98 protein-coding genes, 2 tRNA genes and 10 pseudogenes (2 of these 110 cut by a window edge) are annotated in these 113,303 nt (G+C 69.3%); 64 read left to right on the top strand and 46 right to left on the bottom strand.

The window, feature by feature from the left end:
• From FZ025_RS07970 to FZ025_RS22280, 4 genes and pseudogenes are all read right to left on the bottom strand, one after another.
• Positions 1 to 1,025, bottom strand: partial view of a TonB-dependent receptor gene (locus tag FZ025_RS07970; RefSeq protein ID WP_244292487.1) — the 5' end (the start) only. The gene continues 2,017 nt to the left of window position 1, outside the view; the window shows 1,025 of its 3,042 coding nt (coding positions 1–1,025); the start codon lies at positions 1,023 to 1,025; the stop codon falls past the left edge of the window.
• Positions 1,026 to 1,143: 118 nt separating this feature from the next.
• Positions 1,144 to 2,214, bottom strand: coding sequence for a FecR family protein (locus tag FZ025_RS07965; RefSeq protein WP_104558426.1), 1,071 nt, complete (start codon positions 2,212 to 2,214; stop codon positions 1,144 to 1,146).
• The gene (locus FZ025_RS22285; protein WP_244292486.1) at positions 2,195 to 2,392 is read right to left on the bottom strand and encodes a sigma factor-like helix-turn-helix DNA-binding protein; all 198 of its coding nucleotides are present in this window, start codon (positions 2,390 to 2,392) and stop codon (positions 2,195 to 2,197) included. The genes FZ025_RS07965 and FZ025_RS22285 overlap by 20 nt, the downstream gene beginning before the upstream one ends.
• Positions 2,393 to 2,597: 205 nt before the next feature.
• Positions 2,598 to 2,768 (bottom strand): annotated as a pseudogene (locus FZ025_RS22280) (RNA polymerase sigma factor); the annotation flags it as partial.
• Between FZ025_RS22280 and FZ025_RS22780 the strand changes: the two are divergent.
• From FZ025_RS22780 to dcp, 3 genes and pseudogenes are all read left to right on the top strand, one after another.
• Positions 2,767 to 3,639 (top strand): annotated as a pseudogene (locus tag FZ025_RS22780) (cyanophycinase); the annotation flags it as partial. The pseudogenes FZ025_RS22280 and FZ025_RS22780 overlap by 2 nt on opposite strands.
• A 264-nt stretch (positions 3,640 to 3,903) precedes the next feature.
• On the top strand, positions 3,904 to 4,869 hold the full coding sequence (locus FZ025_RS22270; protein ID WP_244292519.1) for an isoaspartyl peptidase/L-asparaginase family protein: 966 nt from the start codon (positions 3,904 to 3,906) through the stop codon (positions 4,867 to 4,869).
• A gap of 283 nt (positions 4,870 to 5,152) precedes the next feature.
• Positions 5,153 to 7,306 (top strand): peptidyl-dipeptidase Dcp, encoded by a 2,154-nt coding sequence (gene dcp / locus FZ025_RS07950; RefSeq protein WP_104558398.1) that lies wholly within the window; start codon positions 5,153 to 5,155, stop codon positions 7,304 to 7,306.
• 115 nt (positions 7,307 to 7,421) lie between these two features.
• On the opposite strand, the gene FZ025_RS07945 is transcribed toward dcp, so the two are convergent.
• Complete coding sequence (locus FZ025_RS07945) at positions 7,422 to 8,330, bottom strand: alpha/beta hydrolase (RefSeq protein WP_104558427.1); 909 nt, start codon at positions 8,328 to 8,330, stop codon at positions 7,422 to 7,424.
• A gap of 97 nt (positions 8,331 to 8,427) precedes the next feature.
• Here FZ025_RS07945 and FZ025_RS07940 point away from each other — a divergent pair, with 97 nt between their 5' ends.
• Positions 8,428 to 9,348 (top strand): LysR family transcriptional regulator, encoded by a 921-nt coding sequence (locus FZ025_RS07940; protein ID WP_104558399.1) that lies wholly within the window; start codon positions 8,428 to 8,430, stop codon positions 9,346 to 9,348.
• Positions 9,349 to 9,490: 142 nt separating this feature from the next.
• Complete coding sequence (lepB, locus tag FZ025_RS07935; RefSeq protein WP_104558400.1) at positions 9,491 to 10,120, top strand: signal peptidase I; 630 nt, start codon at positions 9,491 to 9,493, stop codon at positions 10,118 to 10,120.
• Positions 10,121 to 10,235: 115 nt separating this feature from the next.
• Here the strand turns inward: lepB and FZ025_RS07930 are convergent, their stop codons facing one another.
• Positions 10,236 to 11,291, bottom strand: coding sequence for an MBL fold metallo-hydrolase (locus tag FZ025_RS07930; protein ID WP_104558401.1), 1,056 nt, complete (start codon positions 11,289 to 11,291; stop codon positions 10,236 to 10,238).
• Between the two features lie 119 nt (positions 11,292 to 11,410).
• On the opposite strand from FZ025_RS07930, the gene FZ025_RS07925 reads away from it, so the two are divergent.
• The gene (locus tag FZ025_RS07925; protein WP_046978214.1) at positions 11,411 to 12,043 is read left to right on the top strand and encodes a TetR/AcrR family transcriptional regulator; all 633 of its coding nucleotides are present in this window, start codon (positions 11,411 to 11,413) and stop codon (positions 12,041 to 12,043) included.
• 68 nt (positions 12,044 to 12,111) lie between these two features.
• Here the strand turns inward: FZ025_RS07925 and FZ025_RS07920 are convergent.
• The 4 genes and pseudogenes from FZ025_RS07920 to FZ025_RS07905 all read right to left on the bottom strand — a co-directional run.
• Positions 12,112 to 12,459 (bottom strand): annotated as a pseudogene (locus FZ025_RS07920) (VOC family protein); the annotation flags it as partial.
• A gap of 70 nt (positions 12,460 to 12,529) precedes the next feature.
• Positions 12,530 to 12,643, bottom strand: a pseudogene (locus FZ025_RS07915) (helix-turn-helix domain-containing protein); the annotation flags it as partial.
• Positions 12,644 to 12,783: 140 nt separating this feature from the next.
• Positions 12,784 to 14,925 (bottom strand): type III secretion system effector XopN, encoded by a 2,142-nt coding sequence (xopN, locus tag FZ025_RS07910; RefSeq protein ID WP_046978216.1) that lies wholly within the window; start codon positions 14,923 to 14,925, stop codon positions 12,784 to 12,786.
• Between the two features lie 576 nt (positions 14,926 to 15,501).
• Complete coding sequence (locus tag FZ025_RS07905) at positions 15,502 to 16,524, bottom strand: sugar kinase (RefSeq protein ID WP_046978217.1); 1,023 nt, start codon at positions 16,522 to 16,524, stop codon at positions 15,502 to 15,504.
• Positions 16,525 to 16,825: 301 nt separating this feature from the next.
• Between FZ025_RS07905 and FZ025_RS07900 the strand changes: the two genes are divergently transcribed.
• Together FZ025_RS07900 and FZ025_RS07895 are read left to right on the top strand one after the other, a co-directional pair.
• Positions 16,826 to 19,600 carry a TonB-dependent receptor gene (locus tag FZ025_RS07900; RefSeq protein WP_046978218.1) on the top strand — a complete coding sequence of 925 codons (2,775 nt, stop codon included), beginning with the start codon at positions 16,826 to 16,828 and terminating at the stop codon, positions 19,598 to 19,600.
• A gap of 402 nt (positions 19,601 to 20,002) precedes the next feature.
• Entirely contained in the window at positions 20,003 to 23,827 is a 3,825-nt protein-coding gene (locus FZ025_RS07895) for a LamG-like jellyroll fold domain-containing protein (RefSeq protein WP_046978219.1), read from the top strand.
• 1,162 nt (positions 23,828 to 24,989) lie between these two features.
• Here FZ025_RS07895 and FZ025_RS07890 read toward each other — a convergent pair.
• The 4 genes from FZ025_RS07890 to FZ025_RS07875 all read right to left on the bottom strand — a co-directional run bounded on the left by FZ025_RS07890 (position 24,990) and on the right by FZ025_RS07875 (position 27,708).
• Positions 24,990 to 25,772, bottom strand: coding sequence for a hypothetical protein (locus tag FZ025_RS07890; protein ID WP_158185538.1), 783 nt, complete (start codon positions 25,770 to 25,772; stop codon positions 24,990 to 24,992).
• 170 nt (positions 25,773 to 25,942) lie between these two features.
• Positions 25,943 to 26,524 (bottom strand): hypothetical protein, encoded by a 582-nt coding sequence (locus tag FZ025_RS07885; protein ID WP_146093528.1) that lies wholly within the window; start codon positions 26,522 to 26,524, stop codon positions 25,943 to 25,945.
• Between the two features lie 281 nt (positions 26,525 to 26,805).
• Positions 26,806 to 27,222, bottom strand: coding sequence for a lysozyme (locus FZ025_RS07880; RefSeq protein WP_244292485.1), 417 nt, complete (start codon positions 27,220 to 27,222; stop codon positions 26,806 to 26,808).
• Positions 27,223 to 27,390: 168 nt separating this feature from the next.
• Positions 27,391 to 27,708, bottom strand: a complete 318-nt coding sequence (locus tag FZ025_RS07875; RefSeq protein ID WP_046978221.1) for a hypothetical protein — start codon at positions 27,706 to 27,708, stop codon at positions 27,391 to 27,393.
• On the opposite strand from FZ025_RS07875, the gene FZ025_RS07870 reads away from it, so the two are divergent.
• Entirely contained in the window at positions 27,707 to 29,107 is a 1,401-nt protein-coding gene (locus FZ025_RS07870) for an IS701 family transposase (protein ID WP_244292483.1), read from the top strand. The two genes, FZ025_RS07875 and FZ025_RS07870, sit on opposite strands and share 2 nt — an antisense overlap.
• Before the next feature lie 51 nt (positions 29,108 to 29,158).
• On the opposite strand, the gene FZ025_RS07865 is transcribed toward FZ025_RS07870, so the two are convergent.
• Positions 29,159 to 30,361 carry an amino acid aminotransferase gene (locus FZ025_RS07865; protein WP_046978222.1) on the bottom strand — a complete coding sequence of 401 codons (1,203 nt, stop codon included), beginning with the start codon at positions 30,359 to 30,361 and terminating at the stop codon, positions 29,159 to 29,161.
• A 151-nt stretch (positions 30,362 to 30,512) separates the two neighbouring features.
• Here FZ025_RS07865 and FZ025_RS07860 point away from each other — a divergent pair, with 151 nt between their 5' ends.
• A complete protein-coding gene (locus FZ025_RS07860; protein WP_046978223.1) occupies positions 30,513 to 32,633 on the top strand; it encodes a TonB-dependent receptor family protein in 2,121 nt (706 codons plus the stop codon).
• 147 nt (positions 32,634 to 32,780) lie between these two features.
• Positions 32,781 to 34,062 (top strand): annotated as a pseudogene (xopAP, locus tag FZ025_RS07855) (XopAP family type III secretion system effector); the annotation flags it as partial.
• Positions 34,063 to 34,330: 268 nt separating this feature from the next.
• Here the strand turns inward: xopAP and FZ025_RS07845 are convergent.
• Positions 34,331 to 34,441, bottom strand: a pseudogene (locus FZ025_RS07845) (sigma 54-interacting transcriptional regulator); the annotation flags it as partial.
• 95 nt (positions 34,442 to 34,536) lie between these two features.
• Here FZ025_RS07845 and adhP point away from each other — a divergent pair.
• Both adhP and FZ025_RS07835 read left to right on the top strand, forming a co-directional pair.
• A complete protein-coding gene (gene adhP, locus FZ025_RS07840; RefSeq protein WP_046978224.1) occupies positions 34,537 to 35,565 on the top strand; it encodes an alcohol dehydrogenase AdhP in 1,029 nt (342 codons plus the stop codon).
• Positions 35,565 to 35,720, top strand: a pseudogene (locus tag FZ025_RS07835) (DUF779 domain-containing protein); the annotation flags it as partial. The gene adhP and the pseudogene FZ025_RS07835, both read left to right, overlap by 1 nt.
• Before the next feature lie 110 nt (positions 35,721 to 35,830).
• On the opposite strand, the gene FZ025_RS07830 reads toward FZ025_RS07835, so the two are convergent.
• Positions 35,831 to 37,486, bottom strand: a complete 1,656-nt coding sequence (locus tag FZ025_RS07830) for a carboxylesterase/lipase family protein (protein ID WP_046978225.1) — start codon at positions 37,484 to 37,486, stop codon at positions 35,831 to 35,833.
• Positions 37,487 to 37,672: 186 nt separating this feature from the next.
• Entirely contained in the window at positions 37,673 to 38,851 is a 1,179-nt protein-coding gene (locus tag FZ025_RS07825; protein ID WP_104558403.1) for an alpha/beta hydrolase, read from the bottom strand.
• A 241-nt stretch (positions 38,852 to 39,092) separates the two neighbouring features.
• Here FZ025_RS07825 and FZ025_RS07820 point away from each other — a divergent pair, with 241 nt between their 5' ends.
• From FZ025_RS07820 to FZ025_RS07765, 12 genes and pseudogenes are all read left to right on the top strand, one after another.
• Complete coding sequence (locus FZ025_RS07820) at positions 39,093 to 39,917, top strand: 2-keto-4-pentenoate hydratase (protein ID WP_046979169.1); 825 nt, start codon at positions 39,093 to 39,095, stop codon at positions 39,915 to 39,917.
• Positions 39,918 to 39,953: 36 nt separating this feature from the next.
• Complete coding sequence (locus FZ025_RS07815; RefSeq protein WP_046979170.1) at positions 39,954 to 40,946, top strand: TRAP transporter substrate-binding protein; 993 nt, start codon at positions 39,954 to 39,956, stop codon at positions 40,944 to 40,946.
• Positions 40,947 to 40,956: 10 nt separating this feature from the next.
• Positions 40,957 to 41,475 carry a TRAP transporter small permease gene (locus FZ025_RS07810; protein WP_046979171.1) on the top strand — a complete coding sequence of 173 codons (519 nt, stop codon included), beginning with the start codon at positions 40,957 to 40,959 and terminating at the stop codon, positions 41,473 to 41,475.
• A 3-nt stretch (positions 41,476 to 41,478) separates the two neighbouring features.
• Positions 41,479 to 42,762 carry a TRAP transporter large permease gene (locus tag FZ025_RS07805; protein WP_046979172.1) on the top strand — a complete coding sequence of 428 codons (1,284 nt, stop codon included), beginning with the start codon at positions 41,479 to 41,481 and terminating at the stop codon, positions 42,760 to 42,762.
• Positions 42,763 to 42,812: 50 nt separating this feature from the next.
• Entirely contained in the window at positions 42,813 to 44,396 is a 1,584-nt protein-coding gene (locus FZ025_RS07800; RefSeq protein ID WP_046979187.1) for a family 43 glycosylhydrolase, read from the top strand.
• Between the two features lie 47 nt (positions 44,397 to 44,443).
• A complete protein-coding gene (locus FZ025_RS07795; protein ID WP_046979173.1) occupies positions 44,444 to 45,502 on the top strand; it encodes a LacI family DNA-binding transcriptional regulator in 1,059 nt (352 codons plus the stop codon).
• A 318-nt stretch (positions 45,503 to 45,820) separates the two neighbouring features.
• Positions 45,821 to 46,936 (top strand): hypothetical protein, encoded by a 1,116-nt coding sequence (locus FZ025_RS07790; RefSeq protein ID WP_046979188.1) that lies wholly within the window; start codon positions 45,821 to 45,823, stop codon positions 46,934 to 46,936.
• Between the two features lie 183 nt (positions 46,937 to 47,119).
• On the top strand, positions 47,120 to 47,461 hold the full coding sequence (locus FZ025_RS07785) for a hypothetical protein (protein WP_046979174.1): 342 nt from the start codon (positions 47,120 to 47,122) through the stop codon (positions 47,459 to 47,461).
• A 65-nt stretch (positions 47,462 to 47,526) separates the two neighbouring features.
• Positions 47,527 to 48,282 carry a 2-dehydro-3-deoxy-D-gluconate 5-dehydrogenase KduD gene (kduD, locus tag FZ025_RS07780; RefSeq protein WP_046979175.1) on the top strand — a complete coding sequence of 252 codons (756 nt, stop codon included), beginning with the start codon at positions 47,527 to 47,529 and terminating at the stop codon, positions 48,280 to 48,282.
• Positions 48,283 to 48,462: 180 nt separating this feature from the next.
• Positions 48,463 to 49,119, top strand: a complete 657-nt coding sequence (locus tag FZ025_RS07775) for an RpiB/LacA/LacB family sugar-phosphate isomerase (protein WP_046979176.1) — start codon at positions 48,463 to 48,465, stop codon at positions 49,117 to 49,119.
• Positions 49,120 to 49,266: 147 nt separating this feature from the next.
• A pseudogene (locus FZ025_RS07770) lies at positions 49,267 to 49,416 on the top strand (rhamnogalacturonan acetylesterase); the annotation flags it as partial.
• Between the two features lie 144 nt (positions 49,417 to 49,560).
• On the top strand, positions 49,561 to 50,760 hold the full coding sequence (locus FZ025_RS07765) for a serine hydrolase domain-containing protein (protein WP_244292481.1): 1,200 nt from the start codon (positions 49,561 to 49,563) through the stop codon (positions 50,758 to 50,760).
• Positions 50,761 to 50,846: 86 nt separating this feature from the next.
• Here FZ025_RS07765 and FZ025_RS07760 read toward each other — a convergent pair whose 3' ends face one another.
• Positions 50,847 to 51,230 carry a hypothetical protein gene (locus FZ025_RS07760; protein WP_244292480.1) on the bottom strand — a complete coding sequence of 128 codons (384 nt, stop codon included), beginning with the start codon at positions 51,228 to 51,230 and terminating at the stop codon, positions 50,847 to 50,849.
• Between the two features lie 210 nt (positions 51,231 to 51,440).
• Entirely contained in the window at positions 51,441 to 52,331 is an 891-nt protein-coding gene (phhA, locus tag FZ025_RS07755; protein WP_046979178.1) for a phenylalanine 4-monooxygenase, read from the bottom strand.
• A gap of 129 nt (positions 52,332 to 52,460) precedes the next feature.
• On the opposite strand from phhA, the gene FZ025_RS07750 reads away from it, so the two are divergent.
• Positions 52,461 to 52,940, top strand: a complete 480-nt coding sequence (locus tag FZ025_RS07750) for an Lrp/AsnC family transcriptional regulator (RefSeq protein WP_046979179.1) — start codon at positions 52,461 to 52,463, stop codon at positions 52,938 to 52,940.
• A 346-nt stretch (positions 52,941 to 53,286) separates the two neighbouring features.
• Here the strand turns inward: FZ025_RS07750 and FZ025_RS07745 are convergent, their stop codons facing one another.
• The 6 genes from FZ025_RS07745 to FZ025_RS07720 form a co-directional block, all read right to left on the bottom strand.
• Positions 53,287 to 54,315: a patatin-like phospholipase family protein gene (locus FZ025_RS07745; protein ID WP_046979180.1), complete on the bottom strand. Its 1,029-nt coding sequence runs from the start codon at positions 54,313 to 54,315 to the stop codon at positions 53,287 to 53,289.
• Between the two features lie 270 nt (positions 54,316 to 54,585).
• Positions 54,586 to 55,596: a TIGR00266 family protein gene (locus FZ025_RS07740; RefSeq protein WP_046979181.1), complete on the bottom strand. Its 1,011-nt coding sequence runs from the start codon at positions 55,594 to 55,596 to the stop codon at positions 54,586 to 54,588.
• Between the two features lie 265 nt (positions 55,597 to 55,861).
• The gene (locus FZ025_RS07735) at positions 55,862 to 56,716 is read right to left on the bottom strand and encodes an acid phosphatase (RefSeq protein ID WP_046979182.1); all 855 of its coding nucleotides are present in this window, start codon (positions 56,714 to 56,716) and stop codon (positions 55,862 to 55,864) included.
• Positions 56,717 to 56,953: 237 nt separating this feature from the next.
• A complete protein-coding gene (locus tag FZ025_RS07730; protein ID WP_046979183.1) occupies positions 56,954 to 57,817 on the bottom strand; it encodes an acid phosphatase in 864 nt (287 codons plus the stop codon).
• 130 nt (positions 57,818 to 57,947) lie between these two features.
• Positions 57,948 to 58,733, bottom strand: a complete 786-nt coding sequence (locus FZ025_RS07725; RefSeq protein ID WP_046979184.1) for a rhomboid family intramembrane serine protease — start codon at positions 58,731 to 58,733, stop codon at positions 57,948 to 57,950.
• A 96-nt stretch (positions 58,734 to 58,829) separates the two neighbouring features.
• The gene (locus FZ025_RS07720) at positions 58,830 to 59,783 is read right to left on the bottom strand and encodes a TerC family protein (protein WP_046979185.1); all 954 of its coding nucleotides are present in this window, start codon (positions 59,781 to 59,783) and stop codon (positions 58,830 to 58,832) included.
• Between the two features lie 257 nt (positions 59,784 to 60,040).
• Here FZ025_RS07720 and FZ025_RS07715 point away from each other — a divergent pair, with 257 nt between their 5' ends.
• The gene (locus tag FZ025_RS07715; protein WP_046979191.1) at positions 60,041 to 61,222 is read left to right on the top strand and encodes a class I SAM-dependent rRNA methyltransferase; all 1,182 of its coding nucleotides are present in this window, start codon (positions 60,041 to 60,043) and stop codon (positions 61,220 to 61,222) included.
• Here the strand turns inward: FZ025_RS07715 and ftrA are convergent.
• Positions 61,186 to 62,202, bottom strand: a complete 1,017-nt coding sequence (gene ftrA / locus FZ025_RS07710) for a transcriptional regulator FtrA (protein ID WP_046979192.1) — start codon at positions 62,200 to 62,202, stop codon at positions 61,186 to 61,188. The genes FZ025_RS07715 and ftrA overlap by 37 nt on opposite strands.
• A 364-nt stretch (positions 62,203 to 62,566) precedes the next feature.
• Here ftrA and FZ025_RS07705 point away from each other — a divergent pair, with 364 nt between their 5' ends.
• The 12 genes and pseudogenes from FZ025_RS07705 to FZ025_RS07650 all read left to right on the top strand — a co-directional run bounded on the left by FZ025_RS07705 (position 62,567) and on the right by FZ025_RS07650 (position 76,292).
• On the top strand, positions 62,567 to 65,143 hold the full coding sequence (locus FZ025_RS07705) for a TonB-dependent receptor plug domain-containing protein (protein ID WP_046979193.1): 2,577 nt from the start codon (positions 62,567 to 62,569) through the stop codon (positions 65,141 to 65,143).
• 168 nt (positions 65,144 to 65,311) lie between these two features.
• The gene (gene msuE, locus FZ025_RS07700; protein WP_104558405.1) at positions 65,312 to 65,878 is read left to right on the top strand and encodes an FMN reductase; all 567 of its coding nucleotides are present in this window, start codon (positions 65,312 to 65,314) and stop codon (positions 65,876 to 65,878) included.
• 402 nt (positions 65,879 to 66,280) lie between these two features.
• Positions 66,281 to 66,643, top strand: coding sequence for a DUF3088 family protein (locus tag FZ025_RS07695; RefSeq protein ID WP_046982131.1), 363 nt, complete (start codon positions 66,281 to 66,283; stop codon positions 66,641 to 66,643).
• A 43-nt stretch (positions 66,644 to 66,686) separates the two neighbouring features.
• Positions 66,687 to 67,685, top strand: a complete 999-nt coding sequence (locus tag FZ025_RS07690; RefSeq protein ID WP_104558406.1) for an LLM class flavin-dependent oxidoreductase — start codon at positions 66,687 to 66,689, stop codon at positions 67,683 to 67,685.
• A gap of 106 nt (positions 67,686 to 67,791) precedes the next feature.
• Positions 67,792 to 69,135, top strand: a complete 1,344-nt coding sequence (locus FZ025_RS07685; RefSeq protein ID WP_046977874.1) for an LLM class flavin-dependent oxidoreductase — start codon at positions 67,792 to 67,794, stop codon at positions 69,133 to 69,135.
• A 13-nt stretch (positions 69,136 to 69,148) separates the two neighbouring features.
• Positions 69,149 to 70,348 (top strand): M20 aminoacylase family protein, encoded by a 1,200-nt coding sequence (locus tag FZ025_RS07680; RefSeq protein ID WP_046977873.1) that lies wholly within the window; start codon positions 69,149 to 69,151, stop codon positions 70,346 to 70,348.
• The gene (locus FZ025_RS07675) at positions 70,345 to 70,884 is read left to right on the top strand and encodes a GNAT family N-acetyltransferase (RefSeq protein WP_046977872.1); all 540 of its coding nucleotides are present in this window, start codon (positions 70,345 to 70,347) and stop codon (positions 70,882 to 70,884) included. Before FZ025_RS07680 ends, FZ025_RS07675 begins: the two co-directional genes overlap by 4 nt.
• Positions 70,881 to 72,635, top strand: coding sequence for an amino acid ABC transporter permease/ATP-binding protein (locus tag FZ025_RS22695; protein WP_104558407.1), 1,755 nt, complete (start codon positions 70,881 to 70,883; stop codon positions 72,633 to 72,635). The genes FZ025_RS07675 and FZ025_RS22695 overlap by 4 nt, the downstream gene beginning before the upstream one ends.
• Before the next feature lie 45 nt (positions 72,636 to 72,680).
• Positions 72,681 to 73,649, top strand: a complete 969-nt coding sequence (locus FZ025_RS07665; protein WP_046977871.1) for an ABC transporter substrate-binding protein — start codon at positions 72,681 to 72,683, stop codon at positions 73,647 to 73,649.
• A gap of 179 nt (positions 73,650 to 73,828) precedes the next feature.
• Positions 73,829 to 74,590, top strand: coding sequence for a SapC family protein (locus tag FZ025_RS07660; protein WP_046977870.1), 762 nt, complete (start codon positions 73,829 to 73,831; stop codon positions 74,588 to 74,590).
• A gap of 5 nt (positions 74,591 to 74,595) precedes the next feature.
• Positions 74,596 to 74,922, top strand: a pseudogene (locus FZ025_RS07655) (cupin-like domain-containing protein); the annotation flags it as partial.
• Between the two features lie 119 nt (positions 74,923 to 75,041).
• Entirely contained in the window at positions 75,042 to 76,292 is a 1,251-nt protein-coding gene (locus FZ025_RS07650) for a dipeptidase (RefSeq protein ID WP_046977868.1), read from the top strand.
• A gap of 161 nt (positions 76,293 to 76,453) precedes the next feature.
• Here the strand turns inward: FZ025_RS07650 and FZ025_RS07645 are convergent, their stop codons facing one another.
• Entirely contained in the window at positions 76,454 to 76,966 is a 513-nt protein-coding gene (locus FZ025_RS07645) for an Lrp/AsnC family transcriptional regulator (protein WP_046977867.1), read from the bottom strand.
• A gap of 300 nt (positions 76,967 to 77,266) precedes the next feature.
• Between FZ025_RS07645 and FZ025_RS07640 the strand changes: the two genes are divergently transcribed.
• The 8 genes and pseudogenes from FZ025_RS07640 (at position 77,267) to FZ025_RS07610 (ending at position 85,513) form a co-directional block, all read left to right on the top strand.
• Positions 77,267 to 77,656 carry a TonB-dependent receptor plug domain-containing protein gene (locus FZ025_RS07640; RefSeq protein ID WP_158185537.1) on the top strand — a complete coding sequence of 130 codons (390 nt, stop codon included), beginning with the start codon at positions 77,267 to 77,269 and terminating at the stop codon, positions 77,654 to 77,656.
• A 32-nt stretch (positions 77,657 to 77,688) separates the two neighbouring features.
• Entirely contained in the window at positions 77,689 to 79,512 is a 1,824-nt protein-coding gene (locus tag FZ025_RS07635; protein ID WP_146093529.1) for a TonB-dependent receptor, read from the top strand.
• Between the two features lie 5 nt (positions 79,513 to 79,517).
• A pseudogene (locus FZ025_RS22860) lies at positions 79,518 to 79,598 on the top strand (hypothetical protein); the annotation flags it as partial.
• Positions 79,573 to 80,097, top strand: coding sequence for an alpha/beta hydrolase (locus FZ025_RS22775; protein WP_282957065.1), 525 nt, complete (start codon positions 79,573 to 79,575; stop codon positions 80,095 to 80,097). The pseudogene FZ025_RS22860 and the gene FZ025_RS22775, both read left to right, overlap by 26 nt.
• A complete protein-coding gene (locus tag FZ025_RS07625) occupies positions 80,094 to 82,142 on the top strand; it encodes a S9 family peptidase (RefSeq protein WP_053057143.1) in 2,049 nt (682 codons plus the stop codon). Before FZ025_RS22775 ends, FZ025_RS07625 begins: the two co-directional genes overlap by 4 nt.
• A gap of 272 nt (positions 82,143 to 82,414) precedes the next feature.
• Positions 82,415 to 83,566: a glycerate kinase gene (locus FZ025_RS07620; RefSeq protein ID WP_046977878.1), complete on the top strand. Its 1,152-nt coding sequence runs from the start codon at positions 82,415 to 82,417 to the stop codon at positions 83,564 to 83,566.
• A 182-nt stretch (positions 83,567 to 83,748) separates the two neighbouring features.
• Positions 83,749 to 84,153, top strand: coding sequence for a DUF2628 domain-containing protein (locus FZ025_RS07615; protein WP_046977864.1), 405 nt, complete (start codon positions 83,749 to 83,751; stop codon positions 84,151 to 84,153).
• Between the two features lie 148 nt (positions 84,154 to 84,301).
• Positions 84,302 to 85,513 carry an MFS transporter gene (locus tag FZ025_RS07610; protein ID WP_046977863.1) on the top strand — a complete coding sequence of 404 codons (1,212 nt, stop codon included), beginning with the start codon at positions 84,302 to 84,304 and terminating at the stop codon, positions 85,511 to 85,513.
• Between the two features lie 361 nt (positions 85,514 to 85,874).
• Here FZ025_RS07610 and FZ025_RS07605 read toward each other — a convergent pair whose 3' ends face one another.
• The 6 genes from FZ025_RS07605 to FZ025_RS07580 all read right to left on the bottom strand — a co-directional run bounded on the left by FZ025_RS07605 (position 85,875) and on the right by FZ025_RS07580 (position 91,440).
• Entirely contained in the window at positions 85,875 to 87,299 is a 1,425-nt protein-coding gene (locus FZ025_RS07605) for an amino acid permease (protein ID WP_046977862.1), read from the bottom strand.
• 149 nt (positions 87,300 to 87,448) lie between these two features.
• A complete protein-coding gene (locus tag FZ025_RS07600) occupies positions 87,449 to 88,060 on the bottom strand; it encodes a response regulator transcription factor (RefSeq protein WP_046977877.1) in 612 nt (203 codons plus the stop codon).
• An 8-nt stretch (positions 88,061 to 88,068) separates the two neighbouring features.
• Entirely contained in the window at positions 88,069 to 89,151 is a 1,083-nt protein-coding gene (locus FZ025_RS07595) for a sensor histidine kinase (protein ID WP_386269766.1), read from the bottom strand.
• A 34-nt stretch (positions 89,152 to 89,185) separates the two neighbouring features.
• Positions 89,186 to 89,914, bottom strand: a complete 729-nt coding sequence (locus tag FZ025_RS07590; RefSeq protein ID WP_046977861.1) for an MgtC/SapB family protein — start codon at positions 89,912 to 89,914, stop codon at positions 89,186 to 89,188.
• Positions 89,914 to 90,345 carry a hypothetical protein gene (locus tag FZ025_RS07585; RefSeq protein ID WP_046977860.1) on the bottom strand — a complete coding sequence of 144 codons (432 nt, stop codon included), beginning with the start codon at positions 90,343 to 90,345 and terminating at the stop codon, positions 89,914 to 89,916. The genes FZ025_RS07590 and FZ025_RS07585 overlap by 1 nt, the downstream gene beginning before the upstream one ends.
• 471 nt (positions 90,346 to 90,816) lie before the next feature.
• On the bottom strand, positions 90,817 to 91,440 hold the full coding sequence (locus FZ025_RS07580; protein ID WP_046977859.1) for a glutathione S-transferase family protein: 624 nt from the start codon (positions 91,438 to 91,440) through the stop codon (positions 90,817 to 90,819).
• Positions 91,441 to 91,600: 160 nt separating this feature from the next.
• Between FZ025_RS07580 and FZ025_RS07575 the strand changes: the two genes are divergently transcribed.
• The 3 genes from FZ025_RS07575 to FZ025_RS07565 all read left to right on the top strand — a co-directional run bounded on the left by FZ025_RS07575 (position 91,601) and on the right by FZ025_RS07565 (position 95,156).
• Positions 91,601 to 93,199, top strand: coding sequence for a DNA recombination protein RmuC (locus FZ025_RS07575; protein WP_046977858.1), 1,599 nt, complete (start codon positions 91,601 to 91,603; stop codon positions 93,197 to 93,199).
• 154 nt (positions 93,200 to 93,353) lie between these two features.
• Positions 93,354 to 93,896: a glutathione peroxidase gene (locus tag FZ025_RS07570; RefSeq protein ID WP_046977857.1), complete on the top strand. Its 543-nt coding sequence runs from the start codon at positions 93,354 to 93,356 to the stop codon at positions 93,894 to 93,896.
• Between the two features lie 552 nt (positions 93,897 to 94,448).
• Positions 94,449 to 95,156, top strand: a complete 708-nt coding sequence (locus FZ025_RS07565; protein WP_158185536.1) for a hypothetical protein — start codon at positions 94,449 to 94,451, stop codon at positions 95,154 to 95,156.
• 172 nt (positions 95,157 to 95,328) lie between these two features.
• Here the strand turns inward: FZ025_RS07565 and FZ025_RS07560 are convergent, their stop codons facing one another.
• The 6 genes from FZ025_RS07560 to FZ025_RS07535 all read right to left on the bottom strand — a co-directional run bounded on the left by FZ025_RS07560 (position 95,329) and on the right by FZ025_RS07535 (position 99,557).
• On the bottom strand, positions 95,329 to 96,396 hold the full coding sequence (locus FZ025_RS07560; protein ID WP_046980850.1) for an MlaA family lipoprotein: 1,068 nt from the start codon (positions 96,394 to 96,396) through the stop codon (positions 95,329 to 95,331).
• A 3-nt stretch (positions 96,397 to 96,399) separates the two neighbouring features.
• On the bottom strand, positions 96,400 to 96,714 hold the full coding sequence (locus tag FZ025_RS07555) for an STAS domain-containing protein (RefSeq protein ID WP_104558409.1): 315 nt from the start codon (positions 96,712 to 96,714) through the stop codon (positions 96,400 to 96,402).
• Complete coding sequence (locus FZ025_RS07550) at positions 96,704 to 97,366, bottom strand: MlaC/ttg2D family ABC transporter substrate-binding protein (RefSeq protein WP_104558410.1); 663 nt, start codon at positions 97,364 to 97,366, stop codon at positions 96,704 to 96,706. Before FZ025_RS07550 ends, FZ025_RS07555 begins: the two co-directional genes overlap by 11 nt.
• The gene (gene mlaD / locus FZ025_RS07545) at positions 97,363 to 97,917 is read right to left on the bottom strand and encodes an outer membrane lipid asymmetry maintenance protein MlaD (RefSeq protein WP_104558411.1); all 555 of its coding nucleotides are present in this window, start codon (positions 97,915 to 97,917) and stop codon (positions 97,363 to 97,365) included. The genes FZ025_RS07550 and mlaD overlap by 4 nt, the downstream gene beginning before the upstream one ends.
• Before the next feature lie 99 nt (positions 97,918 to 98,016).
• Complete coding sequence (locus FZ025_RS07540; protein WP_046979205.1) at positions 98,017 to 98,766, bottom strand: MlaE family lipid ABC transporter permease subunit; 750 nt, start codon at positions 98,764 to 98,766, stop codon at positions 98,017 to 98,019.
• Positions 98,766 to 99,557 carry an ABC transporter ATP-binding protein gene (locus FZ025_RS07535; RefSeq protein ID WP_104558435.1) on the bottom strand — a complete coding sequence of 264 codons (792 nt, stop codon included), beginning with the start codon at positions 99,555 to 99,557 and terminating at the stop codon, positions 98,766 to 98,768. The genes FZ025_RS07540 and FZ025_RS07535 overlap by 1 nt, the downstream gene beginning before the upstream one ends.
• A gap of 761 nt (positions 99,558 to 100,318) precedes the next feature.
• Here FZ025_RS07535 and FZ025_RS07530 point away from each other — a divergent pair.
• The 5 genes from FZ025_RS07530 (at position 100,319) to FZ025_RS07510 (ending at position 103,785) form a co-directional block, all read left to right on the top strand.
• A complete protein-coding gene (locus FZ025_RS07530; RefSeq protein WP_046979203.1) occupies positions 100,319 to 100,897 on the top strand; it encodes an anthranilate synthase component II in 579 nt (192 codons plus the stop codon).
• A gap of 2 nt (positions 100,898 to 100,899) precedes the next feature.
• Positions 100,900 to 101,049, top strand: a complete 150-nt coding sequence (locus FZ025_RS07525) for a hypothetical protein (RefSeq protein ID WP_158185535.1) — start codon at positions 100,900 to 100,902, stop codon at positions 101,047 to 101,049.
• 19 nt (positions 101,050 to 101,068) lie between these two features.
• Positions 101,069 to 102,112 (top strand): anthranilate phosphoribosyltransferase, encoded by a 1,044-nt coding sequence (gene trpD, locus FZ025_RS07520; protein WP_046979202.1) that lies wholly within the window; start codon positions 101,069 to 101,071, stop codon positions 102,110 to 102,112.
• A gap of 159 nt (positions 102,113 to 102,271) precedes the next feature.
• Positions 102,272 to 103,066, top strand: coding sequence for an indole-3-glycerol phosphate synthase TrpC (trpC, locus tag FZ025_RS07515; RefSeq protein ID WP_046979201.1), 795 nt, complete (start codon positions 102,272 to 102,274; stop codon positions 103,064 to 103,066).
• Positions 103,063 to 103,785 carry a haloacid dehalogenase-like hydrolase gene (locus FZ025_RS07510; RefSeq protein WP_046979200.1) on the top strand — a complete coding sequence of 241 codons (723 nt, stop codon included), beginning with the start codon at positions 103,063 to 103,065 and terminating at the stop codon, positions 103,783 to 103,785. Before trpC ends, FZ025_RS07510 begins: the two co-directional genes overlap by 4 nt.
• Positions 103,786 to 103,789: 4 nt before the next feature.
• Here the strand turns inward: FZ025_RS07510 and FZ025_RS07505 are convergent, their stop codons facing one another.
• Positions 103,790 to 104,548: a sulfite exporter TauE/SafE family protein gene (locus tag FZ025_RS07505; RefSeq protein ID WP_046979199.1), complete on the bottom strand. Its 759-nt coding sequence runs from the start codon at positions 104,546 to 104,548 to the stop codon at positions 103,790 to 103,792.
• Between the two features lie 48 nt (positions 104,549 to 104,596).
• Positions 104,597 to 105,286: a cAMP-activated global transcriptional regulator CRP gene (gene crp, locus FZ025_RS07500; protein WP_046979198.1), complete on the bottom strand. Its 690-nt coding sequence runs from the start codon at positions 105,284 to 105,286 to the stop codon at positions 104,597 to 104,599.
• Positions 105,287 to 105,434: 148 nt separating this feature from the next.
• On the opposite strand from crp, the gene speD reads away from it, so the two are divergent.
• Together speD and FZ025_RS07490 are read left to right on the top strand one after the other, a co-directional pair.
• Positions 105,435 to 106,229, top strand: a complete 795-nt coding sequence (gene speD, locus FZ025_RS07495) for an adenosylmethionine decarboxylase (RefSeq protein ID WP_046979197.1) — start codon at positions 105,435 to 105,437, stop codon at positions 106,227 to 106,229.
• A 119-nt stretch (positions 106,230 to 106,348) separates the two neighbouring features.
• Positions 106,349 to 106,666 (top strand): DMT family transporter, encoded by a 318-nt coding sequence (locus FZ025_RS07490; RefSeq protein ID WP_046979196.1) that lies wholly within the window; start codon positions 106,349 to 106,351, stop codon positions 106,664 to 106,666.
• 91 nt (positions 106,667 to 106,757) lie between these two features.
• Here FZ025_RS07490 and FZ025_RS07485 read toward each other — a convergent pair whose 3' ends face one another.
• The gene (locus FZ025_RS07485; protein ID WP_244292478.1) at positions 106,758 to 107,267 is read right to left on the bottom strand and encodes a hypothetical protein; all 510 of its coding nucleotides are present in this window, start codon (positions 107,265 to 107,267) and stop codon (positions 106,758 to 106,760) included.
• Between the two features lie 193 nt (positions 107,268 to 107,460).
• Positions 107,461 to 108,105: a 2-polyprenyl-3-methyl-6-methoxy-1,4-benzoquinone monooxygenase gene (gene coq7 / locus FZ025_RS07480; RefSeq protein WP_046979194.1), complete on the bottom strand. Its 645-nt coding sequence runs from the start codon at positions 108,103 to 108,105 to the stop codon at positions 107,461 to 107,463.
• A gap of 232 nt (positions 108,106 to 108,337) precedes the next feature.
• On the opposite strand from coq7, the gene rplM reads away from it, so the two are divergent.
• Both rplM and rpsI read left to right on the top strand, forming a co-directional pair.
• Positions 108,338 to 108,766, top strand: coding sequence for a 50S ribosomal protein L13 (gene rplM / locus FZ025_RS07475; protein WP_003470250.1), 429 nt, complete (start codon positions 108,338 to 108,340; stop codon positions 108,764 to 108,766).
• A gap of 2 nt (positions 108,767 to 108,768) precedes the next feature.
• On the top strand, positions 108,769 to 109,161 hold the full coding sequence (rpsI, locus tag FZ025_RS07470; protein ID WP_003470251.1) for a 30S ribosomal protein S9: 393 nt from the start codon (positions 108,769 to 108,771) through the stop codon (positions 109,159 to 109,161).
• A 416-nt stretch (positions 109,162 to 109,577) separates the two neighbouring features.
• On the opposite strand, the gene FZ025_RS07465 is transcribed toward rpsI, so the two are convergent.
• Both FZ025_RS07465 and FZ025_RS07460 read right to left on the bottom strand, forming a co-directional pair.
• A tRNA-Gln gene (locus FZ025_RS07465) sits at positions 109,578 to 109,652 on the bottom strand.
• Between the two features lie 44 nt (positions 109,653 to 109,696).
• Positions 109,697 to 109,773 (bottom strand) — tRNA-Met (locus FZ025_RS07460).
• Between the two features lie 121 nt (positions 109,774 to 109,894).
• Between FZ025_RS07460 and FZ025_RS07455 the strand changes: the two genes are divergently transcribed.
• From FZ025_RS07455 to FZ025_RS07435, 5 genes are all read left to right on the top strand, one after another.
• Positions 109,895 to 110,506, top strand: a complete 612-nt coding sequence (locus tag FZ025_RS07455) for an RNA pyrophosphohydrolase (protein ID WP_046979446.1) — start codon at positions 109,895 to 109,897, stop codon at positions 110,504 to 110,506.
• A gap of 79 nt (positions 110,507 to 110,585) precedes the next feature.
• Entirely contained in the window at positions 110,586 to 110,795 is a 210-nt protein-coding gene (locus tag FZ025_RS07450; protein ID WP_046979445.1) for a (2Fe-2S)-binding protein, read from the top strand.
• A 113-nt stretch (positions 110,796 to 110,908) separates the two neighbouring features.
• Entirely contained in the window at positions 110,909 to 111,379 is a 471-nt protein-coding gene (gene bfr / locus FZ025_RS07445) for a bacterioferritin (protein ID WP_046979444.1), read from the top strand.
• Between the two features lie 304 nt (positions 111,380 to 111,683).
• Positions 111,684 to 112,358 (top strand): uracil-DNA glycosylase family protein, encoded by a 675-nt coding sequence (locus FZ025_RS07440; RefSeq protein WP_046979443.1) that lies wholly within the window; start codon positions 111,684 to 111,686, stop codon positions 112,356 to 112,358.
• Positions 112,359 to 112,582: 224 nt separating this feature from the next.
• Positions 112,583 to 113,303, top strand: the start of a protein-coding gene (locus tag FZ025_RS07435) for a TonB-dependent siderophore receptor (protein ID WP_053057245.1). The gene runs 1,373 nt beyond the window's last position; the window shows 721 of its 2,094 coding nt (coding positions 1–721); it begins with the start codon at positions 112,583 to 112,585; the stop codon falls past the right edge of the window.

The following is a 113,303-nucleotide window of genomic DNA, read 5'->3' as shown; positions in this document are numbered from 1 at the left end:
GGCACCTGCGAGCGCAGCGTGGGGCCGTCCAGGCTGCTGTCCTGGCGGCTGCGCTGGTAGGCCCACAGGGGATTCTGGGTCACCGCTTCGGCGCCGAACACGGCATCGAACGCGCCGCGCGAGAAACCGCTGCTGACGCTCAGGTTGAAGCTGTCGTCGCCGCCGCCGCTGGTGTCGCCGAAGCGATAGTCCAGGGTGGTGCCGTCGGCGTGCTTCTTGAGGATGAAGTTGACCACGCCGGAGATCGCGTCTGAGCCGTAGATCGCCGAGGCGCTGCCGGTCAGGATCTCGATGCGGTCGATCATGCCCAGCGGGATGTTGGAGATGTCGGTGAAGTTGCTGCGGCCCTTGAACGGCATCGGGAAGTCGGCGATGCGGCGGCCGTTGACCAGCACCAGGGTGTGGTTGGGACCGAGCCCGCGCAGGTCCACCTGCTGCGCGCCGGGCGAGAAGTCGGCGCCGCTGGCCGACTGCGGACTCTGCGTCTCGCCGCCGTTCTGGGTCATCGCGCGCAGCACGTCCGGCACCGAGGTGAAGCCGTTGGCCTTGATCTGTTCGGCGCTGATCACGCTGATCGGCGCCGGCCCTTCCAGCTGTGCGCGTGGAATGCGCGAGCCGGTGACCTGCAGCGTCTGCAGTTCGGCGACCGGTGCGCCGGGCGCGGCGGCGGGCAGCGCGGCGCGCACCGGCTGCGCCCGCGGCGGTGCCGGGGCCGGGTCCTGGCGTCGCACCAGCCACGCGCCGGAGGCGTCGCGCTGGGCGACGAAGCCGCTGCCGTGCAGCACGCGTTGCAGCGCCTGCGCGGTGTCCAGCCGGCCGTGCGCGCCAGGGCTGCGCGCGCCGTCGAGCTGATCGGCGCGGTAGATCAGCTGCGCGCCGGATTGCCGCGCCAGCGCCTCCAGCGCCGCGCGCAGCGGGCCGGCGGGAATGTTCAGCTGGCTGCCGGCGGTCTGGCCGTCGGCAGCGGGTTGCGCCTGCGCCGCGCAGGCGCTCGCACAGGCCATGCTCAGCAGCAGGGCACGCATCGGATATCGCATCGAGTTTTCTCCCCTGACACAGGCGCAAGGCCACGCCCCCGTTAGACAGGACGAACGATGTGCGCAAATCCCCCCTGCCGCGATGCACGCCCGCGCATTGAAGCGCTCAGCGGCTGTGCAACAGCACCTGGTCGCCGTGGCGCTCGGCGCGGATCGGGAAGCCCTGCTCGAGCAGGCGCACGAACGCTTCGGTATTGGACCAGCGGAAATTGCCGCCCACGCGCAGCGCGCCGGCGCCGGCATCGGCCACCTGCAGCTTGACCGTGTTGTAGCGGTTGAACTCGGCCACCGCGGCCTGCAGCGGGGTGTCGTCGAAGCTCAGGTAGCCGTTGCGCCAGTCCAGCGCGCGTTCGGCCTCGGCCAGCGCGACGCGGCGTACCAGCACCCCGTGCGGGCCGGCCAGGGCGATGCTGCCGGCCGGCAGCAGGGTCGGTGGCGCCTTTGGATGCGCCGCCGATTCCAGCCGCACCGTGCCCTCGGTGACCACCACGCGCAGCGCGTCGGCATCGCGGCGCACCGCGAAGCGCGTGCCGACCGCCACGACCTGGCGCGCGCCGCTGGCGACCACGAACGGACGCGCCGGGTCCTTGCTCACTTCGAAGAACGCCTCGCCGCGCTGCAGGTCGATATGCCGCTGCGCGCGCGACAGTGCCACGTCGATCCGGCTGTCGCTGCTCAACGTGGCGTGCGAGCCGTCGGCCAACGCCAGCGGGCGCAGGCTGCCGGTGGCGCTGGCGTAGGCGACCGCCGGCGGCGCCGCGGAGTGGCGCCAGCCCAGGCCGAGCGCGGCGCCGAGCAGCAGCGTCGCGGCCAGCGCCAGCGGCCAGCGCCGTCGCGCACGCGCGGGCGGGCGTGGCGCGAAGCGCAGCTGGCCGAGGTCGGTCGGTGCTTCGGGTGAGGCCGCTGCCGATGCGCTGTCGCTCGCCGCGCTGTCGTTACCCGCCAGCCCGCGCCAGCTGCCGCGCGGCGGAATGTGGCCGTCGCGCTGGCCCGCGCCCAGCGCCTGCAGCCGCCCGCTTTCCTGCCACGCCGCCTGCAGGCGCACGAACGCAACCCGGTGCGCGGTGGCCGCCGCCAACCACGCTTCCAGCCGCGCCTGCTGCTGCGGCGACCAGTCGTCGCGGTCGCGCCGCGCCAGCCATGCCGCCGCGCGCAGCTCAATCCGCCTGCTGTCCATCCTGCGCCCGTGCCCGCCGCGGCGCCGCGGGCGCACGCGCGCCGTCGTCGCCATGAAAATGATCGGCCAGCAGGCGCATGCCCTTGGCCACGTGCTTTTCCACGGTCTTCTCGCTGATGCCCAGACGCACGGCCACCTCCTTTTGCGACAGTTCCTCGACCCGCCGCAGCCAGATCACGCTGCGGGCAGCGGTCGGGCAGGCGGTCGAAGGCGGCCGCCAGCCGTCCCAGTACCTGCCGCCCGCCGCACCAGCGTTCCGGCGACAGCTCGTCTACCAGGACGTGCAGCGACTCCAAATCACCCACTGCCTCGATCGACACCACCCGGCTGCGGCGCAGCCGGTCGCTCATCAGGTGCCGCGCGGTGGCGAACAGGAACGACTTGGGCAGGCTCGGCCGCGCCTTGCCGGCGGCCTCGTAGACGCGCACGTAGATCTCCTGGCGCAGGTCGTGCCATTCGTCGCGCTGCGGCCAGCAGCGCCGCAGGTAACCGCTCAGCGCCTGCTCGTGGACGAGGATCTCGTGGACGAACCAATCGTCGAGGGAGGCGGGCATGCATCCCACATTAGCCGATCGTCCGCCCGCGTGGCAGCGCCCGCGCACCGCTGCGAACCGGTACAACGGCATGGGGGGAAACCGCGCCGCCGTTCGTCCCCTGTCTGCAACGAACCGCCCGTCCGGTTCCCGTCCGCCCCTCGAGGAGATCCGCATGACCCGTTCCGTCGGCACGTTCCGGCCCTGGCTGGTGGCACTGCTGGGCCTGTGCCTGGCCGCGCCCGCCGCCGCCCGCGATTACCGCCAGTACCTGGTCGGCGACCCGGCCCTGGCTACGCCCGGCCCGGTCGCGCCGGGGCTGCTGCTGATGGGCGGCGGCGACCGCAACTACGACGCGCTGCGCTGGTTCATGGCCAAGGCCGGGCACGGCCACGTGGTGGTGCTGCGCGCCTCGCAGGGCAACGAGGTGGCCGAGGAGTTCTATCGCGACGTCGGCGGCGTGGCCTCGGTGGAGACCTTCGTGTTCAGCGGCCGCGGCGCGTCCAGCGATCCGGCGCTGCTGCGCAGCCTGGCCCGCGCCGACGGCATCTTCATCGCCGGCGGCGACCAGTCGCGCTACGTGCGCGACTGGAAAGGCACGCCGGTGGCGGCGGCGCTGGACGCGCACGTGCGCGCCGGCAAGCCGCTCGGCGGCACCAGCGCCGGTCTGGCGATGCTCGGCGAGTACCTGTACGGGTCGATGGACGGCGGCAGCCTGACCAGCGCGCCGGCGCTGGCCGATCCGCTGGGGCCGGCCACCACCATCGAGACCGACTTCCTGCACCTGGACCTGCTCAAGCGCGTCATCACCGACACCCACTTCAAGGAACGCGACCGGCTCGGCCGGCTGTTCGCGTTCCGCGCCAAGGCGGCGACGCTGGCCCCGGCCGGGCAGCCGCTGATCGGCCTGGGCGTGGACGAGAGCGCCGCCTTGGCGGTGGAAGGCGACGGCAGCGCGCGGGTCTATGCCACCGATCCGCAGGCAGGCGCCACCGTGGTCGCCGGCCCGCTGCAGCCGCCCACGCCGCCCGGGCAGCCGCTGCAGGCCGCGCGCATCGAGACCGTTGGCGTCGGCCCCGGCTCCACCCTGCACCTGCCCGACGGCCGGGTCGATGCGCCGGTGTTCCACCGCTACTACGCGGTGCGCGATGGGCAGATGCGCGAGATTCCCGCCACCACCCTGGTGATCCACGGCGGTGCCGGGGTCGAGCGCACCAGCAGCAGCGCCGCCGACCTGGCCGAGGCGCGCGCGGCGATGGAAACGGCCTTGCGCACCGGGCAGGCATTGCTGACGCAGGGCAAGCCGGCGGTGGACGCGGTCGCCGCGGCGATCGCGGTGCTGGAGGATTCGCCGCAGTTCAACGCCGGCAAGGGCGCGGTGTTCACCCACGACGGCCGCAACGAACTGGACGCGGCGATCATGGACGGCGCCAGCGGCAAGGCCGGCGCGGTGGCCGGGGTGCACCGGGTGAAGAATCCGATCCAGCTGGCGCGCGCGGTGATGGACCAGTCCGAGCACGTGATGCTGGTCGGCGACGGCGCGGAGGTGTTCGCGCGCCAGCACGGGGTGACCCTGGTCGATCCGTCCTACTTCCGCACCGACAAGCGCTGGAAGCAGCTGCAGCAGGCGCTGCAGGAAGAGGCGAACAAGCAGGCGCACGCCGACCTGGAGACCGCCAGGCACTTCGGCACGGTCGGCGCGCTGGCGCTGGACACGCAGGGCCGGCTGGCCGCGGGCACCTCCACCGGCGGCATGACCAACAAGCGCTACGGCCGCGTCGGCGACTCGCCGATCATCGGCGCCGGCACCTATGCCGACAGCCGCTGCGCGGTGTCCGGCACCGGCTGGGGCGAGTACTACATCCGCGCGGTGGCGGCCTACGACATCTGCGCGCGGGTCAAGTACGCCGGGCAGAGCCTGGCGCAGGCGGCCGAGGCGGTGATCGACCGGCAGATTCCCAAGGCCGGCGGCGACGGCGGCGCGATCGCGCTGGGCGCCGACGGCAGCGTCGCCTTCCCGTTCAACACCGAGGGCATGTACCGCGGCTGGATCGGCGCCGACGGCGTGCCGCACGTGGCGATCTTCAAGGACGAGGCGCTGCCGCTGCCGGGGGCGCTGTAACCCATGTGTCGGCCGGCTGGCGAGCGCCAGCCGGTCCCTGCATTCCGGGCAAGGCCCGTCGCGACTCCCACAGTGGGCATGGCCGACACGGCGGCGACTGCGACGCTCCTTGTGGGACTTCAGTCGCGACGCGGGGAACCCTCAATCCAGGCAGTTCCTGCCGCCATCGCCAACCTGACCCGCTGGCCCACCCCCAGATCCAATGGCACATGCCCACCCCGCGCAAACCGCGTAGCGTGCGCGGCTGCCCCGCCACCGTGTCCCTGTCAGGAGTTCCACCCCCATGTCGCGTACTGTCGTTCTGGCCGCCGCCATCAGCCTGGCGCTAGCCGCCTGTTCCGGTAAGGAGTCCACCCCCGTGCCTGCTGCCCCCGCTGCTTCGCAGTCCCCCGCACCCGCCGCCGCCAATCCGCTGTTGAGCGCCAGCACGCTGCCGTTCCAGGCGCCGCCGTTCGACAAGATCAAGGACGCCGACTACCTGCCCGCCTTCGAAGAGGGCATGAAGCAGCACCTGGCCGAGATCCGCAGGATCGCCGACAACGCCGAGCCGGCCAGCTTCGCCAACACCATCGAGGCGATGGAGCGCAGCGGCGAGACCCTGAACCGGGTCAGCCGCATCTTCTTCGGCCTGGTCCAGGCCGACACCAACGACGCGCGGCAGAAGATCCAGGAAGCGGTGGCGCCGAAGCTGGCCGAGCACCAGGACGAGATCAGCCTGGATCCGAAGCTGTTCGCGCGGATCACGTCGCTCTACGATCAGCGCGACACGCTGAACCTGGAGCCGGAGCAGAAGCGCCTGCTCGAGCGCGACTACGAAGAGTTCGTGCGCGCCGGCGCGCAGCTGTCCGATGCCGACAAGGCCACGCTGCGCAAGCTCAACGTCGAGGAAACCACGCTGGCCACCCAGTTCCACACCAAGCTGGTCGCGGCCACCGCCGCCGGCGCGGTGGTGGTGGACGACAAGGCCAGGCTCGACGGCCTGTCCGAAGGCGACATCGCCTCGGCCGCGCAGGACGCCGCGGCGCGCAAGCTCGACGGCAAGTACCTGCTCGCGCTGCAGAACACCACCCAGCAGCCGGTGCTGGCCTCGCTGAAGGACCGCGCGCTGCGCACTCAGGTGATGGCCGCCTCGCAGTCGCGCGCCGAGAAGGGCGACGCCAACGACACCCGCCAGACCATCCAGCGCCTGGCCCAGCTGCGCGCGCAGAAGGCCAGGCTGCTCGGCTTCGACAGCTACGCCGCCTACAGCCTGGGCGACCAGATGGCCAAGACCCCGGCCGCGGCGCTGAAGCTGCTCACCGACACCGTGCCGGCGGCCACCGCCAAGGCGCGCAGCGAAGTCGCCGAGATGCAGAAGGTGATCGACGCGCAGAAGGGCGGCTTCAAGCTCGCCGCGTCGGATTGGGACTTCTACGCCGAGCAGGTGCGCAAGGCCAAGTACGACCTGGACGCCTCGCAGATCAAGCCGTACTTCGAGCTGGACAACGTGCTCAAGAACGGCGTGTTCTACGCCGCCACCGAGCTGTACGGCATCACCTTCAAGGAACGCACCGACATTCCGACCTACAACCCGGACATGAAGGTGTACGAAGTGTTCGACCAGGACGGCACCTCGATGGCGCTGTTCTACACCGACTACTACAAGCGCGACAGCAAGTCCGGCGGCGCGTGGATGGACGTGTTCGTCGAGCAGGACGGCCTCACCGGCGCCAAGCCGGTGGTCTACAACGTCTGCAACTTCACCAAGCCCGCGCCCGGCCAGCCGGCGCTGCTCAGCTTCGACGACGTCACCACCCTGTTCCACGAGTTCGGCCACGCGCTGCACGGCATGTTCTCCAAGGTGAAATACCCGTCGATCGCCGGCACCGCGACCTCGCGCGACTTCGTCGAGTTCCCGTCGCAGTTCAACGAGCACTGGGCCTCGGATCCGAAGGTGTTCGCGCACTACGCCAAGCACTACCAGACCGGCGAAGCGATGCCGGCCGAGTTGGTGGAGAAGATCAAGAAGGCGCGCACCTTCAACCAGGGCTATGCGACCACCGAGTACCTGTCGGCGGCGCTGCTCGACCTGGCCTGGCACACCCAGCCGGCCGACGCGCCGCTGCAGGACGTGGACACGTTCGAAGCCGAGGCGCTGAAGAAGTTCAAGGTGGACCTGGCCGAAGTGCCGCCGCGCTACCGCACCACCTATTTCGACCACATCTGGGGCGGCGGCTACTCGGCCGGCTACTACGCCTACTTCTGGTCGGAAGTGCTCGACGACGACGCATTCGAATGGTTCAAGGAGAACGGCGGCCTGTCGCGCAAGAACGGCGACGTCTTCCGCGCCAAGATCCTCTCGCGCGGCAACAGCGTCGACCTGGCCACCCTGTACCGCGATTTCCGCGGCAAGGACCCCAGCGTCGAACCGCTGCTGGAGAACCGCGGGTTGAAGTGAACCCGACGCAGCGGCGCGTCCCTCGGGGCGTGCGCGGCGCCTGAAACGCGACGGGGCGGCCACGGCCGCCCCGTCGCGTTTCAGGCGCCGGTGCACGCCGGCTGTCCGCGTCCTCCTATCCCGGGGACGCCTGCAGGTGTTCGACGAACCACGCCGCGGCCGCCTGGCTGGACGCGGCGAACTGCTCCACGTACGGCGCGAAGTGGCCGCCGTCGAGCATGACCAGCCGCTTGGGATGCAGTGCCTGCGCATAGGCCTGCAACTGGAAGTCGGTGCCGGAGATGTAGTCGTGGCGGGCCACGATCAGCAGCAGCGGGGTCGGGCTGACCGCCGCGGCGAACGCCGCCGGCTCGTAGCCGCGGCTCCATTCCACCGAGCGCAGCGTGGTCCAGTTGCGCCAGTTGGGCGCGATCGCCGCCGCCGCGTCGAAGAACGCCTGCGCGTCCTCGCTCGGGAACAGCGCGTCGGCCGCCCCGACCACCGGCCGCCGCGCGCGATCGCCGCCGCGCAGCACCGCCAGGCGGTCGGCCGCGAACGCGGCCTGCAACGCCTCGCCGCGCTCGTAGCTGCCGCGACGCAGTCCGTTGCGGTAGCCGGCCAGTCCCGGCACCTGCGCCACCACGGCCTTGACCCGGCGGTCGGTGGCCGCCACCTGCAGCGCGTGCGCGCCGCTGTAGCTGGTGCCCCACAACCCGATCCGCGCCGGATCGATGCCCGCGCACGCGGCGGCGAAGGTGAGCGCATGGCGGCAGTCCTCGACCTGCCGCCACGGATCGATCTCCTGGCGCGGCAGGCCGTCGCTGTCGCCGAAGCCGCGCTGGTCGTAGACCAGCACCGCCAACCCGGCGTCGGCGAACACCTGCGCATAACGATCCAGATAAGCTTCCTTGACCAGCGACCAGCCGTGCGACATCACCACCACCGGCGCGGGCGCCGGGACGCCGGCCGGCCGATACAGCCAGCCGCGCAGGGCCACGCCATCGGCGTCGAACGCAACCTCTTCACGGACAACACGATGCGACATCTTCGGTTCCTCGTTCATCGCAAGCCGCGCGGCGGCGGCGGGTACCGCGCACGATGCCGCCGCGCCCGCGCAAGCCGGCATTGCGCCGGACGCAACGATGGCTGAGTCGGCGCACCTGCTGGAACGATTGCAGGCGTTCCTCGACGTGGTCGCGGCCGGCAGCTTTTCCGCCGCGGCGCGGCGGCGGCGGGTCGCGGTGTCGTCGCTGAGCCGCAGCGTCGAAGCGCTGGAGCGCGCATTGGGCAGCCAATTGCTGATCCGTTCCCCGCGCGCGCTGGCCCTGACCGAGGCCGGCCGGCTGCTGCAGGCGCGCGCCGGCCACCTGCTCGGCGAATTCGCCGGCCTGCGCGCCGAACTGGCCCTGCTGCACGGCGAGGTCGCCGGCACCTTGCGCCTGAGCTGCCTGCCCTCGTTCGGGCGCACCCAGCTGATGCCGCTGCTGGCCGAACTGTCGCAGCGGCACCCGCAGCTGCAGTTCGACCTGGACCTGGTCGAACGCTTCGACATCCCGCTGCGGCGGCGCCTGGACGCGGTGATCCGGCTCGGCACCGACCCCGCCCCGGCGGGCGCGCTGCGGCTGGCGCCGCTGCGGCGCGTGATCTGTGCCAGCCCGGCGTACCTGGACGCCGCCGGCCCGGTCGCCAGCGTGGACGCCTTGGCCACCCATGCCCTGCTGGACAAGCGCCACGACGATACCGTAGTCAGTTGGCGCAGCCTGATCGACGCGGCCATCGCCCTGCCGCGGCGGCGGCTGCGCTGCGACGACCTGGAGACGCTGCGCCTGGCCGCCCTCGACGGCCTGGGCGTGGCGTGCCTGCCGAGCTGGCTGGTGGGCGAAGACCTGCGCCAGCGCCGCCTGCGTGTGCTGTTCGACGAACCGGCGCTGCCGTCCGGCCCGGCGCAGTGGCTGTGGCTGGTGCCGAGCGAACAACCGATGCCGGCGCGACTGGCGCGGTTGGCGCAACTGCTGCGCCAGGCCATCGGCCGCCCGCCGCGCTGGGACCGCGGTTCGGGCTGAGCGGCAACGGCGCTGGCTACAGACGCCGCGTGCCGGCGCCCGCCATGCCTTTCGTCACGTGTGTGGCACCCGGCGCGGCGCGCACGGTCGGATGGACGTTCGCCGCGATGCCACCCCTTCCTTCCGGACCACAGATGCCCCGATGATCCCGACCGATTCCGTTGCCTCCCGCCTGCACCGCGCCGCGCGCTGGACACGCAAGGAACTGCTGCCGCTCGCGGTGATGCTGCTGTTGCTGACCGCCGCGCGTTCCTCCTTCGCCAATCGCTACGTGGTCCCGAGCGGCTCGATGCAGCCGACCCTGCAACCCGGCGACCGCGTCGCCGTGGACATGAGCGCCTACGGCCTGCGCGTGCCGTTCACCGAATGGCGCGTGCTCGAGCGCGGCACGCCGCAGCGCGGCGACGTGGCGGTGTTCGATTCCCCGCGCGACGGCACCCGCCTGATCAAGCGCGTGGTGGCGGTGGCCGGCGATCGGGTGGACATGCGCGATGGCCACCTGTCGATCAACGGCCAGCCGCTGCAGATCGGCAGCGACGGCGACAAGGAACTATTCGGCGATCGCATCGCCCAGCTGGACCTGGATGCCGGCGGCGGCCCGGACCTGTACGACGTGCGCGTGCCGCCCGGCAAGCTGCTGGTGGTCGGCGACCACCGCGGCAACAGCCTGGACGGCCGCTACTTCGGTTTCGTCGCCGCCGACAGCGTCTACGGCAAGGCGCTGGTGGTGGACTACCGCCGCGGCGAAGGCCTGGAGTGGTCGCGCCTGTAGTGGTCATGCGCGCGTATCGGTCGCGTTGTGCGACCGCTGCGCGCAGTCTCCGCACGGTGCGCCGGCGCAGGCTGTGGGCCGGCGCCGGCGGTCGCAGCGTTTCTGCTTCAACGCTTCATCGCGCCGCCGCAGGCGCCTCGCCCAACCCGCGCCACCAACGCTCGCCGGCAGCAGGCGCGGCCAGGTCCACCCGCTCGCCCATGCGCGGCGTCGCCAGCGGCACCGCGGCCGCCGCGGCCAGCGCCACGATGCGCTCGAACGGCTCGTGCCAGGCATGCAGGGCCAGGTCGAAGGTGCCGTTGTGGATCGGCAGCAGCGTGCGCCCGCCCACGTCCAGGTGCGCCTGCAGGCTCTGTTCGGGCTGCATGTGCACGTGCGGCCACTGCGCGTCGTAGGCGCCGGTTTCCATCAGGGTCAGGTCGAACGGACCCAGCCGCCGGCCGATCGCCTTGAAGCCGTCGAAATAGCCGCTGTCGCCGCTGAAAAACACCTTCAGCGCGCGCTCCTGGATCGCCCACGAGCACCACAGCGAGCGGCCGCTGTCGAACAGCCCGCGGCCGGAGAAATGCTGCGACGGCGTCGCGGTCAGCGTCACCCCGGCCACGGTGGTCGATTGCCACCAGTCCAGCTGCCGCACCTTGGCCGGGTCCACGCCCCAGCGCAGCAGCAGGTCGCCCACGCCCAGCGGCGTCACGAACACGCCGACGCGATCGGCCAGGCGGCCGATGGTGGCGCGGTCCAGATGGTCGTAGTGGTTGTGCGACAGGATCACCCCGGCGATCGGCGGCAACGCGTCCAGCGCGATCGGCGGCGCATGGAAGCGCCTGGGGCCGGCGAACGCGAACGGCGAGGCGCGCTCGGAGAACACCGGGTCGGTCAGCCAGAAACCGCTGCGCAGCTTCATCAGCACCGTGGAGTGGCCGAGCCGGAACAGGCTGTGCGCCGGCGCGTCCAGCAATTGCACACGGGTCAGCGGCAGCACCGGCAGCGGCAGCGACGGCACCGTGTGCGCCGGCTTGTCGAACGCGAACTGCCACAGCAGGCGCAGGCTGGCGAAAAAGCCCAGTGCGCTGGTCGCGGCGGGCACCGCGTTGCGGAAGCGTCCCTGGCGGTATTGCGGCGAGGCCGCATGCGACGGCGAACGGGCGATCTGGCAGGCGGAGGCGAGCACGGCGGCATTCCAGCGAGAGGGGGAGGAAGGATTGCACCGTCGGATGGCGGCACAAAAATTACACTACACAGTGTAGTTTCCTCGAGAGGAAAGTAAACCGCTCGGTGTAAAATGTCCACATGTCCAGTTCATCCGCCCCCGCGCCGGCCCCGCTGCGCCTGACCGAGCGCAAGCGCCAGGCGATCCTGGAGGCGGCGATCGCCGAGTTCCGCAGCCAGGGTTTCGACGCCACCAGCATGGACCGCGTCGCCGCCAGCGCCGGCGTGTCCAAGCGCACCGTCTACAACCACTTCCCGAGCAAGGACGCGCTGTTCGCCGAGATTCTGCGCCGGCTATGGCAGCGCAGCGCGGACACGCTCGACGTGCCGTATCGCGCCGACCGGCCGTTGCGCGAGCAACTGCTGCAACTGCTGCAGCAGAAGCTGCGGCTGCTCGACGACCCGGCCTTCATCGACCTGTCGCGCGTGGCCATCGCCCAGGGCGTCCACTCGCCCGAGCGCGCCCGCGAACTGATCGCGCAACTGGGCAGCAAGGAAGAGGGCACCACGGTCTGGATCCGCGCGGCCATGGACGATGGCCGCCTGCAGCCGCTGGACCCGGCGTTCGCCTCGCAGCAGCTGCAGGCCCTGGTCAAGGGCTTCGCCTTCTGGCCGCAGATCGCCATGGGCCAGCCGGCGCTGAGCGCCGCGCAGCAGGCGCAGGTGGCGGAGTCGGCGGTGGATATGTTCTTGCGGTACTACGCGCGCGGCTGAGCGTGCAGTCGGCTATCGGCGGCAGTGTGGGAGACGCAAGGCGGCTTCTGCGCCGTCATCGGACCTCGTCCCTCCGACCACACCGCCAGCTCGTAGCCGTCCTGGTCGGCGAAATGGAAGCGGCGACCGCCGGGGAATTCGAAGAGCGGGCGGACGATGCGGCCGCCGGTGGCCTCGATGCGCGCCTGGGTGTCGGCCAGGTCGTTGGAGTACAGCACCACCAGCGCACCGCCGGGCTGGGCGGTGCCGTGGAAGAAGCCGCCGGTGAGGCGGCCGTCGCGGAATTCGCAGTAGTCCGGGCCGTAGTCCTGGAAGGTCCAGTCGAAGGCCTGGCCGTAGAAGGTCTTGGCCGCGGCGATCGAGGCGACGGCGAATTCCAGGTAGTCGATGCGGTGCTGCTGGTCGGCGCGGCGCATGGCGGGCTCCGTGGAAAGGGCCGCCAGTATCCATCGCCGCGCCGCTGCCGGCTTGGCGAAAACGGCCAGCTCAGCGCGCGTGCCGCTGCACCAGGTCGCGCGGGCTGAGGCCGGTCAGCTGGCGGCTGTCGCGGACCAGATGCGGGGCATCGCCGTAGCCGGCTTCCAACGCCGCCGCGGTCAGTAGCGCCGCGCTGCTGGCGCCGCGGTCCGGCCCGGCCACGAACAGCGCGCGTCCGTCCCAGATTCGGCCGGCGGCGATGCGGCAGCTTACTGCAGCGCGCGCCGCGGCCGATCCGTCATGCGTCGCCGCCAGCGTGGCGCTCACGCCGGGCGTGCCGCCGGCTCCTGGTCGATCTGCACCGCGATCTCGCCCGAATGCGGCGAAGGCGCATGTCCCGGACGCAGCTGCCGCACCGCCTGGTCGAGCGTCAGCGTGCTTGCCGGCGCGGGACCTGACTCCTCGCGCAATAGCCTGGCGAGCTGCAGCAGCGCGTCCACATCGCGCTCTTCCAGCAGTGCATTGATGGCCTTGCTGGTCCTGGCGCCGCCGCGTTGCGCCAGTGCTTCCTGCGCACCGCCCATGATGCCGCGCGTTACCTGCTTGCCCAGCCCGATGTCCGGGCTGGCTTCGCGCCGATTGTTCTTGACGCTGATGGCCACGTGCTGGTTCAACGCGCCGATCGCCGCCATCGTGCCGGACAGTGCGGCCACGCCCACCACTTGCGGGATGGGGACATTGCGCGTGCCTCCCTGTGCGGCCGAGGTCGTCTTGCCGATCACCGAGGATGCCGCGCTGCCGAACACTCCCAGATGGAACATCTGGCCGATGCGCTGGGCGGTCTGCGCCGAGAATTCGCGGAGCGTGTACTTCGCCCCGATATCGCGGACCAGTTGTGCGGAAAATACCGACGTTTCCGATCCGGCCAACAGCCGTGCTGCGAGTCCGTCGGGCGCCAGGTCGGTCAACCTGCCTTCGCGCAGCGCCGCCAGGTCCGCTTCCAATTGGACCAACGCCACTGGCTTGCTGCCGTGGCCCAGCTCGAGATCGACCTCGTGCCCGGCCGCTGCGGTTTCCGCACCGGCGGCGGTTTCCAGTTTTTCCTTGAGTACTTGCTGCACGGCGGTCAAGCCGCTGGTCACCCGCTTGACCAGGGCCTGGGTCGGCGACTGAATCAGCTTGCGCAGCTTGCCCTCGTCGATGTCCTCGGCGCCGAGCGGCTCGCCGCGCGCAAGCTTCTGCGCGCCGGCCTGGGTGAACACATCGGCGTGCAGCAGGTTCAGCTTGTTGTTGGCCTCCTGCTTGGCTTGTTCGTCGAATCCCGCCGCGACATGCTGCATGCCGGTGATCACCAGCGACGCGACGGCCTGGGCGGTCGGCGACAGGGCGCGTATCGCGCCGGTCTTGCTGAGCAGCGCCAGCATGCTGGAAGCAGGCGAGCGCAGCGTACGCGGAATCGACTGAAAGCGATTGCCCAGCCATTGCCGCTCGTGCGCGCCCTGGGTCATCACGAAATCGCGCTGGGCCTGGTGCAGCCTGCTCTCCGCGCGCAGCAGCGCCTCGGCGGCCTGCATCGCTTCGGGATCGTGGGCCAGCGCCTCGAGGGGGGTGCCGCGCTCCGCAGCCAACGCGCGAAACGCGTCGTGGCATGCGCTGAACTCGTCCAGCTGGCTGCGCAAGGTGTTCACCAGATCGGGCAGCCACTGCTTGTCGTTGATCCGGCTCTTGTCCGGCACGATCACATGGCCGCCGTGTTCGCGGATCGATTCGCACAGGCCGACCACGGCCGACTGCTGGGCGGCATTCATCGGCGCGGCGATGGCCGCGGTGGCGAAGCCGAAGCTTGCGCCCGCCCATGGGTTGCCGGTGGCGCAGCTGATCCACGGCGCGGCGACGTACTGCATCGCATTGTTCAGGAAGCTGCCGGACGGATTGGGCATGCCCGACAGCAGCGCGGTACGGCGCATGGCCTGCACGTCGGGTGCTTGCAGGCCTTGCGCCTCGTACCAGCGCATCACATCCTGCTCGCTGATCTGGCCGATCAACTCGGCACTGGTGGCATGGCTGCGCGCGGCGGATGTCCCAGCCGCAGAGCGCAGCGGCCGGAGCGCGCCGATCAGTTGCGCTGCGATCTCTTTTTTCACCGGGCGTCGTTTGTCTCCCTCCAACTGCGTGTGCAGCCGCTGCAATGTCTGCATCGGCACAAGAGGGCGTAGCGTTGCCGCCGTCGCGTAGGCGACGACGGAGGGAGCATTGCTTGTGGTTGCCGCGGCTGCGGCATCGACGCTGCGCTGGCCACGCGGACTGGGGCTGCGCGAAAGCCCTGTCAAAACGGCATGGCGGTGGCCCGGCTGCGGTGTCCGTACCGGTGCCTGCGCCGCTTGCGTCGGCGAGGGGTGTTGCATGTCCGCTGGCGGGGGGGCTTCGGTGCGAGCGGCCGTACTGGTCGCGTTCTGTGTCTTCATGCTGGCATATGTCCTGGCGCTGGCGATGCTGCGAAGGCAGCGGCTCGGCGGCTGGACCGCATGCAGCGCGTCCGGGCGCCGAACCGGGCTTTTGCCGGGGTATCGCGTGTTGCGCGCTGTGTGAGGCGCCCGGCGGTGATCGGCGATGCCTAACGCGCATGTGGTTCTCTGTCACGTACAGATACAGCGGCACGGACGAGTGAATCACTTGGCCATCGTCGCCTCGTTCGGGTGTGCGAAGCGATGTGCGCGTGGCAGAAGGTCTTGCCGCTGCTGCGCGGAACCTTGATCGGATCTGCTTTCGCGCTGCCGCGTGATCGCGGGCGGGGCGGGAGTGCGCCATGTGCGGGGAGCCACGATGGAGCAGAGCGCGCGGTGGTCGGCATTGGGCGCGGTGATTTGCAGGGGTGACGGCCTGCCGCACTCCGCTCTCCCCGCAACGATAGACCTGCATAAGACACAAGCGGCTCCAGCCGCGACAGGAAAACGAAACGCCGGCAACGCCTGGCCGCGCGCAAAAACGCCGCAACCAGCGCTTTTACGAATCCCCATTCCCCATTCCCCATTTCCGGCGCCTTACCGCTGCACATCGAACCGCGAGGTCCCCACGCAGGCCTGCACATCGGCTGCGCTCAGCGGATGGAAGTCGCCCGGCACCGAGTGCTTCAGGCAGCCGGCGGCCAGGCCGAAGCGGATCGTGGCGGTGTCGTCCCAACCCTGGCTCAGGCCGTGCAGCACGCCGGCGGCGAACGCGTCGCCGCCGCCGATGCGGTCGACGATGCCGGTCAATTCCTCGGTCGGCGCCTGCGCCACGCTGCCGTCGCGGCGCAGCAGCAGCGCGCCCAGGCTGTGGTGGTCCACGCTGTGCGCCACGCGCTGGGTGCAGGCCATCGCCTGCAGCTGCGGGAACGCGGCGAAGGCGTCGCGCGCGCCGGCCTCCACCCGCGCCTGCGCGCTGTCCTGCGGATACGGGTGGCCCAGCACCACGCCCAGGTCGCGGTAGTCGGCGAACAGCACGTCGGCCTGCGCCAGCAGCTGGCGCAGGATGCCCGGCGCGTCGCCGTTCCAGGCCTCCCACAGCTTGGGCCGGTAGTTGCCGTCGAACGACACGCGCACGCCGAGCGCGCGCGCGCTGCGCGCCGCCGCCAGCGCCGCGGCCGCGCCGCGTTCGCCCAGCGCCGGGGTCACCCCGGACAGGTGCAGCCACTGCGCACCCTGCAGCAGCGCCGGCCAGGCGTAGGCATCCGCCTCTGCCAGCGCGAACGCCGAGCCGGCGCGGTCGTAGGTGACCTCGCTGGGGCGGTGCCCGGCGCCGGTGGTCAGGAAGTACAGGCCCATGCGCCCGGGCACGAAGCGCACGCCGCGGGTGTCCACGCCGTGCCGGCGCAGTTCGCCGGCGGCCGCCTCGCCCAGCGGGTTGTCCGGCAGCACGCTGACCATCGCCACGTCGTGACCGAAATGCGCCAGTGACACGCCGACGTTGGCCTCGGCGCCGCCCACATGCACGTCCAGCCGCGGCGACTGCAACAGGCGTTCGTGGCCGGGGGCGCCCAGGCGCAGCAACAGTTCGCCGAAGCAGACGATGCGGGATGCGGTCATGGCAGGGAGATCCTGATCGGTCGGAAAGGGGGACCAAGCATGCCGGGAACGGCGGCCACGGCCAAGTATTTTGACTATCGGTGTCATTTTTTTGCGGCGGCAACCGCCAGCCCCGCAGGCCGGCCATGCCGCGTCAGGCACGGCTTTGTGCCGAAAGCCCGCAAATCCGCCGCGATTTCTGTTGCGCTGCAAGATGTCGCAATGTTTCGCAACTGTTAACGTCGGTTTTGACCAGCGGTGTCATCCGCGGCAATACCCCCGAAAAATCATGCAGTTCATGTAACCCTTGGGAGGGGAGGACATGCAATCTCGTACCGAACGCTGGAAGACACCGGTTACCTTGCTCGCGCTGTCGATCGGACTGGCCCTGCAGGCCGGCCCCGTCCAGGCACAGGACGTTCCCGCGCAGGATCCCGCGCCCGCCACCACCGGCTCCAGCGAACCGGCCACCCAGCTCGACACGGTCAACGTCACCGGCTACCGCGCCAGCGTGGAGAAGGCGCTGGACCTCAAGCGCGGCGAGACCGGCATGGTCGACGCCATCGTGGCCGAGGACATCGCCGACTTCCCCGACCTCAATCTGGCCGAATCGCTGCAGCGCATCCCCGGCGTGGTCATCACCCGCGATGCCGGCGAAGGCCGCAACATCTCGGTGCGCGGCCTGGGTCCGGACTTCACCCGGGTGCGGGTCAACGGCATGGAAGCGCTGACCACGGTCGGCGGCTCCGATCAGTCCGGCGGCTCCAATCGCAGCCGCGGCTTCGATTTCAACGTGTTCGCCTCGGACCTGTTCACCCAGCTGGTGGTGCGCAAGACCGCCTCGGCCGACGTCGAGGAAGGCTCGCTCGGCGCCACCGTGGACCTGAAGACCGCGCGCCCGTTCGACTACGACGGCTTCACCCTGGCGGTCAACGGCCAGGCCGGCTACAACGACATGGCGCAGAAGGCCGACCCGCGCGTGGCCGGGCTGATCGCCAACACCTGGGCCGACGGCACCTTCGGCGCGCTGCTGTCGGTGGCGTACTCGGAGCGGCAGATCCTGGAAGAAGGCAGCAACAGCGGGCGCTGGGCCGGCGGCCCGAGCAACGGCAATTTCAGCGCCGCCTCGCCGTTCGCCGCCGCGCGCAGCGCCGATGTGTTCCATCCGCGTTTCCCGCGCTACACGCTGATGGAGCACGAGCAGAAGCGCACCGGCGTGACCGGCTCGCTGCAGTGGAAGCCGAGCAAGAACACCGAGTTTTCGCTGGACGGCCTGTACTCCAAGATCGATGCCAAGCGCACCGAGCAGTACATCGAGGCGATCTCCTTCAGCCGCGGCGCCTCGCAGGGCGGCAAACCGCAGACCATCGTCAAGGACGGCTACATCGATCCGAACACCGGCGCCTTGCTGTACGGCGAGTTCGACGATGTCGACATCCGCTCCGAGCAGCGCTACGACGAGTGGAATACCGTGTTCAAGCAGCTCACCCTCAACGGCGAGCACAAGTTCAGCGACGTGTTCAAGATCGACGGCCAGATCGGTACCTCCAGCTCCAAGCACGAGAACCCGATCCAGACCACGATCATCATGGACAAGGCCAACGTCGACGGTTACTCGTACGACTACCGCGGCAACAGCCGTTCGCCGGTGTTCGACTACGGCGTGGATCCCACCGACGGCAGCGGCTGGACCCTGTCCGAGATCCGCCTGCGTCCGCAGTCCGTGGAGAACACCTTCGACACCGGCAGCCTGAACTTCGCGTGGACCCTGGGGCCGGGCTTCAGCCTGCGCGGCGGCGTGCTGGCCAAGGACTACACGTTCAAGACCAGGGAACTGCGCCGCGCCTCGGAAGTGTCGGTACCGACCTTCGCCGGCGGCACCCGCATCGTGCCGGTCAACATGACCGAGCTGGCCAGCCTCGGCGGCGTCAGCGGCCATCCTGGCAGCTGGGTGGTGCCGGACCTGGGCGCGGTGGCCGATGCGCTGGACATCTACAGCGGCACCGGCAGCTTTGCCCTGGCCGAGCGCGCGGTGAACACGCGCAGCGTCGAGGAGAAGGACCGCGGCGCCTGGTTGATGGGCCAGTTCGGTTTCGACATCGGCCCGGTGCCGGTCAACGGCAACCTCGGCGTGCGTTACGTCAAGACCAAGCAGGAATCCACCGGCTATGCGACGGTCGGTACCGGAGTGGTGCAGACCACGGTCAACCGCGAGTACAACGACACGCTGCCCTCGCTGAACCTGGTCGCGGAGATCTCGCCGGACTTCCTGGTGCGCTTCGGCGCGGCCAAGGTGATGTCGCGCCCGGGCCTGGGCAGCCTGACCCCCGGCGTGACCGTGGCCGTGGCCGGTGGTGCGCGCACCGTCAGCGGCGGCAATCCGGACCTGGAGCCGATCCGCGCCAAGACCGCCGACCTGGGCTTCGAGTGGTACTTCCAGGAAGGCGCGATGCTGGGCGCGGCGCTGTTCTACAAGGACATCGAGAGCTTCGTGCAGACTACCCGCGTGGTGCAGCCCTACTCGGCCAGCGGCCTGCCCGCCAGCCTGCTCGACGGCACCGGCGTCAGCGTCGACGACGACTTCGTGTTCAGCGTGCCGCTCAACACCCCCGGCGGCGACCTGAAGGGCGTTGAGCTCAACTACACCCAGCCGTTCGCGTTCCTGCCGGGCAAGTGGAGCAACCTCGGCGTGCAGTTGAACTACACCTACGTCGATTCCAAGATCCAGTACCTGACTTCGACCGGTGCCAACTCGCTGGAGACCGACCTCACCGGCCTGTCGAAGAACGCGTACAACGGCACCCTGTTCTACCAGGGCGAGCAGCTCAGCGCGCGGGTGTCCTACACCCACCGCGACGACTACCTGACCCAGGTCCCGGCCACCGAAAGCGGCTTCGACGTGCATGGCATGACCGCGGTCAACACGGTGGACGCCTCGATCAGCTGGAAGATCGACGAGCACCTGGAACTGAGCCTGGAAGGCATCAACCTGACCAACGAAGCGTCCGACGAATGGGTCGGCTCGACCTCGCAGCTGCCGTTGCAGTACAGCGAGACCGGCCGCCAGTACCTGCTCGGCCTGCGCTACACGTTCTGAGTCACGCGCCCGCCGGTGTCGCGCCCTGTGCGCGGCACCGGCAGCGCGCCGCTGCCTGCATACTCGCCGGATCGGGGGTAGGGAGGATCGCCGCGCGGCGGCACGTGCGCACGGCGATCGCAAAGGAGTGAGATGGAAGAGGCAATCCGCCGCAGCGCCGCCCGCGCTGCAGCCCGCGCTGTCGGCACCATGGTCACATGGTGGGAGCGACTCTGGGTGGCCTCGGGCCATCAGTCGCGACGGGCTTCACCGACAAGGCCCGCCGTGGCCGAAGCACCCCCCTGTGGGAGCGGCTTCAGCCGCGACAGACACCCAGCATCCCGCGACAGCGCGCCGCCCGCGCGCTGCTCCGCACGGACAGGTCTCCACCCGCAACAAAAACCCCCCAACACCGCCAATCGCATGCTGGCCCGCTGCCTGGCCATGCTGTCCTGCCTGGCACTCCCCACCTTCGCCGCCCCCACCACTGCTGCACCCGAACTGCTGTTCCGCGTCTCCGCCGACCACGGCTTCGACGCCGACCTCGCCCAGGGCGACGCCAAACCCAACTTCCGCGACAAGGTCGCCCTCGTCCCCACCGGCGTGCGCGGCCAGGCGATCGAATGGGCCGACGACGGCGTCCTCGCCTGGAACGCCCCCGGCAACCTCTACACCCAGCGCGGCACGCTGTCCTTCTTCTGGCGTTCGCGCTATCCCGTGGGCGAAGCGCCGTTCGTGATCTTCCGCGTCGGCTACGCCGACCACAGCAGCTGGGACATGGCCTGGCTGCGCATCGACTGGAACGGCCACGGCTTCGACGCCTTCGTCACCGACGCCAACCTGGCGCGCACCCGCGTGTCGTTCACCCTCGACAGGAACCCGGCCGCCAGCGCCTGGACGCACCTGGCTTTCGCCTGGGACGAAACCCGCGGCGTGCGCCTGTACGTGGACGGCAAGGAAGCCGCGCGCATCGACTGCGCGCAGGCCTGCGCCCACGGCGGCTCGCTCGACTTCGACGCCGCGCTCGACCAGCTCGGCCTGGCCGGGCGGGTGATGGCGCCGCACCAGGTGCAGAGCCGCTACAACTTCCTGCGCGGCAGCGACGTCGACGAGATCCGCATCTACGACCGCATGCTCGACGCCGCCGGCGCCGCGGCCCTGGCGCGCCAGCAGGAACCGCGCAGCGCCGAACCGCTGCCCGAGACCGCAGCGCGCAACGCCTGGCTGTACCGCTACGGCTGGGACCACGGCCGCGCGCCGCCCGTGCTGGACGCGCCGTCCACGCGCATCCGCAAGGTCGAATTCGCCGACGCCAAGGACCTCAAGCAGTGGATGTGGAAGGCCACCGACGGCATCGCCGAGACCACCTGGCCCGGCGTCTACAACCGCTCGCGCCTGCCCGGCCGCAACGACGACTTCCAATTGCCGGACTGGAACGTCTACGTCGAAGGCGGCAAGGCGCTGGCCCTGGCCCTGCCCGACGAGGCGTTCAACCGCATCGAACTGCGCGGCGCCGCCTATGGCCAGGCCAGCTACGCCGCCGCCGGTGAAACGCCCGCGCCGCTGTTCCAGCGCAGCCAAGGCACCGTGCGCAGCGTCGACCAGTTCGAACGCCGCCGCGGCGGCCACCTGCGCTTTACCAACACCGCGCAGGAAACCCCGATCCAGGAAATCTGGGCCTACGATGTCAGCGCCGGCGCACCGCCGCCGGCCAGCGCCACGCTCAGCTACAGCGTGCGCAGCGACATCGCGCCGGACTACGCCAACCTCGCCGCCTTGCGCGGCCATATCGCCGGCCGCTACCCGCCGGCCGAACGCAGCACCGTGGTCGCGCTGCCGAGCAAGGCGCCGGCGCGCAAGCGCGGCGCCGAGAAACCCGCCGCGCCGTCGCTGCCGATCGTGCACGTCCTGATCCCTTTCAGCCTCGGCGACGCCCCGCCGGACCAGCCGCTGATGCGCAGCTGGTCCTACGGCTGGGAGAACATGCACGACGGCCTGGACGGCATCGCCATCGACCTGCCGGCGCTGGACCTGCCGGCGACCCACGAAGGACTGATCCCGCTCAACCTGCGCATCAAGGACCCGCTCTGGCCGGCACGCGACATGCTCGACGTGTCGGTGTCGGTCAAGCCCGGCCAGGCGCGCACGCTGTGGCTGGATCTGCGCGACCGCATCCTGAGCAACGACAGCCTGATGCTCAGCATCGCCTCCGCCGCGCCCGGCTTCGACGCGCGCGCGCTGGACGGCGCACAACTGCGCCTGCTGTTCAAGCCGCGCGACCAGGCCAAGGCCGAGCACATCGCCGACCGCTTCAACCAGGTCAGGGACAACTGGGGCTTCCTGGTCGAGGAACACACCGCCTCCAAGCGCCAGCGGCTGTACGCGCGTCTCGATGCGGACATCAGCGACCTGCTGCGCGTGGACCCGGACAACGCGCTCGGCCGCGAATACTGGAACGACATCAGCTACGGCAACCAGGGCGCGCTGCCGGTGGACCTGCCCACCCCGCCCAAGGGCGTGCCGGCCTGGGCGTTCTGGCAGCTGGAAGACCTCAAGGCCACGCGCCGCTACATCCGCTGGTGGATCGACGAGCGGCAAGTGGCCTACGGCGATTTCGGCGGCGGCATCTCCGACGATTCCGACCTCACCCAGCAATGGCCGGGCGTGGCCCTGATGGGCGTGGACCCGGACCGGCTCAACGCCTCGCTCACCGCACTGTCCGACGCCAACTACCGCAACGGCATGTTCACCGACGGCCTGTCCACCATCGAGACCGACGAACTGCATGCCTACGAGGAAGGCATCAACCTCAACAGCGCCATGCTCTACCTCAACTGGGGCGACCCGCTCACCGTCGAACGCCTGATGCGCACGGTGAAGGCGTTCGACCGCATCATCCAGGTCAACCCGCAAGGCCACCTGCTGTTCGCCAGCAACTGGTTCGGCGGGCGCAAGGTCTACCGCGAGCCGAACTGGCAGTGGCAGAAACCCTATTCGTTCCCGGTGCTGCACCCCGCACTGCTGCTCGGCGGCTACAACGCCGACCCCAACAGCCGCCGCATCGTCACCGGCCTGGCCGACGGCTACCTCGCCCACGCCTACACGAATGCCAAGGGCCAATGGGCGCTGCCCAACGAGATCAACTGGAAAACCGGCAAGACCCGCGGCGGCGAACTGTTCGAAGGCAGCGGCGGCGCCGACACCCTGCACACCTTCTGGGCCGCCTGGCGCTGGACCGGCGAGGCGCGCTACCTCAAGCCCATCGACTACCGCGTCGCCAACGCCGGCCCGGCCGGCCTGTCGCTGCTCAACGAAAACGTCCTCGACCTGCTCGGCAAGCGCGACAGCTGGGGCGCCGACCTCGCCCAGGCCGCCGCCCAGCCCGACGCCGTCCCCGACTTCGCCCACCACGCCGCCTGGGAAGCCAGCGGCGACACGGCCTGGCTGGACGCCCTGTACCGCGCCGAGACCCGCGACAAACTGCAGCGCTTCCACATGAACACCGAAGGCCACTGGTGGAGCGACCGCGTCGAATCGCCCACCGTGAACCTGCAGCGCGCCCGCCTGGGCGGCGTGGCCCTCAAGCGCAACCAGACCTACCCCGGCCACACCGTCAGCTGGCGCTTCGCCGATCCCGAAGCCGCCGTGCAGGTCGCCCTGCTGCTGCCCAAGCCGCGCCAGGACCGCTTCACCGTCATCGCCCACAACACCGGCGGCAAGCTGCAGCGGGCGCAGATGACCGGCTGGAACGTCGCCGCCGGGCAATGGCGCATGCGCGCGGGCCTCGATCGCGATGGCGATGGGCGGATCGACGGCAAGCCCGCCACGCGCGCCTTCGCGTTCGAGAAGAGTGCGGCGGTGCAGGTGGAATTCCCGGCCGGCAAGACGGTGGTGATGGAGTTCGAACTGATCGCGCCCGCCACGGTGCCGGTCGAGCAGCGCCCGGACCTGGGGATTGGCCGCGGCGATGTGCGGGTGAGCGCCGACGCCATCGACGTCACCGTGCACAGCCTCGGTCATGCGGATGCGCCGGCGGGGTTCGTGGTGCTGGAAGACGCACGTGGCCGGGCATTGGCGCGGGCAGCGTTTCCTGCGTTGCAGGCGCCGCGGGATTTGGAGCCGAGGATCGCGAACGTGCGGTTGGCGGTGCCGAGCGGCGGAAGCAGCAAGGGCGCACGCATGCGTGTGGTGACGGAAGGGGAGGTCGCGGAGGTCACCCAGCACAACAACGCCCTGGCGGTGCCGTAAACGACCGGAGCTACACAAGCTGCTGCGGTGGGAATTTGGAAGGCGGTCCGTAACACCCGCAATAGGCGGATGTAACAGATTGGACCACCCAAAGGCGGCATAACGCCTTGTGCGGGCAGCACAAGCCATGCTGGCAAAGACGAAGCCTAGAACCTTAGGCTGATTGACGGCAGTCAACGACTCGGCGAGGATCGTGTTATTGCCGCGTTTAGGCGGTCCAATAGTAGTTAGGGGTCACGATGAACTCTTTCGAGATTCCGGGACGGGTAGATTTCTCGAATCAGAGAAGCTCAATGGCTAGCGGACCTTCACGGAATCGAGAGCGACCTCCGCGACACGGATAAGTTGTGCACCAAGTCACTGGCTCTCATGCGTCCACTTCCAGCGGAGAATGGAGACGCTGCCGAATGGCTTGAAAACAGTTGGTTGGCAGGCGAGCTGTCTTTTGCGGCAGTGGTTAAGTACGGCCGGACCTTCGGATCGGGGGTAAGGGCAGGCATTCCAATCTCCTGGATATGCCGGCTGCCCGCGCCACATCAAGAAAGGCATCAATACTTCAAAAGCATTCGCGATAAGTTCGTTGCCCACTCGGTGAACGCTTTCGAAGACAATCAGGAATCCCTGTTTAGGGACATATTCCGAAATGAGGGGCTGGTCACAGTAGCCGGCAGGCGGGCGTCAATCCCATGGATAGCACGCGCGCGTGGGGTGTGGCACGGCAGGCGTACCGCAAGGCACGGGCGGCGCTCGGCATGCGTCGTCGTGGGCAGAGAGAGGCAGGCAGGGCGCGGACAGCGGTCGGCGGGTGTGCCGTGCAGGCAAAACAACAGCTAGGTAAAGACAGGCGCGCAAACATATAGAGCACCGCGGGTGCGCGGAATGTGCTCAGGCAGTGCGCTAGGCGGTGGCAAATGGATAGGGAATCCATCGCAGCGCATGCCGAATCAAGCACTTAGCGCGTCACGTGACACCCAAGGTGACGCGCAGTTCGGTAAGAAGAGGCCCACCACGATGCCCCCGGGGCGCTATCGGCCCCGGAGGGGGAGTAGCGCGACATTTCGGAGTCAGATACCCATTCAGAAATTTCCGACCCACTTTTCGACCATACGGTGGATATAAAACCCAGCGCACCACGCGCGCGCCGCAGAGCTACGCCAATAAACTACATGTGCGGCTCTGAGGCTGTTCCAGCGCCAACAGTCGTGCCATTGTCAGCACGCGACATAGCAATTTGCAGAGCGACAAGTCCTTTGGGGTTCGGCCAACCATCAAAGGAGTTAAGCACTTTGCCATCTTGTATTAGGTAGAACGTAGGTGTATCCAGACTCGTCAACGCCTTCCAGTCCTGACGAAGGTACATTGGGTGCATGGCCAGCTTCGGATGCGCAGTATTCCAAGTTAGTAAACTGGTGAGCGCTAGCGAGGCGTCTGGTGGTACTACTAGGAACAAGTTGTCCCGTAGCCATTTTAGTTCGGATTTCTGTTCTATCTCCGATAAAGCACGAACCGAGAAGGCACAAGTCGGATGCACTACTGCAATGACATGTGCCCGATGGGCGTTCGGAGTCCATGCCTCCACCTTTGCGTGCATACGGTCTTGAAGCGAAACAAATCTGAAGCTAGCAGATGCAAGCGCCGGAGAGATTTTCAACTGCGGCAGGATCGGCAAGCCGAGTGGATTATTAGGCTCGCGTAGCTCGTTGGCCTCAGAGTAGTGCGAGACGCTGGTTAACGCTCCAGCGTAGGTTTGGGTGTGCCAGTCGGTTAGACTGCCAGTTGCAGCTAATTTTCGGTATAGGCAACCAAGTGCGTCAACATCGGCAACTTCTAGCGAGTAAAGCTCTGCGTATGCCGTTGCTTTAAAAAGATCATCGTTGATAGAGTCGTCAGCTGCTCCCTCCGCGCAGGGGTGAAAATCGCCAGTTAGCTGACGGTAGAGAAGCACTACTGCGTCGCCTCGCGATTGCCCGCTCATGTCGCGTAGTTGCGCGTTCAAGTCTGCTAACCGATCATAGAGCGATTCAGTAGCCGCTTTTACAGGGCCGGCCGGCTCCGCGTGCGCACAGAACGTCGCCATCCAGAGGATGGCGACGTTAACACATGGTACAAATCGCATCAGCAATTGCCAGTGCAAATTGATCCAACGTTGCGCGAGCAAGTTGCGCGGCCGCTACACCAATAATCGTTATGGTCCTCCGGAGCGCCGGGGCTAATGCTGCCGCCGCTACCGCTACCGCTACCGCTGCCGTAGGCACTCATAATTCCTTGGTCGTTAGAGCTATTTACTCGTAGTTTATGCATAAACTGTAACGTGGTCTGCAAACCGAACATAGACAGCAAATTATAAGCTTGGCTGCTAGTCAGCTGAGATTCGATGTCGGCATAATAAAACGACGTAACACCATTTTCGTTAAACTTAAGTGATTCAATAAAGCGTTTACGCGCCGCGGGGGAGAGTGAATTAAGCGGTGAGTCGTCGGTTTTATTTTTGGCTAGGTATTCGGTGAGTCCGGATGATGAATGGATCTTGGCATTCTTCCGGGCGATTTTTTGCTGTTCGGCATAGTTGTTGCTCAGTTCCGCGGCCACCTGCAAAGCAGCTTCATTATCTACTGGAGCTTCCTGCGCTGGAGCGGTGCTATTCAATGCCATGCCCAAACCCAATATGGCGCAGGCGACGGTTAATTGCCACCTCATGTAGAATCTCCTTTCTTAATGGTAGTTGGCAAAATAAATATCTAGCTAGATCACAGCCTAATAACAATTTGGCATTCAGACTGCTCAAAAATCTACCATGTGGTGTTCTATCTAGCGACTAGTAATATATCGCATCTTCCAATTTGTCTACGAAATAATCCATGCGCGTTCAAGCCTAATGCGCTACTAGAGGCAGGGTGAGCGGCCTTGGACGGGTGGAACAAGAGAAGCGAGCCTAGCGCTAGCACCAGTGAAGCACCCAAGCTAGGTTCGAAGACACCTCATGCAGGAATCTTCCAAAGAGCTGCTTCAGCCGCACGTCGAGCCACCAAACCGGGAAGCACGACGAGCTGCCCCTTGACGGTGCCCTTGTTCCAGCGAGCGATCTGGGTGGGGACGCATGCGTAGTCGCCTTGGTTGAGGCGGCGCACGAGCGTGGAGCCAGAGAAGCGGGCCATGCCCACGTTGAACACGAAGGACACCAGAGCGGCCTCCTGCGGTGCTGTGAGAGGCGCGCGGACGTATTTGCGGACGATGGTCGAAGCGGCGGCCAAGTCGGCTACCAGCAACGCCTCCGCGCGTTCCTGGGTGATCTTCAAGCCGGCGTAGACATCCTTGCCGGCGTGGCCGTAGCCGATGGTCCAGATGCCCGCGGGGCACAGGTAGGCGACAAGCCGGCAGCCCTCGCTCGTCTTCACGAGCGGGGCCGACAGTTGGGTTGCAGGGGGCATTGAATCCTAGAAGTTGTCGTAGAAGTTGGCCTCGGCCACAGCGCGGCCAGTGACGGCCTGGATGAAGTCGAGGTAGTCCTGGTCCTGCAGCTCCTCCGCCCGGCGCGATTCCTCGTCCTCGACATTGCGAGCGAGCTAGTCGGCCCAATAGGCGAGTGCCATGGCGAGCGGCTCAACTCGGTCGTCGTGCTTTACAGCGCCACGGTCGCGGGTCATTCGGGAGAGCAGCTGGTGGAACAATTGGTAGTGGTGGTTGTCCGCTTCTGCGTCAGCGCGGATCAGGGCCTTGTCCACGACCAGGCGATGCTGGTTGAGGACCGGCTCGACCGTGTCGCAGATACGCCGCTCCTTCGCCGTGGTGTGGCGAATCTCCTCTAGTTCTACTGTGTTATAAACCCATCTAATCTCTGGTGCTGTTGCAGGATCTTCACGTCCAATTGAAGAGGCGGCCATGGTGGACAAGACGTTGGAAGAACGGTTTGAGCAGTACGCAGAAGTCATTGCCGCAGCGCTGTCGCATGCGGATCGCCGGCTCCCCTCGCAGTGGTACCTGAAGGGCCTGATGTTGCCCGGGGGGCGCAAGAGCGTAGAGCCCATGGCCGCACGCGTACATCCTCACAACGTGCGTTCCGCCCACCAGTCGATGCATCACCTGGTGGCCGATGCTGACTGGAGCGATCAAGGTCTGCTCGCGGTTGTGGCCGCCCAGGTGCTGCCGGCGCTGATGAACAAGAGCAAGGTGTGCCATTGGATCGTGGATGACACCGGCCATACCAAGAAGGGAACGCATTCAGTCGGTGTTGCGCGCCAGTATTGCGGTCGGCTTGGCAAGATCGATAACTGCCAGATCGCCGTGAGTCTGTCGGTGTCCAACGAGCACGGCAGCCTGCCGGTGGCATACCGGCTGTACCTGCCCCAGGAGTGGGCGCAGGACGCCGCGCGGCGCCAGAAGACCGGTGTGCCCGATCAGAGGGTGTTTCGGACCAAGACGGCGCTGGCCATGGAACAGATCGATGGCGCCCTGGCGGCGGGGATGGCGCCAGGGATCGTGCTGGCCGATGCGGCCTACGGCACCCAGACCCACTGGCGCAAGCAGCTCACCGACCGCGGCCTGTCGTACATGGTGGGCGTACGCAGCAATACGAAGGTGTGGTGGGGGCCGCATCAACCCACACCGACGCCGCCCGCCAGCAGCAAAGGGGGGCGCCCACGCACGCGGCCGGTTCGCGATGCCCGACATGCACCGGTCTCGGTGTACGCGGTGGCACAGCGCCTGCCGGCGAGGAAGTTTCGGCAGATCGGCTGGCGCGAAGGCAGCGCTGCGCCATTGAGCTCACGCTTCGCTGCGGTTCGAGTTCGCGCGGCGCACAACAGCCAGCCACATGATGCGCAGTGGATGCTGATTGAATGGCCGCCGACAGAGCCCGAGCCGCGTCACTATTGGTTCTCCACGCTACCGGCGAACACGCCGCTCAAGACGCTGGTTTCCACTGCGCAAGGCCGATGGCGCATTGAGCGTGACTACCAGGAGCTGAAGTCCGAGCTGGGCCTGCATCACTACGAGGGGCGCAACTGGCGGGGTTTTCACCATCATGCAAGTCTATGCATAGCAGCGTACGGATTCCTGGTGCGCGAACGGCTGCGCAGTAAAAAAAGCTCCGCCCGACTCAAGGCATCTGCCGTATCCAACGACATCAGGCCGCGCGGATCTGGCCCCGGCGCAGCGCCACCATCCCAACGCGATCGCCACACTGGCGTTCAGCCTGGCCCGAATGATCGCAAGGCGGCTGCCACGGTGCCCGTGCTGCGGGATCTCGCCTTACCAGCGACTTCGCATCTAATAACACAGTAGAATTAAGAAAAGCCCATCGATTCGTGTCGGAATAATCCTACATGCCTTGGATCAGCCGCGGTTGACGGCCGCCACGGCCTGGGTCACGTAGTCCAGGTTGGCCTGGCTCAGCGCGGCCACGCAGATGCGGCCGGTGCCGACGGCGTAGATGCCGAACTCCTCGCGCAGTCGGTCCACCTGCGCCTTGCTCAGGCCCGAGTAGGAGAACATGCCGGCCTGCCGCTGGATGAAGCCGAACTCCGGCGCGCCGAGGGCGGCCAGCTTCTGCACCATGCCGGCGCGCAGGGCGTGGATGCGCTCGCGCATCTCGGTCAGTTCCTGCTCCCACATCGCGCGCAGTTCGGGGCTGTTGAGCACGCCGGCCACCAGCGCGGCGCCGTGGGTGGACGGGCTGGAGTAGATGGTGCGGATGATGCGCTTGACCTGCGACTGCACCGCCTTGCTCTCGGCCGCGGTGGCCGAGACCACCGACAGCGCGCCGACGCGCTCGCCGTACAGCGAGAACGACTTGGAGTACGAGCTGGCGACCACGTAGCTGTCCACGCCGGCCTCGGCCAGCAGGCGCACCGCGTAGGCGTCTTCGTCGATGCCCTTGTCGAAGCCCTGGTAGGCGATGTCGACGAACGGGAACAGCTGGCGCTCCTTCAGTAGCGCAGCGACGCTGCGCCACTGTTCCTGGGTCAGGTCGGCGCCGGTCGGGTTGTGGCAGCAGGCGTGCAGCAGCACCACGGTGCCCGGCGCGAGGGTGTTCAGGTCGGCGAGCATGCCGTCGAAGTTCAGGCCGTGCGTGGCCGCATCGAAATAGGTGTAGTCGACCACGTCGAAGCCGGCGGCCGAGAACACCGCGCGGTGGTTCTCCCAGCTCGGGTTGCTGATGGCGATGGTCGAGGTGGACAGCAGCTTCTTCAGCAGGTCCGCGCCCACGCGCAGCGCGCCGCTGCCGCCGATGGTCTGCGAGGTGGCGACGCGGCCGGCCGCCAGCAGCGGCGACTCGGCGCCGAACAGCAGTTTCTGCGTGGCCAGGTCGTAGGCCGGCAGGCCGTCGATCGGCAGGTAGCCGCGCGGTTTGGCGTCCTGCGCCAGCTGCCGTTCGATCTGCTGGACGGCGCGCAGCAGCGGGATGCGGCCGCTCTCGTCGTAATAGATGCCCACGCCCAGGTTGACCTTGGTCGGGCGGGAATCGGCGTTGTAGGCCTCGGTCAGGCCCAGGATCGGGTCGCCTGGGACCTGTTCCACATTTGCAAAGAAGGACACGGCGGTACTCGTTTGGTGGCGAAAGGTGGGGGCCGGGAGGGACCGGAGCCGGCGCGGTCAAACGCCCCATCCTAGCAAACCCAGGCCTTGCGTGGCGGGGCTTTGCGCTACGCAGCGTGCGGCCGGGCGGCGCTTGCGCGATGATGCGCGGATGCCCGATCGCCCTCTCCTCGCCCTGCTCTGCGGCCTCTGTGCCGCGGGGCTGTCGCCCGCCGTCTGCGCCGCCGATGCCGATCCCACCACCCTGCCGGTCGTGCAGGTGCAGGCCGCACGGGTCGCCGGCGTGGACGATTTCGACCTGCCGGCCTCGCTGACCGCGATCAGCCTGGGCGACAGCAGCCGCACCGGCGTGCAGGTCGCCGAGGCCTTGTCCGGCGTGCCTGGGCTGCTGGCCCGCGATCGCCAGAACTACGCGCAGGACACCCAGCTGTCGATCCGCGGCTTCGGCGCGCGCTCGGCGTTCGGCGTGCGCGGCGTGCGCCTGCTGCTGGACGGCATCCCGGCGACGATGCCGGACGGCCAGGGCCAGCTGTCGCACTTCAACCTGCTGGGCGCCGCGCGCATCGAGGTGCTGCGCGGTCCGTTCTCGGCGCTGTACGGCAACTCCTCCGGCGGCGTGGTGCAGTTGTGGAGCGGCGACGGCGCGCCCGACGACCCGTGGCGGCTGCGCACCACCGCCGGCAGCAATGGCACGTATAGCGCCGGGGCGCAGCTGCAGGGCCAGCAAGGCGACGTGCACTACAACGTCGCCGCCACCCATTTCCGCACCGACGGCGACCGCGACCACAGCCACGCGCGGCGCGAATCGGTCAACGCCAAGTTCGGTTTCGACCTGGCCCCCGGCCGGCGCCTGGACCTGGTGCTGAACTACCTGGACGCGCCGTGGGCGCAGGATCCGCTGGGCCTGACCCGCGCCCAGTTCCATGCCGATCCGCAGCAGGCCACCGCCGTGGCGACCCAGTTCGACACGCGCAAGTCCACGCGCCAGGCGCAGGCCGGGGCGATCTTCACCCAGCAAGTGGACCAGCAGACCTGGCGGCTGATGGGCTACGCCGGGCGCCGCGACGTGCAGCAGTACCTGGCGGTGCCGGTGGCGGTGCAGGCCAATCCGCTGCATGCCGGCGGGCTGATCGACCTGGACGGCGACTACGGCGGCGTGGATGCGCGCTGGGCCTGGCAGGGCGAGCTCGGCGGGCGCCCGTTCCAGTTCACCGTCGGCGCCAATGCCGACCGCCAGAAGCAGCACCGCACCGGCTACGAGAACTTCGTCGGCAGCACGCTGGGGGTGAAGGGACGGCTGCGCCGCGACCAGGAGGACCAGGTGCAGAACGTGGATCAGTTCGCCCAGGCCTGGTGGCAGTTCAGCGAGCGCTGGTCGCTGCTGGCCGGCCTACGCCACAGCCAGGTGCGGTTCCGCTCCGACGACGCCTACATCGTCGGCCGCAATCCGGACGACAGCGGCCGCACCGATTATTCGGCGACCACGCCGGTGGCCGGGGTGGTGTTCCGCGCCAGCGACGACCTGCGCTTCTACGCCTCGGCCGGGCGCGGCTTCGAGACCCCGACCTTCAACGAACTGGGCTACCGCAACGACGGCGGTGCCGGCCTGGCGCTGGACCTGTCCGCGGCCAGGAGCGAGAACCTGGAACTCGGCGCGAAATGGCGCGACCAGGCCGGCGCGGCCTGGGAAGCGGCGCTGTTCCGCGCCAACACCGACGACGAGCTGGCGGTGGCCAGCAACACCAACGGCCGCAGCACCTACCGCAACATCGGCCGCACCCGCCGCCAGGGCGCCGAGGCCAGCTACCTGCTGCCGCTGGGGCAGACCGCGCAGCTGCAGCTGTCCTACACCTGGCTGCAGGCGACCGTGCGCCAGGCCTACCTGACCTGCGCCAGCAGCGGCTGCGCCACGCCCACCGCGCGGGTGGCGGCCGGTGCGCGCCTGCCCGGGGTGCCGCGCCAGCAGTTCTTCGCGCGCTGGCAGTGGCAGCCGCGCGCGTGGCAGTTCGCGGTCGAAGCCGTGGCCGCTGGCGACACCGTGGCCAACGACCTGGCCACCGAGACCGCCCCCGGCTACGCGCTGCTGAACCTGGAGGCCTCGCGCCGCTGGAGCACGACGCATGGCGCGTTGCGCACCTTCGCGCGCATCGACAACGCGCTCGACCACGCCTACATCGGCTCGGTCATCGTCAACGACAGCAATGGCCGCTACTACGAGCCGGGGCCGGATCGCGGCTATACGGTCGGACTGCAATGGGATTTCGCGCACTGAGCGCAGCTGGCCGGGGACGCGCGACCGCCCTTGCCTGGCCAGCTACCGATTTTCATACGGGATTTCGCTCCGGACCGCTCGCAAAGCAGGGGCGTGGCTAAGATCCAGAGGGAAACCTTCGAAAGGTGTCGAATGCGAACCGCGTTGATGTCTTTGCCACGTCTGCTGCCAGCGGCGGCGGCGTCCGTCGAATCCGGCGCGCCTGCGGCGCGTGCGCATGCGTGCGCTGCCGTCTCCACACGCCACGCGCTCGAATGTGCAGGTGCGGTCGCCAGCCTCGTCCCTGCGCCTATCAGGCGAGTTCGCGCTGCGCCGCGTTCGGTCAAGGCATGCGTGGCGCAATCATCTGCGGTGAGGCGGCTGCACATCGATGCGCCAAGCGCCGATCTCGCCAGTGCGATTGCCCAGGTGGATGGCGAATCGGCGCAGTCGCCCGGGCAGGATCCGCAACTGGAGCTGCGCTGCCGCGTGGTGCTCGAATGCATGCGCGCATGCGCCGGCGAAGCCTATACGGTCGATCTGGCGGCGGTACCCGATATCGGCCGGCTCCGTTTCGACGCGCCGATGTCCACGCATCGGTTGAAACTGTGGGAAGGCTCGACTGACGACACGGTCGTCGTTGCGCTGGGTTTTTCGGGGACGCGATTGGATGATGCCAACGATCTGTTGTGCGACGTGAGGAGCCAAATCGCCCAGCCGCACGTCAATACGTTCGATGCGCGCCTGCCAACGCTGGGGAAGGTGGGGGCGGGCTGGCAGGAATGGTGGCAGTCCGAAGCGCGACAGCCGCGCAGGGATGGGGCCGTCATGAAGCAGGTGCTGACGCGCTACTCGGAACTCGCACGGGACAGCGGCAAGGCGCTGTCGATTTCATTGTCGGGACATAGCCTGGGCGCGGCAGCGGCCACGATCGCCGGCTTCGATATCGCGCACTTCCTGCGTGCGGCCGGGGCAAGCGGCAAGGTCAGCGTCTATGCCTTCAACCCGCCACGCCTGGGGCAGGCGGGCATCGAGACGCTCTACGTGGACACCCTGAGGTCGGAGAAAAGTTCATTGCGATTCACGCTGCGCCAGTTCGCCCGCGCGCTGGATCCGGTCCAGTCCACGCCATTGTTCATGCATCACCCGCACTGGCACCACGACGCAGGTGCCGATTCCGATCGCGCCGGCAGCGTCAGCGGAGATCGTTTTGCGCAGTTTGTCACCTGCATCGACTCGCCGGCGAGCAGCGTCAATCCGGCGGAAAATCACGAGTTGCTGCCGTGGCGCGATTATTTCCTTTCCACGATCGAACAAGCGGAGCTGCAACGCATCTTCGCGCCCGTGCAGGTGCCGCCAGCGTCAGCCGAGGGCTCGCGTGTTTCCCGATGGAAACCGTTCAATCCGGTTTCTGCTGCGTCGTGAACCGCCGCACAAGACCGGGTCGGAGCGAGGCCTCCGGGTTCGTGCCTGTTTCGAGGACGGCGCGCGATCCGGCGCGGCCAGTGAGCGCAGCGAAGAAGCCGGCCATGGCGGCCTCGATCTCCCCGTGCGGCACCGGCGCGGCGGTGCGATCGCGCAGCGTACGCCGCGGCCGAGCCGGCGCTACAGCGTGCTGCGGCTGAGCCCGAGCTGGCGTGCGGTGCGGGCGAGGTTGCCGCCAGGGCGAGGCTGTGCAGAGCGGTCGTGCGCAGCGACATGTCCGCCGCCGTTGCGCTGCGCGCGCCGGTGAAGGCACCGTCCTCGTCGCCGAACAGTGCGGCCTCGATCAGGCCTTCCGGCAGCGCCGCGCAGTCGACCGCGACGAACGGCTTGGCGGCGCGCGCGGCCGCCGCTTCGCCGGCCAGCGATTACTGATTTGGATCAAGGCAGCCCGTCGCCGGACGCGCGATGCTGGCGTCACCGTTGCTACAGGAGCGTTTCGATGGACAAGACAATGAAGGCCGCCGTGGTCCGCGCATTCGGCCAGCCGTTGACGATCGAGGAAGTGGAGGTGCCGCGGCCGCAGGCCGGCGACATCCTGGTCAAGATCGAGGCCTGCGGCGTGTGCCATACCGACCTGCACGCGGCCGAGGGCGACTGGCCGGTCAAGCCGAACCCGCCATTCATCCCCGGCCACGAGGGCGTGGGCCACGTGGTCGCGGTCGGCGCCGGCGTGGGCCACGTCAAGGAAGGCGACCGGGTCGGCATCCCGTGGCTGTACTCGGCCTGCGGGCATTGCGAACACTGCCTGGGCGGCTGGGAGACGCTGTGCGAGGCGCAGCAGAACTCCGGCTACTCGGTCAACGGCGGTTTCGCCGAATACGCGCTGGCCAACGCCGATTACGTCGGCCACCTGCCGGACAACATCGGTTTCGTCGAGGTCGCGCCGATCCTGTGCGCCGGCGTCACCGTGTACAAGGGCCTGAAGGTCACCGACACCAAGCCCGGCAACTGGGTGGTGATCTCCGGTATCGGCGGGCTCGGCCACATGGCGGTGCAGTACGCCAAGGCGATGGGCCTGAACGTGGCCGCGGTGGATGTGGACGATGCCAAGCTGGCGCTGGCCCGGCGCCTGGGCGCCACGGTGACGGTCAACGCGCTGACCACCGATCCGGTGGCCTACCTGAAGAAGGAGATCGGCGGCGCGCACGGCGCGCTGGTCACCGCGGTGTCGCCGAAGGCGTTCGAGCAGGCGATCGGCATGGTCCGCCGCGGCGGCACGGTGTCGCTGAACGGGCTGCCGCCGGGCCAGTTCCCGCTGGACATCTTCGGCATGGTGCTCAACGGGGTGACCGTGCGCGGCTCCATCGTCGGCACCCGCCTGGACCTGCAGGAATCGCTGGACTTCGCCGAGCAGGGCAAGGTCGCCGCGACCGTGGCCACCGACACGCTGGAGAACATCAACGAGGTGTTCGCGCGCATGCGCGCCGGCCAGATCGAAGGCCGCATCGTGCTGGACATGGCGGCCTGATGCGCCGCGCCGCGCCCGCTGCCGGCGTCCCGCTGCAGGTGCTGGCGAGGCTGCCGGCGCTGCAGCGGATCGACACGCGGCGCGCGCGGCATGGGCCGTTGCTGTTCCATCAGTCCGGCGGCTGTTGCGACGGGTCCTCGCCGATGCGCTATCCGCAGGCCGTCTAGATCGAGGGTGCGCTGGCGCATGCGATCCGGATGAAGCCGCTGCCACGGCCTGCCGACAACGAAGCAAGCGATCCACCGGCTGCCCGGCAGCGGCCGCCTCAGAACGTCCCGCGCTGCACGAACGGCACCTGCTGGTAGAGGCGCCGTTCGCCGCCGCGCGGGTCGTGCGCCAGGCGGCTGTCGGCGTCGAACAGCATGGTCTCGCGCCGCGCCAGCGAATACGGTTGCCAGCGCGGCAGCCCGGCGTGGTTGGGATCGCCATGGCGGGCGAAGGCGAGCAGCGCCTGGCTCATCGCATCGGCCACGCGCTGCGCGTCGGCGCCCTCGCCGGTGCGCGAACCCGGTTGGCGGATGTTGTCGAACACCAACGGGATGTCCAGGGTGTGGAACGCGCCGAATTTGCCGCCGTCCAGCGGCGACCCCCAATCGAGTTGATAGGTCCAGGTCGGCGCGCCCTGCCGCGCACGCGCCTCGGCCGCCTCGATCGCGCCGCGCCACGAGCGCCCGGCGGTGGTCGCGGCGAAGAACACCTCGCTCGGCGTGTAGTGCGGATACAGCCGCCGGTATTCGGCGATCACCATCTGCGGCGGCAGGTCCACGTACTGTTCCTGCTCCAGCTTGCCCGGCAGCGTGTCCCAGGTCAGGGCGAAGTTGGCCGGATCGTTGCCGAGGAAGGCGCGGGTCTCGTCGTGGGTGTTGCCGATCACCATCGGGATCCGCGCCGATTGCGGCGGCGCATCCGGCCAGAACGGATGCCGGTGCAGCACCTGCGCGTCCAGCACTGGTCCCAGGTACAGGGACGTGTTCTCCACCCGCGACGGATCGCGCGTGCGCGTGGCTTCGAGCAGGCGTTGCAGCGGCAGCGTGCGCAGCGCCGCCAGTTGCGTCGCATCCAGCTGCAGCGCCTGCAGCAGCAGCTGCGCGCGCTGCGTGGCCGCGCGCGGCCCGGTGGCGGTGACCTGCTGGCCGCTCATGGTCCAGGCGCGGTGGAACAGCCCCTGCGCGGCCGGCATCGCCATCAGCGTGGCGATCTTGGCGCCGCCGCCGGACTGGCCGAACACGGTGACGTTGCCGGCGTCGCCGCCGAACTCGGCCGCGTGTGCGCGCACCCACTGCAGCGCCTGCACCAGGTCGAGCTGGCCGACGTTGCTGGACGTGGCGAACTCGGCGCCGCCGAGCTGCGCCAGGTACAGGTAGCCGAAGGCGTTGAGGCGGTGGTTGACGCTGATCGCCACCACGTCGCCGCGCCGGCACAGGCGCGCGCCGTCGTACAGCGGATCGCTGCCGGAGCCGTTGTTGTAGGCGCCGCCGTGGATGTAGAACAGGATCGGGCGCTTTGCGCCGTCGCGCAGGGCGGGCGTCCACACGTTGAGGAACAGGCAGTCCTCGCTGACCGGGTCGAGCTTGAGCTGCGGCGCGGAAGAGGCGTAGCCGCTGCAATCGCGCACGCCGCGCCAGGGCTGCTCCTGCAGCGCCGGCTGGAAACGGCGCTGTGCGGTGTCGGCGCCATAGGGAATGCCCTTGAACACCTGCACGCCCTGCTCGCGGTAGCCGCGGATGCGGCCGCTGCGGGTCCGCGCCAGCGGTGCTTGCAAGTCGGCGGGCGCGGGCGCGGCGGCGGCGCTGCCGCCAGGCAAGGCGCCGCTCAATGCCAGTGCGCCGAGCGCGCTGCCGTGCAGGAAGCGGCGCCGGCCGTGGTCGTCGGGTGCGGTGGCGGCAAGGTCGGCAGGTGGGATGGCGGCGGGCGTGGTCATGCGTGGCGGCGTCCGTGGGCAAGCGCCGCCGGCCACGGGCAAGGGCCCGGGCCCGGGCCGGCAGCGGAAAGGGTCGGCTGGGTGCAGTTCGGCATGCCTGTGGCGAGCGCCGCGCAGGGCGGCCCGATGCGGGCGGCGTTCGGGCGCTCGGTCATGGCGGTGTGCATGGCATCGCGGCGACGCCCGCTACTGCTTCGGCGCGGCAGGCGGAATCGGCGCCAGCGCGGCCGCATCGCCCTGCACGCTGCGCATCCATTCCAGCGCCAGCGCCGGCCATGCCGCCAGCGGCAGGCCGGCGATGCCGCGGGTGCCGAAGCCATGGCCGCCGTGCGCGAACAGGTGCAGTTCCGCCGGCACCCCGGCCTGGCGCAGCGCCTGGTAGAACAGCAAGCTGTTCTCCACCGGCACCACCCGGTCGTCCTGCGCGTGCACCAGGAAGGTCGGCGGCATCGCCGGGATCACGCGATTCTGCAGCGAATAGGCGCTCATCGTGGCGGCATCGGGGTGGCGACCGAGCAGCCGCAGGCGCGAACCGGTATGCGCCGCGGTGCCGCTACCCATGTCGATGACCGGGTATAGCAGCAGCAGGAAGTCCGGCCGCGCGCTGAGCCGGTCGATCGCATCGCGCGCCGGGTAGATGCGCTCGTCGTAGCGGGTGCCGAGGCTGGCGGCGACATGGCCGCCAGCGGAGAAGCCGATCGCGCCGACCCGCTGCGGGTCCACGCCATAGTCGGCGGCGCGCGCGCGGATCAGGCGCAGCGCGCGCTGCGCATCGGCCAGCGGCAGGTCGCGCTGCGCCGCCGCGTTGGCGCCCGCCGCTTCCGCATCGGGCAGCCGATAACGCAGCACGAACAGGGTGATGCCTGCCTGTTCGGCGAAGATCGGCAGCAAGGCCGTGCCTTCCTTGTCCAGTACGATGCGCGCATAGCCGCCGCCGGGCGCGACCAGCAGGGCGCTGCCGTTCGGCGTCTGCGGCCGGTACACCACCAGGTAGGGCTGGTAGCGGCCGCTGATGGCACGGTCGGGCAGCGCCGGGTCGTCGCTGCGCTCGACGATGCGCGCCTGGTCGGGGCCGGGCACGGAGCCTGGCGCCGGATCCGGCCACAGCGGGATGCGCGCCGCTTGCTCGGCCGCGGTCTCGTTGCCTGGATGTTCGGCCGCGACCGCGGGGCCGCCGAGCGCCAGTGCCAGCAAGACGCTCAGCGCGCCATGCCGGCGATTGCGCCACGCCAGCGCCAGCCCACCGGCCGCGTGCCGCAGGAGCGTGCGCGAGGCCCGGCCCTGCCGGCCGTCGTCGTCGACGCAGCCGTCGGCCGCATCCGCATGCGCCACGCCGGCGCGTCCCGTTGTCGTCGTGTTCCGCATCCGTCGCCCTCCCAGGTCAAGGATGTGCAGCTAATCCGCTCGCATGGCGCCGCGCAAGCGACGGGTCTTGCAGAAGGGATTCGGTCGCAGCGCTGCAGCGAATCCCCACTCCCAAATCCCCAATCCCGGCTTTTTGCCGCACCGCACATTGCCAATGACACCGGTTTACCATATACAACTGCGCAACGCGCTGTCGATGCCCGGCGCAGCACTTCTTTCCGATCCCCACATTCTTGCGGAGATGCCCTTGAGCACTCATTCCGGCCCGTCGGACACGCCACCGCCCGCGCTGGCCGCCATCGCGGCCCGCTTCGTGCAGGCCCGCCAGCAGGGCCGCTCGCTGCCCGATTTCCCCGGCACCATTCCCGACGACCTGGAAACCGCCTACCGCGTGCAGGACCTGGCGATCGCGCAGTGGCCGGACCAGGTGGTCGGCTGGAAGGTCGGCTACATCGCCGCCGAGCGCCGCGACCACTCCGGCGACGAGCGCCTGCTCGGCCCGATCTTCGCCGCGGCGCTATGGAATGCTACCGGTGGAACAACCGACATCCCGGTGTTCGCCGGCGGCTTCGGTGCGGTCGAGGCCGAGTACGTGCTGCGGCTGGATGCGGACGTGCCGGCCGACCAGTTGCACTGGACCGCGGAGCAGGCCGCGCAGGTGCCGTCCACGCTGTTCATCGGCGTGGAAGTGGCCAGCAGCCCGCTGGCCACGATCAACCAGCTCGGACCGCGCGTGGTGATCTCCGACTTCGGCAACAACAACGGCCTGCTCCTGGGGCCGCAGGTCGCCGACTGGGCCACGCTGGACGAATCCGCGCTACTGGCGGAAACCTTGATCGAGGGCCAACGCGTCGGCAGCGGCGGTGCCACCCTGTTGCCGGGCGGGCTGCGCACCGCGTTCGCGTTCGCGCTGGCACGCTCGGCGCGGCGCGGCCGGCCGCTCAAGCGCGGCGAGCTGATCGCCACCGGCAATGCCACCGGCATCCACGACATCGCCATCGGCCAGCACGCGACGATCCGTTTCGACGGCTATGGCGAACTTCATTGCAGGGCGGTCGCGGCCTGAGCCGCGACATGCCGACGACGCGCGGGAGGGCGCAGCATGATCACTCGTAGAGGTTTCCTCGGTGCCGGACTGGCCGCGGCCGCGGCCGCCCCGCTGGGCACGCTGGCCCAGGCCGGCCGCGGCAGCCAGCTGCTCACCGCCAGCGACGTGCACGTGGCCGACTATCCCACCGTGGAGGCGGTGCGCTGGTTCGGGCAGACCCTGGAACGGCAGACCGGCGGGCGGCTGAAGCTGCGCCAGTACCACTCCGGCCAGCTCGGCCGCGAAGCCGAGGCGATCGACATGGCCCGCTTCGGCGCCATCGACATCACCCGGGTCTATTCCGGTGCGCTCAACAACGCCTTCCCGCTGACCCAGGCGCTGTGCCTGCCGTACGTGTTCGACTCGGTGCCGCACCTGCGCCGCGCGATCGACGGCCATGTCGGCCACAGCATCCTGGCCAGCTTCGAGCAGCGCGGCCTGGTCGGCCTGGCCATCTACGACTGCGGCGCGCGCTGCTTCTACAACACCAAGCACCCGCTGCAGCGGCCCGAAGACCTGCATGGTCTCAAGTTGCGCGTGGCCTCGTCGGACATCTTCCTCAAGCTGATGCGCATGCTCGGCGCCAATCCGACGCCGATGTCGCTGGGCGAGACCTTCTCGGCGATGGAGACGCACATGATCGACGGCGCCGAGAACAACATGCGCAGTTTCCAGTCCAGCCGCCATTTCGAGGCCGCGCGCTACTGGTCGCGGAGCGAGCATTCCTACGCGCCGGACGTGCTGGTGATGTCGCGGCGCAGCTTCCAGGTGCTGTCGCCCGGCGACCGCGCGCTGGTGGTGGAGACCGCGCGGCAATCGGTGGCGGTGATGCGCACGCTGTGGGACGCGTCCGAGGCGCAGGCGCGCCAGGAAGTGCTCGACTACGGCGTGGAGGTCAACGAGGTCGACATGCCTGCCTTCCGCAAGGCCGCCACGCCGCTGCTGGCCGACTACCGGCAGCAGCCGGAGATCGAAACCCTGTACCGCCGCATCCGCGATTTCGCCTGAGGCCATGCCGATGACCGACCCCGCCATTGCCGTCCCGGCGGTGCCGCTGCAGCGGCTGCTGGACCGGATCTCCAACCTCGCCATCGGCATCGCCGCCGCCGCCCTGCTCGGGCTGGTGGTGGTGCAGGGCTGGCAGGTGTTCACCCGCTACGTGCTCAACGATTCGCCGAGCTGGACCGAGCCGGTGACGCTGCTGCTGCTGAGCACCGCGATGAGCCTGGCCGCGGCCGCGGGCGTGCATACGCGGCGCCATTTCGGTTTCTTCCTGCTGGCCGAGAAGCTGCATGCGCACGTGCGCCGGGCGATCGACCTGATCCGTCCGCTGATGATCGCCGCCATCGGCGCGGTGATCGCCTGGTGGGGCGGGGTGCTGTTGCTGGACGGACTGGACATCAAGATGGCCGGCGCCACGCTGCCGCAGAGCATCAACTACCTGCCGCTGTCGATCGGCGGTGCGCTGATGAGCGTATTCGCGCTGTACCAGGCGTGGCAGGTGCTGCGTCCGGCCACCGCTGAAGGAGTGAACTGAGCCATGGCCATTGCAATCCTGCTCGGGCTGTTCGTGCTGTTGCTGTTGATCGGCGTGCCGGTGGCCTATGCGCTGGGCGCCGCGGCGCTGGCGACGCTGTTGTACCTGGATCTGCCGGCGGTGGTGCTGGTGCAGCAGATCTCCGCCGGCAGCGGCTCGGCCTCGCTGATCGCGATTCCGTTGTTCATCTTCGCCGGCGAGCTGATGCTGCGCGGCGGCATCTCCGATCGCCTGATCGCGCTGGCCTCGTCGCTGGTGGGGCGCATGCGCGGCGGCCTGGGCCAGGTCAGCGTGCTGTCCTCGCTGTTCTTCGGCGGCGTGTCCGGCTCGGCCATCGCCGATGTGTCGGCGGTCGGCGGCACGATGATTCCGCAGATGATCAACCGCGGCTACGACCGCGACTACGCGGTCAACGTGAGCATGACCGCGGCGCTGGTCGCGCTGCTGGTGCCGCCCTCGCACAACCTGATCCTGTTCTCGGCCGCGGCCGGCGGCGGGTTGTCGATCGCCGATCTGTTCGCGGCCGGCATCTTCCCGGCGCTGCTGATGACCGTGGCGATGATGATCACCGGTTACGCGGTGGCGCGCCATCGCGGCTACGGCACCGAGCCGTTCCCGGGCTGGCGCGCGGTGGCGCTGCGCCTGATCGGCGCGCTGCCCGGGCTGGGCCTGGTCGCGCTGATCTTCGTCGGCATCCGCGCCGGCATCTTCACCGCGGTGGAAAGCGCGGCGATCGCGGTGGTGTACGCGCTGCTGGTCACCGCGCTGCTGTACCGGCAATTGCGCTGGGCCGAGTTCTTCGCCGCGGTCACGCATGCCTCGCGCACCACCGGCGTGATCCTGTTCGTGATCGCCACTGCGGCGGTGTTCGGCTGGCTGCTGGCCTACCTGCAGGTGCCGGCGGCGGCGGTGAAGTTCCTGCAGTCGATCGCCGACGGCAGGAACACCGTGCTGCTGCTGATCGTGGTGATGCTGCTGCTGCTGGGCATGTTCATGGACCTGGCGCCGAAGATCCTGATCTGCACGCCGATCTTCCTGCCGGTGGTGAAGGCCTACGGCATCGACCCGATCCATTTCGGACTGGTGATGGTGCTGGCCGGCGGCATCGGCCTGATCACCCCGCCGATCGGCTCGGTGCTGTTCATCGGCACCTCGATCGGCCAGATCACCGTGGCCCAGAGCATGCGCACGATCTGGCCGTTCTGGCTGGCGGCGCTGTGCGTGCTGCTGATCGTGGCGTTCTTCCCGGAACTGTCGCTGTGGTTGCCGCGCGCGCTGCGCGCCTGATGCGCCGCGCCGCACGCAGCCGCTGCGGCGCGAACCAAGGAGTGCACAGCATGACCTCGCCTACCATCTCGTCCCATCTGCGCTGGCTGCTGCTGGCCGGCCTGCTCGCCGCCAGCACGCTGGCCGCGGCGGCCGACTGGAAGCGCGGCATCGAGCAGCAACGCATCGCCGACCAGGGCGACGGCAGCTTCCTCAATCCGGTGCTGGCCGGCGACCACCCCGATCCGTCGGTGCTCAAGGACGGCGACGACTACTACCTCACCCTGTCCTCGTTCGATGCCTACCCGGGCCTGCCGATCTGGCATTCGCGCGACCTGGTCAACTGGCAGCCGCTGGGCCACGCCATCAACGAGAACGTCGGCGCGATCTGGGCGCCGGACCTGGTCAAGCACGACGGGCGCTACTACATCTATTTCCCGGCGCGGCGTGGCGAGCAGGGCCAGCGCAGCAACTTCGTGGTCTGGGCCGACGCCATCACCGGCCCGTGGAGCGCGCCGATCGACATCGGCCTGGGCAAGTACATTGACCCCGGCCACGCGGTCGGCGAAGACGGCAAGCGCTACCTGTTCCTGAGCGGCGGCGACTACGTGCAGCTGTCCGACGACGGCTTGCAGGTGCTGGGCACGCCCAGGCACGTCTACGACGGCTGGAAATATCCGGAAAGCTGGGATGTGGAGGCGTATGCGCAGGAAGGGCCGAAGATCACCCGCCACAACGGCTGGTACTACATGACCACCGCGGTCGGCGGCACCGCCGGTCCGCCGACCGGGCACATGGTCATCACCGCGCGTTCGCGTTCGATCCACGGGCCGTGGCGCAACGCGCCGAACAACCCGATCACCCGCACTCAAAGCGCGGCCGAGCCGTGGTGGTCGCGCGGCCATGCGACCCTGGTCGAAGGCAGCGACGGGCGCTGGTGGATGCTCTACCACGGCTACGAGAACGGCTACTGGACGCTGGGCCGGCAGGCGTTGCTGGACCCGATCGAGTGGACCGCCGACGGCTGGTTCGTGGCCAAGGGCGGCGATCTCGGCACGCCGCTGAAAAAGCCCAGCGGGCAGGCGCTGGCGCATGGCCTGGCGCTGTCGGACGATTTCCGCGGCGGCCGGCTCGGCCCGCAGTGGGCGTTCTTCAACCCGGGCCGCGACGAGGCGCGGCGGCTGTCCTTCGGCGACGGCACGCTCAGCGTGCAGGGCAAGGGCCGCGCGCCGCGCGACAGCTCGCCGCTGACCGTGATCGCCCCCGACCCCGCCTACCAATTCGAAGTGGAAATGGAGATCGAGCCTGGCGCGCAGGGCGGCGCGCTGCTGTTCTACAGCGAGCGCCTGTACGCCGGGGTGGGCAGCAACGGCGAGGCCTTGGTCATGCACCGCTACGGCGAGGAGCGCCCGGCGCAGCTGGCGCCCAGCGCCAAGGGCGGGCGGCTGTGGTTGCGGGTGCGCAACGACCGCCATATCGTCACCCTCCACAGCAGCCGCGACGGCAGCACCTGGACCAAGTACCCGGTGCAGATGGAAGTGTCCGGCTACCACCACAACGTCGCCGGCAAGTTCCTTGCATTGAAACCGGCGCTGTACGCGGCCGGCGATGGAAAGGTGCATTTCCGCCAATTCCGCTACCGCGCGCTGGAGTGAACATGACTACCGGTAGAATCCTTACCCTTCCGTCCGGTTTTCCGTCCATGGCGCCGAGCAAACCCCCTTCCGCCGATGTCCACGCCTCCGTCCACGGCAAGGCGGCGACGATCAACGACATCGCGCGCCTGTCCGGGGTGTCGAAGAAGACGGTGTCGCGGATCATCAACAACTCGCCGCTGGTGCGCAAAGACACGCGCGAAAAGGTCGAAGCGCTGATGCGCGAAGTCGGCTACGCGCCGGATCCGCTGGCGCGCGGACTGGCGTTCCGGCGTTCGTTCCTGATCGGCATGGTCTACGACAACCCGACCGCGCAGTACATCGTGGACATGCAGTACGGCGCGCTGGACGCGCTGCGCGGCTCCAGCTTCGAGCTGGTGGTGCACCCCTGCGACAGCCGCAGCCCCGGCTACATCGAGGGCGTGCGCCGCTTCGTGCAGCAGCAAAAATTGCACGGGGTGATCCTGGTGCCGCGCGCCTCCGAAGACCAGGCGCTGGCGGACATGCTCGCCGGCATCGGCGTGCGCTACACCCGCATCGCCTCGCTGCCGCTGGACGCCACCTCGCAGATGGTGGTCACCCACGACCGCGACGGCGCCGCCGAGGCCGCCGACTACCTGCTGTCGCTGGGCCACCGCGAGATCGCGCTGATCACCGGTCCCAGCGCCTACCGCTCCGCGCACGAGCGCACCGCCGGCTTCATCGACGCGCTGACCCGGCGCGGCATCGAGCTGCCGCCGCAGCGCATCGTCGAGGCCGGCTACACCTTCGAATCCGGCGTCGCCGCGGCCGAGAAACTGCTGCTCGGCAAGCAGCGCCCGAGCGCGATCTTCACCGGCAACGACGAGATGGCCGCCGGCGTGTACAAGGTCGCGCTGCGCGCCGGCATCAACCTCCCACGCCAGCTGTCGATCATCGGCTACGACGACAGCCCGCTGGCCTCGCGCCTGTGGCCGTCGCTGACCTCGGTGCGCCGCCACACCCGCGACACCGGCCGCACCGCCGCGGCGATGCTGATCCAGCCCGAAGGCACCCCGGCGCTGGCGATCGCCAGCGTGCGCCCGCACCTGATCGTGCGCGATTCGTGCCAGCCGCCGGAAGACTGATCCGCGGCGGATGTAAGGCGCCCGGGCCTGCGGGCCGGCCGCCGGTTGCCATTGGCGGATCGTGCAATGGCCCGCTTTACGCGCGCCGGCGGCCGGCTTCGCAAACGCGTGCATGATGTTCGCGCTGCGGCGGCAGCCGGGAAGACGGCGGCCGACAATGGCCATCGACAGTGGCCGCACGGACCAGGCAAACGCCGTTACCGACCGCATCCGGACGTCCCCTTGGCGGGCACAGATGCACCCGAGCACCGATCGCTGAAATCCGGCGTCGCGACTTTATGCGCGAAAGCGCAGCGAATGTTCGAATTGGAGTTCCGCATGTTCCCCAAACTCAGTGGCGGTTCGCCGTCCGCCGCCCCGACCACAGCGCCTGCACCCTCGCGGCAGGCATCCACGCAGCGCGGCGATGTCGATGCGCGGCCCGTCGATGCCGCCACTGCGAGCCTGCCTGATGGATTGCGCCGGCCCCGCCCGAGCCGGTCCAGCCCCGCGTCGGCCGCGGCCGCGCCCAACGCGGCGCTATGCAGCAACGACCTTGCTCTTGCCGCGTATTTGCTGGCGCGCGACATCGATGGGCGCCGCGTTTCCCCATCGGAGGTGGGCCGCCTGCGCAAGGCGAACGACAGCATCGGCAACACACGGCAGCTGCTCCAGTTCGGGCGCGGGAATGTCGACACCGATCTGCGCGAAACCGACAACAAAAGCGGCTGGCGGACGAAAGCCGCGCGCCAGTTCAAGGACGAGCTGTACGCGCGCGGCGGCGGGCGGGTGGTTGATTACCCCGAGCAAATGACCCATGCGGCTGCGGCCGCCGTCGTATTTGGTGCGGGCAATTGCGGTGAATATGCGAGCACCACAAGCGTCTACCACAGCAGCCAGCTGGATGCCCGGGAAACGGTGCATCGCGTCGCCGGCAGCAACCATGCCTGGGCAGAGGCGCGCGTGCCGGCCGACGATGGCATCGGCGCAAGCACCATCGTGATGGACGGGTGGGCCAAGGGCCCCGCCGTATTGGCGCCCGATTCGCGGTTCGCAGCCAGGCGCGAGCAGTTGCGGAGCATGGTGCAACTCGATGCGGCCCGTGGACGCGATGCCCGCATCGCGACCAACGACCTTATCCTGGAGATGCGGGCCAAGGGGCCGGCCGAAGTGGAACGGCGGATTCACCAGGGCGTGACCCTCAGCGCACGCTTTACCGCGGTCATCGATTCGCTCCTGCCGTCCGGCATCGGCGATTGGTCCGAACAGCATGTGCTCAACGATGCCTTTGCCGGTCGCGTCCGCGCACACCTCGACGCATGGCCGGTCGACAGTGCCGACCTGCTCGCGCGGGCGGAACGGATCGCCGGGGAGTTCGGTGTCGCCGGCGCCACGGGCAAGGTCCAGGCGCAGCAGATCATCGCCGCGACCCGTGCGCTGGCGGCGCTGCGCTGAGCACCGTGCCGCCTTCGGATGCGCCGCGATGGCAAGCAAGCTGCGGCGACAGGCGGCCCGGCCCGGCAGCCCCAGGCCGCTGCATCCGGCGCTTCGTGCACTGCGCAATGACACCGGTTAACCATCGCGGCTAGAATGACCCGGTGCGGTTCGCCGCGTGCCGCCTTGCCCACCGGAGATGCCATGTCCCTGCACAGCAAGACCCAGTCCCTGCACAGCAAGACCCACGGCGCCACCCATCCCGCCGCGATCAAGCGCGCCAGCAACGGCCAGCTGCGCGAGCCGTACCTGTTCGATGGCCTGTTCGTGGACGATGCGGTCACGCTGAAGTACACCCATGACGAGCGCTTCGCGCTCGGCGCCGCCGCGCCGGTGGGCACCGTGATCCGCAACGACGAGGCGGTGGTGTCGCCGCCGTGGTCGATCCACATGGGCGCCAGCGACCACGCCTTCATCTGGGCGATGGGCGGCGAGAACCTGGACTACGCCGACATGCACCTGCTGGACATCTGCCAGCTCAAGTAAACCGCCGCGCGCTACCTGCGCCGCCGCCCTCCGCCGTATCCGCATCACCCTAGGGAGCATCCGTAATGACGAACCCGTTCAGTCTCGAAGGCAAGGTCGCCCTGGTCACCGGCGCCAACACCGGCCTTGGCCAGGGCATCGCCCTGGCGCTGGCGCAGGCCGGTGCCGACATCGCCGCCGCCGGCATCCGGGCGCCCACCGAGACCGCGGAAAAGGTCAAGGCGCTGGGCCGCCGCTTCGTCGCCATCGGAGCCAACCTGATCAGCATCGAGCCGGTGCAGCGCGTGCTCGACGAGACCCTGGCCGGGCTCGGCCGCCTCGACATCCTGGTCAACAACGCCGGGCTGATCCGCCGCGCCGACGCGGTGGATTTCAGCGAGCAGGACTGGGACGACGTGATGAACGTCAACATCAAGTCCGCGTTCTTCATGTCGCAGGCGGCCGGCCGCCACTTCATCGCCCAGGGCAGCGGCAAGATCATCAACATCGCCTCGATGCTGTCGTTCCAGGGTGGCATCCGCGTGCCCTCGTACACCGCCAGCAAGTCCGGCATCGCCGGCATCACCCGCCTGCTGGCCAACGAGTGGGGCGCCAAGGGCCTGAACATCAACGCCATCGCGCCCGGCTACATGGCCACCGACAACACCGCGCAGCTGCGTGCCGACGCGGCGCGCAACCAGTCGATCCTGGAGCGCATCCCGGCCGGGCGCTGGGGCGTGCCGGAAGACCTGGGCGGCACCGCGGTGTTCCTGGCCAGCAGCGCCTCGGACTACGTCAACGGCACCATCATCCCGGTCGACGGCGGCTGGCTGGCACGCTGAGCCAAGCAAGCGCACCGCCCGCAGCCCACGCTTCCCTTCTCCCCTCGGGAGAAGGTGCCCGCAGGGCGGATGAGGGTCGGCACCACACGCACACCAAACCAGATGCAGATGAGGGTCGGCACCGCACGCACCGCATCGATTCCATCCGCAACACCATTCCCCCCGCAATCGGAGACACCCATGAAAATCGCACTAATGAACGAATTCAGCCAGGCCGGCAAGAACCCGGCGATCCTGCAGCAGCTCAACGACGTGGCCGGCGAGCAGGGCCACAGCGTGTTCAACGTCGGCATGGACGGCGACAACGACCATCGCCTGACCTACATCCACCTGGGCATCGTCGCCAGCCTGCTGCTGAACGCCAAGGCGGTGGATTTCGTCGTCGCCGGCTGCGGCACCGGCCAGGGCGCGATGATGTCGCTCAATGCGCATCCGGGCGTGTTCTGCGGCTACTGCATCGAGCCGACCGACGCCTACCTGTTCGCCCAGGTCAACAACGGCAACGCGCTGGCGCTGGCCTTCGCCAAGGGCTACGGCTGGGGCGCGGAGATCAACCTGCGCTACATCTTCGAGAAGGCCTTCAGCGGCGAGCGCGGCATGGGCTATCCGGCCGAGCGCCGCGAATCGCAGCAGGCCAACGCCGGCATCCTGGCCCAGGTCAAGCAGGCCACCGCCAAATCCTACCTGGACGGCCTGCGCGCGCTGGATCCGGAGCTGGTCACGCAGGCGCTCGGCGGCGAGCGCTTCCAGCAGTGCTTCTTCGACAACGCGCAGGATGCGGAAATCCGCCGCTTCGTCGCCGGCGTGCTGGGCAGGCCGGAAGCCGCAGCGGCCTGAGCGCATGACGCCCCTCTCCCGCGGGAGAGGGGTTGGGGTGAGGGCCGACGGATCGACCAACGCGCACCGCGCTTCCCTATCGTCTTGGCCTGCTCCCTGTGGACAGCGGCAGGGGCCAAGCGCAGACACCGCGCAGCGGCGTCCACCATGCGTCTGCTCTTGTCCGCATTGCTGTTGCGCTACGCCGCCACCGCCACCGCCACCGCCTGCGCCGAACCGCAGCGCGTGGTCGTCGCCGGCGATTCCACCGCGGCCGAATACGGCCCCGAGCGCGCGCCGCGGGCCGGCTGGGGCCAGGCCGGCGCTGCGCCGTTTCGTCGCGCCATTCGCCGCCTCGATCGCCGGCCGGCCCGCTTCGTCGCAGCGCGGTGGCGCGGCGGCGCTGCCGCCCCCTAACATCGGGTCCGGCGTCACCACCTGCGTGGCGGAAGGATCCGGAAGATGGGCACGGCGAGAAGGGGAACGGCAGCGGTCGCGATGGTGCTTGGGCTGCTGTGCGGCCGGGCCGCAGCCGGCGGGCAGGCGCCGGCGCCGATGGCCGCAGCGGAACTGGACCGGGCCATCGAGCAGCGGATGCGCGAGGGCGGCATGGTCGGCGTCGGCGCGGCGATCATTGTCGACAAGCGACTGGTATGGACCAAGGGCTACGGCTTCGCCGATCGCGAGCGCGCGATCGCGTTCACGCCGGACACGGTGATGAACATCGGCTCGATCAGCAAGACTTTCACCGGCGTGGCGCTGATGCGCGCGGTGCAGGAGGGCCAGCTGTCGCTGGATACGGACATCAATACCTACCTGCCGTTCAAGGTGAGCAACCCCGCGTTCCCGGATGTGCCGATCACGCTCCGGCAGCTGGCCACGCACACCTCCTCGATCACGGACCGCTGGTCGGTGTACGCACAGACCTATCACTACGGCGGCGATGCGCCGCAACCGCTGGCGAGCTTCCTGGCGGATTATTTCGGTGCCGGTGGCAAATACCAGGCAGCGGAGAACTTCCTGCCGAGCAAGCCGGGCAGCCATCGCGAATATTCCAACATCGCTGCGGCGCTGGCCGGTTACATCGTCGAGCGTGCGGTCGGCGAGCGACTCGACGCCTACACCCAGCGCCGGATCTTCGCGCCGCTGCGCATGCGCAGCACCGCGTGGTTCCTGTCCCAGGTGCCGCCGCAGCGCCACGCGCAGCTGTATGTGGCGCAGAACGGGCTGTCGATTCCGATCCCGCTGTACGGCGGCACCACCTATCCCGACGGCGGCGTGCGCACCTCGGTGGCGGATCTGTCGCGGTTCTTCCTGGCCCTGCTCAACGACGGCGCCTACGAGGGTGGGCGGATCCTGCAGCGGCGTTCGGTCGAGGAAATGCTGCGCTTCCAGTACAGCCCGGCGAACAAGCCGGACAACGTGGAACTGGACCAGAAGAACTCCGGCATCTTCTGGGCGACGAAATTCAACGCGACCCGGATCGGCCACGGCGGATCCGATCCCGGAGTGAAGACCGAGATGCTGAGCGACCTGGACAAGCGGGTCGGCATCATCGTGTTCACCAACACCTCGCTGGACGAAGCGCAGATGTCCACGCAGACGGCGATCGTCGAGGCGCTATGGGCGCGTGCGCTGACATTGCGGGAGCAGCGCCGTTAGGCTCACGCCATGGACCGAGCGCAGCGCGCGTAGCGTGCAGGTCGCCGGCGGCGGCCGCGGGGGCGCCGGGCCGTCGCCGAGCGCGCTCACTGCACCAGCAACAGGCCTTCCGGCAGCGGAGAGTTCCGCTCGGGACAGGCGATATGCATGCTGTCCACCACGTAGAAACTCTGGCCCAGCTTTTGCTCCTTGTGCACGACGTAGGTCAGCGTGCCGCGCGGCGCGTACAGCTTGGCGACGATGCCCTGCTGCACCAGCAGCCGCTTCAGCTCCTTGGCGAAGTTGCCGGCAATGGAGTTGGTCTGGCTCTGCGCACCCACCTGGCAGGCCATCAGCACGATCTCCTCGAACGACTCCTTGGCCAGCCCCTTGCCCAGCAATTGCTGCAGGAACGCGCTGGGGGCGAGTCCGGCAAACACGTTGACGTTGCCGTGCGAGTTGACCACAAGACGCTTGCCGCACGCCTTCATGATGGTGGTCCTCTCGACGCGCAGGGCCGCCCGCGGGTGCGGGTCGGGAGCGACCGGAATGCCGTGGCGACCGCGCCGTGGTCGACCGATGCCGCTCGCGATGCAGCGTGGCCCTGGGGCCGATGCGGCGCGATCGGGCCGAGGCCCGATTTGCCGGCGCCAGAATGCTGAGCGCTCGTCGAGGCGGAGTCGGGTCTGGTCGGTTCTGGGCTACACGTCGCCGTCGCGGCTCCAGCCCTCGCCGCTGCCGCGCTGGTACACGCGGTCCGCGGCCTGCACGTCGCCGGCGGCGATGTGCTCCTGGCCGCTCAGTTGCGCGTAGAGCGGGGTGAAGTCCGGCGCCGTCGCCTGCATCAGCTGTTCGAAGCTGTCGATGACGAAGTAGGTCTTCTGGTAGCTGTCGATGCGGTAGCGGGTGCGCATGATCCGCGCCAGGTCGAAACCGATGCGGTTGGGCGCGGCCGATTCCAGCGCGTACAGCGATTCGCCCTTGGACGAGACGATGCCGGCACCGAAGATGCGCAGGCCCTCGGCGCCGGCGATCAAGCCGAATTCCACCGTGTACCAGTACAGGCGGGTGAGGTTCTGCAGCGCCTCGGGGCCGATGCCGTGCGCCTTCACCCCACCGCGTCCGTAGGCCTGCATGTAGTCGGCGAACAGCGGGTTCATCAGCAGCGGCACGTGGCCGAACAGGTCGTGGAACAGGTCCGGTTCGGCGATGTAGTCGATCTGTTCGGGGCGGCGGATCCACCAGGTCACCGGGAAGCGGCGGTTGGCCAGGTGATCGAAGAAATCCAGTTCCGGCAGCAGGCCTTCGACCCCGACCAGGGTCCAGCCGGTGGCTGCGCCCAGCACCTCGTTGAGCTGCTCGAAGCGCGGGATCGCCTGCGGGCTCATGCCCATCGCGTCCTGCGCCTGCAGGAACGCGTCGCAGGCGCGGCCGACCAGCAAGTCGCGCTGGCGCTGGTACAGCGCGCCCCAGGTGGCGTGGTCGTCGGCGCTGTAGCCGTCCCACGGCTGCGCGACCACGGCGGTGGTATAGACCGGCACGTAGCCCTTGTCGGTCTGCTGGTGTTCGACGCGGCGCGGTACGCTATCCATGGACGGCGGCTCCGGAGGGGGAATGCCTGCAATGGTAGGCGCCAGGCCACGCAACGGGCTTGCGAAGTTGCGCGATTCCAGCCACTGCGCGCAAGATTATTGCAGCTAATTCCTGTTGCGGAGCAATAAATGACCGAATCGGCCGTGTTCGACCGCACCGACCTGCGCCTGCTGGCCTTGCTGCAGCGGCAGGGCCGGGCCAGCAATGCGGAGCTGGCTGCGCAGGTGAACCTGTCGCCGTCGGCCTGCCTGCGCCGGGTGCAGCGGCTGGAGGCCGACGGCGTGGTCGCCGGCTACGTGGCGCGGCTGGTGCCTGGCGCGATCGGCCTGGGCCTGCAGGCGTTCGTGCGCGTGCAGCTGGAAAAGCACGGGCAAAGCGGCATCGCCCATTTCGCCGACAGCGTGCAGGGCTGGGACGAGGTGGTCGCCTGCCATGCGCTGACCGGCGACATGGACTACCTGTTGCACGTGTACGTGCGCGACCTGACCCATTTCTCCGCGTTCCTGCTGGACAAGCTGCTCAACGCCGCCGGCGTGGCCGACGTCAACTCCAGCTTCGTGCTGCGCACGGTCAAGGATTTCACCGGGCTGCCGCTGCCGCGCGGCTGAGCCGGGGGTCCAGTCCAGTCCTGGCCGTGGCGATCCGTGCCGGACCGGGCCGTCGGCGGCAGCTGGCAGGACCTGCAGTCGACCACGTCCACCCTGGTGCTGCGCTGTCCCGGCGACTGGGCCACGTGCGGGCGCGAGGGAGAGGGGTCCTGCACGCGCGGCTGTCCCCTTCTCCCGTCGGGAGAAGGTGGCCCGCAGGGCCGGATGAGGGTACGGGCGCAGCCTCGTGCACCCAAACTCCGCGAGACGCTGCGCGCCCTACCTTCACCCCAACCCCTTTCCCGAAGGGAGAGGGGCCATGCACAGTGCGGCTGTTACTTCTCCCCGCCTGATGCGCCGCGCCCGCTCACTCCTGTTTCTTGCACGGATCGTCGCGGCCGATCAGGCGGCCCAGGCGCGAACGCGGTGCGCACGGCGGTGGCGCCGGTTGTGCGGCCTTGGCCGCGGCGGCCGCGGCCGTCGCGCGCTGTTGCTGCAGTTGCGCCAGCTTGGCCTTGATCTGCGGCATCGCCGCCAGCGCGGCCTTCTCGCCTTCCAGGATGGCGGCGTTGCGCTGGGCGAAATCGGCCGCGCCGATGCCGTTGACCTTGGGCCGGATCACGATGTCCGCACGCGCCAGCTCCTGCTCGCCCAGGCGCTGGCCCATGATCGCGATCGACTGGTTGACGATGCCGAGCATGCCGTCCGGGTTCTTGCCGCTGGCCTTGCTGGAGATGTCCACCGCGACCACGAAGTCGGCGCCGAGCTGGCGCGCGGCGTCCACCGGCACCGGGCTGACCACGCCGCCGTCCACATAATGGAATTTGCCGATGGCGACCGGTTCGAACACGCCGGGGATGCTGCTCGAGGCGCGTACCGCCTGGCCGGCGTTGCCGCGCACGAACACGCTGCGCTCGCCGTCCTCCAGGCGCGTGGACACCGCGGCGAAGGGCTTGCCGAGCTTCTCGATCGGGCGGTTCTTGAGCTGGGTGTTGACGTAGTCCTGCAGCGCCTGGCCCTGCACCAGGCCGCCGGAGAACAGGCGCATGTCGCGGATGCTGGTCTCGTCCAGCGCCACCGCGGCCTGCTGCATCTGGAACGCGTCCATGCCGCTGGCGTACAGCGCGCCGACCACGCTGCCGGCGCTGGTGCCGGACACCACCACCGGCTCCAGCCCGTTGGCCTGCAGCATCTTGATCACGCCGATATGGGCGAAGCCCTTGGCCGCGCCGCCGCCCAGGGCGATGCCGAGGCGCAGCGGCTTGGCCGCGGCGGTCGGCGCCGGGCCCACCACCACCGGGGCCGGCGGCGCCGGCCTGGGTTCGCCGCCGCACGCCGCGAGCAGGCCGAACAGCGAAACGCAGAGGAGCAGGTGCGGGGAACGGAAGGCGGTCATGGGGGCGGCGTCGTGGAAGGACAGGGCGGAGCCGGCGCGAGCATACCGGGATCGGCCTGCACCGCCCACGACCGGAGGTCATGCCGCTGCCCGGTGCGTCACCGGAGGCGGGTGACGCGCCCGGTGCGGTGATCCACGCGGCTGCGCATGTCGCCATGGCTACCCTGGATGTCGCGGAGCCTTGTGCCCCCCAATTCTGTGAGGGGCTTCGCGCCGTACCCTCACCCCAAAACCCCGCTCCCGAGGGGAGAGGGGCTGGAGCCGGCCGCCTCAGACGTTGTTGTCGCCGTCCAGGATCCGGCCCAGGCCGCCGAGCACCGAGCCTTCGCCGCGGTTCTGCCCGCCGCCCTGCGGCGCGGCGGCGAACATGCGTCCGGCCAGGCGCGAGAACGGCAGCGACTGCAGCCACACCTTGCCCGGGCCGGTCAGCGTGGCCAGGAACATGCCTTCGCCGCCGAAAAACATGCTCTTGATGCCGCTGACCGCGCGCACGTCCATGTCCACCGTGGAATGGAACGCGACCACGCAGCCGGTATCCACGTCCAGGCGTTCGCCGGCGGCCAGCTCGCGCTCGACCACGCAGCCGCCGGCATGCACGAACACCCAGCCGTCGCCTTCCAGCTTCTGCATGATGAAGCCCTCGCCGCCGAACAGGCCGGTCATGATCCTGCGCTGGAAGTGGATGCCCAGCGACACCCCGCGCGCGCCGGCCAGGAAGCTGTCCTTCTGGCAGATCAGGCGGCCGCCGTGCTGGTCCAGCTTCATCGCCAGCACCGTGCCGGGATACGGCGCGGCGAAGGCGACCTTGGCCTTGCCCTGGCCCTGGTGGGTGAACACGGTGGTGAACAGGCTCTCGCCGCTGACCAGGCGCTTGCCGGCGGAGAACAGCTTGCCCATCAGCCCGCCGCCCTGGCCGGAGCCGTCGCCGAACACGGTGTCCATCTGCACCGCCGAATCCTTGAACATCAGCGCGCCGGCCTCGGCGACCGCGCTCTCGCCCGGGTCCAGCTCGATCTCCACGAACTGCATCTCGTGGCCGACGATGCGGTAGTCGATCTCGTCGGCGCGGCCGCCGCCGGGCGGGGGCGGCAGGCCCGGCGGCAGGCTGGCTGCGCTCGCGCCGCGCAGTTCGTCGATCTGGTTGGCCGGCTTCCAGCCGCTCTGGCCCTGGCGCCAGGCCATGGCGGTGGGATTGTTGCGGGCGAAGGCGATGGCGGCGGCGGCGTCGAACGGGCCGGAGCGGCTCTGCTCGCTGCCGGTCAGGAAATACCACTGGGTCATGGCTGCAGGTCCTTGGCGGAAATCTGCGGCGAGTCTAGCCCGCCGCCGCAGTCGTTTCGCATCTGCCCAAAGGCATGGGGGCGGCGGCCCATCGTGAAGTCGGGACTGCAGTGTGGGAGGGGCTTCAGCCCCGACGCCTTGGACATTCCGGCGTCGGGGCTGAAGCCCCTCCCACATCTTGAGCTCGTCCTTGCGCGAGGTGTCGATGTCTCGTCACGCGGGCAGCGATTCGCCGGCGTCACGGTTGCGGCTGCTATCGCTTCGCTTACAGCGCGCTCGCCGGGCGCACCTGCTGGGTCTTGGTTTCCGCGGCGCAATCCTTGGCCGGCGTCAGGCCTTGCGCGCGCGCGGCGCCGATCTCCTGGCGCGCCCCTTCCAGGTCGGCGCGGAACTGCGGGTTGTCCTGCAGTTTGGCGACCGTGGCCGCGGCGACGATGCGGCTGGCCAGCACGTCGCTCTGCCAGTGCACGTTGCAGACGATGCGGCTTTCGCCGTAGCTGCGGCCGCGCGCCATCAGCGCGTCGGTGCGCGCCGGGTCGGCCTCGCTGAGCACCTGCGCCCAGGCCCAGCCGATGGAGGTGTGGCCGGAGGGGTAGGCGCCGTTCGGGCGCAGTTCGGCCTCGTCGGCGGGCGTGCAGCTGGCTTCGCCGTTGTCCATGAACGGGCGCGGCACGTGGTAGTAGGCCTTGGCCTTTTCCGCGGCGTCGCCGGCGTCTTCGGCCACGCGCTGCAGCAGCCGGTACAGGTGCGGGGTGTGCTGGGCGCTGACCTGGATGCCGAGCGGGCAGCTGAAGTGGTTGGCCGCAGCGGGGAAATGCAATTCGGCGTCCTGCGCGGCCAGCGCGAAGCGCGGGCTGCCGCGCAGCGCCAGCGCTTCCTTGTTCACCGCCTCGTCCAGGGCGCGGCCGGGCGAATCCTTGGCCGGCGGCGGCGGCACCAGCAGCAGGCTGTCGGGCAGCTGCGACGGCGCCAGGTAGCCGGCGGCCGTGCCTTCGGCCATCGGCCTGGCTATCGGCGCGGCAGGCGGCTTGGCCTGCAGCAAGGCCGGTGCGGCGATCGCAGCGGACAGGGCCAGGCCGAGGCCGGCGTGCAGGGGCAAACGGGAGGAGCGACGCATCATGACGGGATCCACGGCGGGGGAGACCGGCCATCTGAAGGCACAACTGTGACAGTGCGGGGTGCTGCCGCGATCGCCGTACAGCTGGCGTCAACCAATGCGCCGGCGAACGCTGGCAGCCGCGCGGCGTGGCGACGAAGGCCGCGCCGATGTCGCGCCGCGGCCGCCAAGGATGGCAGCGACTGCGTGCGGTGCCTGCGATGCCGCGTGCCGAAGCGCATCGGCCCGGTCGTTGCGGGCCTACAGGGCGCTGGCCGGCCGCGTCTTGAGTACCTGCGTCTGCGTCGCGCAGTCCTCCTGCGGCGCCGCACCGAGCGCCTGCGCGCGCGCGATCTCACCGCGCGCGGCCTGCAGATCGGCCTGGAACGCCGGGTTGGCATGCAGGCGCGCCACGAGCGCTGCGCCCATGAAGCGGCCGGCCAGCACGTCGCTCTGCCAGTGCACGTTGCACACCAGGCGGCTTTCGCCGTAGTTGCGGCCGCGGGCGATCAAAGCGTCGGCGCGGTTGGGCGTGGCCTCGCTGAGGATCAGCGCCCAGGTCCAGCCGAGGGTGCTGTGGCCGGAAGGATAGGAGCCGTTGCGGCGCAGGTCGTCCTCGTCCCCCGGCGCGCAGGTCGGCTGCAGGTTGAGCATGAACGGCCGCGGCCGCTGGTAATGCTTCTTGGCCGCCCTGGTGGTGGCGCTGGCATCGACGCGGCTGCGTTCCAGCAGCGTGTACAGGTGCGGAGTGCGCCGCGCGTCCACGGCGATGCCCAGCGCGCAGGCGAACTGGTTGGCGCCGGCGGGGAAGTTCAGCGCGGCGTCGCGCGCGGCCTGTTGCCAGCGCGGGCTGCCGCGCAGCGCCAGCGCTTCGCGGTTGACTGCCAGGTCCAGCGCTTCGCCAGGCGTGCCCGCTGCCGGCGGCGGCGGCAGCAACTGCAGGCTGGCCGGGACCGCGGCGGCATCGAGGTAGCCGATCGCCGTGCCTGGCCCGGCCGGTGCCGGTGCCGGTGCCGGTGCCGGTGCGACCGGGGCGTGCGCGGCCGGCGTGCTGCAGGCGGCGAATGCGATGACGAGCATGGCGCAGCCAGCTGGGCGGAGACGGTATGCGGGCGGAATGGACATGTGGCCTTGATGGTGCGGCAGCGAAGGGCAGTATATGGCGCGCGCCCTTGCCAAGACCCGCAGACCCGAAGCGATGGTCGCTTCGACGAAGACGGCCGCAGAGGCGGTGGCCCTCGCGGTCGAGGCCGGCTCAGCCGTCGCCGCGCTCCGGCCGCGGCGGGAAGCGCAAGATCACCCCGCGCGGCATCGGCGGCGGTTGCCACAGCACCGGCACCTGCGCCGGTGGCGGCGGTTCCAGTTCCTCGTTCAGCGGCGCCAGGGCCTCCTCGTCCTCGTCTTCCCAGCTGTAGCGCTTGCGCGGCGGCAGCGGGTCGCGATGGCGCAGCAGCAGCGCCGCCACCGCGCCGCCCAGCGCACCGCCGAGGTGCGACTGCCAGGACACGCCGGCCGCGTGCGGCAGCACCGACACCAGCATGCCGCCATAGAACAGGAACGCGATCATGCTGGCGGCGATCGCCGCGCGGTCGCGGCGCAGCAGTCCGAGCACGAACACCAGGAACAGCAAGCCGTGGGTGACGCCACTGGCGCCCAGATGGTGGCTGCCGGGCTCGCCCAGCAGCCACGCGCCCAGGCCCGAGCCCAGCCACAGCACCGGCAGCGCGGCCAGGGTGGCGCGCGGATACACGCTGCCGGCCAGCGTCCCCAGGATCAGCAGCGCGCCGGCGTTGGCGGCCAGGTGTTCCAGCGAACCGTGCAGCAAGGGCGCGGTCAGCAGCCCGAGCAGGCCGCCGGCCTGCTGCGGCCCCACCGACCACGGCCGCCAGTCGAACAGGCCCTGGCTGGCGAACACCGCCACCAGCACCGCGATCAGCGTGAGGCTGGCGTTGAAGGCGCGCAGGATCCGTGCCCGGTCGAAGCGGTCCTGCGCCTGCGCAGCGTCGGCAGGCGGGGACGGGGAGAGCGAAGAAGTGTCCATGGTCCCTGGATGGCGGCGCCCATCGCCCAGGGCAAGGCGCCGCCGCTGGGAGGGACTGGCCACGGCCGCGGGACAATCCCGCGGCCGCGGCGCGCCTCAGTGCGCCGGCTTGGCCGGGCGCAGCAGGCTCAGCGCCACCGTCGCGCCGATGATCAGCGCCACCGCCAGCAGCGAGACCAGCACCGGGATCTTGTACAGGTCGATGATCAGCATCTTGGTGCCGATGAACACCAGCACGATCGCCAGCCCGTACGGCAGCAGGTGGAAGCGGTCGGCCATGCCCGCCAGCAGGAAGAACATCGCGCGCAGGCCCAGCACCGCGAACACGTTGGAGGTCAGCACCAGGAACGGATCGGTGGTGATCGCGAAGATCGCCGGGATGCTGTCCACCGCGAAGATCACGTCGGTGATGGCGATCAGCATCAGCACCGCGAACAGCGGCGTGTACCAGCGCTTGCCTTCCTGGGTCACGCTCAGCGCATTGCCGTGGTACTGCGGGGTCAGGCGCAGGTGCCTGCGCATGAAGCGCAGCACCGGATTGGCTTCCAGGTCCGGCTCCTTGCCCGCCGAGAACCACATCTTGATGCCGGTCAGCAGCAGGAACGCGCCGAACACGTACAGCAGCCAGTGGAACTTGGTCAGCAGCACCGAGCCGGCGAAGATCATGATCGCGCGCAGCACGATCGCGCCGAGCACGCCGATCACCAGCACGCGCTGACGCTGCTCCTCCGGCACCGCGAAGTAGCTCATGATCATCAGGAACACGAAGATGTTGTCGACCGCCAGCGACTTCTCCACCAGGTAGCCGGTCAGGAACTCCAGCCCGTACTGGTTGCCGGTGGCCACGTCGATGGTCTCGCGCAGGTACCACCACAGGCCGGCGTTGAACGCCAGCGCCAGGGCGATCCAGCCCAGGCTCCACCACAGCGCTTCCTTGAAGGCGACCTTGTGCGGACCGCCGTGGCGCATCAGCACCAGATCCGCCAGCAGCGCCGCGATCACCACAATCGCGAAACCGCTCCACAACCACACGTTGCCTATCGTTTGCATGGGGAATTCCCGTCAGTGAAGGTTGAACCTCGGGCCGTGGCGGCGAGGCGTCCTGGACGGAAACGGTGGGGTTCGTTCCGGGGAATGCCTTCGCCACTGCGGCGAAGGTCTCGCTCGCAGCCGATGTACCGGCTGCTGTTGCACCGGAGCCCGCGGGCTCGAATTGACGGCGACAACATTGGGAGCTACTCCCCTTCTGCGCCCATTCTTGCGGCTGGCGGCAGTGGCGTCAATCCGGGGCGGATACAATGGCGTTCATGAATACCGCCCTGCCCGTAGTCCGCCTCAAGAACGCCTGGCGCTCCAGCCACCCGTGGATCTTCCAGAAACTGGTCGAAAAACCCGCCGCCAAGCCCAAGCCGGGCAGCCTCGTCGACGTGGTCGGCGTGGACGGGGAGTGGATCGGCCGCGGGTTCTACAATGGCCATTCGCGCATCGCCGTGCGCATTCTTGAGATCGATCCGGCGGTCGCGGTCGACGAAGCCTGGTTTGCGCGCAAGATCGCCGAGGCGGCGTCGCTGCGCCGCGACGTGCTCAAGCTGGACGCGGTCTCCGATGCGTGGCGCGTGGTGCATGCCGAGGGCGACGGCCTGTCCGGGCTGGTGGTGGACCGCTACGGCGATCTGCTGGTGGTGGAGTTCTTCAGCGCCGGCATGTTCCGCCACCGCGAGTGGATCTACGCCGCGCTGCGCGCGCAGTTTCCCGGCGCGCGCTTCTACAGCTTCGCCGAGGAGCACGTGCAGAAGCAGGAGAGCTTCGACTACCGCCCGGTGTCCAGCAGCGGCGAGCGCCCGGAGCCGGCGATCATCAGCGAATACGGCGTGCGCTTCCGCGCCGACCCGGCCGGCGCGCACAAGACCGGCTTCTTCGCTGACCAGCGCGAGAACCGGCAGTGGCTGAGCCAGCAGGTGGCCGGCAAGCGCGTGCTCGACCTGTGCTGCAACACCGGCGGCTTCGCCGTCTACGCCAAGGTGCGCGGCGCCGAGGACGTGGTCGGCGTGGACATCGACGAGGACGTGATCGAGATCGCCAAGGGCAACGCCAAGCTCAACGACGTGCGGCTCAAGTGGGTGCAGGCCGACATCTTCCCGTACCTGCGCGATGCCGCCGTGCGCGGCGACCGCTACGACGTGGTGATCCTGGACCCGGCCAAGATGACCCGCGACCGCGACCAGGTGATCCCGGCATTGAAGAAATATCTGGACATGAACAAGCTGGCGCTGGGCGTGGTCGCGCCCGGCGGGTTGTTCGCCACGTTCTCCTGCACCGGCCTGGTCGCCGAACACGAGTTCCTGGACATGCTGCGTCGCGCCGCGTATTTCTCCGGCCGCACCATCCAGATCCTGAAGGTGGCCGGCGCCGGCGCCGACCACCCGTTCATGGCCCATGTGCAGGAATCGCGCTATCTGAAGGCGGTGTTCTGCCGCGTGCTGGACTGATCCCGGATCAGCAACTGCTGGCGGTAGCTGCTGGGGCTGCAGCCGGCCAGCACGCGGAAATGCCGGCGGAACGATTCGAGCGACCCGAAGCCGGCATGGTCGGCGATCCATTGCAGCGGTCGGTCGGTGGTCTCGAGCAGTTCGCGGGCCAGCGCGACCCGTTCGCGGATCAACCAGTCGATCGGCGACAGGCCGGTCGCATCGAGGAATTGCCGTTGCAGCGTGCGCTGGCTCAGCGCGGCGCGTTCGGCCAGGCTGGCAAGGGTATGCGGCTGGCCAAGGTGGGCGCCGAGCCATTCGGTCAGCACCGCCAGGCGGCTGGGCTCGCCGTGCGGAATCGAGCGGTTCAGCACCTGGCTGCGCTCGCCGTCGCGCCACGGCGCCAGCACCAGCCGCTGCGCCACCAGATTGGCGACGCGGATGCCGTAGTCCTTGCGCACCAGGTGCAGCAGCATGTCCATGCCGGTGGCGGACCCGGCCGAGGTGATCACCTGGCCGGTGTCCACGTAGAGCACGTTTTGGCGCACGTTCACGGCCGGGAAGCGGGCCGCCATCAGATCGGTCAAGCGCCAATGGGTGGTGGCGTCCTTGCCGTCGAGCAGCCCGGCCCAGGCCAGGGCGAAGGCGCCCGAACAGATCGAGGCCAGGCGCGCGCCACGCGCATGCGCCGCGCGCAGCTTGTCGAGCAGCGCCGCCGGAGGGCATTCCTCGGGATTGCGCCAGCCTGGAATCACCACGATGTCGGCTTCGTCGAGCAGCTCCAGTCCGTGCGGCGTCAGCACCTGCAGCCCGCCGAGCGCGGGCAACGGCCCGGGTTCGCAGGCGCACACGCCGCTGCGGTACCACGCCACCTCAAGCTCCGGCCTGACCGGTGCGAACAAGCCGACGGCGCAGCCGAACTCGAACAGCCCCAGTTGCCGGTAGGCGACGATCGCAACCAGCGGGGCGGATGAAGACGCGGTGTCGGTGGCGGCGCTCATGCGCGGATAGTAGCGCCGCGGCTGCATGCCAGGCACCGCGCACGGGGTGCCGCGGAAGCGGAAATTCGCCCGGAAACCTGCGTTTCCGTCGATTCAGCGGCGTGCCGGCATCGCTGGCTGTTTGGTCATTGCCAAAATTCATGTGTGTGGCGGGATCTTGCCAGCGGCTGTCGCGATCGGCGATGGCCGCTGCTGGGCAAACGCCCTGCAATGGCAGGCCTGTCTTCCTGCCTGCCTGGCGCTTGCCGATGCCGCCCTGCCTCTCCTCCTCCATCGCTGTCCGCTGCACCGGCCGATGGCGTGCCTGCCGGTGCGCATGCAGGTGCGCGCCATCCCGTTCGCTTGCCGCCGCCATGGACCCGCGATGATCCGATCCGACACCGTTTGCGTTTCCCGTTTCCCCGGCCGTTCGGCACGGCTGGCGCTGTTGCCGTTGGCCGTGCTGCTGGCCGCGCCGTGCGCGATCGCCGCCGAGTCGGAGTCTGCCGAGACGCCCGAATCCACCCTGGACACGGTGCTGGTGACCGGCTCGCGGGCCAGCACGCGCACGGTCAAGAACAGTTCCACCCCGATCGACGTGATCTCCGCGCAGGATCTGGCGGGCACCGGCCAGGGCACGCTGCTGGAGGCGCTGCAACGCAGCTTGCCCTCGCTGAGCCAGATCGGCGGCTATCAGAGCGACCAGGAGAGCCTGATCCGCGGCTACCAGCTGCGCAATCTGTCTCCGGGCTACACGCTGGTACTGGTCAACGGCAAGCGGCGCAATGCCAGCGCCTACGTCAGCGGCGCCAATGGCGGCGCCTTTCCCGGCCACGCCTGGGCCGATCTGGCGCTGATCCCGATTGCCGCGATCGACCACGTCGAGGTGTTGCGCGATGGCGCCTCGGCGATCTACGGTTCGGATGCGATTGCCGGGGTGATCAACGTGATCCTCAAGTCGCAGGCGTCCGGCGGCAGCGCCTCGATCGAGAGCGGCGCGAGCGTCGATGGCGATGGCGCGCGGACCACGTTCCGCGCCAACCTCGGCCTGCCCTGGGGCCAGGACGGCTTCATCGACCTGGCCGCGGAAAACACCCGCCAGCACAGCGCGATCCGCGCACGCACCTATCGCGACGGCTATCTGAGCTATCCCGCGGTCGATGCCAACGGCAACGTGGTCGCGCTGGGCACCTACAACAGCCTGCCCCCTGGCGCCACGGCCAATCCCGCCGAAGCCGGCCGCGACGCCAAGGCCAACCGGATCCCGAGTTCGACCGACTATGCGCTGAAATCGCTGACCGCCAACCTCGGCCATGGCCTGGGCGGGAACGCCGACTTCTATGCGAACGCCAGCGTGAGCGACCGCACCGCCAGCGCGATCCAGAACTACCGCCTGCCGGCCACGATCTTCGGCACCTACAACGCGCCCAGTGTGCTCACGGTGTGGCCGGATGGATTTTCTCCGGTACTGGAGACCAAGGAGCAGCAGTACACCGGCAGCGCCGGGGTCAAGGGCCTGCTCGCAGGCTGGGACTACGACGTCAGCGTCACCGCCAATCGCGACACGATCCGCACCTACACCAACGACTCGGCCAATTTCTCGCTCGCCTATCCGGGCGCGCCGACCGACTTCTATGACGGCAAGGTCGATTACCGGCAGCTGATCGGCAACGTCGATCTGCGCCGTTCGTTCGAGATCGCGCCTCTGGCTTCGCCGCTGGATTTCAGCGCCGGACTCGACTATCAGCACGAGCAGTACCAGCGCTCCCCGGGCCAGTGGGAGTCGTATACGGGGTGGGGCGCGGCCGCCTTCGTCGGCTACGCGACCGCCGACGCGGTCGATGCCAGCCGCGCCAGCAAGGCGGTCTACGTCGGCGCATCGGCCAACATCACCAGGCGCTGGTTCCTGGATGCGGCGGCCCGCTACGAGCACCATTCCGACTTCGGCGGCGTCTCCACCGGCCGGCTCACCACACGCTTCGATGTCACCGACGCGTTCGGCGTGCGCGCCACGCTCAGCAACGGCTTCCATGCACCGAGCCTGGGCGCGCAGTACTACCAGGCCACCGGCAGCTGCCCGTGCGGGACCACGCTGGTGGCCCAGGTGAACTCGCCGACCGCGCTTGCGCTCGGGGCCAAGCGACTGACGCCGGAGAAGGCGACCAACTACAGCGTCGGCATCACCTTCGATCCCGCGCCCGGCTTCCATGCGGCGCTGGACCTCTACCAGATCGACATCCGCGACCAGCTCGGCCAGTCCAGCCAGATCGGCTACAACGCGCAGGATCCCGACAACGTCACCGACTACAACGGCACCGCGCTGAGCGCCGCGCAGAAGGCCACCATCGACACGCTGCTGAACAACGCGGGCGTCCGCATCGCACCCGGCGATGCCTACTACGTCAGCTACTTCACCAACATCGGCGATACGCGCACGCGCGGGGTGGAGCTGACCGCGGAGGCCACCCAGGACACCCGTTGGGGCCGGCTGCGCTACACCTATGCCGCGAACGCGGGCAAGACCGACATCCGCAAGGTCCGCGAGGTGCCGGGCGTGCTGCAGAGCCTGCCCAACATCAACCTGCTGACCGAGTCGAGCGAGTACGCACTGCGCTATCGCTCGCCGCGCTATACCCAGGTCGCCGGCATCGGCTGGAACCAGGGCGGCTGGTCGGCAAACCTGGGCTTGACCTACTACGGGCCGATCAAGCGCCTGACCAATGGCTACAGGTACCAACTGGCGCCGGTCCTGGTCGCCAACCTCGGCGGCAGCTACGCGTTCGGTCGCGGCTGGAGCGTGGACATCGGCGTGGACAACCTGTTCGACAAGCGCATCCGCAAGGTGCCCGAGCGCTACAGCAGCGCCAGCGACCGCGCCACCTATGTGCGCAACTACGAGTTCGGCGACGTGCTCGGCACTGTCGGCGGCTATTGGTACGGGCGGCTCAACTACCGGTTCTGAGCGTGCAAGGTCCGCTGCGCGCCAGGGCGCTTTGCAGGCGCGCAGCGCCGGTGCCGCTGGCGGGCCACCGACCAGTGCACACTGGTGGCCGGCGGCCGGGTGTGGCCGGGCATCTCGAACAGGCCACGCCGCGCGTCATCCATCCCTCCTGCGTCTGGAAGATCAAGCATGTCGTATCCCTTGAATGTCGTCGCCGTCGTCGGCAGCACCTCGACCGCCTCGCGCACGCTGGCGCTGGTGCGCGCGCTCCTCGCCCGGTTGGAGCAGCAACTGCCGATCAGCAGCCATGTGGTGGAGCTGGCACGGATCGCGCGGCCGCTGGGGGGCGCGCTGGCGCGCGAGGAACTGCCTGCCGAGATCGAGCAGCAGCTGCGCCGCATCGAATCGGCCGATCTGCTGGTGGCCGCCGCACCGGTGCACCGCGGCTCCTATCCGGGCCTGTTCAAGCATCTGTTCGACCTGGTCCACGTCGATGGCCTGGTGGAGACGCCAGTGCTGCTGGCCGCGACCGGAGGCAGCGAGCGGCACGCGCTGGTGATCGATCATCAGCTGCGTCCGCTGTTCAGCTTCCTGCAGGCGCTGACCTTGCCGATCGGCGTCTATGCCACGCAGCAGGACTTCGATGGCGAGTTCATCGCCAGTGCGCCGCTGCAAGAGCGCATCGCGCTGGCGGTCGAACGTGCGGTGGGCGTGCTGGGGCGTGTTCGCGGCCCCGGCCTGCGCCAGATCGCCTGACGGCCGCCGGCCGAACACTTGCCTGCAGGCGCGGCCCTGCGGGCGCGGTCGCTCGCGCCGATGCGGCGGTGCGGTCATCCGCGGCGCGCGGCCAGCGCCGGCCAGCGCCGGCCAGCGCTCGGGCATCGCGCCGGCGGCGGGCCGGCTTGCCGCGGCGGCGGCTTGCGCCGATGCCGGCGACACGCGCACGCGCCTGCGGCGCAGGCATCCCGGCGATGCGCGTGCGCCTTGCGCCGATGCCGATAACCAACCGGATTTTTCTTATGCCCAATCGGCATTTTCTTGGCTGGATGTGACCGGACATTGTCGAGTTCCGGCGCGGTCGACCGCGGCCGAGTGCTTAGGATCTTCCCATCCCCATCCCCATCCCCATCCGTTTCCCCAGGGAATGCCGTGGCTGTCATACAGAACCAGACAAGCGCCAAGCCGATCCTCTTCCTGCTGGAGCAGGAGTTCGAAGATCCCCAGCATCGTGGACAGCGCTTCTTCTGCCCACACAGCCTGCTGCTCGAAGGCGCGTTGGTCAGCGTTGCCGGTCTGCGCGAGCGGCTGGAAGTGCGTCACGTCCGCTTTCCACGCCCACGCCAGGAGGTCATCGGCGTGATCGGGGAGGGCGACCAGTCGCTGCCGAAGCTGGTCCTGCCGGCGGAATTGCGCAGCGCGCACGCCAGTGGCGAACACGGCGCGCGCCAGTACGTATCGGGTACCGATCGCATCCTCGCCACGCTGGGCGAACTGTACGGGATTCCGCAGCCGCATCCCTGACGCCGGCGCCCACGCCAAGCCCCTTCTCAACCGCGACCGGATCATGCCCTACCACCTCAGCATCCTGGACAAGAGCTACATCCCCGAGGGCGGCAGCGCCGCGCAGGCGCTGCGCGACAGCGTCGCGCTGGCGCAGCAGGCCGAGCGCCTGGGCTACCACCGCTACTGGTTCGCCGAACACCATGCGGCGCCCTCGCTGGCCAGTTCCGCGCCCGAGGTGCTGGCCGCGTTCGTGCTGGCGCAGACCTCGCGCATCCGCGTCGGCAGCGGCGGGGTGATGCTGCGCCACTACGCGCCGTACAAGGTCGCCGAGGTGTTCAACCTGCTCGCCAATCTGGCGCCCGGCCGCGTCGATCTGGGCGTGGGCAAGGCGCCCGGCGGATTGCTGGCCTCCACCCGCGCGCTCGCCCATGGCCGTGAGCGCACGCCGGACTTCACCGAGCAGTTGACCGACCTGGACGGCTTCCTGTCCGCCAGCTTGCCGGAAGGGCATCGCGACGCCGGCGCCAGCGCCACGCCGCTGCCGGTGCACGCGGCGCAGCGCTTCCTGCTCGGTGCCAGTCCGGAGAGTGCCGCGCTGGCCGCGCGCCTGGGCTGGCGCTTCGTCTATGCCGGCCACTTCGACGGCGACCCTGCCCACATCGAGCGCGCCTTCGCCGCGTATCGGCGCGACAGCGCGCTGACCCCGCTGCTGGCGGTGGTCGCCTTCGCCGCGCGCAGCGCCGACGAGGCCATGCGCCATGTCGGCGCGTTGCGCATCTACAAGCTGCACCTGGGACCGGGCCAGAGCGTCAACCTGCCCAGCCCGGAACTGGCGGACGACTATGCGCGCCAGGCCGGAGTGAGCGACTACCGCGTCGAGGAAACCCGCCCCAGTGTGCTGTCCGGCGATGCCGACTACGTGCGCGGCCAGCTCGACCTGCTGCACCGCCGCTTCGGCGTGGAGGAGTTCGTGCTGGATGCGCCGGTGGCCGAGCACCAGGCGCGGCTGGCCTCGCTGGAACTGCTCGCGCCCGCGCCGCGCACGGCGGCGGCGGCGTGAACGCGATGCGGGCGCCCGCGCGCTGGCATCGCCGCCACCGGCGCGGCGTCAGCGGATGCCGCGTCGGCGGCCCATTCGAACGCAACGCATCCACGAGGAGTTTCCGATGAGCACCGCACCCCGTCCCATTCCGTTCGGCATCATGCTGCACGGTCCCGGCGGCCACATGAACGCCTGGAAGCATCCGTCCAATCCCGCCGACGCCAGCGTCAACCTGCAGTTCTACATCGACATCGCGCGCAAGGCCGAGGCCAACGGCATCGCCTTCGCGTTCGTCGCCGACGGGCTGTACATCAACGACAAGTCGATTCCGCATTTCCTCAACCGCTTCGAGCCGATCACCATCCTCTCGGCGCTGGCCACTGCGACGTCGAAGATCGGCCTGGCCGGCACCCTCTCCACCTCCTACAGCGATCCGTTCACGGTCGCGCGCCAGTTCGCCTCGCTGGACCTGATCAGCGGCGGCCGTGCCGGCTGGAACGTGGTGACCTCGCCGCTGGAGGGCTCCGGCCGCAACTACGGGCGCCCGCATCCGGACCACGCGTTGCGCTACCGGATCGCCGACGAGTACCTGGACGTGGTGCAGGGCTTGTGGGACTCCTGGGACGAAGATGCCTTCCCGCGCGACCGCGCCACCGGCGTGTTCTTCGACAAGGCCAAGTTTTCCCGGCTCGACCACAACGGCCGCTTCTTCCAGGTCGAGGGTCCACTCAACATCCAGCGTTCGGCGCAGGGCCAGCCGGTGATCTTCCAGGCCGGCGCCTCCGAGGATGGCATCGGCCTGGCCGGCAAGTATGCCGATGCCGTGTTCACGCACGCGCCGTCGCTCGAGGAAACACGCGCCTTCACCCACAAGGTCAAGAACGCGGCGATCGCGCACGGCCGTAGCGCGGGCGAGGTGAAGATCTTTCCCGGCATCGGTCCGGTGGTCGGCCGCAGCGCCGAGGAGGCCGAGTCCAAGTACCAGCAGATCGCCGCGCTGGCCGACATCGACGAGGCGCTGGCCTACCTCGGCCGCTTCTTCGACCACCATGACTTCAGCCAGTACCCGCTGGACGCGCCGTTCCCGGAGCTTGGCGGGATCGGCGCCAACAGCTTCAAATCCACCACCGACAAGATCAAGCGCGACGCGCGCGCGCGCGGGCTGAGCCTGCGCCAGGTTGCGCAGGAATCGGTCAGCCCGCGCTCCCGGTTCATCGGCACCGGTGAGCAGGTCGCCGATGAGCTGATCCGCTGGTTCGACGCCGCTGCCAGCGATGGCTTCATCCTCGGTTTCCCGGTGCAGGCGCAGGGTCTGGACGACTTCGTCGCGCTGGTGCTGCCAGTGCTGGAAGCGCGCGGCTACTACCGCCGCGACTTGCCCGGCAGCACCCTGCGCGACCACCTCGGCCTGCCGCGCAAGCCACGCCGCCATGCCGCCGCGCTCGCCGCGCCGCGCAAGGCCGGCTGAGGGAGCGGTCGCGATGAGCGCATTGCCGCAGGCGCCGATCCCGGGCAGCGGGGTGATCCCGCAGGTTGCCGCGTTCAGCGAGGACCAGGCGATCGCGCTGCGCCACGACTTCCACCGGCACCCGGAACTGGCGTTCGAGGAACACCGCACCAGCGCGCGCATCGCCGGCTTGCTGTCGGACTGGGGGTACGACGTGGTCACCGGCATCGGCGGCACCGGTGTGGTCGGCACGCTGCGCCGTGGCGGCGGCACGCGCCGGCTCGGCCTGCGCGCCGACTTTGACGCGCTGCCGATCAGCGAGGACTCCGGATTGGCCTACGCCAGCCAGACGCCGGGGCTGATGCATGCCTGCGGTCACGATGGCCACACCACGATCCTGCTGGCGGCCGCGTATTACCTGGCCAGGCACGGACGTTTCGACGGCACCGTGCACCTGGTGTTCCAGCCGGCCGAGGAGGTCGGCAAGGGTGCCGCGCGGATGCTCGCCGACGGCCTGTTCGAGCGTTTCCCGGTCGATGCGATCTTCGGGCTGCACAACTGGCCGGGCGTGCCGGCCGGGCGCTTCGGTTTCGTCGAGGGGCCGGCGATGGCCTCGGTGGATTGGGCGCGGATCCGCGTGCTCGGCAAGGGCGGGCATGGTGCCGAGCCGCAGACCGGCGTCGATCCGGTGCTGGCCGCCGCGCACATCGTCACCGCGCTGCAGAGCGTGGTCGCGCGCAACGTCGATCCGCGCGAGATGGCGGTGATCACGGTTGGTTCGATCCATGGCGGCCAGGCCGCCAACGTCATCCCCGACAGCGTGGAACTGAAGCTGACCGTGCGGGCCTTCCTGCCGGAGGTGCGGCAGGCGCTGCGCCGGCGCATTCCGGCGCTGGTCGAGGCGGTCGCCGCCGGGTTCGGCGCGAGCGTGGACATCGAATTTCCGCTCGGCTTCCCGAGCGTGCTCAACCATGCCGCGGAGACCGCGTTCGCGCGCGGGGTCGCGCTGCAGCTGTTCGGCGAGGCTGGGGTGGTGCCGGGACTGGCGCCGCGCACCGCCAGCGAGGACTTCGCGTTCCTGTTGCAGCAGCGCCCGGGCAGCTTCCTGTTCGTCGGCAACGGCGACAGCGCCTCGCTGCACAGCCCGCGCTACGTCTTCAACGATGCCATCATCGCGCCGGCCGCCAGCTACTGGGCGCGGCTGGCCGAGGCGTTCCTGGCCGAGCCGGCATGAGCGAGCGCATCCTCCATACCTCGGTCCTCGATCCGCGCGCGCGCGCGCTGTTCGATGCGCTGGAGCAGGAGTACGGCAGCCGCTACCAGGATGTCATCGCGCGTATCGGCGGCAGCGCGCGCGACGAACTGCAGCGCTATCCGCCCGAGGCGTTCATGCCGCCGCACGGTGCCTTCCTGCTGTTGCTGCGCGATGGCGAGACGATCGGCGGCGGCGGCTTCATGCGCCACCGCGATCCGGATACCGCCGAGGTCAAGCGCGTCTGGACCCGCCGCGACCTGCGCCGGCAGGGACTGGCGCGGCGGGTGCTTGTCGAGCTGGAAGCCCAGGCCCTGCGCCAGGGCTATACGCGGATCTACCTGACCACCGGCTTCCGCCAGCCCGAAGCGGTGGCCCTGTACCTGCGCCACGGCTATACCGCGCTGTTCGATCTCCAGGCCGACCCGGAAAGCGTGGTCCACCTGCCGTTCGAGAAGCGGCTGCCCAATCCCGTGCACAGCCGCGCCGCCGCATCCATCCAGGCATCCGTCCCATGAGCAGCCGCACGCTTCCCGACCTGGAACGGGCCACGCCCGCGTCCGCACCCGCATCGGCGACCGGCAGGCTGCGCATCGTGCCGGCGCGGCATCCCCTGCAGGCGATCGCAACGGCGTTGGCGATCCTGCTGATCCTGGCGGCGCTGCAGTCGCTGCTCGGCAACCCGCGTTGGGGCTGGGAGGTGTTCGCACAGTGGTTTTTCGCCGAACCGGTGCTGGCCGGCCTCGGCCGCACCCTGCTGCTGACCGCGCTGGGCACGCTGTTCGGCTTCGGGCTGGGCACCTTGTTGGCGCTGGCTCGGGTGTCCGGCTCGCCGCTGCTGGCGGGGGTGGCGTGGAGCTATGTGTGGCTGTTCCGTTCGATCCCGCTGCTGGTGCTGCTGCTGCTGCTCAACAACCTGGGCTACCTGTATGAGACCGTCCGCCTGGACGTGCCATTCACCGGCCTCACCCTGTTTTCGTATCCGACCACGCAGCTGATCGGCCAGTTCGCCGCGGCGGTGCTGGGACTTTCGTTGAACCAGGCCGCGTTCTCGGCGGAGATCATCCGTGGCGGCATCCTGTCGGTGGACCAGGGCCAGTTCGAAGCCGCGGCGGCGCTGGGCCTGCCGCGCGCGCGGCAGATCCGCCGCATCGTCCTGCCGCAGGCGATGCGCAGCATCCTGCCGGGCGCATTCAACGACGTGATCAACCTCGCCAAGGGCACCTCGGTGGTCTACATCCTGGCGCTGCCGGAGTTGTTCTACTCCATCCAGGTGATCTACCGGCGCAACCTGGAGGTGGTGCCGCTGCTGATGGTGGCCACGGTCTGGTACCTGCTGATCCTCACCCTGCTGTCCTTGGTGCAAGTGCAGATCGAGCGCCGCTTCGCGCGCGGGGCGTTGCGCGAGCGGCCGGCGCCGCGGCGGGCATGGCGGCATCGGCGCGCCGCCGCGCCGTCGGCAGCGCCACTGTCGGCAGGCGACGCATTCGACTTTGCCGCCGCCGCGCCCGGCGCGCGCGTGTGCCTCCAGGGCGTCACCAAGCACTACGGCGAGCAGCGCGTGCTCGACAACGTCAGCCTGTCCCTGCAGGCCGGCAGCGTGACCGCCATTCTCGGACCCTCCGGAGCCGGCAAGTCCACCTTGCTGCGCACGATCAACCATCTGGAGCGCGTGGACGCAGGACTGATCAGCGTGGACGGCGAACTGGTCGGCTACCGCCGCGTCGGCGACGTCTTGCACGAGCTGCGCGAAGCGGAGATCCGCCGCCGCCGCGCCGACATCGGCATGGTGTTCCAGAGCTTCAATCTGTTTGCGCATCTGACCGTGCTGGAGAACCTGATCGAGGCCCCGATCGCGGTGCGCGGCAGCACCCGGGCGCATGCCGAACGGCAGGCGCAGGCGCTGTTGGCGCGGGTCGGCCTGGCCGACAAGGCCGAGGCTTATCCCCGCCAGCTCTCCGGGGGCCAACAGCAGCGTGTGGCAATTGCCCGCGCGCTCGCGCTGCGGCCCAAGGTGCTGCTGTTCGACGAGCCGACTTCGGCGCTCGACCCGGAACTGGTCAATGAGGTGCTGACGGTGATCGAGGAACTGGCGCGCTCGGGCACCACGCTGGTCATCGTCACCCACGAGGCCGGCTTCGCCCGCCGCATCGCCGACCGCATCGTGTTCATGGAACGGGGACGAATCCTCGAGGTCGGCCCGCCCGAGCGGATCTTCACCGCCCCCAGCCACCCGCGCACCGCCGAATTCCTTGCCAAGGTGCTGTAACCGCAACCGCGCTCCGATCGAGCCGCTCCAAGGAATCCAGTCCGTATGATTGCCGTTCTCTCGCGTCGCCGCCTGTTCAACATCATCGTCATCGTGCTGGCGCTCGCCGCCGGTACGGCCGCCATCCTGTATGCGCGCCGGCCTCCCGCCGGCGCTGATGTAGCTGCATCCAAACCCGAAACCGGCGACCTGCCGCCGCTGCACGCCGAAAAGGATGCGGCGGCGATCGCGCTGTTGCCGGCCGGCTTTCGCTTTGTCGTTCCCGGCGCGTTGACCGTCGCCATCGTCCCCGGCGCACTGCCGCTGTGCGACTACGGCGCCGATGGCCACTCCCTGGTCGGCATCGACCCGGACATCGCGCAGCTGATCGCCGACGCACTCGGCCTGCGCCTGAACCTGGCGCCGGTGGCCTGGCCGGACTGGCCGCTGGGCCTGGAATCGGGCAAGTACGATGCGGTGATCTCCAACATCACGGTGACCGAAGAGCGCAAGAAGAAGTTCGATTTCTCCAGTTACCGCTACGACCTGCTGGGCATCTACGCGCGCAGCGACAGCCCGATCCGGGCGATCAGGCAACCCAAGGACGTGGCCGGGCTGAAGGTGGTGCTGGGCGCCAGCACCAATCAGGACCAGATCCTGCGTCGCTGGAATGCGCAGAACGTGGCAGCCGGACTCGAGCCGGTGCAGTTCCAGTATTTCGACGATACGGTGGTGGGACGGCTGGCGGTGATCACCGGCCGCGCCGATGTCACCTTCGAACCCAATGCGACCGGTGCCTATGCCGCGCGCGATGGAAAGGTGCGGCGGGTCGGCCTGTTCCCCGGCGGCTGGCCTCAGGCTGCCGCGATCTCGGTGACCACGCGCAAGGGCAGCGGCCTGGCCGACGCGATCACGCAAGCGCTCAATGCCCAGATCCAGAACGGCCGCTACGCCAAGGCGCTGGCGCGCTGGAACCTGAGCGAAGAGGCGGTGCCGCGTTCGCAGACCAATCCTCCTGGCCTGCCGGATCGCTGACGGCGCAACGGGTCGGCATCACCGCCCCGTTCGAGGATTTCAACGCCTCCGGCGCCGCGCCGGGTGCCTGGCGCGGCTACGCCGAACCCGCGCCGCAGCGCGTCTTGCGGGCGCGGCGCTTTGCTGCAATGGTCGCGTGGCGCCCCGCCCAGTTCCGCCACCGATCCGCTGGAGTCCAGATGGCACGATACGAATTGCTCAACAATGTGGCCCACCAGGACCTGCGCGTGATCCTGCGCTTCGGCCCGGAGTTCGGCGACGCCAACGGTGTGGTGCAGGCGTTCCCGACCGAATACGCCGAGCTGCAGCGCGAGTATCCGATCCTGCTGCGCAAGGACCCGGGCGGCGGCTTCCAGTCGGTGGCGCTGCTGGGCTTCGAGCAGCAGGAGAACCTGTTCCTGCAGGACACGCGCTGGAATGCGGCGTACCTGCCGGGCATCGTCGCCAAGGGCCCGTTCCTGATCGGATGCCAGGAGCAGCACGAGGACGGCGCGCTGCGCCGCGAACCGGTGATCCACGTCGATCTGGATCACCCGCGGCTCAGCTTCAGCGAAGGCGAGCGGGTGTTCCTGCCGCAGGGCGGGCACAGCCCGTACCTGGAGCACGTCATCACCGTGCTGCGCGGCATCCGCGACGGCGTGGAGGGCGGCAACGCCATGTTCGCCGCGTTCGACGCGCTGGGCCTGATCCAGCCGCTGCGCATCGACGTGCAGCTCGGCAAGGCGCACAACGTGCATCTGGTCGGACTCTACGGCATCGACCGCGAGCGCCTGGCGGCGCTGGATGCGCCGTCGCTGCATGGGCTGCACCGCGCCGGCTATCTGGAAGGCGCCTATCTGCTGCTGGCCTCGCTGCACAACATGCGCCGGCTGATGGCCGAGAAGCAGCGCCGCCTGCAGCACGCCGGCATGGACGCGGTCGCCGCCGGGCAGGCCGCCTGAGCGGCGTGGCGGCGCTGGCGGCGATTGCCGAGCGCAGCGACTGCCGAGCCGGCGCGCTGCCGTTGGCCGACCTGCTCGCCGCCGGCGCGCCGGTGGTGTTGCGTGGACTGGCGCGCGACTGGGCGCTGGTCCAGGCCGGCTTGCACAGCACCGGCGCGGCGATGGAGCTGCTGCGCGGGCACAGCAACGGCCGCACGCTGCCGTACTCCTCCGGTGCGCCGGAGATCGCCGGGCGGCCGTTCTACACCGACGACTTCACCGCGCTGAACTTCGAGGTGCGGCGCGACGATCTGCACGGCCTGCTGGACGCCATCGCCCGCAGTGGCCCGGACCGATCAAGCCGGACGGCAAGCGCCGCCGCCCCGATGCGCGCACCTACCCGCCGTGGCGGGACGCGGCGGGCGCGGCATGACTATCATCCAGGCGCCGCCCTATTCGAGAGTTCCCGCGCATGAAGCTGCAAACCCTGTGTCTTTCCCTGTCGTTGGCGCTGGCCGCGGCGCTGCCGGCGCATGCCGTCGAATTCACGAAAGCGGAACTGGCCCGCGCCACCGCGCTGCAGCAGCGGCTGCTGACCCTGGATTCGCACCTGGACACGCCGGCCAATTTCGAGCGCGGCGATTTCGACATGATGACCGCGCATGCCGGCAATCGGCTGGCGCAGGTGGACTATCCGCGCATGCTCGCCGGCGCGCTGGACGGCGGCTTCTGGGCGATCTACACCGGCCAGGGCGACCGCAGCGCGCAGGCGCACCTGGACGATCGCGATGCCGGGCTGCAGCGCTTGATGGCGATCCACGCGCTGCTCGCCGCGCACCCGCAGCAGTTCGGCCTGGCCACCACGCCGGCCGATGCGGCGCGGCTCAAGGCGGCCGGCAAGCGCGTGGTGTACCTGAGCATGGAGAACGCCAGCCCGCTGGTCGCCGATCCCACGCTGCTGCGCTTCTACTACGCGCAAGGCCTGCGGCTGATGGGCACAGCGCATTTCCTCAACAACGAGTTCGCCGATTCGGCCACCGACCCGAAGGGACCGGAATGGCAGGGCTTGAGTCCGGCCGGCCGGGAACTGGTGCAGCAGGCGCAAAAACTCGGCATCGTCATCGACCAGTCGCATGCCTCCGATGCGGTGTTCGACCAGCTGATCGCGCTGTCGCCGGTGCCGATCCTGCTCTCGCACAGCGGCGCGCGTGCGGTGCACGCGCATCCGCGCAACATCGACGATGCGCGGCTGAAGGTGCTGGCCGCGCACGGCGGGGTGATCCAGATGAATTCCTACGGCGGCTACCTGATCGACAACGGCGCCAGCCCCGAGCGCAAGGCGGCCGAGCAGGCGCTGATCGCCAGATACGGCGGCTGGGAGCATCTGCAACTGGCCGATGGGCTCAGGCTCGGCGAAGAGATGAAGGCGCTGGACGCCACCTATCCGGTGCGCCAGGCGACGCTGGACGACTTCTTCGCGCATCTGCAGCACGTGCTGGCGCTGATCGGCCCCGAGCACGTGGGGATCGGCATGGACTGGGACGGCGGCGGCGGCGTGGTCGGCATGGAAGACGTGAGCGACCTGCCCAAGATCACCGCCTGGCTGCTGCGCAAGGGTTACAGCGAGCAGCAGATCGCCGGCATCTGGGGCGGCAACGTGTTGCGGGTGATGCAGCAGGCGCAGGACTGGGCGAACAAGCAGGCGGGCAAGGCGGCGTCCTGAGTCCAGCGCCGGATCCGTACCGACGGCCGTGCCGGGCGCCGCCGTCGATGCCTTGGTCCAGGTGGACGCCGGCATGTCGCCGCGGCGATCTCTCATGGCCGATCGTCGCGCACGCGCGGTCGTCGCAGGCGCTCTGACCGCCGTCGCGCCACCAGGCTGCGCTACGGCGCCTCCTCGTCGCGCCAATGCCGCGGCGACGGACCCGGCGCCAGCGGATAGCCGGAGAACGGCTTGACCTCGTCCATCAGGAACTGCGAGAGGATCTTCTCCACGCCATAGTCGCCGCCGAGCAGATTGCGCGCGATGTCCTTCCAATGGTGCACGTCGTGCACGATCACCCGCAGCAGATAGTCGTACGGGCCGCTGATCCGGCTGGCCTCGACCACTTCCGGCATCGTCAGGATGCAGCGGTCGAAGTCGTTGAATTCGCGCAGCGCGTGCTGCTTGAACGCCACCTGCGCCAGCACGATGGTCGCCGAGCGGATCCGGTCCACCGCCACCTGCGCGCGATAGCCGCGGATCAGCCCGCGCGCCTCCAGCGCGCGCACCCGCGCCAGGCAGGCGCTGGGCGACAAGGCCACGCGGTCGGCCAGCGCCTGGTTGGTGATGCGCGCGTCCTGCTGCAGCACGTCGAGGATCTTCAGGTCGAGGCGGTCGGGAGTTTTGCTGGACATCCACGCGGGTTCGCAAGAAGGGCGGCGGCGCAATTTCCACGGAATCGTTCGGCATGGACCGAAGATCCTGCGGTTGTTCGCATCCTAGCTCGCCGACCTTGCGGGATGACAGCGGTATTTTTCAGCATTTTCAGTCATTTGCCGATGCAGTGGCATCTGCGGCAAGCGCTGGACGCGTCGCCCGCGCTCGCCTATTACTGTGGTCCAGCACAGGGGCGTGGCGCCGCCGGGGACGGCCAGCCGCACGTCCTGCGCCGTGTTTCGTTCCGCCATCTCGCCGCCATCCAGGGGAAAGCTGCCATGCCGTCGTTCGCCCTTTCCACGCTCAGCCGCGCCGTCGGTCTGGGCTGTCTCGGTTCCGCCCTGGCGTGCGCACCGGCCTGGGCGCAGCGGTCCGCGGCCGCGCCGGCGTCCGCCGAGGCCATCGACCTGGACGCGATCATGGTCACCGCCGGCAAGCGCAACCAGAGCGTGCGCGAGATCGCCGGTTCGGTGTCGGCGGTCAGCGACGAGCAATTGCGGGCGATCGGCGCGCAGAGCCTGGCCGACTACATCCAGCGCACGCCCGGCGTGGTGTTCAACAGCTACCAGCCCGGCGTGTCGCATGTGGTCATGCGCGGCATCGCCACCAGCGCCGGCAACGTGCAGGGCCAGGACACCACCGGCTTCTTCCTCACGAGATCCCGCTGACCGAGCCGGGCTGGACCATCGTGGTGCCGGACGTGGACGCATTCGACCTCAACCGGGTCGAGGTGCTGCGCGGACCGCAGGGCACGCTGTTCGGCTCGGCGTCGATGGGCGGGGCGGTCGACTACATCGCCAATGTCGCCGATCCGTCCGGGTTCGATGCTGCCGTGGAAACCACGGTCAGCCAGACCCGCAACGCCGCCGTCGGCTACAGCGGCAAGGCGATGGTCAACCTGCCGATCAAGCAGGACCTGCTGGCGCTGCGCGCGGTGGCGCAGTACCGCGACGATCCGGGCTATCTGGACAACATCGGCACCGGCAAGGACGGCGCCAACACCACCACCGTCGCCGGCGGTCGCTTCTCGCTGGTGCTGACCCCGGCCGAGGGCACCACGCTGACCTGGCTGAGCCTGCTGCAGAACACCGACTCGGACGACAACGCCTACCGGATGCCGGCGCTGGGCGATCTGCAACGCAGTACCGCGATCCCCGAATTCACCGACACCAAGGTCGACGTGCACAGCCTGCGCCTGGACCAGGCAGTGGGCTGGGCCGACTTCACCGCGCTGCTGGCCTACCAGAAGAAATCGCAGGACTGGCGCTACGACTACACGCCGCTGCGCGCGGCCTACAACGCCGACCTCGATCTGGATCTGAGCAATCCGCTGTCCATCGATTCCGGCGGCCGCAGCACCGGGCGCAGCATCGAGCTGCGGCTGACCTCGGCGTCGGGCGGGCGCGTGGAGTGGCTGCTGGGCGGCATGTACTTCACTACCGACAAGTCGCTGTACGAGGCGCTCGGTGCCGAAGGCGCGGCGGCCGCGTTCGACAACTCCTCCCTGTACGGCCCCGGCAGCGGCGCGGCGATCGCGCCGCACGGGCGCATCTTCAACGCCTACTACAGCGACACCTCCGGCGCGGAAGCGGCGCTGTTCGGCGAGGCGTCGCTGTGGCTGAACCCGCAGTGGAAGCTGACCGCCGGCGGCCGCCTGTTCCGCACCCGCGTGCGCACCGTCTCCACCCAGGAGGGATTCTCGACCTATCCCGGCGATCCCATCGTCACCGCGTCCAGCAGCGAGGAAAGCGGCTTCAATCCGAAACTGTCGCTGAGCTACACGGCCAACCAGGACCTGATGTTCTACGGTCTGGTCTCCGAAGGTTTCCGCTTCGGCACCCCGAACGTGGCCGGGCTCAGCGCCTACCCGGTGCCGGCCGGCTCGGACAGCGACAGCCTGATCAACTACGAGCTGGGCACGCGCACGCGCTGGGCCGACGGCAAGCTGCTGCTCGACGCCACCTTGTTCTACGTCGACTGGAGCGATATCCAGCTGCGCCTGCAGACCCCGGACCTGTTCAACTACGCCAGCAACGGCGGCAAGGCCTACAGCCGCGGCGTGGAGCTGTCGGCGACGTGGCGGCCGCTGTCCAGCTTCGACTGGCAAAGCACCATCACCTGGCAGCAGGCGCGGCTGGACGAGGACCTGTTCATCCTCTACTACGGCACCGCGCCGAAGGGCGCGCAGCTGCCGGGCTCGGCCGACTGGTCGATCAACAACCTGCTCAGCTACCGCTTCGACACTCGCTTCCAGCCGCTGCTGAGCCTGTCGCACCAGTTCCTGTCCGGCGGCATCAGCGACCTGAACTCGGCGGTGCCCGGCGTGGCGCCGAACCGGCAGGGCAACTACAACCTGTTCGACCTGCGCCTGCGCATGACCTTCGGCAGCACCGACATCGCCTTGTTCGGCAGCAACCTGACCGACAAACGCGGCGTGACCCGTTCGGTGCTGGAGAGCAACGGCCTGGGCGAAGGCATCGTGCGCCCGCGCACCGTCGGCGTCACCGCGCACTGGCGGTATTGAGCGGCATGGCGGCGGACATGCGCGGCATCCGGGGCGAGCATGCGCACGCGCTGGGCGTGGATGCGCAGCGGCTGGGGCTGGGGGGCGAGTCGGCCGGCGCCCAGCTGGCGCTGGCCACCGCGCTGCGCCTGCGCGACCAGGACGCGCTACGCGGCGCGCGCGCGGTTGTTGAACGACGGCGCCTTCGATCCGCACATCGCCGCACACACGGCCGCGGCGCCGGGCGGCGCCGACGCGATGCTCAGCGCGGCGGAGATGGACGAGTTCTGGTCCTGCGACCTCGGCGCCGCCGCGCAAGCCCGCCGCGACCCGCTGCACGCCGCGCTGCACGGCCTGCCGCCGGCGCTGCTGCTGTGGGGCGAGCGCGACCTGCTGGGCGCGCAGAACGCGCAGATGGCGCAGCGCCTGGCCGGGTCCGGCGGCGGCGTCCAGACGCGCGTCTACCCGGGCGCCCCGCACGGCTTGCTGGAGGCGATGCCGGTCTCGGTGCAGGCGCGCGATGCGCTCGCCGCCGGCGCCGACTGGCTGCGCCGGCATCTGCAGGCCGACGCGCGCGCCGCCGATTCCCGCGAGAATGAGGCATGAGCGCCGTGTTCCCACCGATCCGACCGCCGGCCGTGCGCCGCGCCCTCGCCGCACTCGCCTGCGCATTGGCGCTGGCGCTGGCGCCGGCGCACGCCGCCGCGGCCGCGCGCGCCGCGCCGCCGCCGCCGACCCCGGCGCAGATCATGCAGCTGGCGCAGGTCGGCGATCCGCAGATCAGCCGCGACGGCACGCGCATCGCCTACACCGTGGAGACCCCGCAGGGCGACGGCAAGCCGGCGCTGACGCGGATCTGGCGGGCGCCGGCGCAGCGCCGCGGCGGTGCCGTCGCCCTGCCCGCGCCGGCCGCGGCCAGCGACCGCAATCCGCGCTGGGCCGGCGACGGCCGTACGCTGGGCTTCCTGTCCGAGCGGCCGCTGCCGGGCGTCGGCAAGGACGCCGGCCTGGCCGCCAGCCAGGTCTGGCAGGTGGATGCAGACGGCGTCGTGGCCACGCCGCTGACCCGTTCGCCCGGCGCCGTCGGCGCGTTCGCGCTGTCGGCCGACGGCCGCCAGCTGGCCTATCTGGCCACCGATCCGCCGTCGCCGGACGACACGGCGCGCGCGCAGGCCAAGGACGATGCGGTCGAGGTCGAACACCCGCGGCAGTTCGCGCGGGTGTGGCTGCGCGAGCTGGGCAGCGGCGCGACCCGCGCGCTGACCCCGCCGGGGCTGCAGGTGCACGACCTTGCCTGGTCGCCGGACGGCACCCGGCTGGCGCTGCGCGTGTCCGACGGCACCACCCTCAACGACTACTGGTACGCCTCGCGGGTGGTGCTGCTGGACGTGGCCGCCGGCACCGTGGGCGCGCCGCTGTGCGCACGCAGTTCGGCGTTCCCGCTGCAGTGGTCGCCGGACGGGCGCCGCCTGCTGTACGGCGAACTCGGCGCGCACGGCATCACCGCCACGCTGTACGTGCACGATCTGGCCGCCGGCAGCCGCGTGGCGCTGGCGCCGGACTGGCCGGGCACGCTGTGGCTGGCGCGCTGGCAGGACGATCGCCGCCTGATCGGCCAGGGCCAGCGCGGCGTGCGCGGCGAGTTCCTGCGCCTGGACGCGGCCAGCGGCGCATGGAAGACGCTGGCACGGCCGCAGATTCCCTACCAGAGCTTCACCACCGCCGCGAACGGCCGCAGCGCCTACATCGGCATCCGCGACGACCAGCCGGCCGAGGTGTGGACCTTGCACAACGGCCGCCTGCGCGCGCGCAGCGACAGCAACCCGCAGGTCGCCGGCTGGGCGCACGGCCGGCTGCGCGAATTGAGCTGGGCTTCCACCCGCGACGGCCGCCGGATCACCGGCCTGCTGCTGACCCCGCCGGACTGGGACGGCCGCAGCCGGCTGCCGACCCTGGTGCAGATCCACGGCGGCCCGGCGTGGGCCTGGTGGTCGGGCTGGCTGGGCTCCTGGCACGACTGGGCGCAACTGCTCAGCACCCACGGCTATGCGGTGTTCCTGCCCAATCCGCGCGGCTCGGAGGGCCAGGGCAGCGCCTTCGCCGAACGCGCCCGCCACGACTGGGGCGGCGCCGATTTGCAGGACGTGCTCGACGGCGTGGACCGGCTCCAGGGCGAGGGCGTGATCGACCCGCAGCGGCTGGCGATCGGCGGCTGGAGCTATGGCGGCTACCTGTCCGCCTGGGCGGTGGCACAGTCGCACCGCTTCCGCACCGCGATCGTCGGCGCCGGCGTGACCGATATCGGCGCGATGGCGCTGAATACCGACACCCCGGACTACCTGCCCGGCTACTTCGGCGATCCGGTGGCCAACCGCGACGAATACGACGCTCACTCGCCGATCCGCCATGCCGCACGGATCAAGGTGCCGGTGCTGATCCTGCACGGCGAACAGGACCGGCGCGTGCCGCTCGGCCAGGGCCTGATGCTGTACCGCGCGCTGAAGTTCACCGGCACCCCGGTGGAGATGGTCAGCTACCCGCGCGCGCCACACTGGTTCCATGAACAGGCGCAGGGGCGCGACGTGCAGCAGCGCGTGCTGGCGTGGCTGGACGCGCACCTCGGGCCGGCGGGCGCCAAGCCTGCGCCATAGCGGCATGCAGCAGATCGCCGGCATCTGCGGCGGCAACGCGCTGCGGGCGATGCAGCAGGTGCAGGACTGGGTGGCCGCGGCGGCGCGCGCCGGATCTTCCTGAGGCGCCGCCGGCGCGGAGCGCACTGCGCCCATCGCGCTCCGTCATCGTGCCGATCGCGCAGCGCGCGGCCTGACGCCGGACGATGGCCGAACAGACACCGGGCCGTCATCGAACGGCGCAGGGCGGCGTGCGGCAAACCGACGCGGCATCGGCTAGCATCGGGGCCGCCATGAAGATCGTCATCGCCCCGGATTCGTTCAAGGAAAGCCTGTCGGCGCTGGAGGTGGCCACGCAGATCGAGGCGGGCTTTCGCGCCGTGTTCCCGGCATGGAGCTACCGCAAGGTGGCGGTCGCCGATGGCGGCGAGGGCACGGTCGCGGCGCTGGTCGCGGCCAGCGGCGGGCGCATCGTCGGCCGCACGGTGACCGGGCCGCTGGGCGCGCCGGTCGAGGCCTTCTTCGGCATCAGCGGCGATGGCCGCACCGGCATCGTCGAGATGGCCGCGGCGAGCGGACTGGCGCTGCTGCCGCAGGCGCGGCGCGATCCGCTCGCCGCCACCAGCTATGGCGTCGGCGAGCTGATTCTGGCGGCGCTGGACGCCGGCGCGCGCAAGCTCATCGTCGGTGTCGGCGGCAGCGCCAGCAACGACGGCGGTGCCGGCATGGCGCAGGCGCTGGGCGTGCGCCTGCTCGACGCGCAGGGCGATGCGCTCGCCGCCGGTGCGGGCGGCGGCGCGCTGGCGGCGCTGGCGCGGATCGACGCCAGCGCGCTGGACCCGCGGCTGCGGGAGTGCACGTTCGAGGTCGCCTGCGATGTCGACAATCCGCTGACCGGGCCGGCAGGCGCCTCGGCGGTGTTCGGGCCGCAGAAGGGCGCCACCCCGGCGCTGGTCGCCCAGCTCGACGCCAACCTGTGCCACTACGCCACGGTGATCGAAACCGATCTCGGCATCGCGCTCGCCGGGTTGCGTGGCGGCGGCGCCGGCGGTGGCCTGGGCGCGGCGTTGGTCGCGTTTCTGGGCGCGCAGCTGCGCCCGGGCGCGGACATCGTCGCCGAGGCGCTGGGGCTGGATGCGCTGGTGGCCGCTGCCGACCTGGTGGTCACCGGCGAGGGCCGCCTCGACCGCCAGAGCCTGCACGGCAAGACGCCGCTGGGCGTGGCCCGGATCGCCAAACGCCACGGCAAGCCGGTGGTCGCGATCGCCGGCGGGCTGGGTGCCGGCGCCGAGCTGCTGCACGCGCACGGCATCGATGCGATGTTCGGCGCGGTGCAGCGCGCCTGCACGCTGCAGCAGGCGCTGGCCGAGGCGGCGGCGAACCTGCGCATGGCGGCCAGGAACGTGGCCGAGACGCTCAGGATCGGGCGCGGCCTCGGGCGCTGAGCGGCCTCGCGACCGCGCGTCCCCGCGGCGCCCTGGCGCCTGCGGCGCTGTGCGACCGCCGCCGGCTGGCAGCGCGACTGCAGGGAGCGCGCACCATATTGGGGCCAACCAAGCGAAGTATGGTGCCGGGCGCTCCCATTCAGCTACAATGTAAACGATTACAAAAAAGGAATTGCCTCTCCATGAACACCCAGAACCTCCCCGAGCGCGCGCCGCTCAGTCCGAAGTGGCAGTTCCGCTTCGACTTCTTCGACCGCCACGGCGGGCCGGCCTCGCCCGACTTCAAGGCCGCGTTCAAGGCATTGCCCTCGTTCGGCGATCGCCTGAAGATCAACATGAACTTCTTCGCGTTCTTCTTCGGCTGGATCTACTTCTTCATCCTCGGCCTGTGGCGCAAGGCGATCGTGCTGATCGGCATCTCGCTGCTGATCGGGGTGCTGTCGTTCTTCCTGCCGGGGATGGTCGTCAATGGCCTGGGCGTGGGCTATTCGGTGCTGGTCGGCCTGATCGCCAACTACGCCTTCTACCTGGACCGAAAGAAGGGCAGCACCAGCTGGAACCCGTTCGAAGGCATGCGTTGGTGGTAACCGGGGTGTCGCCGGGACCCGGGACTCGGGACCCGGCTTCATCTTGATGACGTGCCCTGGTCGCGACGCAACGCTGTGTCGTGGCGGGGCGGCTTGAGTCCGCCGGCGTCGGCGCCTACCGTGGCGCCTTCGCTGCCAGGCTCCCCCCATGTCTCCACTCGCATCCCAGGTCGATGCGGCACCCGCCGGCCTGTCCCCCGGGCTGATCGCGCTGTTCGCCGCCGCCTGCGGCCTGGCGGTGGCCAATATCTATTTCTCGCAACCGCTGATCGGCATCATCGCGCCGGAATTGCGCCTGCACGCGGGCCTGGCCGGCCTGATCGTGGCGCTGACCCAGCTCGGCTACGGCGCCGGCCTGCTGTTGCTGGTGCCGCTGGCCGACGTGGCCGAGAACCGGCGCCTGGCGATCCTGCTGCTGGGCGGGGTGGTGCTGGGCCTGGTCGGCATCGGCCTGTCGCACTCGGCGGCCGGCTTCCTGATCGGCTCGTTCGTGGTCGGCGTGTGCGCGGTGGCCGCGCAGATCCTGGTGCCGTTCGCCTCGCACCTGGCGCCGGAGGCCAGCCGCGGCCGCGTGGTCGGCACGGTGATGGGCGGGCTGCTGGCCGGGATCATGCTGGCGCGGCCGTTCTCCAGTTCCGTCGCCGCCACCCTGGGCTGGCGCGCGGTGTTCTTCCTGTCCGCCGGCATGATGCTGCTGTTGATGGCGGTGCTGCGCTGGCGCCTGCCACAGCGCCGGCCCGCGCAGCGCGCGTCCTATGCCGCGGTGCTGGCCTCGCTGCCGCGGCTGTATGCCGCCACCCCGCTGCTGCGCCGGCGCGCGTTCTACCAGGGCATGATGTTCGCCGCGTTCAACGTGTTCTGGACCGGCGCGCCGCTGCTGCTGGCGCAGTCCTTCGGCATGGACCAGCGGCATATCGCGCTGTTCGCGCTGGCCGGTGCCGGCGGCGCGCTGGTCGCGCCGCTGGCCGGGCGCTTGGCCGACCGCGGCTGGACCCGCCCGGCCACCGGCTGCGCGCTGGCCGCCGCGGCGCTGTCGTTCGGCCTCGGCGCCTGCGCCGCACGCGCGCATGCACTGCTGTGGCTGGTGGTCGCCGCGCTGGTCCTGGATGCGGCGGTACAGGTGTGCCAGGTGCTGAGCCTGCGCAGCATCTACATGCTGGCGCCGGAGCAGCGCGGCCGCCTCAACGGCCTGTTCATGACCTCGGTGTTCCTGTGCGGCGCCACCGGCTCGGTGCTGGCCGCGGCGGTGTTCGCCTATGCCGGCTGGTCGGGCTTGTCGCTGCTCGGCGCCGGCTTCGGGGCGGCCGCGCTGCTGTTCTACTTCAGCGAATTCCGGCGCGCGGCGGTGTCGGCGCGCTGAGCGCGTGCCGGTGCGTTGCCTTCTGCTTGGATCGGGTGAAGTTCGAATCCGTTTCAAGGCATGCGTTTACGGCAACCGGCAGGCCGCGGCGCCGCGCAATTTGTCCTGCTCCACCGGGACCATGGCTCCCTTTTCAGCGGAAGGCGGCCCGCAGGCCCGGATGAGGGTGCTGGCGCAGCCTCGCGCACCCAAACCCAGCGAGACGCTTCGCGCCGGACCCTCACCCCAACCCCTCTCCCGGTGGGAGAGGGGCTATGTGTGGCGGGTGTTACTTTTTCCAGAACTGCCATTTCGGCGCCGGCTTGCTGCCGGGCGAAGGCGGTGCCGATGTGGCGCGTCAGCAGGGTCTGGAAGGACGGCGTCACGGCCGCTGTTCCTCGCGCCGCAGCAGGCTGTGGCGGCGACCATACAGCAGGTAGGCGACCACGCCGATCGCGTTCCACAGCGCGAACCATTTCTGGGTGGTGTGCGGCAGGCTCCAGAACAGGTACAGGCAGCCGCCGATCGCCAGCGGCGCGACCACCCAGGCCAGCGGCGTGCGGAACTTGCGTTCGCGGCCGGGTTCGCGCACGCGCAGCACCAGCAGGCACGCGGCGACCGCGATGAACGCGGCCAGGGTGCCGGCGTTGGCCAGCGCGGCGATCTCGTCCAGCCGCGCCACGCCGGCCAGCGCCGCCACCAGGAGCGCGGTGAACAGCGTGGTGACCACCGGCGTGCCGGTGCGCGCGTTGACCCTGGACAGGCCGCGCGGCAGCAGCCCGTCGCGCGACATCACGAAGAAGATGCGGCTCTGCCCGTACAGGAACGCCAGCAGCACCGTCGGCAGCGCGATCACCGCGACGATGCCGATCGCGGCGGCGGCCTTGCCATGACCGAGTTCGCGCAGGATCAGCGCCAGCGGCTCGGGACTATTGCCGAACACGGTGAAGCGCATCGCGCCCACCGCAGCCAGCGCCACCAGCACGTAGATCAGCGTGCAGCCGACCATCGAACCGAGGATGCCGATCGACAGGTCGCGCCCGGGATTCTTGGTTTCCTCGGCCGCGGTGGAGATCGCATCGAAGCCGTAGAAGGCGAAGAAGATGATCGCCGCCGCCGCCATCACCCCACGCTCCACGCCATCGCTGCCCAGCGTCTTGGGGAATCCGTACGGCATGAACGGCTGCAGGTTCTCGCTGTCGAAGGCCGGCAGCGCGATGGCGACGAACACGCCCAGCGCCACGATCTTGAGCACCACCAGCACCGCGTTGAGCGTGGCGCTCTCCTTGGTGCCGGCCATCAGCATGCCCGCGACCAGGAAGGTGATCGCCACCGCCGGCAGGTTCACGATGCCGCCGGCATGCGGCCCGGCGACCAGCGCATGCGGCATCTGCACGCCCAGCCACTGCAAAAAGCCGACGAAGTAGCCCGACCAGCCCACCGCCACCGTGCTGACCACCAGCGAGTACTCCAGGATCAGGCTCCAGCCGACCACCCAGGCGATGCTCTCGCCGAGCGCGATGTAGCTGTAGGTGTAGGCGCTGCCGGCGGCCGGCATCATCGTCGCCATCTCCGCGTAGGCCAGCGCAGCGCAGGCGCAGATCGCCCCGGCCACCGCGAACGACAGCAGCACCGCGGGGCCGGCCTTGTCCGCGCCGACCCCGATCAGGGTGTAGATGCCGGTGCCGACGATCGCGCCGATGCCCAGCGCCACCAGGTGCGCCCAGCTCAGCGTGGGCAGCAGCCGGCGCCCGGCCTCGTGGACGGTGACCAGATCGAGCGACTTGCGCCGGAACAGGAACGACATGCGGGCCTCGGGGAGCGATAGGACAAGCCGGCGAGTGTCGCCCAATGCGGTGCAGCAAAGCTATGCCTGGCCGCCTCGCCCTGCTGTGCGGCAGCAGGCGCTGCGGGCCTTGCGGCGTGCGGCGTGCGGCGAACGCGACCTCGCGACCGCTACAGTCCGATCCGCGCGGCCAGCCGCACCAGTTCGGCGAGCGAGCCGGCCTGCATCTTGCGCATCGCCTGGCTGCGCCGCACCTTCACCGTGATTTCGCTGAGCTGCAGCCGCGCGGCGACCTGCTTGTTCAACAGCCCCTGCACCACCAGCCGGGTCACCTCCTGCTCGCCCGCGGTCAGCGTCGCCCAGCGGCCGCGCAGTTCGGCCAGCACGGCCTCGCGCTGGCGGCGCGCGCGGTCGCAGGCGATGCCGTGCTGGATCGCGTCGAGCAGGTCCTGGTCGCGGAACGGCTTGGTCAGGAATTCGATCGCGCCGTTCTTCATCGCTTCCACGCTCATCGCGATGTCGCCATGGCCGGTGATGAAGATGGTCGGCAGGTTCAGCCCGGCCTCCAGCAGCTGCCGGTGGAATTCCATGCCGCTCTGCCCGGGCATGCGGATGTCCAGCACCATGCAGCTGGGCGCGTCGGCCAGCGCGTGCTGCAGGAACTCGCCGCTGGAGCCGAACGCATGCACCTGCAGGTCGACCGAGGCGAACAGGTCTTCCAGCGCGGCGCGGATCGAGGGATCGTCGTCGATCAGGTACACCACCGGGCAGCGTTCGGACACGGGCAGGTTCATTGGCGCGCGCCTGGCTTTGCGATCGGCAGGCACACGCCGAACACCGCGCCGCAGGGGCTGCGCGGCGCTGCCCAGATGCGCCCGCCGCTGGCCTCGACGATGCTGCGACTGATGCTCAGGCCGATGCCGATGCCGTCGGGCTTGGTGGTCCAGAACGCGTCGAACAGGTGCGCCTGCGCCTCGGCCGACAGGCCGCCGCCGCAATCGGCCACGGTCAGCCGCAGCGAACGCGCATCCTCCGGCGCGGTGCCGATCAGGATCTCGCGCGCCTGCGCGGGCGTGCGCGCCATCGCCTCCATCGCGTTCAACAACAGATTGACCAGCACCTGCTGGACCTGCACCCGGTCGGCCAGCACCAGCGGCAATGCCGGGGCCAGCGCCATCCGCAGCGCGATGGCGTTGTGCTCCAGTTCGCTGCGCGCCAGCGCCAGCACCTCCAGCACCGCGGCATTGAGGTCGAACGCGCTCTTGCGCGGCGCCTCGCCCTTGCTGAGGCTGCGGATCCGCGCGATCACCTCGCTGGCGCGGTTGCCGTCGTCGAGGATCCGCTGCAGCGCCGCGTGCGCCCGCTCCAGGTTCGGCGGCTGCTGGCCGAGCCAGCGCTGGCAGGCGTTGCCGCTGGTGACGATGGCGGCCAGCGGCTGGTTGACCTCGTGCGCGATCGAGGCGGTCAGGCCGCCCAGGCTGCGCGCGCGCGCCAGCCGCAGCAGCTGCGCCTGCGCCGCGTGCGCGGCGGCCTTGGCATGTTCCATCTGCACCGCGATGGAGGTGGTCACCGCCACCACCACGATGCTGATGACCGAGTTGATCACCCCCACCCGGTACGCGCCGGCGGAGCTGAGCTGGAAGCTGAGCACGATCAGGGCAATGCAGGCGCCGGCGAGCAACAGCATGCCCGCGCGGGTGAGCAGCCGCACCGCGAACAGGATCACCACCGTGTAGAACAACGCGGCGGCCACCGCGTAATCGGTCAGCGTATCGGCGACGAAGATCGCGCCCAGCGCCAGCAGCAGCGCCGCCAGCGCGAGCAGGCGGCGATGCGGCGAAGGCGATTTGAAGCAGCGGGTCATCGCGGTCATGGCAGGGGGTGGGCGTGGCGGCGCGGCGGGCGCGTCAGCCCTCGGCGCCAGCGTTCCAGAACGCCTGTTGTACACCGGGCTCGCCTTCCAACTGCTGGATCACCGTATCCAGCTCTTCGGCGCGCACCGCGGTCGCGTACAGCGTGGCGGCGATTTCCACATCGTGCTGGCCGAACGGATGCTGGTCCACTTCGCGCGCCGGGTAGTGGGCGGCTTCCAGCAGTTCGATCAGCCGTTCGCGCACCTCGCCGTGCACGCCGCGGGCGCAGATCACGTAGAACACGTAGGTTGCCTCGATCGAGGATTCCTCCAGCGGCCGGCGGTTGATCCGGTTCACCACCGGGCGCAGCAAGGTGTTGCTCAACAGCACGAACAGCGCCGCCAGCACCGCCTCGGCGACCAGCCCGGCGCCGGCGCAGGCGCCGACCGCGCCCGACCCCCACAGCGTGGCCGCGGTGTTGAGCCCGGTGATGTTGGCGCCTTCCTTCATGATCGCGCCGGCACCGAGGAAGCCGATGCCGGAGACCACGTAGGCCACCACCTGCACCGCGCCCTGGGGGCCGCCATGGATCTCGAACAGGCGGTCGCCGAGCGAGACGAAGATGGCCGCGCCGACCGCGACCAGGGTGTTGGTGCGCAGGCCCGCGGTGCGCTGCCGCACCTGCCGCTCGAAGCCGATGACCGCGCCCAGGGCGAAGGCGGTGGACAGGCTCACCAGGGTGTCGAGCAGCGAGGCAAGATTGAACAGGCGCAGCGCTTCCATCAGCGCGGGGACCGGGGGCGGAGCGGACGGGGCATCGCAATTCCTGGGGAGGGATCGGGCGGTAGCGGGCGAACATGATGCTGCAGCTGCGTGGCAAGCGCGCGTCGCAGCAGCGCCGTGTCGAATCCGCCCCACCTGCCCAGCGCCTTGCGCCACCAGCCCGGCGCCGTCGGGGCGCCCGTGCCCGGCCGTTGCAGGCGCCGCCGCGCCGACCGCGACAAACGCAGCAGGACGCGGATGCGGTCCTCGCCGGGCAGCAGCGACAGCGCATCGGCCAGCACGCGCCCGGGAAAGTGGGACAGGGCCTTGGCGCAGGCGCGCACGCCATGCGCGGCGAGCAGATGGCACAGGATGTCGGCGCGATGCGCGGTCACCGCCGCGCGCAGGGCGCGTTGCAGGGCGCGTTGGAAACGGGACGTGTACAGCAGCATGAAAACCTCCTTCCGGCGCGCTGCCGGAAGGGACGCCTCAACCTTGCGGATGGGTGGACGTCTCCGGGGCGGGACCGGGCAAGCGTGAAAAGGACAGCGCAGGCGAGAGCGTGGCGATGGCGCCACGCAGATGCGGGTCGGGGTCCATGGCGGTCTCCTGATGAGGGCGGAACATGCGCGGTTGCGGCGTCGGCGACGGACGCAGGCCTCGCGAGCGTGGACGCAGCGGCAGCGTCGGCGCTGCAACAAGACACGGCATCCGCACACCGTCAACGCGGGCGGAAGGGGGGACGCACGGGGTCTTGCCGCGGTGGCCGGGCTGCAGCTTCGCGACGCGGAAAAGCTTGGCATACGTGGCCTGACGTCGGCCACCGCGCATGCGGCTTTTTTTCATGGCCATGCGTATCGCGCGCCTATACCAAAGTATCGCCGCCGCCGACCGTGCCGCCGCCGCGCGTTGCGCCAGGCGCGTTACGGCATGCCGTTGCGTCCGTGCGTAAGAAAGCCCGGGCGTGCCGACAACCGCTCGTAGTAGTCCTCCACCGCCGGCAGCAGCGGCCGCGCCATCGGCGTGGCCATCCAACGCTGGGTGGACAGGCCGAGCACGATGTCGGCCAGGGTGAAGTTCGCGCCCGCCGCGTAGGCGCCGGTGTGCTGCAGCTGTGCGTCGAGGATGCCCATGTGCCGGTGCCAGTCGGCCAGGCCCTGCGCCAGCGCTTGCGGATCGCGATGCGCGGGGCTGTCGCGGACCAAGGCCATGAATGCGTAGCGCCACGCATTGGTGAGTTCGGTGGCCTGCCAGTCCATCCATTGCTCGACCTGCGCCCGCGCCTGCGGCGCGGGTGGCAGCAGGTCCGTGCGCTGCTGGCGTGCCGCCAGGTAGCGGCAGATGCTGTTGGATTCCCACAGCACGAAGTCGCCGTCGCGCAGCACCGGCACCAGCGCGTTCGGATTCAACGCGCGGAACGCCGGCGTGTCCACTGCGGCGAAGCCGGCGCCATAGTGCTGCTGGTCGATCGCCAGCTCCAGTTCCGCGCACAGCCACAGCACCTTGCGCACGTTGATCGAGGACGACTTGCCGTAGAGGGTGAGCATGCAATCTGGCCCGATGCGAGCGACGGAGTGTGCATCAGCGCATTGCCTGGCGCAATGCGGCGGTGCCGTCCATTGCGGGTGCGGCGCCGTTCAAGGGCATCGCGCCGGATGCGCGCCTGCGCGGCGCAGCGCTTGCGACGCGGCCGGCTACACTGGCGGGATGCAAACCGATCCCCATTTCCTGATCCTGGCCGGCCTGCTGTGCGCCGTGCTCGCGCTGCTGCTGGCGGTGCTGCTGCGCCGGACCAACCACGCGGCGCTGGAACAGGTGCTGCGCGAAGAACAGCGCAGCGGCCGCGGCGAACTGCGCGAGCAGCTCGACAGCCTGGCGCGGCAGCAGGACGCGCGCAGCGAGGGCTTCGCCCGCAATCTCGGCGACCTCTCCACCCGCACCGACCAGCGCCTGGATCTGCTGCGCGAGGCGCTGAGCGAGGACGCGCGGCGCGGCCGGGCCGAGGCCGGCGAGGCGCAGCAACGCGTGGCCGAACTGCTGAACCAGCGCATGCTCGAGATGCGCGGCCAGCTCGACGCGTTCGGCCAGCAGCAGGACGCGCGCATGCTGCACTTCGGCCAGCAGCAGAGCGAGCTGATCGCGCGCATCGACGCGCACCTGACCGCGCTGCGCGAGACCCTGGTCGAAGACGCGCGCAAGGCCCGCCTGGAAGGCGCCGAGTCGCAGCAGCGCTTCGCCGACACGCTCGGCCAGCGGCTCAACGAACTGATCCAGCGCAACGAGCAGCGCATCGGCGAGATGCGCAGCACCCTGGAAGAGCGCTTGAAGGAACTGCAGGCCGACAACGCGGCCAGGCTCGAGCAGATGCGCGGCACCGTCGACGAGAAGCTGCAGACCACCCTCAACACGCGCCTGGACGCCTCGTTCAAGCTGGTCTCCGAGCGGCTCGAACAGGTCCAGCGCGGCCTCGGCGAGATGCAGCAGCTGGCCACCGGCGTCGGCGATCTCAAGCGCGTGCTGAGCAACGTCAAGAACCGCGGCGGCTGGGGCGAAGTGCAGCTGGAGAACATCCTCGAGCAGACCCTGACCCAGGAGCAGTACGCGCGCGGCGTGCGGGTGCGCCCGGAGCGCAACGAGGTGGTGGACTTCGCGGTGCGCCTGCCCGGCCGCGGCCACGAGGACACGCCGGTGTGGCTGCCGATCGATGCCAAGTTCCCGCGCGAGGACTACGAGCGGCTGCTCGATGCGCAGGAACTAGGCGATGCGGAACAGGTGCTGGCGATGGGCGCGCAGCTGGAGCGCGCGATCCGGGTGCAGGCCAAGTCGATCAGCGACAAGTACATCGCACCGCCGCACACCACCGATTTCGCGGTGATGTTCCTGCCCACCGAAGGCCTGTACGCCGAGACGCTGCGCCGGCCCGGCCTGGCCGACCTGCTGCAGCGCGAGCACCGCATCGTCATCGCCGGCCCCACCACCGTCACCGCGCTGCTCAACAGCCTGCAGATGGGCTTCCGCACCCTGGCCATCGAGAAGCGCTCCAGCGAGGTGTGGGGCGTGCTGGCGGCGGTCAAGAGCGAGTTCGGCAAGTTCGCCGGGATCCTGGAAAAGGCCGAAAAGCAGATCAGCACCGTGGGCAAGAGCCTGGGCGATGCCAGCCGCAAGACCCGCACCATCGAGCGCCGCCTGCGCGGGGTGGAGACGCTGGCCGATGCGCAGCTCACGCCGTTGCTGGATCTCGAACCGCCCATGGCCGATGCCGATGTCGATGCGGACGAGAATTCCGCGCGCGACGAGCAGGAATGAACGGCGTCGCGCCCGGCCCTGCATCTCCCTGCGGCAGGCGCAGGGAGATCCCGGGCAACGCAACCTGACCAAGTGGCGACCGGACGCGGTGCGCGATAGCCGCCGGGTTGCCATGCGCCTATGCTTGCATTCCCTCTTGTTGCAGGAGCCGCACATGCGCCAATCGATCTACGACATTCCGTTGACCACCATCGACGGCCAGCCCGCATCGCTGGCCGAGCATCGCGGCAAGGCGCTGCTGATCGTCAACGTCGCCTCCAAGTGCGGCCTGACCAAGCAGTACGAAGGGTTGGAAGCGCTGTATCGCGAAAAGCACGCCGACGGGCTGGACGTGCTCGGTTTCCCGGCCAACGACTTCAAGGGCCAGGAGCCGGGCAGCGAGGCGGAGATCCAGCAGTTCTGCCAGCTCACCTACGACGTGACCTTCCCGATGTTCGCCAAGATCGCGGTCACCGGCGAGGCGACGCATCCGCTGTACCGCGCGCTGATCGACGCGCAGCCGCAGACCGAGGGCGACGGCCCGATGCGCGAGAAGCTGGTCGGCTACGGCATCGAACCCAATCCGGCGCCGGGCGTGCTGTGGAACTTCGAGAAGTTCCTGGTCGGCCGCGACGGCCAGGTGCTGGGCCGCTTCGCCCCGGACGTGACCGCCGAGGACCCGCGCCTGTGCACGGCGATCGAGACGGCGCTGGCGTAATCGGCTTGCGGCGTTCGCTGCCGCAAGTCGATGCCTTGGTTATTCGGATGCGTGTAGGAGGGGCGACGGTGGCCGCGGGCCATGCGTCCTGACAGGTCGTCGGAAGCTTTGGAAATCCCCGTTCCGTTCGTCGCGGCTGAGGCCGCTCCTACAGTCGCTATGCGGCTGGCTTGCTGAGTCGCGATTGCGCGAGTCCGCTGCGTCGCCGTCGCCGTCGCCGTCGCCGTTGTTGCCGTTGCTGTTGCTGTTGTTTTTGACTTACCGGGTTCCCTTCCGCAGCGGCGGATGGACCGGGGAAAAACCCGAAGGGCGGCGCACAGGGATGTGCGCCGTTCGCGGCAGGGGCAGGGCTCGCCGGAAAAAGGCGAAGCACTGCTTCGCCCCGGCGGGCGGGCTGGCGCCGCGAGGCGACTGCCCCGGACTTGGCCGCGTAGCGGACAAGCCCCTTCCGCGAATCCCCGGTGCATCCGCGGACCCGTAGCGCGCAGCGCGGAGGGCGCAAGGCAGGGCGCGCTTTCTTTTGGTTACTTTTCTTTGCGCGAGCAAAGAAAAGTGACCCGCCCCAGGGCGGAAGCCTTTGCTTTGGTGTTGCTTTTGTTTGCTTCGGCGTTTGCTTTTTGTAGGAGCGGCTTCAGCCGCGACACTTTCCTGACAGAACCAGTCGCGGCTGAAGCCGCTCCTACAAGAATTCCGCTATGCAGGAGCAACAGCTTTCGCCTTGCGGCGAGTCACTTTTCTTTGCTTGTGCAAAGAAAAGTAACCAAAAGAAGCGCTTTACCACAGCCGAAGGCTGGTCAAGCACACCCCGCAGCGCGCCTTCCGCGCTTCGCGCTCCAGGTCCGCAGGCCCGACGGGCATTTTTCGATGGCACATCCATGTGCCAACGAAAAACGTCGCGCATCCTGCGCGCCGCCCTTCGGGTTTTCGCCCGCCGAGCCTGCCGCGCTGAGGGGACCCGGTAAATCAAAAGCAAAGCAACAACAGAAGCAACGGCAGAAGCAACAACAGAAGCAACGGCAGAAGCAACGGCAGAAGCAACGGCAGAAGCAACGGCAGAAGCAATGGCAGAAGCAACGGCAGAAGCAATGGCAGAAGCAACGGCAGAAGCAATGGCAGAAGCAACGGCAGAAGCAATGGCAGAAGCAACGGCAGAAGCAATGGCAGAAGCAACGGCAGAAGCAACGGCAGAAGCAACGGCAGAAGCAACGGCAGAAGCAACGGCAGAAGCAACGGCAGAAGCAAAGCCTGCTGCGGGCATAGTGTCGCCCGGACCCCGGACCCCGGACCACCGGACGCGCCGCGCTGCAAGTCGGGGGGCGATATCCGCTCAGAATCCCGATGCTCCCGCGGTGGGAATAGCAGAACTGGATTCAGCCACAAAAAAACCCGGCCGAAGCCGGGTTTTTTGCGTATCGCCGGAAACGCGGGCGGCTCAGCGGCTGCCGCCGCGCCACTCCGGGATCGGCATCGCGTCCACCGGGACGGTCGGATTGGTTTCTTCCTCGCGCAGATAGTCGGGCAGGTCGTTGTCCTGGCGCTTGTTGTGGCTGCGCAGGTCGCCTTCGATCTGGTAGGTGCGGCGCTGCATCCACGCGTCGCGGGTCAGCTGGTACTCGTCGGGCGCTGCATCGCGCAGGCTGTCCAGCGACAGCAGCTGCGCGCGCGTATCGACCAGCTGCAGGCCCTGCAGGCCGATGCGCACGGTGTCCTCCTCGATCTGCCGCAGCGGCGACAGCGGCGCGTCGCCGGCCAGACCGAACACGTCGCGCACCGTGCGCGGCCCGAACAGCGGCAGCTCCACGTAGCGCGAGCGGCGCCAGCCCCAGGCGCCCAGGGTCTGGCCGAAGTCCTCGCTGCGCCGCGGCAGCTTGGCGTCGCTGGCCGGGTCGAAGATGCCGGCGATGCCCAGCGTACTGTTCATCACGAACCGGCCCAGGGTCTGCCCGGCCTGCAGCGGACGGCCCTGCAGCAGCTGGTTGACCATGGTCAGCGGCGAGCTGAGGTTGTCGAAGAAGTTGGTCACGCCCAGCCGTATCGGCCGCGGCACCACGTTGACGTAGGCGCGCGCCAGCGGCCGCGCCACAGTGCGGTCGACCACGTTGTTGAACTTGTGCACCTTGCGGTTGTACTTCTCCCACGGATCGTAGCTCTGCGGCACGGCGACGCCGGCCGGCAGGGTCGCATCGGCAACCGGGTTGTACGGGTCGCCGCCGTACAGCGCGGCGTAGTCGTCTTCGGCCGCGGTCGCCGCGCCGCCGCTCGGCGGCACGCTCGCCGGTGCGGCCATCGCGGCACCGGCGTCGGGTGCTGCGGCCTGCGCATCGCTGGCCGCAGCCGCGTCCATGGCAGCGCCGGCGCTGCTATCGGCAACGGCGGTGTCGGCGGGCGGCGCCGGCGCCTCGGCCGCGACCGGCGGCGGGGCGGTGCGCTTGGGGGCGCCGGCACAGGCGCCCAGGGCAGCAGCCAGGGCCAGGGAAGTGAGGATACGCAGCACGTTCATGGGTCAGCTCGCCGCCGGGGGAGATTGGAAATCCAGGGTCGGCGCCAGCCGGTAGGCGGCGCTCAATTCGGTCAGGCCGGGCGGGGCGCCATGGATGGCGGCCTCGGCCTGGCCCTGCGCACGCAGGCGTGCGGCCAGTTCGGCGAGCAGCGCCAGGCCGGCGCTGTCCACCCGTGCAACCTCGCGCAGATCCAGTGCCCGCGCGCCGGCCAGCAGCGGCAGCGCCGCCGGCCACAGCGCGGTGGCCGCGGCGCGGTCGAGCACGCCGCTCAGCGCGAGCGTGTCGCCGTCGCGACGCAGGCGTGGCTCACTTGCCACTGTTGCTCGCCGGTGCGATCTGCAGCGCGCCGTTGCGCAGATCGGCCGCCACCTGCGGGATCGACTTGGTCCGCAGCGGCGTGTCGAACTGGTTGCGGAAGGTCTGCACGTAGGACACGCCTTCCACCATCACGTCGAAGATCTTCCAGCTGCCGCCGACGTTGCGCACCAGGTAATCGACCGGGATCGGGTCGCCGCCGCTGCGCAGCAGCTCGGTGGACACCTTGGCGCCGCGGCCGCCCGGCAGCGGGGTTTCCGACTTCACTCGCACCTGCGGCTTGCCTTCGAAGGTCAGCAGCGAGGTGCCGTAGCGCTGCATCAGGTTGTCGGCCATCGCATCGGCGAACAGCTTGACGTCGGCATCGGAGGCGCCGCGGCCGTGCACGCCGAGCACCAGGCGTGCGGCGTAGTCGCGGTCGAAGGACTTGTTCATCTCGCTGTCGATGAACTGCTTGAGCGCGGCGCTGTTGCTCTTGAACTCGGCGCGGCGCTGTTCCAGCGTGGCCAGGATGCGGGTGCTGTTGTCGAGCACGACCTTGCTGGCCGAACCCTGCTGGGCGGCAGCGGCAGGCGCGGCCTGGGCCAGCGCGGCGGCGGGTGCGGCGACGGCCAGCGCGGCGGCGAGAGCGGCGGAGAGCAGTTTGTTGGTCATGGCGTGGGTTTCGTTTCCGTAGAAGGAGTGGCGGTGTTCGCGGAGGATGCGGCAGCGGGTGTCGCGCCGGCGTTACCGCCGCTGCCGCTGCCGCCGCCGCCGCCGAACATGTACTTGCCGACCAGCTGGATCAGGTCCACCGCCGGCTGGGTGAAGGCGATCTCCTGGCCGGGCTTGAGCGTGTCCGGATCGCCGCCGGGCTGCAGCCCGACATAGCTTTCGCCGAGCAGGCCGCTGGTCAGGATGCCGGCCGAGGTGTCCGCCGGCAGGTCCTTGTAGCGGTCGTCGATGGCCAGGGTCACCACCGAGTCGAACTTGGCCGGGTCCAGCTCGATCTTCGCCACCTGGCCGATGATCACCCCGCCGATCTTCACCGGCGCCTGCTGGCGCAGCTGGCCGATCTGCGAGAAGCGCGCGGTCAGCTCGTAGCGGCCGCCGCCGAAGCCCCATTGGCGGTTGGTGGAGGCGAGCGCCAGCACCAGCAGCGAGGCCAGGCCCAGCAGCAGGAAGGCGCCGACGGCGAACTCGAGACGGGGACCACGGATAGCCATGAGGTGTCTACCTTGTTGATTCATCTGGGCCGCGGCGACAGTGCCGCGGCCGGTGTTGCAGCGGCGCCCGCCGGCGCTGGCGGGCGTTGGCGCGGTCCCTTACTGGAACAGCAGCGCCGACAAGACGAAATTGAACATCAGCACCAGCAGCGAGGCGTTCACCACCGCGCGGGTGGTGGCCACCGAGGTGCCCTCGATGGTCGGCTCGGCATGGAAGCCGACATACGCGGCCACCAGCGCCGCGGTGCCGCCGAACACCGCCGACTTCAGCATCGCCACGCCGAAGTCGTCCCAGAAATCCACGCTGCTCGACAGCGCCGACCAGAACGTGCCGCGGTCCAGGCCGAGCACGCTCACCGCCTCGAAGTAGCTGGCGCTGATCGCCAGCGAGCAGAAGATGCCGGTCAGCAGCGGTACGGTCAGCACCGCCGCCCAGAAGCGCGGCGCCACCGCCTTGGCCACCGGGTCGATCGCCATCAGTTCCAGCGCCTTGATCTGGTCGGTGGCGCGCATCAGCCCCAGTTCGGCGGCGATCGAGCTGCCGGCGCGGCCGATGAACAGCAACGCGGTCAGCACCGGCGCCAGCTCGCGGTACAGCGACAGCCCCAGCAGCGTGGACAGCGCATCGGAGGCGCCGTAGGTCTGCAGCGTGCGGTAGCCCTGCAGGGTCAGTACCAGGCCGACGAAGGCGCCGCCGACGGCGATGATCGGCAGCGAGCGCGCGCCGACCTTGTAGATCTCGCGCACCAGTTCGGCCAGGAAATCGCGGGTCGGCAGCGAGCCGCGCAGCACGGTGATCGAGAACAGCCCGGCGCGGCCCAGCGCGCGGAGCGAGGCGACGGCGCCCATCAGGCGGCGCTCCGCGCGCGCGGCGGCGCATCGAACGGGATCGGGCCATCCGGGCGGCCGTGCAGGAATTGCTGCAGCAGCGGATCGGCGCTGGCCTGCAGCGCGTCCGGGGTGCCGGCGAAGACCACCCCGCCGTTGGCGATGGCCACCGCCTGGTTGCAGATCGGCAAGGTCTCGTGGACGTGATGGCTGACGATGATGCTGGTCAGGCCCAGGGTGTCGTTGAGGCGCTGGATCAGGCTCATGATCACCCCGGAGGCGATCGGGTCCAGCCCGGTCAGCGGTTCGTCGTAGAGCATCAGCGGCGGGTCCAGGGCCAGCGCGCGGGCCAGCGCCACGCGCCGCGCCATGCCGCCGGACAGTTCGCGCGGCCAGACCTCGGCGGCGGCGAGCAGGCCCACCGCATGCAGCTTCAGCGCCACCAGCCGTTGCAGCACCGGCTCGGGCAGGCGGGTGTGGGCGCGCAGCGGCAGCGCCACGTTCTCGGCCACGCTCAGGTCGGTGAGCAGGCCGTTGCCCTGCAGCAGCACGCCGATGCTCTTGCGCGTCTCGCGCAGCGCGCGGCTGCCGCGCGGCAGCGGCTGGCCGAACACCTCCACCGTGCCGGCGACCGGGACCAGCTCGCCGGTCAGCGCCGCCAGCAGGGTCGATTTGCCGCTGCCCGATGGGCCGAGCACGGCGGTGATGCTGCCGCGCGGCACCGCCAGCGAGACGTCGCGCAGGATCGTGCGGCCGCCACGGTCGATGCGCACACCCGACAGCTGCACCACATTGGATTCGGAAGACGCCATCGCGGCCTTTAACAGAAAATCGATACAGGATTGAACCAGTCCGCTGAACTTAACCGAACCGGGCCGTGCAGTATTGTCGCATCCGTGATGCCCGCGTGCGCATGGTCCGGGGGATGCCGTACATGCAACAGCGTGTATTGGGCCTGGGGCTGGCCGGTTTCCTCCTCCGAATGCCCGCCTGCCGCTCCAGATCAGCGCCGTGCCCACGCCGTGCCCACGCCAGGGGGCAGCAGGCTGATATCGACCAGGACGCGCCGCGCCGCAGGTAGAGCCTGTCCGGCGGCGCCTGCGCGGTTTCCACGATCGGCAAGTCGGCGCCAGCGAAGTGGGCCAGGCAGTGCGCGTGCTGCAGGACGAACTGCTGGTCGAGGAACGCGCGCTCGGCGGCCTCCGGCCATGGCACCGTTTTGCTGTCTAGACGACGACAATTCCGACGGTCGGCCGTGCGCCTGTCCCCTCCGTTGGGAGAAGAATCAATTATTGGGGGGAGGGCACTTTTCAGTCCTTGCTAGACATTGAGGATCGACAGCGACATTGCGCCGCCATCGACACGCGTTGCAAGACGCTGGATCGCCTCCTGTGGGCTGAGGGGAAGGCAGTTATTGCGATTGAGCATGAGCCGGCACGTGCGAAGATGCGCCTTCTAGTGTTGCTTGTTTGGCCAGCGGCTTGGGCATCAAACGAACTGGCGGGCATCACAGCGGCTACGGCTACGAAGTTATGGCTTTGATCCACTTTAAAATCAATCGGATACGTTGAAAATGCTGCTGATGCTCGACAACTACGACAGCTTCACCTACAACCTCGTGCAGTACCTGCAGGCGCTCGGCGCCGAGGTCAAGGTGGTGCGCAACGACGCGCTCAGCGTGGACGAGATCGCGCGCCTGGCGCCGGAGCGCATCGTGATCTCGCCCGGTCCGTGCACGCCGAACGAGGCCGGCGTGTCGCTGCAGCTGATCGAGCGGCTCGGCCAGCACACCCCGATCCTGGGCGTGTGCCTGGGCCACCAGAGCATCGGCCAGGCCTACGGCGGCGAGGTGGTGCGCGCCGGCACCATCATGCACGGCAAGACCTCGCGCATCCGCCACGAAGGCCGCGGCGTGTTCGCCGGGCTGCCGGACCGCTACGAGGCCACCCGCTACCACTCGCTGGTGGTGGAGCAGACCTCGCTGCCGGCCTGCCTGGAAGTCACCGCCTGGACCGAGCACGAGGACGGCACGATCGAGGAGATCATGGGCCTGCGCCACCGCCAGTTCCCGGTCGAGGGTGTGCAGTTCCATCCCGAGTCCATCCTCACCGAGCACGGCCACGCGCTGCTGAAGAATTTCCTGGAGCGATGAGCATGCGTCTGCCCCCACGCGTGGTGCTTGGTGCGATCGCGTTGCTGCCGTGCGCCAAGGGCGAGGACCGCATGCGCCTGCGCTACTACCCGATGCAAGACGGCGACTGCGTGCCGATGGGCCAGGAAATCCTCGCGCACGCCAGCCTCTGACCCCCTTCCAGGAACCGCAATGACGCTGACCCCGCAGCAGGCCCTGCAACGCACCATCGAGCACCGCGAGATCTTCCACGACGAGATGGTCGGGCTGATGCGGCAGATCATGCGCGGCGAGGTGTCGCCGATGATGACCGCGGCGATCCTCACCGGGCTGCGGGTGAAGAAGGAGACGATCGGCGAGATCGCCGGCGCGGCGGCGGTGATGCGCGAGTTCTCGCGCACCGTCGCCGTCGCCGACCGCAGCCACATGGTCGATATCGTCGGCACCGGCGGCGACGGCTCGCATACCTTCAACATCTCCACCTGCGCGATGTTCGTGGCCGCGGCGGCCGGCGCCAAGGTGGCCAAGCACGGCAACCGCAGCGTCTCCTCCAAGTCCGGCAGCGCCGATGCGCTGGAGGCGCTGGGCGCGGCGATCGAGCTGCAGCCCGAGCAGGTGGCACAGGCGCTGGCCGCCACCGGCATCGGCTTCATGTACGCGCCGGTGCACCACCCGGCAATGAAGGTGGTGGCGCCGGTGCGGCGCGAGATGGGCGTGCGCACCCTCTTCAACATCCTCGGCCCGCTGACCAACCCGGCCGGTGCGCCGAACATCCTGATGGGCGTGTTCCATCCCGACCTGGTCGGCATCCAGGCGCGCGTGCTGCACGAGCTGGGCGCCGAGCGCGCGCTGGTGGTGTGGGGCCGCGACGGCATGGACGAACTCTCGCTCGGCGCCGGTACCCTGGTCGGCGAACTGCGCGACGGCGAAGTGCGCGAGTACGAAGTGCATCCGGAGGATTTCGGCATCGCCATGTCGGCCAGCCGCAACCTCAGGGTGGCCGATGCCGCCGAATCGATGGCGATGCTGCTCGGCGTGCTCGACAACGTGCCCGGTCCGGCGCTGGACATCGTCGCCTTCAACGCCGGTGCGGCGCTGTACGTGGCCGGCGTGGCGGCCGATATCGGCGCCGGTATCGGCCTGGCGCGCGCGGCGATCGCCGACGGCCGCGCGCGCGCCAAGCTGGATGCATACGTGGCGTGCACGCGGCAACTGGCCGAATGCCGGGATTCGTGACTGGGGACCGGGGACTCGGCGAGCCCCGCTGCCTGAAGGAGTTCACCCGAATTTGCAGTGGCCGTCTGCTGCCCCAGCGGGCGGCTACGCTTTCCGAGTCCCGAGTCCCGGCCGTCCCAACTTGACCGATAATGCCCGGCCCCCCGGGATCCGACCCCAATGAGCGACATCCTCCGCACCATTCTCGCCCGCAAGGCCGAAGAGATCGCCGCGCGCCGCGCGCGCGTGCCGCTGGCCGAGCTGATCGCGTGCGCCGAGGCGGCGCCGCCGGTGCGCGGTTTCGCGCGTGCGCTGCAGGCCGCGATCGACGATGGCGCGCCGGCGGTGATCGCCGAGGTCAAGAAGGCCAGCCCGTCCAGGGGCGTGATCCGGCCCGACTTCCATCCGGCCGACATCGCGGTCAGCTACGAGTTCGGCGGCGCCGCCTGCCTGTCGGTGCTGACCGACGAGGACTTCTTCCAGGGCCACGACCGCTACCTGCAGCAGGCGCGCGAGGCGTGCACGCTGCCGGTGCTGCGCAAGGACTTCACCATCGACCCGTACCAGGTGTATGAGGCGCGCGTGCTCGGCGCCGACTGCATCCTGCTGATCGTCGCCGCGCTGGACGACCTGCAGCTGGCCGAACTGTCGGCGCTGGCGCTGCAACTGGGCATGGACGTGCTGGTCGAAGTGCACGACATCGACGAGCTGGAGCGCGCGATCCAGGTGCCGGTACCGCTGATCGGCATCAACAACCGCAACCTGCGCACCTTCGACGTGTCGCTGCAGACCACGCTGGAGATGCGCGAGGCGGTGCCGCGCGACCGCCTGCTGGTCACCGAGAGCGGCATCCTCGGCCCGGCCGACGTGGCCACGATGCGCGCCGCGGGCGTGCACGCGTTCCTGGTCGGGGAAACCTTCATGCGCGCCGAGGAACCCGGCGAGGCGCTGCGCCAGCTGTTCTTCGAGCCATGACCGGCGCCTATCCCGCCCCGCGCGCCGATGCGCCGCTGGTGGTGTTCGATTTCGACCACACGCTGTACGACGGCGACTCGGGCAGCCATCTGTTCGCCTGGCTGATCCGGCGCAATCCGCTGCGCCTGGCCGCCGCGCTGCTGGCCACGCCGCTACTGGGGCCGCTGGTGGCGATGCTGCCGACCCGGCGCAGCGGCATCTCCGGCTACGTGTGGATCGCCAGCTTCGGCCTGCGCCGCGCGCGCGCGTTCAACCGGGTGATCGACCAATACGTGCTGCAGCACGAGGCGCAGATCCGCCAGCGTCTGCTGCCGCACGCATTGGAGGTGTTCGCCCGGCACCGCGCCGCCGGCGACCGGGTGGTGGTCGCCACCGGCGCGCCGCCGGAGCTGGCGCGCGCCATCCTCGGCTTCGTCGCGCAGCAGGATGTGCCGGTGGTCGGCAGCCTGATCGGCCCGCGGCTGGGCGCGGTCACCGCTACCCGCCACTGCCACAACGAAGAGAAGATGCGCATGTTGCGCGAGCTGGGCTACGGCGAGATCGCCACCGCCTATTCCGACAGCACCGCCGACCTGCCGTTGCTGCAGGCGGCCGCGGTACCGGTGGTGGTCAATCCCAAGGCCTCGGCGGTGGCTCGCTTCCGTCGCGAACTGCCGTCCGGCACGCCGATCCTGAACTGGGGTTGCCGCGACCGCGCCGGCGACGCAGCGCCACAGTAACCGGCTAGGCCCACCAACGATACAGCGTGCTGCCGATCTGGTACAGGCTGATCCCGAGCACCAGCAGGCCCACCGCCACCAGCACCCAGCGTTCGCGCACGCGCTTGACCAGCACCGCCGCCAGCGGCGCGGCCAGCATGCCGCCGACCAGCAGGCCGAGCACGATCTGCAGGTGCTGGATGCCCATCGTCAGCAGGAAGGTCAGCGAGATCGACAGCGTCACCAGGAATTCGGCGGCGTTGACCGTGCCGATCGTGGTGCGCGCCTGGCCGCCGCGCGCCAGCAGGGTCGAGGTCGCCACCGGCCCCCAGCCGCCGCCGCCGCTGGCATCGAGCAGGCCGGCGACGAAGCCCAGCAGCGGCACCCGCTGCACCTGCTGCCGCGGCAGCGCGCGGCCGGCGGCGCGCAGCAGGATCAGCACCGCCAGGCCCAGCAGGTACAGATGCACGAACGGGCGGATGCGCTCGCCCGGCAGCTGGGTCAGCACGTAAGCGCCGAGGATGCCGCCGGCCATGCCCGGCAGCGCCAGGCGCAGGAACAGGCGCTTGTCGACATTGCCCAGCGCCAGGTGCGACAGGCCCGAGGCGCCGGTGGTGAAGATTTCGGCGCTGTGCACGCTGGCGCTGACCGCCGCCGGCGGCAGGCCCATGCTCAGCAGCACCGACGAGGACACCAGGCCGAAGGCCATGCCCAGCGCGCCATCGACCAGCTGCGCCGTCAGGCCGACCAGCACGAACCAGTAGAACGTCTCGCTCAGGACCATCGCGGTGGACCACCGCCGCTGGCGCGGCGTGCGGTCGCGGCCTTGCGCTCAGCGTGCGCCGTACAGCACCACGGTCTTGCCGCGGGCGTGCAGGATGCCGTCGACCTGCAGCTTCTTCAGCACGCGGCCGGCCATCTCGCGCGAGCAGCCGACCAGCCGCGCCAGCTCCTGCCGCGACACGCGCAACTGCATGCCCTGCGGGTGGCTCATCGCTTCCGGTTCCTGCGCCAGGTCGTGCAAGGTGCGCACGATGCGGTCGGTGACGTCCAGGAACGCCAGGCGGCTGGCCTTGCGCGAGGTGTCGAGCAGGCGCTTGGACAGCTGCACGCCGATCGCATACAGCACCCGCGGCGCATCGGCCGACAGCGAGCCCAGAAACAGCTGGTGCAGCCGCTCGTAGCTGATCTCGGCCAGCTCGCACGGGGTGCGGGTGCGCAGGATCACCTCGCGTTGGTCCGATTCGATGAACAGGCCCATCTCGCCGACGAACTCGCCGCTGCCGAAATAGCCCAGCACCAGCTCGCGGTCGTCATCTTCCTCGGCGATGATGCTGACCGAGCCGCTGACGACGTAGTACAGGGTGCCGGCCGGATCGCCGGGCCTGAACACGTCGGTGCGCGCCGGATAGCGGCGTCGATGGCTATGCGCCAGGAAGCGATCGATGGTGGCGGTGTCCAACGTCAGAGGACTTGGAGCGATGCGCACAGGTGTTGCAGTGGAGGTGTTTCCGGGACTCATGGCGGCTTCGCTACTGCGTAATCCCCGGAGCTTAACGGGACGCGTTGTCTGCGGCAAACGAGCGCCAGTCCCCACGTTTCGCTACGGGCGCGTTTGGCCCATAATTGCTGCCCTTTCTACCCCATCCATCTTTTTGAGGATTCACGCCGTGGTCAAGCCGTTGCCTCGCCTGAGGCTGCAAGGTTTCAACAACCTCACCAAGGCGTTGAGCTTCAACATCTACGACGTCTGCTACGCGGTTTCCGAAGAGGAGCGCCAGCGCTACATCGAGTACATCGACGAGCAGTACGACGCCGACCGACTGACCGAGATCCTCACCGATGTGGCCGAGATCATCGGCGCCAACATCCTCAACATCGCGCGCCAGGACTACGATCCGCAGGGCGCCTCGGTGACCATCCTGATCTCCGAAGAGCCGGTGATCGACAAGAAGCTGGCCGGCAGGGAGATCATCTCCGACGCGGTGGTCGCGCACATGGACAAGAGCCACATCACCGTCCATACCTACCCGGAAACCCACCCGCAGCACGGCATCGCGACCTTCCGCGCCGACATCGACGTCGCCACCTGCGGGGTGATCTCGCCGCTGAAGGCGCTCAACTACCTGATCGAGCGGCTGGAATCGGACATCGTGATCATGGATTACCGCATCCGCGGCTTCACCCGCGACGTGAAGGGCAAGAAGCACTACATCGACCACAAGATCAATTCGATCCAGAACTTCCTGGCCAAGAACATCAAGGCGCGCTACGAGATGTTCGACGTCAACGTCTATCAGGAGAACATCTTCCACACCAAGATGCACCTGAAGGACTTCGACCTGGACCAATACCTGTTCGAGGAAAAGGCCAAGAACCTCTCGTTCAAGGAGCGCATGCGCATCGAAGCGCTGCTCAAGCGCGAGATCGAGGAGCTGTTCCACGGTCGCAATCTGGCCGAGTAGCGCGTCACATTCGGCGGGACGGCCCGCCCCGCGGCGTTTGCGCTGCGCCCCCTGCCGACGGCGGCCCGATGTGTAGACATCGGGCCGTTTTTGTTTTTATTTGTCTACGGAGACAGACAATGCCATGGACCTATCTGCTGCTCGCCGGCCTGTTCGAAATCGGCTTCGCGCTCGGCCTCAAATACAGCGAAGGCTTCACCCGTGCGTGGCCGACGTTGGGCACGCTGGCCGGTGCCGGCATCAGCCTGTGGCTGCTGACCCAGGCGCTGAAGCACATCCCGCTGGGGACGGCGTATGCGATCTGGACCGGGATCGGTGCGTTGGGCACGGCCGCGCTGGGCATCGCGCTGTTCGGCGACAGCGCCTCACCAGCGCGGCTGGCCTGCATCGGCCTGATCGTGGCCGGGGTGATCGGCTTGAAGCTGGTCCAGCCCTGAGCGCTGCGGGGGCGATGGGTGAGAAGTCGCCGGATGCCATAGCGAGGCGTTCGCCGCGGCTACGCCAGCTCCGCGGTTTTTGCCCGAACGCTCAGGCCACGGCAGGACGGCGTGCGCCGAGCACGCGTCCGATCAGCAGCTGGTGCGCGGCCGCGGCCAGCAGCGCGGCGATCGACAGCGCGATCGCCAGACGGGTCAGCACGCTGCCGAGGTTGCCGGCGTGCTGCAACTGGTCGAGGCGGCCGAAGCGCGACGGGTCGGTGTTGGCGTAGGCGATCTCCACCGTGGCGCCATCGAGCAGCAGCGGCGCGGCCTCGGCGCCGCTGGCCTCGAACGCGCCGCGGTGCAGCCGGCCCTTGCTCTCGAACGCATAGTGGAAACGGTAATGCATCAGCGGTTCGGCATGCACGCCGAAGCCGCCGTCGGCGATCACCGGCACCGTGGCCACCGAGTGGTCGGACAGGATCGCGCTGGCATGGCGGTAGTCGCCGAGCAGGTGGTACAGCAACGCGCCGCCACCGAACGCGAACAGGCTGGCGAACAGCAGGCGCGAGAGCCAGCGGGTCCGTGGCGAGGGGATGTGGATGGAGCGTGCGGGCATGTCGGTCGGAAAGGCGGGCGCAAGCAGCATGGCTCGGCGCAGTGGTGCATCGGATACAGGCGGTGCCGGGATGAAACCGCCGGTCGCTGGAACAGGGTGGGCCGACGTGGAAACAGTCAGCTTTCGTTCATATTAACCCGAATGCACCGGCAATGCCAGTGCGCTCGCCCGCGGCACACGCGCCGCGCTGCGCTCACAGCCGATAGGCGACCGCTTTCATCAGCCGCGAGGCTGCGGCCATCAGGCGCGGGATCGGCGCCGGCAGGCGCCGCGCGCCGGCCTGTTCGGCGTGTTCGGCATGGCGCGCCTCGTCGGCCTTCATCACCTTCAATACGTCGCGGCTGCGCAGGTCGGCCGGCGGCAGCGTCTGCAGGTGCTCGTCCAGGTGCGCCTCGACCTGGCGTTCGGTCTCCACCACGAAGCCGAGGTTCCAGCCGTCGCCGCGCAGCCCGGCCAGGGTGCCGAGCGCATAGCTGCCGGCGTACCAGAGCGGATTGAACAGGCTCGGGCGGCTGTCCAGTTCGCGCAGCCGCGCCGCGCACCAGGCCAGATGGTCGGTCTCTTCCTGCGCCGCCTGCAGCAGGTGCGCGCGGGTCGCCGGATCGCGCGCGACCGCGGCCTGGCCGAAATACAGGCCCTGCGCGCAGACCTCGCCGACATGGTTGATGCGCATCAGCCCGGCGGCGTGGCGGCGTTCGTCCGGCGCCAGCACCACGTCGGCGGTGGTCGCGGCCGGATAGGGGCGCTGTGCCGGCGGATTGCCGAACACCGTCTCCAGGGCGCGCTGGGCTTCGACCAGGGCGCGGTCGAGCCGGGTATGCAGGCGGGGAGCCGTCATCGAGGGGGGAGCCGTCATCGAGTGGCCTGGGCGGTGGGGGATTCGATTTTCGCCCCGGGCCGCCGTGATGCCAAGCGCCGGCCGGCGGTGGCGTCCCGCGCACGGGCGGACTTGCATGCGCCGCCGGTGGCGCGTAGAATTTCGCCTCTTGCGTTTTTGCAAGTCACAACGCGTGGCAAAGTTCAGGCAGCGTGCTGCCGGAATCCGCCCGACCAACCGAGTCTTCTTTAGAATGAGCACCTTCACCGCTAAGTCCGAGACCGTCCAGCGCGACTGGTATCTCGTCGACGCCGCCGGCAAAACGCTGGGCCGGCTTTCCACCGAACTGGCCCGCCGTCTGCGCGGCAAGCACAAGCCGGTCTATACCCCGCACGTCGATACCGGCGATTACCTGGTGGTGATCAACGCCGAGAAGATCACGGTCACCGGCAACAAGCTCAACGACAAGAAGTACCACCGCTTCACCGGCTACATCGGCAACCTGAAGACCGAGACCTTGGCGCAGGCGCTGGAGCGTCATCCCGAGCGCGTCATCGAGATCGCGGTCAAGGGCATGCTGCCGAAGGGTCCGCTGGGTCGCGCCATGTACCGCAAGCTCAAGGTCTACAAGGGCTCCGAGCATCCGCATACCGCCCAGCAGCCGCAAGTTCTGGATATCTAATCATGGCGATCACGCAAAACTACGGCACCGGCCGCCGCAAGTCCTCCACCGCCCGCGTGTTCCTGCGCAAGGGCACCGGCAACATCACCGTCAACAACCGTCCGCTGGACGAGTTCTTCGGCCGTGAGACCGCGCGCATGATCGTGCGCCAGCCGCTGGAGCTGACCAAGAACACCGAGAGCTTCGACATCTTCGTCACCGCCGCTGGCGGCGGCACCACCGGTCAGGCCGGTGCGATCCGTCTGGGCATCGCCCGCGCGCTGGTCGAATACGACGAAACCCTGAAGTCCGAGCTGCGCAAGGCCGGCTTCATGACCCGCGACGCCCGCGAAGTCGAGCGCAAGAAGGTCGGTCTGCACAAGGCCCGCCGCGCCACCCAGTTCTCCAAGCGCTGATCCACCGCGCCTGGCGAGGGATCCTTCGGGATCCCCCAGGGAAGAACGCAAAAGCCCGGCCCCGGCCGGGCTTTTGTCGTTTTGGGGCAAGGGTTCTTCGCGCCTTGGCGGCAGCTTTGGATCGGACGCGTTCGATTGCTGCCGCCCAAGGCGATGCGTCATTCAACGTTATCGGCAATCGAGCGCGGTCTGCCCGCGGGGCGAGACTTTACGTCCAACCTGCATCAAGTATCTGGTGAAAAGCCCCCTTGGAGTCCAAGGGCGCGCGCCGACAGGCGCGGGGATGTGGGAGCGGAAGGGCTGGGGCCCGCAGCTTGCGCAGCAAGGTGCGGGGCGTAGGCGCTTTGCGCCTACGCAAACCCCGCGCCAAACAAAAAAGCAAAGGCCGATCTTTTGATCGGCCTTTGCTTTTTATTTGGCTGCCCCGGATGGATTCGAACCACCGAATGCCTGAGTCAGAGTCAGGTGCCTTACCGCTTGGCGACGGGGCAATGTCGCAGATTGCAATTATTGCACGCCTGCTGCGTGGACACCATGGTGGCTATGGGTGGACTCGAACCACCGACCCCAGCATTATGAGTGCTGTGCTCTAACCGGCTGAGCTACATAGCCTTGGTGAACCGCCAATTCTTATAGCAAATTGGACGGCTGTCAACGGATTTTTGCCGTGCTTGTGGGCCAGCCGCAGCCATGGCAGAGTCGGAGCCAGTAGATTCTTTCAGGAGTCCGCATCGTGATCGATCCGGACGGTTATCGACCGAACGTGGGCATCGTGTTGATGCGGCCGGATGGTCAGGTGTTCTGGGCACGGCGCGTGCGCCGGGACGGCTGGCAGTTCCCGCAAGGCGGCATGAATACCGACGAGACCCCGGTCGAGGCCATGTACCGCGAGTTGCGTGAAGAGACCGGGCTGTTGCCCGAGCACGTCGAAGTGCTCGGCGCGACGCCAGGCTGGCTGCGCTACCGGCTGCCCAGCCGCGCCATCCGCCGCAACGAACGCCAGGTATGCATCGGCCAGAAGCAGGTCTGGTTCCTGCTGCAGATGCGCTGCGACGAGAGCCAGCTGAACCTGGAGCTGACCGAGACCCCGGAGTTCGATCATTGGCGCTGGGTCGATTTCTGGTACCCGGTGGAGCACGTAGTGCTGTTCAAGCGCGGCGTCTACGCGCGTGCGCTGCGCCATCTGGCGCCGTTGGCGCAGAGCATCGCCGGGCCGGGGATCCGCGCCATGCCGACCCTGGCGCAGGAGGCGTGGATGCCCGGCAGCAACGCCGGCCACGAGCGTCCGCGCAAGCGTGCGTGCAAGCGCGGTGGGCCTTGGGTCGCCCGTATTAATAACGATTAACGGGCGGAATTGACAACCATTCTCACTTTGGTTTGAATGGCGGCAGGCGCAGTCCGCGCCGTTCGCCGCCAACGCCATCGTGTACGTCTGCATCTGCAATGGGGTCACCGATCATCAGATCCGCGAAGCCGCCGCCGCCGGTTGCCGCACCGTGTCCGAGCTGACCATGCGCACCGGTTGCGGTGCCACTTGCGGCTCCTGCCTGGACATGGCCGGCGACCTGCTGCAACGCGCGCTGCTGCGCGAGCTGCCGCTGCCCGTGCTGGGCGGCCTGGCCCGCGCCGCCTGACGCGGCACGATCGCGCCGCGTGGATGCGCAGCGCGATGATCACGATTCGCGTTTCTTCATCGCTGCGGCCGATTCGCTAGAGTCTGCGCTTTCCAAGACTAGCGAGCGGTGCGATGAAGGGCGACAGCAAGGTCATCGAGTTCCTCAACAAGGTCCTCTACAACGAGCTGACCGCGATCAACCAGTATTTCCTGCACGCCAAGATGCTGAAGAACTGGGGGCTGAAGGAACTGGCCGAACACGAGTACAAGGAATCGATCGACGAGATGAAGCACGCCGACACGCTGGCGGACCGCATCCTGTTCCTCGAGGGGCTGCCCAACTTCCAGGCGCTGGGCAAGCTGCGCATCGGCGAGAACCCGAAGGAAATCCTCGAGTGCGACCTGGCCCTGGAACAGGACGGCACCGCCACCTTGCGCGAAGGCATCGCCTACGCCGAGTCGATCCAGGACTACGTCAGCCGCCAGCTGCTGGCCGACATCCTGGAGTCGGAGGAAGAGCACATCGACTGGCTGGAAACCCAGCTGGATCTGATCGGCCGCATCGGCGAGCCGAACTACCTGCTGACCAAGCTCGAGGACTGAGCGGCGGCTTTTTGCGGGCGCTTGCCGGCAGGCGCTGCGCATTGCCGCCAGGTCGTGCCGTGGTCCGCACCCAGGCGGCTTTTGGCTGCCTCGTCCGGCGCCCGGCAACCGAGTACGGCTTGCCATCGCTGCGGACATTGTCGATCCGGATCCTGTCACTTGCCGGATCTGTCACTTGTGGGAGCGACTTCAGTCGCGACGGGCGTCACCGGTAAGGCCCGTCGCGACTGAAGTCGCTCCACACCACACCATCCGGATCCCAGATGATCTAGGCTGCGTCGCGATCGGTCTCCGAGGACGTCCCATGACGCTAGCTCTCGACATCCGCAAGCAGTTCCGCGAACTGGCCGCGCACACCGACGGCATCGATACCGCGGTGTACGCGCGGTACGCCAAGGATCCGCTCGAGCCGATCATCGGCCTGGGCCGGCGCAATGCGCGGCTGTGCTTCTTCGGCCGCGATCCGGGACGCACCGAAGTCGAATACGGCGAACCGTTCGTTGGCAGCGGCGGGCAGCTCGTGCGCAAGGCGCTGTACCGGCATCTGCACGGCGGCCAACCGATGCCTGATTTCGCGGCCTCGCTCGCGGTCGGCCGCGATGTCTTCTGGATCAACACCGTGCCGTACAAGCCGCGTGGCAACAAGGCCTGGTCGATGCCGGTGAAGCGGCGCTTCCATCCATTGATGCGGCGCCTACTGATCGAGCAATGGCGCGGCCGCGCCATCGTCACCCTCGGCCGCGAAGCCTTCCTGTGGTTCGGCATCGACCAGCCCAGGGACGTGCGCGCGCAGCTGGATGCGTTCTGGGCCGACGACGCGCGTTTCAGCGCACACACCGAAGTCAGCCTGCACACCGGGAGCGGCGCGGCGCGACGCTTCACTCTGTCTCCGCTGCCGCATCCCTCGCCGCTCAACCAGACCTGGTTCAAGCGCTTCCCGGCACTGCTCGACGCGCGCCTGCGGCAACTGTCGGTGTGAGTGCGTTGGCCGGGGCCGGCTGGCGTCGCGGACCACGGCGGAAATCACGATGCGTTGACCTGGGCTTCACAAAAGAGAACAATTCGCATTAGCCAGCGCGCGACTCCGCATCGACGGAGCCGTTTTCCCGCATCCGGGACATCCAGCGGTCAGCCAACCACCCTTCCCCACCGCTTTTGCTGATCGCGGGCGGCACGCTGTTGCCCGCCGAAAGGATGCCACCGATGCGTTTCCCCTCCGTGTCCGCCGCGCACGTCTCCTCCTGCCGATTCCCTCGTCGCGTGCGCCTGGCCGCGTTCGCCACCGCACTGCTGCTGGCCCGCAATGCCTACGCCGAAGACGCCGCCACCGATCAGGCCACCGAACTGGACACGGTCAGCGTCACCGCGGCACGCGTGCATGCCAACGCCGGCGCGCTGGGCGAACGCAGCGTGCGCGACACGCCGTTCGCGATCCAGGTGCTTGACCGCGAGGACCTCGACAAGCGCCAGGTGGTGTCGCTGGGCGATGCGTTCTTCAACGACCCGTCGGTGGTCACCCAGGTCGGCGCCTATTCCAGCGGCTGGAGCTCGCCGATCATCAACCGCGGGCTCGGCCTGAGCTACGACAGCTATCGCGTCAACGGCCTGCAGGTCTCGTCCTGGGGCAGCGAATGGCCGCTGGAAGTGATGGAGCAGGTGGAATTGCTGAAGGGCCCGGCTGGTTTCCTGTACGGCTTCGGCCAGCCCGGCGGCCTGGTCAACTACACGACCAAGAAGCCGACCGATACGACCACGCTGTCGGCCAGGCTCGGCTGGCGCTCGGATGCGGTCGCCAGCGCCCAGCTCGACGCGGGCGGGCGCTTCGGCAACCAGGACATGTTCGGCTACCGCCTCAACGCCTTCCGCGAGAAAGGCGAGACGTACAACGGTGGCGAGGTGGATCGCAAGGTCGTCTCGGCCGCGC

Source organism: Xanthomonas hyacinthi, assembly GCF_009769165.1.
Taxonomy (GTDB): Bacteria; Pseudomonadota; Gammaproteobacteria; order Xanthomonadales; family Xanthomonadaceae; genus Xanthomonas_A; species Xanthomonas_A hyacinthi.
The sequence above is the reverse complement of the archived record's forward strand: the minus strand, read 5'-3'. Positions and strand labels throughout refer to the sequence as shown.

Coding starts and splice junctions, on each gene's coding strand:
- FZ025_RS07620 (WP_046977878.1), top strand. CDS start 82,415: ATGAAGATCGTCATCGCCCCGGATTCGTTCAAGGAAAGCCTGTCGGCG.
- FZ025_RS07525 (WP_158185535.1), top strand. CDS start 100,900: ATGCGTCTGCCCCCACGCGTGGTGCTTGGTGCGATCGCGTTGCTGCCG.
- FZ025_RS07560 (WP_046980850.1), bottom strand. CDS start 96,396: ATGAACGTGCTGCGTATCCTCACTTCCCTGGCCCTGGCTGCTGCCCTG.
- coq7 (WP_046979194.1), bottom strand. CDS start 108,105: ATGACGGCTCCCCGCCTGCATACCCGGCTCGACCGCGCCCTGGTCGAA.
- FZ025_RS07690 (WP_104558406.1), top strand. CDS start 66,687: ATGCCCTACCACCTCAGCATCCTGGACAAGAGCTACATCCCCGAGGGC.
- FZ025_RS07580 (WP_046977859.1), bottom strand. CDS start 91,440: ATGCTCACCCTCTACGGCAAGTCGTCCTCGATCAACGTGCGCAAGGTG.
- FZ025_RS07795 (WP_046979173.1), top strand. CDS start 44,444: ATGGCGCCGAGCAAACCCCCTTCCGCCGATGTCCACGCCTCCGTCCAC.
- FZ025_RS07745 (WP_046979180.1), bottom strand. CDS start 54,315: ATGACCGCCTTCCGTTCCCCGCACCTGCTCCTCTGCGTTTCGCTGTTC.
- xopN (WP_046978216.1), bottom strand. CDS start 14,925: ATGAAGACACAGAACGCGACCAGTACGGCCGCTCGCACCGAAGCCCCC.
- FZ025_RS07610 (WP_046977863.1), top strand. CDS start 84,302: ATGTCTCCACTCGCATCCCAGGTCGATGCGGCACCCGCCGGCCTGTCC.
- FZ025_RS07790 (WP_046979188.1), top strand. CDS start 45,821: ATGTTCCCCAAACTCAGTGGCGGTTCGCCGTCCGCCGCCCCGACCACA.
- FZ025_RS07645 (WP_046977867.1), bottom strand. CDS start 76,966: ATGTCCAGCAAAACTCCCGACCGCCTCGACCTGAAGATCCTCGACGTG.
- FZ025_RS07590 (WP_046977861.1), bottom strand. CDS start 89,914: ATGGAAGCGCTGCGCCTGTTCAATCTTGCCTCGCTGCTCGACACCCTG.
- FZ025_RS07715 (WP_046979191.1), top strand. CDS start 60,041: ATGAATACCGCCCTGCCCGTAGTCCGCCTCAAGAACGCCTGGCGCTCC.
- FZ025_RS07905 (WP_046978217.1), bottom strand. CDS start 16,524: ATGACCGCATCCCGCATCGTCTGCTTCGGCGAACTGTTGCTGCGCCTG.
- FZ025_RS07660 (WP_046977870.1), top strand. CDS start 73,829: ATGGCACGATACGAATTGCTCAACAATGTGGCCCACCAGGACCTGCGC.
- FZ025_RS07740 (WP_046979181.1), bottom strand. CDS start 55,596: ATGACCCAGTGGTATTTCCTGACCGGCAGCGAGCAGAGCCGCTCCGGC.
- FZ025_RS07940 (WP_104558399.1), top strand. CDS start 8,428: ATGGCTGAGTCGGCGCACCTGCTGGAACGATTGCAGGCGTTCCTCGAC.
- crp (WP_046979198.1), bottom strand. CDS start 105,286: ATGAGTCCCGGAAACACCTCCACTGCAACACCTGTGCGCATCGCTCCA.
- FZ025_RS07860 (WP_046978223.1), top strand. CDS start 30,513: ATGCCCGATCGCCCTCTCCTCGCCCTGCTCTGCGGCCTCTGTGCCGCG.
- mlaD (WP_104558411.1), bottom strand. CDS start 97,917: ATGGCTATCCGTGGTCCCCGTCTCGAGTTCGCCGTCGGCGCCTTCCTG.
- FZ025_RS07535 (WP_104558435.1), bottom strand. CDS start 99,557: ATGGCGTCTTCCGAATCCAATGTGGTGCAGCTGTCGGGTGTGCGCATC.
- FZ025_RS07765 (WP_244292481.1), top strand. CDS start 49,561: ATGGGCACGGCGAGAAGGGGAACGGCAGCGGTCGCGATGGTGCTTGGG.
- bfr (WP_046979444.1), top strand. CDS start 110,909: ATGAAGGGCGACAGCAAGGTCATCGAGTTCCTCAACAAGGTCCTCTAC.
- FZ025_RS07570 (WP_046977857.1), top strand. CDS start 93,354: ATGCGCCAATCGATCTACGACATTCCGTTGACCACCATCGACGGCCAG.
- rpsI (WP_003470251.1), top strand. CDS start 108,769: ATGGCGATCACGCAAAACTACGGCACCGGCCGCCGCAAGTCCTCCACC.
- FZ025_RS07810 (WP_046979171.1), top strand. CDS start 40,957: ATGACCGACCCCGCCATTGCCGTCCCGGCGGTGCCGCTGCAGCGGCTG.
- kduD (WP_046979175.1), top strand. CDS start 47,527: ATGACGAACCCGTTCAGTCTCGAAGGCAAGGTCGCCCTGGTCACCGGC.
- FZ025_RS07760 (WP_244292480.1), bottom strand. CDS start 51,230: ATGAAGGCGTGCGGCAAGCGTCTTGTGGTCAACTCGCACGGCAACGTC.
- FZ025_RS07820 (WP_046979169.1), top strand. CDS start 39,093: ATGCCCTTGAGCACTCATTCCGGCCCGTCGGACACGCCACCGCCCGCG.
- FZ025_RS07730 (WP_046979183.1), bottom strand. CDS start 57,817: ATGTCCATTCCGCCCGCATACCGTCTCCGCCCAGCTGGCTGCGCCATG.
- FZ025_RS07585 (WP_046977860.1), bottom strand. CDS start 90,345: ATGCTGCTGTACACGTCCCGTTTCCAACGCGCCCTGCAACGCGCCCTG.
- FZ025_RS07785 (WP_046979174.1), top strand. CDS start 47,120: ATGTCCCTGCACAGCAAGACCCAGTCCCTGCACAGCAAGACCCACGGC.
- FZ025_RS07605 (WP_046977862.1), bottom strand. CDS start 87,299: ATGTCGTTCCTGTTCCGGCGCAAGTCGCTCGATCTGGTCACCGTCCAC.
- FZ025_RS07440 (WP_046979443.1), top strand. CDS start 111,684: ATGACGCTAGCTCTCGACATCCGCAAGCAGTTCCGCGAACTGGCCGCG.
- FZ025_RS07485 (WP_244292478.1), bottom strand. CDS start 107,267: ATGCCCGCACGCTCCATCCACATCCCCTCGCCACGGACCCGCTGGCTC.
- rplM (WP_003470250.1), top strand. CDS start 108,338: ATGAGCACCTTCACCGCTAAGTCCGAGACCGTCCAGCGCGACTGGTAT.
- FZ025_RS07805 (WP_046979172.1), top strand. CDS start 41,479: ATGGCCATTGCAATCCTGCTCGGGCTGTTCGTGCTGTTGCTGTTGATC.
- trpC (WP_046979201.1), top strand. CDS start 102,272: ATGAGCGACATCCTCCGCACCATTCTCGCCCGCAAGGCCGAAGAGATC.
- FZ025_RS07800 (WP_046979187.1), top strand. CDS start 42,813: ATGACCTCGCCTACCATCTCGTCCCATCTGCGCTGGCTGCTGCTGGCC.
- FZ025_RS07510 (WP_046979200.1), top strand. CDS start 103,063: ATGACCGGCGCCTATCCCGCCCCGCGCGCCGATGCGCCGCTGGTGGTG.
- ftrA (WP_046979192.1), bottom strand. CDS start 62,202: ATGAGCGCCGCCACCGACACCGCGTCTTCATCCGCCCCGCTGGTTGCG.
- FZ025_RS07490 (WP_046979196.1), top strand. CDS start 106,349: ATGCCATGGACCTATCTGCTGCTCGCCGGCCTGTTCGAAATCGGCTTC.
- FZ025_RS07640 (WP_158185537.1), top strand. CDS start 77,267: ATGCCGTCGTTCGCCCTTTCCACGCTCAGCCGCGCCGTCGGTCTGGGC.
- FZ025_RS07705 (WP_046979193.1), top strand. CDS start 62,567: ATGATCCGATCCGACACCGTTTGCGTTTCCCGTTTCCCCGGCCGTTCG.
- FZ025_RS07945 (WP_104558427.1), bottom strand. CDS start 8,330: ATGTCGCATCGTGTTGTCCGTGAAGAGGTTGCGTTCGACGCCGATGGC.
- FZ025_RS07875 (WP_046978221.1), bottom strand. CDS start 27,708: ATGGCCGCCTCTTCAATTGGACGTGAAGATCCTGCAACAGCACCAGAG.
- phhA (WP_046979178.1), bottom strand. CDS start 52,331: ATGGATAGCGTACCGCGCCGCGTCGAACACCAGCAGACCGACAAGGGC.
- FZ025_RS07895 (WP_046978219.1), top strand. CDS start 20,003: ATGCTGGCCCGCTGCCTGGCCATGCTGTCCTGCCTGGCACTCCCCACC.
- FZ025_RS07815 (WP_046979170.1), top strand. CDS start 39,954: ATGATCACTCGTAGAGGTTTCCTCGGTGCCGGACTGGCCGCGGCCGCG.
- dcp (WP_104558398.1), top strand. CDS start 5,153: ATGTCGCGTACTGTCGTTCTGGCCGCCGCCATCAGCCTGGCGCTAGCC.
- FZ025_RS22775 (WP_282957065.1), top strand. CDS start 79,573: ATGCGCAGCGGCTGGGGCTGGGGGGCGAGTCGGCCGGCGCCCAGCTGG.
- FZ025_RS07550 (WP_104558410.1), bottom strand. CDS start 97,366: ATGACCAACAAACTGCTCTCCGCCGCTCTCGCCGCCGCGCTGGCCGTC.
- FZ025_RS07680 (WP_046977873.1), top strand. CDS start 69,149: ATGAGCGCATTGCCGCAGGCGCCGATCCCGGGCAGCGGGGTGATCCCG.
- FZ025_RS07775 (WP_046979176.1), top strand. CDS start 48,463: ATGAAAATCGCACTAATGAACGAATTCAGCCAGGCCGGCAAGAACCCG.
- FZ025_RS07720 (WP_046979185.1), bottom strand. CDS start 59,783: ATGCAAACGATAGGCAACGTGTGGTTGTGGAGCGGTTTCGCGATTGTG.
- msuE (WP_104558405.1), top strand. CDS start 65,312: ATGTCGTATCCCTTGAATGTCGTCGCCGTCGTCGGCAGCACCTCGACC.
- FZ025_RS07675 (WP_046977872.1), top strand. CDS start 70,345: ATGAGCGAGCGCATCCTCCATACCTCGGTCCTCGATCCGCGCGCGCGC.
- FZ025_RS07870 (WP_244292483.1), top strand. CDS start 27,707: ATGGTGGACAAGACGTTGGAAGAACGGTTTGAGCAGTACGCAGAAGTC.
- FZ025_RS07505 (WP_046979199.1), bottom strand. CDS start 104,548: ATGGTCCTGAGCGAGACGTTCTACTGGTTCGTGCTGGTCGGCCTGACG.
- FZ025_RS07650 (WP_046977868.1), top strand. CDS start 75,042: ATGAAGCTGCAAACCCTGTGTCTTTCCCTGTCGTTGGCGCTGGCCGCG.
- FZ025_RS07665 (WP_046977871.1), top strand. CDS start 72,681: ATGATTGCCGTTCTCTCGCGTCGCCGCCTGTTCAACATCATCGTCATC.
- FZ025_RS07825 (WP_104558403.1), bottom strand. CDS start 38,851: ATGCGGAACACGACGACAACGGGACGCGCCGGCGTGGCGCATGCGGAT.
- FZ025_RS07925 (WP_046978214.1), top strand. CDS start 11,411: ATGTCCAGTTCATCCGCCCCCGCGCCGGCCCCGCTGCGCCTGACCGAG.
- FZ025_RS07530 (WP_046979203.1), top strand. CDS start 100,319: ATGCTGCTGATGCTCGACAACTACGACAGCTTCACCTACAACCTCGTG.
- FZ025_RS07575 (WP_046977858.1), top strand. CDS start 91,601: ATGCAAACCGATCCCCATTTCCTGATCCTGGCCGGCCTGCTGTGCGCC.
- FZ025_RS07625 (WP_053057143.1), top strand. CDS start 80,094: ATGAGCGCCGTGTTCCCACCGATCCGACCGCCGGCCGTGCGCCGCGCC.
- FZ025_RS07900 (WP_046978218.1), top strand. CDS start 16,826: ATGCAATCTCGTACCGAACGCTGGAAGACACCGGTTACCTTGCTCGCG.
- FZ025_RS07885 (WP_146093528.1), bottom strand. CDS start 26,524: ATGAGGTGGCAATTAACCGTCGCCTGCGCCATATTGGGTTTGGGCATG.
- FZ025_RS22695 (WP_104558407.1), top strand. CDS start 70,881: ATGAGCAGCCGCACGCTTCCCGACCTGGAACGGGCCACGCCCGCGTCC.
- FZ025_RS07965 (WP_104558426.1), bottom strand. CDS start 2,214: ATGGACAGCAGGCGGATTGAGCTGCGCGCGGCGGCATGGCTGGCGCGG.
- FZ025_RS07615 (WP_046977864.1), top strand. CDS start 83,749: ATGAACACCCAGAACCTCCCCGAGCGCGCGCCGCTCAGTCCGAAGTGG.
- FZ025_RS07540 (WP_046979205.1), bottom strand. CDS start 98,766: ATGGGCGCCGTCGCCTCGCTCCGCGCGCTGGGCCGCGCCGGGCTGTTC.
- lepB (WP_104558400.1), top strand. CDS start 9,491: ATGATCCCGACCGATTCCGTTGCCTCCCGCCTGCACCGCGCCGCGCGC.
- FZ025_RS07685 (WP_046977874.1), top strand. CDS start 67,792: ATGAGCACCGCACCCCGTCCCATTCCGTTCGGCATCATGCTGCACGGT.
- FZ025_RS22270 (WP_244292519.1), top strand. CDS start 3,904: ATGCGCGAGATTCCCGCCACCACCCTGGTGATCCACGGCGGTGCCGGG.
- FZ025_RS07830 (WP_046978225.1), bottom strand. CDS start 37,486: ATGACCACGCCCGCCGCCATCCCACCTGCCGACCTTGCCGCCACCGCA.
- FZ025_RS07750 (WP_046979179.1), top strand. CDS start 52,461: ATGACCGAATCGGCCGTGTTCGACCGCACCGACCTGCGCCTGCTGGCC.
- trpD (WP_046979202.1), top strand. CDS start 101,069: ATGACGCTGACCCCGCAGCAGGCCCTGCAACGCACCATCGAGCACCGC.
- adhP (WP_046978224.1), top strand. CDS start 34,537: ATGGACAAGACAATGAAGGCCGCCGTGGTCCGCGCATTCGGCCAGCCG.
- FZ025_RS07725 (WP_046979184.1), bottom strand. CDS start 58,733: ATGGACACTTCTTCGCTCTCCCCGTCCCCGCCTGCCGACGCTGCGCAG.
- FZ025_RS07735 (WP_046979182.1), bottom strand. CDS start 56,716: ATGATGCGTCGCTCCTCCCGTTTGCCCCTGCACGCCGGCCTCGGCCTG.
- FZ025_RS07595 (WP_386269766.1), bottom strand. CDS start 89,151: ATGACCGCGATGACCCGCTGCTTCAAATCGCCTTCGCCGCATCGCCGC.